A 104,549-nucleotide genomic window follows, 5' to 3' on the forward strand; every position below is an offset into this window, starting at 1 on the left:
GAGCCCGCCCTGCCGACGGTGGCGATCGTGCCGGACGACGACCTGCTGGAGAAGAACCGCGCGGCCCTGGAGGAGATCAAGGCCCGCAGCGGCCAGATCCTCGCCGTCGCCCACCGCGAGCAGGAGAAGGCCGACCGGACCGTCGTGGTGCCCAAGAACGAGGACGAGCTGGACCCGATCCTGATGGGCATCCCGCTGCAACTCCTCGCCTACCACACGGCGTTGGCCCTGGGCCGCGACATCGACAAGCCGAGGAACCTGGCGAAGTCGGTGACGGTGGAGTAGCCGGCCGGGTCCCCTGCCCTGCGGACCGGGGGAGCTGCGGCAGGCGGCGCGGCGGCCACGGGATGGCGCGGCGGCTACGGGATGACGACCACCGGCCGCCGCGCCCGCTTGGCGAGGCGGCCGGCCACCGAGCCGAAGAGGCGGCCCACGACACCGTGCGTGGAGCCCACGACGATCGCGTCCGCCTCGTACTCCTTGCCGACCTCTTCGAGTTCGTGGCAGATGTCGCCGCCGCGCTCGACCAGGATCCAGGGCACCTCGGCCAGATACTCGGCGCAGGCCAGCTCCAGGCCGAGGACCTCGGTGCGGTGGTCCGGCACGTCCACGAAGACGGGGGGCTCGCAGCCCGCCCAGACCGTGGTGGGCAGCCGGTTGGCCACATGCACGATGATCAGACCGGACCGGGTGCGGTGCGCCATCCCGATCGCGTAGGCGAGGGCGCGCTCACTGGAGTTCGATCCGTCGAAGCCGACGACGACGCCGTGCTGGAACGCCGGGTCGCAGGGATGGTGTGGCTCTGGTGCCGCCAGGGGATCGGCTGCCGTGGGATCGGCGACCGGCCGCTTGCGGTCCGCGGGTTCGGAGAATTCGTGACCGGCCATGGCTGTCTCGGCGAGGTGATCCTTTGTCGGGGACGACAGTCTGCGGCGGAGCTGTGTCCGGGAATCGTCTTCCCGTCCCCATACCCCGAAGGGTACGGCGCCACTCCTCCCAGGGCCTGTCCGGCCCCAGTTCCCGCGCACTCTCCGTGGCGGTTCACCGGAGCATGCACGACACTCGCCCGTAACGCAATGGTTGCTGCCCCGTACAGGCGGTTTGCACGGGATTCGCTCGCCCCGGCCGGACGGTCCCGTTCCGCGCGGCCACACCCGGGGCGTCCGGGGCGCGCGAGGCCGCCCGGACACCGCCGTACCGGTGTCCGCCGGTTCCGCACAGTGACCGTCCGATCGAACATGCGTTGAACCCGGTGAGCCGCCGCCGCAGGGAGTCACCGTAGGGAGCACGCCGTGTCCGGACCCCGTACCGTCCCCGGAAGACGCCCGTCGCCGCCCCGCGCGCCCGGGACCGCGGCCGGCACGCGCCGCGACGCCGCGACGGGGAGCGCGGCGAGCCCGGCGGGCGGCCCGGCGAGCCCAGCGGGCGGCGCCACCGGCACGACGGGACCGGCGAGCGGCACGACGGGACCGGCCGGTGACACCGTGGGCGATGTGGTCCGCTGGGCCGTCTTCAGCTGCGTCCTGGTCCCGGTGGTGCTGCTCTGGTTCGGCACCTCGCTGGCCGGTGCCGCCGGCACCGCGCTGGGACTGGCGGCCGTCACCGGGGCCTGCCGGGTGCTGCTGCGCCAGTCGGAGCGCGGGGCGGCCCGGCTGCGGGCCGAGGAACGCGTCCCGCACCGGGGCCGGCACCACCGCACGGGCACGGGCGCCCACCGGGGCGGTCGGCACCCTGGCGGGACATCACCGGTCAACTGACCGGTTTCCGCGCACGGGGACGCATCTTTTCAGCCAACTTCCGGAACCTGTGCATCACCCGCACGACGTACCCCCCAACCCCCGTTTGACCTGCACGGAAAGGGTCCAGGGGGGGCTTCGCACCCTACGTGGATTGGCCACCGCGACGAGGCGCACTTCCCTGCACGCCGCGCGAGTGCAACCCTTCGTGATCGAATGCTTCACGCCAAGTTGCCATGTCGACAATGCACCCGGTGGCGAACCGGCCACAGGGGCATGGCGGCACACAGTAGATTCGATCTTGACTGTCTTTACGGCGGGGGACTCGTGCAGGACCGAGGGGAAACGTGCAGGAGCGACACAACCGAGGAGCCGCGACCACCAAGGGGGGCTTAGCAGTATGAGCCACGACTCCACTGCCACGCCGGAAGCCGCGGCCCGGAAGCTTTCCGGGCGCCGCCGCAAGGAGATCGTCGCGGTGCTGCTGTTCAGCGGCGGCCCCATCTTCGAGAGTTCCATACCGCTTTCGGTGTTCGGGATCGACCGCCAGGACGCCGGAGTGCCGCGCTACCGCCTGCTGGTGGCGGCCGGCGAGGAAGGCCCGCTGCGGACCACAGGGGGCCTGGAACTCACCGCGCCGCATGGCCTGGAGGCGATCTCGCGGGCGGGCACGGTCGTCGTGCCGGCCTGGCGTTCGATCACCTCGCCGCCACCGGAGGAGGCGCTCGACGCACTGCGCCGGGCGCACGAGGAGGGTGCCCGCATCGTGGGCCTGTGCACCGGCGCGTTCGTGCTGGCCGCGGCAGGGCTGCTGGACGGGCGGCCGGCGACCACCCACTGGATGTACGCGCCGACGCTGGCCAAGCGCTATCCGTCGGTGCACGTCGATCCGCGGGAGCTGTTCGTCGACGACGGCGATGTGCTGACGTCGGCGGGCACGGCGGCCGGGATCGACCTGTGCCTGCACATCGTGCGCACGGACCACGGCAACGAGGCGGCCGGTGCGCTCGCCCGCCGTCTGGTGGTCCCGCCGCGGCGCAGCGGCGGCCAGGAGCGCTACCTGGACAGGTCTTTACCCGAGGAGATCGGCGCCGACCCGCTCGCCGAGGTCGTCGCCTGGGCGCTGGAGCACCTCCACGAGCAGTTCGACGTGGAGACGCTGGCCGCGCGGGCGTACATGAGCCGCCGTACGTTCGACCGCCGCTTCCGCTCGCTGACCGGCAGCGCGCCGCTGCAGTGGCTGATCACCCAGCGGGTGCTGCAGGCGCAGCGGCTGCTGGAGACGTCGGACTACTCGGTGGACGAGGTCGCGGGGCGCTGCGGCTTCCGCTCCCCCGTGGCGCTGCGCGGCCACTTCCGGCGGCAGCTCGGTTCGTCCCCGGCCTCGTACCGGGCGGCGTACCGGGCGCGCAGGCCGCAGGGCGAGCGGCACGGGGACGGCGACGGCCCGCTGGGCCTGGCCGGCTCCCTGGCCGGCGCGGGCCTCGGCGCCGGGGCACCGCCGGCCCCGGTCCTGGGCGTCCCCCAGCCCTCGGGTCCCGCCTCGTCGCCCCTGCACCCGGACCAACAGGTCCCGCACCAGGCGACCCGCCGCACCCCGGCGGCCCTGTCGGGGAGCCTGCCGGGACAGCGCGGCGGCAGCTGACAGCGGGCGCGGGGCCACGCGCCCGCCCGGGCGGTGGGCGCCGGTGCGGGCGGGCAGCCCGGTGCGGCTCGGTGCCGCGTCCGGCGCTCGTCCGGCGGCTCACGCCGCCCGCCCGGTCCGTGCCGCCCGCCCGGCGCGAGCCGTACGACGACGCCGGGCCGTACGACAGCGCCGGGCGCACCGCGCCGCACCCGCCCACTCGGCACACCCGCATCGCCGCGCCCGGCGCAGACCGTACCGCTCCGCTCGGGTCCGGCCGCCCGCTCTCTCGCCCCACCCCGGGCCACCCCCTGGCCGGAGCGAGGTCGCGCACGGGCGGTCCGGGCCGTGGCCGGTCGCCGTAAGGTGAGACACATGAACGATCGCATGGTGTGGATCGACTGCGAGATGACCGGCCTCTCGCTGTCCGACGACGCTCTCATCGAGGTGGCCGCCCTCGTCACCGACTCCGAGCTGAACGTACTGGGCGAGGGGGTCGACATCGTCGTCCGCCCGCCGGACGCGGCGCTGGAGACGATGCCGGAGGTGGTGCGTCAGATGCACACCGCGTCCGGCCTGCTCGACGAACTGGCCGGCGGCACGACGCTCAAGGACGCCGAGGAGCAGGTGCTCGCCTACGTCAGGGAGCATGTGAAGGAGCCCGGCAAGGCGCCCCTGTGCGGGAACTCGGTCGGCACCGACCGCGGCTTCCTGCTGCGCGACATGCCGGACCTGGAGGGCTACCTCCACTACCGGATCGTGGACGTCTCCTCGATCAAGGAGCTGGCCCGGCGCTGGTTCCCGCGGGCGTACTTCAACAGCCCGGAGAAGAACGGCAACCACCGCGCCCTCGCCGACATCCGCGAGTCCATCGCGGAACTGCGCTACTACCGCGAGGCGGTCTTCGTCCCGCAGCCCGGCCCCGACTCCGACACCGCCAAGACGATCGCCGCGAAGTACGTCCTCCCTGCTCAGCAGGCGTGACAGGGGCTCACGGAGGGGCGCCGCGAAACACGTGCGCGAGCACCCCTTCGGACCCTGTACACTTTTTCTCGGCCGGTCGGGGAAACGACAAAGTCAACCGCTGCCGGTCATGGTGGGTGTAGCTCAGCTGGTAGAGCACCTGGTTGTGGTCCAGGATGCCGCGGGTTCGAGTCCCGTCACTCACCCTCACCGAAAAGGCCGGTGACCTGCGAAGTTCAGGTCACCGGCCTTTTCGACGTGCCGTCAGGGCGGCCCCGCCAGGCCGTGGTCCGGGTGCCGGTGGTGTCCGGGGACGGGCGGGTGGGTGCGGAGGCCGTGGGCTTGCCGCGCAGGGGGACCTCCTTGACGGCGAGCGCCGCCAGGAAGCCGACCACGCACAGGGCCGCCGCGACGAGGAAGATGTGCCGGACGGCGTCGGCCGTGCCGAGGACGTAGGCCGGTCCGTCGGTGACGGCCCCGGTCCGGGCCCGCACCGCGCGGGTGAACAGTGAGCCGAAGACCGCCACCCCCAGGGAGCCGCCGAGGGTGCGGAACAGGTTGGTGGCGGCGGAGGCCGCGCCCATGTCGCGCAGGTCGACGCTGTTCTGGGCGATGGTGGTGCTCATCTGCATGGTCAGTCCGAGGCCGGCCCCGGCCACCGCCATCCAGCAGCCGGTCAGCACGCGCGGGGTGTGCGTGTCCATCGTGGACAGCAGCAGCATGCCCACGGCCAGCAGGACGGTGCCGACGACCGGGAAGACCTTGTACCGGCCGGTGCGGGACATGACCTTGCCGGCGATGTTCGAAGTGATCACGACGGGGACCATCAGCGGCAGGAGCAGCAGCCCGGAGTCGGTGGCACTCGCGTGCTGCACGGTCTGCTGGAACAGCGGCAGATAGAGCGCGGAGCCGAACATCACCACGCCCACCGTGAGCAGCAGGACCGTGGCGAGCGGGAAGTTGCGGTGGGCGGTGAAGATGCGGGGCGGCAGCAGGGGTTCGGCACTGCGGCGCTCCACCGCGACGAAGACGGCCGAGACGGCGGCGGCGAGCGCGGCCAGGCCCAGGATCTGCCAGGACGTCCAGGCGTACGTCGTCCCCGCCCAGGTCGCGGCCAGCACCACCGCGCTGATCGCCACGGTCAGCAGGGCGACGCCCGGCCAGTCGATCCGGGCCGCCCGGCGGCTCGCGGGCAGGCGCAGCATCAGCTGCACCCAGACCAGGGCGACCAGGCCGAGCGGCAGGTTGACGTAGAAGGCCCAGCGCCAGCCGAGGTGGCCGGTGACGAAGCCGCCGACGAGCGGTCCCCCGACGACGCCGATGGCCATCACGGTGGCCGTCATGCCCTGGTAGCGGCCGCGTTCGCGGGGCGGCACCAGGGTGCCGATCAGGGCGAACGCTCCGGCGGCCAGGCCGCCCGCGCCCAGTCCCTGCAGAGCGCGGAACTCGATCAGCTGGACCATCGAGTGGGCCGCCCCGGCGAGCAGGGAGCCGGCCAGGAAGACCACGATCGAGGCGAGGAAGACCTGCTTGCGGCCGTACAGGTCGCCGAACTTGCCCCACAGCGGGGTCGAGACGGTGGTGGCCAGGGTGTACGCGGTGACGACCCAGGAGATGTGCTCCAGGCCGCCCAGGTCGCGGACGATCGTCGGCATCGCGGTGCCGACGATGTTGTTGTCGAGCATGCCGAGCAGCATGGCGAGCATGACGCCGAGCAGGGTCCAGCGGACGTCGGCGGGCGGACGCGAGGCGTCCGGTGCGTTCGGGGCGGGCGGGGGTGCGGGGGCGGGTGCGGGCATGGCGGGGCCTCCCTTTCATGGCGGGTTCATGGCGGGCGCGGGACGAGTGGTGCTGCGCGGCCGGGGCACTGCCTCACCGGCCGGCCCGTCCAGAAAAGCACACCGACTAAATAAGTGCAATGAGTCAACTTTTGAATCCGGCCAACCCAGCCGGGTAGGCTACGGGCATGACCGAGACCATGGGGCGCCGCGAGCGCAAGAAGGCGGCCACCCGGCAGGCGCTGGCCGACGCGGCCCTCACGCTCTTCCTGGAGCGGGGCTACGACGCCGTGGGCATCAAGGAGATCGCCGAGGCCGCCGACGTGTCCACGACGACCCTGTTCAAGCACTTCCCCAGCAAGGAAGCGCTCGTCTTCGACCAGGACGCCGACCTGGAGGCCGCGCTGATCTCCGCCGTCCGCGACCGGCCCCCGGGCACGCCCGTCACGGCCGCGCTGCGCGAGCACGTGCTGCGCTCACGCCTGTTCGCGCCCGAGGGCACGGCGGAGATCGCCGTCTTCCGCGAACTCATCCGCGCCACCCCGGCGCTGTCCGCGTACCAGCGGCGCATGTGGATGCGGCACGAGCACACCCTGGCCGCGGCCATCGCCGCCGAGTTGGACGCCCCGGCCGACGACCCGGCCTGCGCCGCGCTGGCCCACTTCGCCCTGGAGGCGCGCTCCCTCATCACCACCTCCCCCGACCCACGCACGGCGGTCGAGACGGCGTTCGCCCTGCTGGAGGGGGGCTGGGAGGGCGTACGGCCGGGTAATCGGGCGACCGGACAGGCGGGCTGACGGACTGGCGGGCTGACGGGCTGACGGGCTGACGGGCTGACGGGCTGACAGCAGGAAGTGATGGCCGGGCAGGCCGGCGACCGTCGCCGCGTGCCCCCGGCCGGCCCTAACCCGACGTACGCACCACCAGCTCGGTGGGCAGTACCGTGTGCCGCCGGGCCAGGTCATGGGTGCCCGACGGGCCGCGGTCGGCGATCTCCGCCAGGAGCAGGCCGATCATCGCGCGGCCCATCTCCTCGATGGGCTGGCGGACGCTGGTCAGCGGCGGGTCCATGTGGCGGGCGATGGCCGAGTCGTCGTAGCCGATCAGGGCCACGTCGTCCGGGATGCGGCGGCCGGACTCGCGCAGCATCTGCCGGGCGCCCGCCGCGGTGACGTCCGAACCGGCGAAGACCGCGTCCAGGGCCGGGGCCCGGTCGAGCAGGGCCGCCATCGCGCGGCGGCCGCCCTCCTCGGTGAAGTCGCCCGGTTCGAGAAGGAGTTCGTCGGCCGGAAGACCGGCGTCGCGCAGGGCGTCGCGGTAGCCGTCCACGCGCCGCTGGGCACCGTAGACGTCCATCCGGCCGGTGATGTGGGCGATCCGGCGGCGGCCGCCCGCCAGCAGGTGCTCCACCGCCGAGCGGGCGCCGCCGTAGTTGTCGGAGTCCACCGAGGTCAGCGCTTCCGCCGCCGAGCGCGGGCCGCTGATCACCGCGGGGATCTCCAGCTGGGCCACCAGATCGGGCAGCGGGTCGTCCGCGTGCACCGACACCAGCAGCACACCGTCCACCCGGTGCGCGGCCAGGTACTGGGCAAGACGCCGGCGCTCGCGGTCGCCGCCCGCGAAGATCAGCAGCAACTGCATTTCGGTGTCGGCCAGTTCGGCACCCACTCCGCGCAGCATGTCGGAGAAGTACGGCTCGGCGAAGAACCGGGTCTCCGGCTCGGGGACGACCAGCGCGATCGCGTCCGTGCGGTTGGCGGCCAGCGCGCGGGCGGCGGTGTTGGGGACGTAGCCGAGTTCGGCGACCGCCGCCTGCACGGCCGCGCGGGTGGCGTCGCTGACCCGGGGCGAACCGTTGATCACCCGGGAGACCGTGCCGCGGCCCACCCCGGCCCGGGCGGCGACCTCCTCCAGGGTGGGCCGCCGGCCACCCCGGCCCCGCCCTCGGTTGCCCGCCATAGTCGCCGCCTTCCCCTCGCAGCCGTCGCAGCCGTCAGGCCAGGAATGTAACAGCCACCACCGGGCGGACCCGCCCCGTCACCGGCTCGTCCGCCCAGGTCACCGGGTGGCCGGCAGGGCGTTGTCCCGGATCACCCCCGCGTACCAGTGGGCGCTCGCCTTGGGGATGCGGCGCTGGGTGGCGTAGTCGACGTAGACCGCGCCGAAGCGCTTCGAGTAGCCGTAGGACCACTCGAAGTTGTCCGGCAGGGACCACAGGAAGTAGCCGCGCACGTCCACGCCGTCCGCGACAGCCCGGCGCACCGCGTCCAGGTGCGCGTGCAGATGGGCGATGCGCCGCGGGTCGTTCACCCGGCCCTCGGGCGAGACGTAGTCGTCGAAGGCGGCGCCGTTCTCGGTGACCATCAGCGGCAGGTGCGGGTGGGAGGCGGCCAGGCCGCAGGGCGATCCAGCCGGTGTAGAGGAGCGGGTAGAGCCCGAAGGCGCCGAAGACGAGGAAGAAGGGGGCGATGTAGGCGTACGGCGACGCGATGTCGTCGAAGCGCCACAGCCGGGTACGCCATGTGCCGCGTCCGTCCGGCGCGGCACCGGGGCCACCGGTCGGCGACGTGGAGGCGCCCCGGGCGGGGATTGTCGTTGCCACGGAGGGAGTCCTTCCCTGGAGGTTCGGCCGGGGGGCGGGGGTGCGGTGGGGGCGGTGCGGAGGGGCGCACGTACCGGCGGCCCTGTACTGGGGGCCTCGTACCGGGGGCGCTCCCGCGCCACGAGCGCCCCCGGTACGGGCCGGACGTCAGCCGATCGCCTTGTCGATCGACTCCGTCGCCGCCTTCCAGGCGTCGTCGGGCGTGGTGCCCCGCTTCTCCATGTTGTTGATCTCGTTGGAGATCGTGTCCTTGATGGTGGCGTCCTTCGGGGCCCGCACCCCGGCCGCGCCGTCGCCCGGCCCCTCACGGCCTGTCCCGGCCGGCGGTTCCCCCACTCCCCCCGTCTCCGGCTCCGGCTCCGGCTCCGGCCAGGTCAGGCCAGGTCAGGTCAGGTCAGGTCAGGAGCTACGACACCGGCGGCGGCCGGATCGCCTTCGACCTGGGGGCGGCCTCGGCGGCCCTGGTGTCGGCGACCCCGGCCTCGGGCCGGTCGATGCAGGTGTGGAAGACGGCGGCCTGGCTCCGGGTGGAGTTCACCTCCGGCCCGGACCGCGTCCCGGTCGTCCGCGCCTGGCACGACGGCCCGCCGCACGTGGAAGTGGGCACCTAGCAGGGCCTGTTGCCGAATGGCTTCGGTGGAAGAGACGGCTTCACTGGAAGACGGAGGGCGGCGGGGCCGGTGAGGCGACCGCCGCGGCGTCCGTCACCGGGGCGGCGCCGCCCGTGAAGTCGGTGAGGGCGCGGCCGTGTTCGAGGCGGCCGGGGTGCGGGTCGCCGGCGGCGCGGCGGGTCAGTTCGGCGACCGGCAGCGGGTGGTCGCAGGCGATGAGGACGGCGTTGCCGAAGCGCTTGCCGCGCAGCACGGCCGGGTCGGCGATCAGGGCGAGTTCGGGGAAGCGGGCGGCGGCGGTGGCGATCTGGCCGCGCAGATGGGCGAGCGGCGGTCCGTCCGCGAGGTTCGCGGCGTAGACGGCGCCCGGCCGCAGGGTGCGGCGGACCTCGTCGAGGAACTCGGCCGAGGTGAGGTGCGCGGGGGTGCGGGCGCCGCTGAACACGTCCGCGATGACGAGGTCGGCCCATCCGTCGGGCACCTTGGCGAGCCCTTCGCGGGCGTCGGCGGAGCGCACCCTGATCCGGGCGCCGGAGTCCAGCGGCAGTTCGCGGCGCACCAGCCGGACCAGCGCGGCGTCGCGTTCGACGACCTGCTGGGTGGAGCGGGGGCGGGTGGCGGCGACGTACCGGGCCAGGGTCAGCGCGCCGCCGCCGAGGTGGACGGCGTGCACCGGCTTGCCGGCCGGGGCGGCGAGGTCGATGACGTGCCCGAGGCGCCGCTGGTACTCGAAGGAGAGGTACGCCGGGTCGTCGAGGTCGACGTAGGACTGCGGGGCCCCGTCGATCAGCAGGGTCCGGCCCCGGGGCCGCTCCCGGTCGGGTACGAGCCGGGCCAGTCCGCCGTCCACCCGCTCGGTGACGGCTTCGCCGGCCCCGCGCTCACGGCGGGGGTTCCTGGACCTTCCCATCCGTCCATTGTCGCAAGCGGCGGACGGTGGCCCTCCGGGGCGTCGCCCCACCCGCGCGACGGCCCCACCCGCGCGATGGCCTTGACCGGGCGGGGCACGGCAGCCGGATCGGGCCGGGCACGGCAGCCGGGCGGGGCACGGCAGCCGGGTCAGCAGCAGTTGTCGGCCGCCTCGATCAGCCGGGCCGCCTCACCCAGCGCGCGGCGCAGCACCGCCGGGTCCGTGGCGGGGTCGGCCTCGGCGGGCGGGACCAGCCAGTCCGAGCCCTCCACCGGCGGCTCGGGGGCCAGCCGCAGTCCGCGGCCGTCCGTCTCCGTACAGGTGCTGCCGGGCAGGTCCCAGGCTGCGGCCGTGCCCGCCGGGACGACGAACCCCAGGGTGTCGCCGCCGTCGTCGTGCAGTACGGGCCCCACGGCCTCCCCCGCCCCGCGGCGCAGGATGTCGACCGCCTCCAGGCCCTGGCGGGCGGGCACCGTCACCAGGTCGCACCCGGCTCCCGTCGACGACAGCGCACAGGGTTCGTCCCTTCGGCTGGCCTGCATCCCGGCGTCCACCACGGATACCCCTCCTCGTGAGCGAGCGGGCCGGGAGTCGGGCGGCTCCCGTTCCACGGAGTCCAACGCGGCGGACCCGTCAACGGCTACGGGTGAAGTCAGCCGTAAAGGATGGCAGTTCATGGCAGATCACGGATGAGATATCCGGTTTGTAGCCAAACACTGCGTGGCGGACCAGCTACAACGGGTACGTTCATGCCCGTCGGAAACAGGGAGTCACCGGGGCAACACGGGTAACTCATACTGAATCCGGCATGGTTCGACGGTTCGCACGAGAGGGCCCGGCCATGGCGTCGTCAACGGTGACCTCGTCCCCGTACCCCCGGCCACCCCGGCCGAATCTCGCCTTCCGGCGACTGCGCGGACAGCGCTCGCCGGCCGAGTTCGCCGCGGCGGTGCGGCGGGCCGCGCGCGAGATCGGTGAGCGGGTCAGCTGTGACGCCCGCTACATCGGCCGGGTCGAGGCGGGCGAGATCCGCTGTCCCAACTACGCCTACGAACGGGTGTTCCTGCACATGTTCCCCGGCCGCACGCTCGCCGACCTGGGCTTCGCGCCTCGCTCGTCCGTCCGCGGCCGGGGGGCGCGCGTCTCCGTGGCCGAGGCGCCCCCCGCGTGCACCACGAACCCGGCCCGCGCCCCGCATGAAACACCGCAACCGTCACACCCGTACCACGAGCAAGACCCGTACCACCCGCACGAGGACCACGAGGAGAGCGACGTGCTGCGGCGCGCATTCATGACCCGCGGGGGCGCCACCGTGGCCGCCGCCTCGCTGGGCCCCCTGGGGCTCGCCTTCGACGCACCGGCCGCGGACCGTGCCGTCCGCCGCGCCGGGGCGAGCGACGCGGGCGCCCTGGAAGAGGCCGTCCGCCGGATCCGGCTGCTCGACGACCGGCACGGCGCCGACGGCCTCTACCGCCGCGCGGCGGCCCCGCTGCGCGCCGCGTACGCGCTGCTCGACGCCGGCGCGACCCGGCAGGCCACCGCCGAGCGGCTGCACTCGGGCGCCGGTGAACTCGCCATCTCGGTGGGCTGGCTGGCCCACGACTCGGGCCGCTTCGACGACGCGCGCTCGCACTACGCCGAGGCCCTGGCCACCGCGCGCATGACCGGCGACGCGGCCCTGGAGGCGCACGCCTTCTGCAACACGGCGTTCCTCGCCCGGGACGCCCGGCGGCCGCGGGAGGCGGTGCGCGCCGCCCAGGCCGCGCAGCGGGCCGCCCGCCCCCTGGGCTCGTCGCGGCTGATGTCGCTGCTCGCGCTGCGCGAGGCCGGCGGCTGGGCGGGCCTGGCCGACCGCACCGCCTGTGCGCGGGCGCTCGCCCGCGCGCACGCGCTGTTCGACCGGGGCCCCTCGGACACCGACCCCGAGTGGATGACCTTCTACGGCCGGGCCGAACTGGAGGGCCTGGAGGCGCAGTGCTGGTCGACCCTGGGCGACTGGCCGCGCGCGGCCCGGCACGCGCACCGGGCGGCACAGCTCCAGGACCCGCACTTCACCCGGAACATCGCGCTGTACACGGCCGAGCTGGCCGACGACCTCGCGCGCGGGGGGCGGCCCGACGAGGCGGCGACGGCCGGGATGCGGGTGCTCGACCTGCTGGACCAGGTCCAGTCCTCCCGCATCCAGACGATGCTGGCGGGCACCGCGCGGGTGCTGCTGCCGCACCGGCGGGCGAGCGGGGTGCCGGCGTTCCTGGAACGGCACGCGAGCACTCCGCGGATGGCCTGAGTCCTCGCGCCGCCGGCGCTGTGAGACCCGTTACACCGCCAGGTGCCCCACGTCGTTCCAGCTCTCCAGGGCCGGTTCGCCGTAGGCCCAGCCCAGCACCGACAGCGAGGTGGGGTCGAGGCGGATGCGGGCCGCGAAGCCGATCGGCAGGCCGAGCCAGCGCGCGCCGATCGACCGCAGGATGTGGCCGTGCGCGAAGACCAGCACGTCGCGGTCCTCGGCGCGCGCCCAGGCGACCACCTCGTCGGCCCGGGCCGTCACCTCGGCGAGGCTCTCCCCGCGCGGGACGCCGTCGCGCCAGATGAGCCAGCCCGGGTTCTCGTCCTGGATCTGCCGCGGCGTCAGGCCCTCGTAGGCGCCGTAGTCCCACTCCATGAGCGTGTCCCAGCACATCGCGCGCTCACCGAAGCCGGCCAGTTCGCACGTCTCGCGCGCGCGGGCCAGCGGGCTGGTGCGGATCTCGGCGCCGGGCAGGCCGTCGAACGGGGAGCGGTGCAGCCGCTCGCCCACCAGCTTGGCGCCGCGCCGGCCCTCCTCCAGGAGGGGGACGTCGGTCCTGCCGGTGTGCTTGCCGGACAGCGACCACTGGGTCTGTCCGTGCCGGGCCAGCAGGATGCGCGGTGCCATGAGCAGGAGCCTTCCGGGGAGACATACGGTCGCGAAGTCCCCGTAGGGGACCCTTCCATCATCGCGTACCCCGCGCGGGAGCAACCCGGGGGGCGAGCCGTGCGTCTTTGAGGGCCGGGGCGCCCCACGACGGCGGGCGCAGGCCCCGTAAAGTGGCACGACCGGCCGGACACACCACCGGAGATCACCACGCGCCGCAGCGACGAGCAGAGCCACCGAGAAGGGGGAGGGGCATCGGATGCCGCAGACCGAGGCACCGGCACCGCACATCGAGGCGGCCCCGCGGACCCGGCTGCGGTGGTGGACCGAACTGCCGCTGATCGTGCTCGTGTACGCCTGCTACTCGGCCGGCCGGCTGGTGGTCCGCGGTGACGTCGCCGGCGCGGTCGACCACGGCCTGGCGATCCTGCGCCTGGAGAAGGCGCTCCACCTCAACGCCGAGCACCCGCTCAACCGCCTGTTCACCCACGCGCCCTGGCTCGGCGTCCCCGCCGACTTCTGGTACGCGTCACTGCACTACGTGGTGACACCGGCGATCCTGGTCTGGCTGTTCCGGGCCCGCGCCGAGCACTACCGCCGGGTGCGCACCTGGCTGATGACGTCCACGTTCATCGGCCTCATCGGCTTCACCCTGCTGCCCACCTGCCCGCCCCGCCTGCTCTCCGCGGACAACGGGTTCGTGGACACCATGGCCCAGTACAGCTCGTACGGCTGGTGGGGCGCCGACGCCAGCGCGCCGCGCGGCATGGGCGGCATGACCAACCAGTACGCGGCCATGCCGAGCCTGCACGTGGGCTGGGCGCTGTGGTGCGGGGTCATGCTGTGGCGGCACGGCGGCACGCGCTGGACGAAGGCGGCCGGCGTCGCCTACCCGCTGCTGACCGCGCTCGTGGTGATGGGCACCGCCAACCACTACCTGCTGGACGCGGTCGCGGGCGTGGCCGTGATGGGGGTCGGGGCAGTGCTCGCGCCGCTCGTGCTGCGGGCTGCCGAGCGGGTCAGGGCGGCGCTGACGGCCCGGGTCCCGGCGCTCGCGGGGCGCTCGGGCGGCGCGGGTTCCCCGATTGTCAGTGGCGGGTGCCAGACTTCGGCGGGTGAGCGAATTCCACGGCAGCGCGAAACACGGCTCGGTTCCGGAGCCGAGCCGGGTGCCTCCTCCCAGGACGCGGGGGAAGGCGCTCCGGCACCGGCTCGCTGAGCTGCGCGGCAGCGGCGTGGCGGCCAAGGCGCTGGACGCCCGCGCGCTGGCGGCGCTGGCCGCGAACCCGGGCTGCCGGCGGCGTGCGCTGCTGGACGGCGCGGGCGTGGACAAGACCGCGCTGGCCGGTGCGCTGGGCGCGCCGTCCGCGTTCGGCCAGTCGCAGTTCGCCCTCACCCGGGGCAACGCGTTCGAGGCCCGGGTCAAGACGGACGGCGGCGCGGAGCTGCTGCGCCTCGTGCACCAGCGGCTGGACCCGGGCGCCGAGCCGCCCGGCCGGGCCGGGGTCCCCGACCTGACCGCCGTCGGCCCCGAGGGACGCACCGCGCGTACGGCGCTGGCGCTGCGCGAGGCCACCGGCGCGGGCGCCTGGACCCTCCTCGACCACCCGATGCTCGCCCTGGAGGTGGCCGGCTCGCCCGTGTTCCTGGAGCCGGACGCGGTGGTGGTGCACCCGGACGGCACCTGGACGGTCGTGGAGATCAAGTCCTTCCCGATGCTGGACGGGTCGGCCGACCCGGCGAAGGTGGGCACGGCCGCCCGGCAGGCCGCGGTGTACGTGCTGGCGCTGGAGGACGTCGCCGCCCGGCTCGGCCAGGACGGGACGGCCGCCCCGCGGGTGCGGCACCGGGTGCTGCTCGTGTGCCCCAAGGACTTCTCCAACCTGCCGACCGCCTCCGCCGTGGACGTGCGCAAGCAGCGCGCGGTGACCGCCCGCCAGCTCGCCCGGCTGACCCGCGTGCAGGACATCGCCGACGCGCTGCCCGAGGGGACCTGCTTCTCCCCCGAGCTGCCCGCCGAGGAGCTGACGGCCGCCGTCGAGGCGGTCCCGGCGACGTACGCGCCCGAGTGCCTGGCCGCCTGCGAGCTGGCCTTCCACTGCCGGGCCCGCTCCCGCGCGCGGGGCGCGGTGACCGCCCTGGGGCGCGCGGCCCGCGCCGAGCTGGGCGGCCTGGCCACCGTGGACGACGTGCTGGCGGCGGCCCACGGCGAGGCGGGCGACCCGGACGATCCGGCGGTGGCGGCGCTGCGCCGGGCCGCGCGGCTGCGGACCGAGGCGCTCAGCGGCCTGCCGGAGGCGGAGCCGCACCACCCGCGGGAGGCCGCATGTCCCTGATGGCCACGCTCGCCCGCCTGGAGGCCGTCCGGGCCGGGCGCGCCCAGCCCGCCGCGACCGTCCGCCACCGGCACCTGTCCGAGCGGCCGCTGGTTCTCGTGCCGCTGACCACCGCGGGCGAGGCCGGTGCCCCGCTCGGCGCGCTGGTCGGCACCGACCGGGACGCGCCCCGGCTGCTGGCCGTGCCGCAGCCGCGCGACCGCGATCTGCGGTTCACGTTCCTGGCCGAGCTGGCCGACGTGGTCCTGCCCTACCTCGACTCCTTCGCCGCGGACGTGGAAGCCGCCGAGCGCACCGACACCGACCCGGAGACCGGCAAGCGGGTCAAGGTCGAGGTGGAGCTGTGCGCCGACGCGCCGCAGCTGATCGTGCCGGGCCGCGCGGGCGTCGACTTCGTACGGCTGCTCGGCCGCTCCATGCGGTTCCGGCGCACCGCCGAGCAGGACCCGGAGGCCCCGCACCCGGCGCCGCCGCGGGTGCCGCTGCTCGGGCGGTGGCTGACCCACTTCGGGGAGCGGGCCCGGGTGCCCGGCTCCTCGCTGCTGCTGGCCCTGACCGATGTGCTGGCCCTGCACTGGACCACCGGCCAGTCCGGCCTGGAGGACCAGCACCTGGGGGCGCTGCTGGCGTGGATCGCCCCGCCCGCGGACGGCTCGGGCGCCGAGGCGGCGCTGCGCGCGGAGCTGGCGCGGGACGCGGCCGGACAGCTGCTGTGCCCGCCCGCCGGACCGGCCACCGACCCGGCCTTCGACAACAAGCTGCTCGCCCCCGCCATCGAGCGCTACGACCGCGCGCGCGGCGCCCTGGCCGCCGCCGAGGACGGGTCGCAGGCGGACGACCGGCTCGGCGCCCTCACCGCCGCCGAGCGGGAGATCCGCGATCTGGTGGCGCGGTGCGCCCTGCCCACCTGGGAGAAGGTGTGGGACGGCCTGGACCTGCTGCGGACGCTGCCCGAGGGCGCGCGCGTGGCGGAGCGGTGGACGCGCGACCGCTGGTCGTTCACCGGCCACCGCGACCGGGTGCTGGCCGGGGAGCCGCCGCAGCCGCGCCGGGACGACGCGGTCACCGCGGCGAACAAGCTGGCCGCCCGCGAGCGCGAGCAGGCCCGCCTCGACGCCCAGGAGGCGCTGGACGACCCGCTGGTCATGGCGGCGCGGCGGCTGGCCGGCGAGGCGTTCGCGGGCGAGGTCACCGACGTGGTCATGGCCTGGAGCGAGGGCAAGCGGCCCAGCCCGCGCCCGCTGGTCACCGTGCGCACCGACGACCGGCCGCAGCTGGGCGAGCGGGGCAAGGTGTACCGCTCGCTGGGCGGCAGGCCGCAGTCCGCCGAGTGCGTGGCCCGCGAGGAGGACGGCACGCTGGTCGTGCTCCGCGTCCTGGACAAGATGGGCCGCGGCAAGGAGCCCGAGGCCGGTTCCGTGCCGGAGAAGGGCGACCGTGTCTGCTTCACGCTCTTCGAGCACGAGCAGCGCGGCGGCGCGAAGCTGCCCGACCCGGAGCAGACCCCGTGGACGCACGGCGGCCCGCCGGGCGAGCAGGGCGCGCCGGAGGCCCCCGACCCGGTGACCGAGGAGGACGTCCTGTGACCGCCCCCGCCGACGAGACCACCGCCGCCCGCGGCGCCCGGGAGGCCGCCTTCGACCCCGGCGCGGCGGCCGCCCGCGCCACCGAGGCGATCCTGGGCGACACCTTGCACGGCGCGCACCGCGGGGTCGTCGTGGACTCCCCGCCCGGCGCCGGCAAGTCCACGCTCGTGGTCCGCGCCGCGCTGGAGCTGGCCGCCGCCGGACGGCCGCTGATGGTGGTCGCGCAGACCAACGCGCAGGTCGACGACCTGGTGCTGCGGCTCGCGGAGAAGGAGCCGGGACTGCCCGTGGGGCGGCTGCACAGCAGCGACTCCGACCCGTACGACAAGGCGCTCGACGACCTGGTGAACGTACGGAAGTCGGCGAAGGCCGCCGATCTCGCCGGACTGGACGTCGTGCTGTCCACCGCGGCGAAGTGGGCGCATGTGAAGACCGACGAGCCGTGGCGGCACGCGATCGTCGACGAGGCGTACCAGATGCGCTCGGACGCGCTGCTCGCCGTGGCCGGGCTGTTCGAGCGGGCGCTGTTCGTGGGCGATCCGGGGCAGCTTGACCCGTTCTCGATCGTGGGCGGCGAGCAGTGGGCGGGGCTGTCCTACGATCCGTCGGCCTCCGCGGTGACGACCCTGCTGGCGCACAATCCCCGCCTGCCCCAGCACCGGCTGCCGGTGTCCTGGCGGCTCCCGGCGTCGGCGGCGCCGCTGGTCTCGGACGCGTTCTACCCGTACACGCCGTTCCGCAGCGGCACGGCGGCCGGGGACCGGCGGCTCTCCTTCGCGGTGCCCTCGGACGGCTCCGGGCCCGACCGGGTGATCGACGAGGCCGCCGCGTCCGGCTGGGGCCTGCTGGAGCTGCCCGCCCGGCACACTCCGCGCACGGACCCGGAGGCGGTGCGGGCGCTGGCCGCGGTCGTGGCGCGGCTGCTGGAGCGGGGCGGCGCGGCCGTCTCGGAGCGGTCGCCCGAGGCGGCACCGCTGACCGCCGACCGGATCGCGGTCGGCACGGCCCACCGCGACCAGGCGGCGGCCGTCCGCGCGGCGCTGGCCGCCGTGGGTGTCACCGACGTCACCGTGGACACGGCCAACCGGCTCCAGGGCCGCGAGTTCGACGTCACGGTCGTCCTGCACCCGCTCTCCGGCCGCCCCGACGCCACCGCCTTCCACCTGGAGACCGGCCGCCTGTGCGTGCTGGCCTCCCGCCACCGGCACGCCTGCGTCGTCGTGTGCCGCGCGGGCGTGAGCGAACTCCTGGACGACCACCCGTCCACCGAACCGGTCCAGCTCGGCGTCACGGTGAAGTTCCCGGACGGCTGGGAGGCGAACCACGCGGTACTGGCACGGCTGCGGGAGCACCGGGTGCCGTGGAGACCGTGAGCCGAGCCCTACGGGGGCGCACCGGGTGGCCTGGGGAGCGGCGTGAGCCGGGCCGTGTGGCCTCGCCGGGTGGCCTGGGAAGCGGCGTGAGCCGGGCCGTGTGGCCTCGCCGGGTGGCCTGGGGAGCGCGAGCCGGGCCGTGTGGGCGCACCGGGTGGCCTGGCGGCTCTGACGGCCGCGCCGACTGCCTGCCGCCGCACACCCGTCCGACCGCCCGGCCGACCGCCCGTCCCTGCGCCCACCCCGCCGCCCGCCTTGCTCCCGCCTCCCCCGCCGGACGGAGTCCGGCACGCCGCCGGAGGCGGCCGATGAAAACAGCCCGGACGGCTGGGAGGCGAACCACGCGGTACTGGCACGGCTGCGGGAGCACCGGGTGCCGTGGAGACCGTGAGCCGAGCCCTTACGGAGGCGCACCGGGTGGCCTGGGGAGCGGCGTGAGCCGGGCCGTGTGGCCTCGCCGGGTGGCCTGGGGAGCACGAGCCGGGCCGTGTGGGCGCACCGCGTCGCCCTGAGACCCTGACGGCCGCGCCGACTGCCTGCCGCCGCACACACGTCCGACCGCCCGGCCGACCGCCCGTCCCTGCGCCCACCCCGCCGCCCGCCTTGCTCCCGCCTCCCCCGCCGGACGGAGTCCGGCACGCCGCCGGAGGCGGCCGATGAAAACAGCCCGGACGGCTGGGAGGCGAACCACGCGGTACCGGCACGGCTGCGGGAGCATCGGGTGGCCCGGCGGCTCTGACGGCCGCGGCGGGTGGCGTGGGGGCCGGGAGCCGGGTCATGTGGGGGGTGGGGGTGGGAACATCGGCGGGGCCGGAGGCATTGAGGGCTCGGGGCGGACGCCCTCTTGCGCTCGCGCGAGACAATGGAGGGTGGGTCCCTGCACAGGGTCCGCCGTCCGCACACCGTACCGAGGAGGACAAGACATGGCGGAGCCCACGCCGCGTCGGAACGAACCGCGGCTACGCCCCGCGCCCCTGCTCTTCGAGCCCGCCGAGGCCGCCGCCGATCCGGAGCACTTCTTCGACCTGGAGTCGATCGAGGACCCGCGGGCGCTGTTGGAGCGGGCGACCGAGCTGACCCTCGCGTTCCGCGCGGCGACCGACCGCGCGGTGGAGTTCCAGGCGATCGCGGCGGCGCAGCTCGCCGACCCGCGGCGGTTCGACCGGCTGAGCGCGGCGGACATCGCCGACCGGGCGGAGTGGACCGAGGACTACGCCAAGAAGATGGTCGAGTTCGGGCGGGACCTGCTGCGCGGGGCCGAGGGCAGCGTGCACGCCGACCCGGCCGATCCCGTCTGACGCACCCCGCAGGCGCACAGGTCCAGAGGTCGGCGCTGGCATATGCCAGGCGGGCAAGATACTCCCTCCCCCCACCCCGTGTCCCGGTTTCCGGCAACCCAGTGGAAGCGGCCGCTCACGGTAGGTAGACCTGTCGACATGAGCCGCACAGTGAACGGACCGTCCGCCACGCCCCGTCCCGACCTGCGCACCGTCCACCGCCCGTACGGCGACGCCGACGACAGCGCCGTCGCCGTCACCGGAGTCACCGCCGACGGCGCCGCCTGGCTCGCCTCCGCCGGGGCATACCCGCGCAGCACGCTCGCGTTCTGGCGGGAGCGCCCGGACGCGCCCGTCGTGCTGCCCTGCGGCACGGCCTTCGACGTGGTGAACGCCCCGGCGATCTTCGGCCGCCGGATGCTGGACCGGCTGTGGGACGAGGGCCCGGGATCGGGCCCGGTGGCCGTGCACCGGGGGCGGATGCTGCTGTTCACCGCGCCCGGCACCGCGCACCGGCTGCCGTCCCTGCTGGAGTGGGAGCAGTGGAGTTCCCGGGGCAGGGGGGACGGCGGCGGCCGCACCGGAGACGTTCCGCCGCTGCTGTGCCACGGCAACGGCGACGCGGTGACCGTCCCGGCCCCGGTCGGCGCCGCCGGTCCGGGCCGGTCCGCCTCCCGCTGGCTGGTCGCCCCGGACATCCGCCACCCCTGGCTGCCCGGCCCGGAGATCCTGCTGTGGGCGGCCGTACGGGCGGCCCGGGAGACCGTGCGGATTTCGATTTTTCCTCCCGCCGACCAGGATGCTAAGGTCTACGACGTCAGCAGGCGCCGCTAGCTCAGTTGGTTAGAGCAGCTGACTCTTAATCAGCGGGTCCGGGGTTCGAGTCCCTGGCGGCGCACATGACGACGGCGGGATGAAGCGCGTGCAGCGTGCTTCATCCCGCCTTCTCCGTTTCCACGCCCGGCGTGATCTCGACCGTGTACGCCCCGGACTGCGTACGCCCGTCCACCCGCACCCGCACCCCGTCGCCCGGCACGGTCAGGCTCTCGCCCACCCCGACGGGCGCGTCGGCGAGCGGCGGATAGACGGAACTCTCCGCGCACGCCTGGGTGTGCGGATGGGCGTCGATCACCTGGACGGGCCCGCCGCCCGACTCCACCCCGCCGCGCACCCGGTACACCAGCACCCCTTGCGTGCAGCCGGCCGCATCGTTGCCCAGCGAGGTCCGCGCCTCGAACGCCAGCACCTGATCGCTCCCGGTCCGCACCACCGCCAGTTTCGTCCCGCCGCCCGCTCCGAACAGCGGCGATCCGGCGGCGCCCGTCACCGGCGCGTCGCCCGCGCCCGCCGCCCCCGTCCCCGCCCCCGCCCCCGGCGCTCCCACGCCCGGCGTCTCCGCCTCCGGACCCGGTCCCGCCGGGCCCGCCTCCACCGGCTCCAGGGTCAGCCGGGTCGGGCCCGCGCCCCGTACGCACGTCACCTGGCGCGGGTCCAGCCAGCCGAGCCGCCACTTGTGCCAGGCGAACAGGTCCGGGGAGAGCGCGAACTGGCTGCCCATCAGGTCCCAGTCGCCGACGTAGGTGTCCCAGTCGCCCTTGTCGTCGGCCGGCCGGTGGTAGAGGTCCGGCAGGTCGAAGACGTGCCCCGTCTCGTGCGCGAGGACCAGCCGGTCCGGCGGGTGCCGTTCGAAGACCGTCACCACCCGGCGGATGTCGGTGCCGTCGGCGTGCAGCGGGGTGTCCAGGTTGACGACCTTCGTCGCGTCCGAGTCGACCCCGGGGGCGTCCGGGTCGGCCACGAGGTAGACCACGTCGTAGCGGGAGAAGTCGACCTGCGGGTCCGCGGCGGCGATCGCGTCCCGCAGGTAGACGGCCCGGTCCCGCGGGTCCCAGTCGCGGTGCATGGCGTACGCGGTGGACGGGCGCGGCATCCGGATCCAGTGCCGCAGCGGGTGCGGGCGCAGGGCGAACCGGCCGTAGGACGCCTGTGCGTAGAACTGGCTGGTGGCCGGGAAGTGGTCGGCGGCGATCTCGGCGGGGGTGGTGAGCGGGGCGGCGTCCGGGAAGGACAGGAAGACCATCACGGCGTCCAGCGGCCTGGTCGGCCGGACGTAGGAGGCGTTCCAGGTGTCCACGCCCTCGGAGTGGTGCGCGTCGGTGCGCTGGAGGGCGCAGGGCGTGGTCGCGAACGGCTCGGCGACCGAGGGGCCGGTCAGGATGGAGGTGGCGGCCACCGCGGACAGGGTGGTGAACACGGCGGCGGTACTGCGCAGTCGGGGCCACACCGCGGCCGCGCCCAGCCCCTTGAGGGCGTCACGGCTGAGCGCCTTCAGGGGGAGCTGACGCGGCACGTGGACCTCCGGGTGCGGTTCGCGGGGACACCGCACCCAGCCTGTGGGAGTTTGTAGGGGTACGCCCTGTTTGTCTGCACCGGAAGGGTGATCGGAAGGATGAGAGGGGTGACGGCACCCTCGTGACGACACCCCGAACCGCTCACGGAACGTCACAAGTGGTCGAGTGGCTGAACTTCCGGTCCAGATCCGGGCAGAAACGATCTGCCAGAAGGGTCGGACCTCCACCGGGACCGGTAAGTGGCTGGAAGCGGCCGGGGGTCAGCCTCTATGATCGGCACACTTTCCTGGCACTTCCTGCGCGGACACGGGCCCGGCGGCCGATCCTCACCCGGCCGGCCACCCGACGAGACCGATACGAAGACCGAGTGCACTGCGGGAGCGAGCGGTGAGCGGAACGTCCGAAGGGCCGACGCCCGCGGCAGACCTCATCCAGCCGGAAGTCACAGAGAGTGACCCTCTGGAATCTCCGGGTACCGGGCCGTCCGGCTCGGCGTCCGTCCCCGCCCCACCGGCCGGGCCCCCGCTTCCACCGGCCGGACCCGGCGCCGCCTCCCCGGCCCTCCTCACCCGAACGGCCGAACCCGGTCCCCCTTTCCGTTCGGCCTTCGACGCCGCGCCCCTGGCGATGGCGGTCGTCGACCGGGAGGGGCTGGTGGTGAGTGCGAACGACACCTTCGGCGCGCTGCTCGGCACCGGTCCCGGCCGGCTCGCCGGGCAGGCCGCCGCCGATCTGGTGGACCTCGCCTCCGACGCCCGTACCTGGCACGCGTACCGCGAGGTGCTGCGCGGCCGCCAGGACCGGCTGAGCTGCACCCGCCGCCTCAAGCACCCCGACGGCCGCTCCCTGTGGGTACAGGTCACGGCCGCGCCCCTGCGCGCGCCGGAGGGCTCCCCCGCAGACCCGGCAGCGTCGGCAGGGTCGGCAGCCCCCACGGCCCCCGCGCCCCCCGCGGCTCCCGCGACCGCCGACGGCCCGGGAGCCCCCGGCGTCCTCCTGTCCGTCACCGACGTCACCGCCCGCCGGGAACTCCAGGCGCGGCTGCGGCATGTGCGGATGCACGACCCGGTGACCCGGCTGCCCAACCGCACCCTGTTCTTCGAGCGCCTGTCGGCCGCGCTGGAGGCGGAGTCGTACACGCGTGGCGGGACCGGCCGGATCGGGCTGTGCTACCTGGATCTCGACGGCTTCAAGGCGGTCAACGACACCCTCGGCCACCGCGTCGGCGACCGGCTGCTGGCGGCCGTGGCGCGGCGGCTGACGGGCTGCGCGGACGCGGCGGACCACGGCCGCGGCAACGCCCCGCTGGTGGCCCGGCTGGGCGGCGACGAGTTCGCGCTGCTCGTGGAGGACTCCACCGGCACCGAGCAGCTCGCCGACCTGGCCGAGTCGGTGCTCACCGCCCTCCAGGCACCGTTCGAGATCGGCGGCCGGCGGCTGTCGGTGTCGGCGTCGATCGGCGTGGTGGAGCGGCAGGCGGCCGGGACGACGGCCACCTCCCTCATGCAGGCCGCCGACACGACGCTGTACTGGGCGAAGGCGGACGGCAGGGCCCGCTGGACCCTGTTCGACCCGGAGCGCAACGCGCACCGCATGACGCGCCAGGCGCTGGTCTCCACGCTGCGCGCGGCCGTGGAGCGCGGTGAGTTCACGCTGGAGTACCAGCCGCTGGTCGCGATGGAGGACGGCCGGCTGCGCGGCGTGGAGGCGCTGGTGCGCTGGCGGCACCCGCAGTTCGGTGTGCTGACGCCGAATCGGTTCATCGCACTGGCGGAGGAGGACGGCTCGATCGTGCCGCTGGGCCGCTGGATCCTGGCCACCGCCTGCCGCCAGGCCCGCCGCTGGCAGCTGGACCACCCGGACGAGCCGCCGATCTTCGTCAGCGTCAACGTCGCAGTCCGCCAGGTGTGGGACTCGGATCTGGTCGAGGACGTCGCCCGGGTGCTGGCGGAGACGGGGCTCGCGCCGGGGCTGCTGCAACTGGAGCTGACCGAGTCCGCGGTGATGGGCTCGGCGGGACGGCCGCTGGAGGCGCTGCGGGCGCTGAGCGACATGGGCGTGCACATCGCCATCGACGACTTCGGCACCGGCTACTCGAACCTCGCCTACCTCAGCCGCCTGCCGGTGTCGGCGCTGAAGCTGGACGGTTCGTTCGTACGGGGCTTCCAGTACGGGCCGCCGCCCCGGGAAGAGGCCCCGCGGGGCGAGGAGACCGGGCAGGCAGAGGCCGAGCCGCCGAGTCCCGCCGACGAGGTGATCGTCGAGGCGATGATCCAGCTCGCCCACCGGCTGGGGCTGACCGTCACCGCCGAGTGCGTGGAGACCTCCGACCAGGCCAGCCGGCTGCGCCGGATCGGCTGCGACACCGGGCAGGGCTGGCTGTACTCCCGCCCGGTGTCACCGGACCGCATCTCCGAACTGCTGGACGGGCTGGACGGCCACGCCTGCGGGCGGCGGTGAGTGCGCGGCTCAGGCCGACGGCAACCCGTAGGCGTCCGCGATGAGTTCGTAGGAGCGCAGGCGTACGTCGCCGCTGTGGGCGTTGCTGGTGATCATCAGTTCGTCGGCGCCGGTGCGCTTGTGCAGGTCGTCCAGGCCGGAGCGGACCTCGTCGGGGGTGCCGTGGACGACGTTGGCGTTCCAGGAGGCGATGAACTCGCTCTCCATCGGGCTGAACGCGTACGCCTCCGCCTCCTCCGGGGTGGGGACCAGGCCGGGGCGGCCGGTGCGCAGCCGGACCATGTTCAGCGCGGCGGCCAGTACCTGGCGGCGGGCCTCCTTCTCGTCCTCGGTGGCGAGGGCGGCGACGCCGATGAGGGCGTACGGGGCGTCGAGGACCGCGCTGGGCCGGAAGGACTCGCGGTACAGGTCGAGGGCCGGGACCGTGTTCTGCGCGGAGAAGTGGTGGGCGAAGGCGAAGGGCAGGCCGAGCACACCGGCCAGGCGGGCGCTGAAGCCGGAGGAGCCGAGCAGCCACAGCGGCGGGCGGTGCGGGGACTGCACGCCGCCCGGGGAGGTCGCCTGGACCGGGCCGGGGACGGCGTGGATACGGCGGTAGGGGTGGCCGTCGGGGAAGTCGTCGTCGAGGAAGCGGGTCAGCTCGGCGAGCTGCTGGGGGAAGTCGTCGGCGCCCTCGTTCAGGTGGTCGGTGCGGCGCAGGGCGGCGGCGGTGGCGCCGTCGGTGCCGGGGGCGCGGCCGAGGCCGAGGTCGATCCGGCCGGGGGCCATGGCTTCCAGGGTGCCGAACTGCTCGGCGATGACCAGCGGGGCGTGGTTGGGCAGCATGACGCCGCCCGAGCCGAGGCGGATGCGCTCGGTGTGGGCGGCGAGGTGGGCGAGGATCACGGCCGGTGAGGAAGAGGCCACACCGGGCATGGAGTGGTGCTCGGCGACCCAGTAGCGGTGGTAGCCGCGGCGCTCGGCGAGGCGGGAGAGGGCGACGCCGGTGCGCAGGGCCTCGGTGGCCGTGTGCCCGGCGCCCACGGTCACCAGGTCCAGTACGGACAGGGGGACGGACGCGCTGCCCGCTGCCTTGCCTCGGATCTCGTCTGCCGCCACGGGGTGCCTCCTGCTGGTTGGCCGTGCTCGTTCCGCCCGCCGTCAACAGGAGACGGTCCCCGTTTATTTCCGCGGCCTCCGTCCCTTCCCGTCCGGATGCGCTCGCGCGCGTCTCACGCGGCCAGCGCGTGCCCGGGGTGCAGGACCACCTTGGTGTAGCCCTCGATCCGCTTGTCGAACTTCTCGTACGCCTCGGGGGCCTGGTCCAGCGGCAGTTCGTGGGAGACCACGAAGCTGGGCCGGGCGCGCCCGGCGATGATCAGATCGCGGAGCTGGCGGTTGTACCGCTTGACGTTGCACTGGCCGGTGCCCATCTGCTGGCCCTTTTCGAACATCTTGCCGATGGAGACCAGGAGCCGGCCGTGCTTGGCGTGCTCGTCGGGGCCGCCCGGGTCGGAGGGCACGTACAGGCCCGGCACACCGAGCATGCCGGTGGGCCGTACCGTCTCGACCAGCGTGTTCAGCACGACGGCGGGCTCTTCGTGGCTGGCGTCGTCGTGCGCCTGGGCCTGGTAGCCGACGGCGTCCACGCCCTTGTCGGTGCCCTCGCCGCCGGTCAGCTCCTTGATCTGCCCGGCCGGGTCGCCGCGGGTGAAGTCGATGGGTACGGCCCCGATCTCCTCCGCCTTGGCCAGCCGCTCGGGCACCCGGTCCACCGAGAACACCTTCGCCGCGCCGCGCAGCAGCGCCGAGTAGGCGGCCATCAGGCCCACCGGCCCGGCGCCGAAGACGGCCACCGACTCGCCGGGCGAGACCTGGGCGAGTTCGCAGCCGTGGTATCCGGTCGGGAAGATGTCCGCGAGCAGCACGAAGTCGGTCTCGAACTCCTCCCCCGGCGGCAGCTTCAGGCAGTTGAAGTCGGCGAACGGCACTCGCAGCCGCTCCGCCTGGCCACCGGTGTAGGGGCCCATCGCGACGTAACCGTAGGCTCCGCCGGCGAACCCCGGATTGACCGTGAGGCAGAATCCGGTCTTCTCGGCGAGGCAGTTCTTGCAGAACCCGCAGGCGACGTTGAACGGCATCACGACCCGGTCGCCCTCGGCCAGGGAGGTCACGCCGCTGCCGGTCTCCTCCACGATGCCGAGGTTCTCGTGGCCGAAGACGATGCCCGCCTCCGCGGCCGTACGGCCCTCGTACATGTGCAGGTCGGAGCCGCAGATCGCGGACGACGTGACGCGGACGACCACGTCGTTGGGGTGCTGGATCCGCGGGTCGTCGACGTCCCGCACCGCCACGTCGAAGGGCTTCTCGTAGACGACGGCTTTCACTTCGGTCACCTCCGCGTCGATCGCTGGACGACGGCATCGAGCGACGGCGGCGGCGACAGGGACGGTCGGCCGCGGGGCCGGACGGGGCGCTGCCCGGGCGCGGGCACGTGGCCGCGCCCACCCCCGCGTACGGGCGGTGCCGGGCCGGTGCCTGGGCCGCGGGGCGTGCTCACCGCACCGCCGGACACCTCCAGGTAACGCCCCCGCGGCGGCACCCGCAACCCCCGCCCGTACCTGCCCGTCCCGGCGTCCTTCCTGGCGCCCGTCCTCACACCTGGACGACCGGCTCCCGGGTGAACAGCGCGCCGAGGCCCGGCGCGTTGACGCGGCGGTCGGTGAGCCGCAGGCCCTCCCACACGCTCACCTGATTGGCGGTGAGCACCGGCTTGCCCAGCTGCTCCTCCAGGGCCCCGACGTGCGAGGCGGTGTGCAGGGCCGTGTCCGGCAGCAGCACGGCCTCGGCCGCCGGGGTGTCCGCCGCCCGTGCCAGGGCCAGCAGCTCCGGCTCGCCCCACTCGGCGGCCCGCCGCGCCGAGGCGAGGCGGGCGCTGTGCGCGGCGACCACCTCGATGCCGGCCGCGCCCAGGAAGTCCGCGAACAGCGCCGTCACGTCGTCCGGGTAGGTCGCCCCGACCGCGACCCGGCGCACCCCGATCTCGCCCACCGCGTGCACGAAGCCGAAGGAGGTCGAGGAGGCCGGCATGCCGACCGCGCGGGCCAGGGCGCGCACCTGCTGGTGGGCGCCCTCCCAGCCGTACCCGAAACCGCCGCTGGTGCTCGCCCACACCACCGCCTCCGCGCCGGACAGCCGCAGCCCCTCCCCGCTCCGCGCCAGCTCCTCGACCGCGCCGGTCCCGCGTGGCGCCCCGGGCCGGTACGTGTCCTCGCCCGCCCCGGTGTGGACCAGGTCCAGCCGGATGTCACTGCCCAGGAGCTGCTCGATGCGCGGATAGTCGTCCTCTGCGGAGTGGCCCGGGTAGAGGAATCCGAGTGCGGTCATGTCCAGCCTTCCTGCTCTCGTCTCGTCACGCTCTCGTCACGCCGTCGCCCTGCGGGTACCCAGCGTCGCCGTCAATTTCCTTCGCATAACTTGGATTCGGTGGGGTAGCGGCGCGCTCATGGCTCGACCACATGCACATGGCGAAGGCAGACGCGGGCGAATATCCGGGCCCGGCCGCCGGTCGCTGCTGGTGGGGGCGGCGGCGCTCGGCGCGCTGGGCGCCGCCGGCTGCAGCCGCGTGGCGAAGGTGTCCACCGAGAACGGCGGCGATCTCCTGGACCGGCTCAGGGCCCAGGGCGTCGTACGGCTCGGCATCGCGGGCGAGATCCCGTTCGGGTACATCGACAAGGACGGTGAGCTGACGGGCGAGGCGCCCGAACTGGCCCGGGTGATCTTCAAACGGCTGGGCGTGGACCGGGTGCAGCCGGTGCCCACCGAGTTCGGCTCGCTCATCCCGGGACTGAACTCCCAGCAGTTCGACGTCGTCGCCGCCGGCATGTACATCAACGCGGACCGCTGCGCGCAGGTCCTCTTCGCCGACCCCGACTACCAGATGCTCGACTCCTTCATCGTCCGCAAGGGCAATCCGAAGGGGCTGCACGACTACCGGGACGTGGTGGCGAAGAAGGCCAGGTTCGCCACCGGGACCGGCTACGCGGAGATCCAGTACGCGGTGGAGGCCGGCTACCGGGAGAGCGACATCCTGATCGTCCCCGATCAGGTGGCGGGCCTGAACGCCGTCGAGGCGGGCCGGGTGGACGTCTTCGCCGGTACGGCCCTGACCACCCGGGCGGTGGCGCGCAAGTCCGCCAAGGCCGAGGCGACCGAGGCGTTCGCGCCGCTGGTGAAGGGCAAGCCGCACGTGGACGGCGGGGGCTTCGCCTTCCGGCTGACCGAGACCCGGCTGCGGGACGCCTTCAACACCGAGCTGCGCAAGCTGAAGAAGAGCGGCGAGCTGTTCCGCATCCTGCGGCCCTTCGGGTTCTCCGCGGACGAGATGACGCGGCTGACCGCGAAGGAGCTGTGCGGCGGATGACGAGCGGACTGTGGGAACTCGTCCTCAAGGGCGTCTGGGTCACTTTGCAGCTGCTGTTCTTCAGCGCGCTGCTGGCCACCGCCGTCTCCTTCGCGGCCGGCCTGGCCCGTACCCACCGGCTGTGGATCGTCCGCTTCCTGGCGGGCTGCTACACGGAGGTGTTCCGCGGCACCTCGGCGCTGGTGATGATCTTCTGGGTGTTCTTCGTGCTGCCGCCGGCCTTCGGCTGGCAGCTGGTCCCGATGTGGGCGGGCACACTGGCGCTCGGCCTGACGTACGGGGCGTACGGCGCGGAGATCGTGCGCGGGGCGCTGAACGCGGTGGACCCGGCGCAGCGGGAGGGCGGCATCGCGCTCGGCTTCACGCCCTGGCAGCGGATGCGGCTGGTGCTGCTGCCGCAGGCGGTGCCGGAGATGATCCCGCCGTTCAGCAACCTGCTGATCGAGCTGCTCAAGGGCACCTCGCTGGTGTCGGTGATGGGCATGGGCGACCTGGCGTTCAGCGGCAATCTGGTGCGCCTGGCCCTCCAGGAGAGCGCGCACATCTACACGTACCTGCTGGTCATCTACTTCGTGATCGCGTTCGCGCTGACCCGGCTGATGCGGGGCCTGGAGAAGCGGCTGAAGGCGGGTGTGGGCAAGGCGCCCGGCGGTGAGCCCGGCCCGGCCCGTGAACCGGTGGGCGCCCGGGCGGGAGGCGGTGCCGCGTGAACTGGGACTGGGGCGCCGTACGCGACTTCATGCCGCATTTCCGGGACGGCCTGCTCGTCACCCTCCAGGCCCTCGCGCTCGGCTCGGTGATCTCCTTCGCCCTGGGCCTGGTGTGGGCGCTGCTGATGCGCACGCCGAGCCGGTGGGCGCGCTGGCCGGTGGGCGCGGTGACGGAGTTCGTCCGGAACACGCCGCTGCTGGTGCAGCTGTTCTTCCTCTTCTACGTGCTGCCCGAGTGGGGCCTGACACTGTCCGCCCTGGCCACCGGCGTCCTGGCGATCGGCCTGCACTACTCGACGTACACGATGCAGGTCTACCGGGCCGGTATCGAGGCGGTGCCCGCCGGGCAGTGGGAGGCGGCGCTCGCGCTGAACCTGCCGCGCCGGCGGACCTGGACGGCGGTGATCCTGCCGCAGGCGATCCGCCGGGTGGTGCCGGCGCTGGGCAACTACGTCATCTCGATGCTCAAGGACACGCCGCTGCTGATGACGATCACCGTGCTGGAGATGCTCGGGCGGGCGCGGCTCTTCTCGCAGCAGCACTTCCAGTTCACCGAGCCGCTGACCGTGATCGGCGTGGCCTTCATCCTCGTCTCCTCTCTGGCCTCCCTCCTCCTGCGAGCACTGGAGCGACGTCTTGTCCGTTGACACCGCCAAGAATCCCGACGGTCCCGCCGCCGCCCCGCGAGGGGAGCTGATCCGGCTGGAGAACGTGACCAAGCGGTTCGGCGACCACACGGTCCTGGACGGCCTCGACTTCTCCGTCGACGCCGGCAAGCACGTCACGCTGATCGGCCCCTCGGGCTCGGGCAAGACCACGATCCTGCGGCTGCTGATGACGCTGACCAAGCCCGACGAGGGCACGATCACGGTCGACGGGGACCGGCTCTTCCCGGCCCCCGAGAAGCAGGTCCGGGAGATCCGCAAGAAGATCGGGATGGTCTTCCAGCACTTCAACCTGTTCCCGAACATGACGGTGCTCAGGAACATCACCGAGGCCCCGGTCACCGTGCTCGGCCTGTCCCGGGACGAGGCGCAGGCCCGCGCCCGCGAGCTGCTTGAGCTGGTCGGCCTGTCCGACAAGTGCGGCATGCGGCCCGGCCGGCTCTCCGGCGGCCAGCAGCAGCGGGTGGCGATCGCCCGCGCGCTGGCGATGCGCCCGCAGGTGCTGCTCCTGGACGAGGTGACCTCGGCGCTCGACCCGGAGCTGGTCGCGGGCGTCCTGGACGTGCTGCGCGACATCGCCCGCTCCACCGACATCACCATGCTCTGCGTGACCCACGAGATGGGCTTCGCCCGGGACATCTCCGACCGCGTCCTGATGTTCGACGCGGGCCACGTCGTGGAGTCCGGCCCCCCGGAACAGATCTTCGGCGCACCGGAACAGGCGCGGACCCGGGAGTTCTTGCGGGCGGTGCTGTGAGGGGCGGCGCGGCGTGAACGGTGGGCCGCCCTCAGCGTTTCCGCCGCACCGACAGGCGCATTCCCGCGCCGTTCTCCCGCTGGGTGAACACGGCTCCGCCGGGCAGCGTCGCGAAGGGCGCCAGGGTGCCTTCGGGCAGGGCCCTCGGCGAGCCGGTGCCCACGTTCACCTCGACGGCGGGGCGGGTGGACACCTCGGCTGAGATGTCGGTGCCCGTCACGCCGTAGGCGGTGCCGTCGTCCGCGAGGGCGACGACCTCGATGGTGCGACGGTTCCCCTCACCGGTCAGGCACAGCGTCCGGCCCGCCTTGACGTCGAAGACGACCGAACCGAAGGCGGCGTAAGTGCCGTTCGGGGACCTGACGAGGGTGCGGGCATCGTCGTCGTCCCTGCCGTTGTCGCATTCCGCGCCCACCAGCAGCCGGCCGCTCTCCAGGTCGTGCACGGACCAGACGGGGGCATCGGTGCCGTCGGTGTCGGTGGCCTGCCGCCAGCGGGCGACGAACACGCCGTCGTTCACGCCTGTCAGGGTGCCCGTCTCACCGTCCTTGACATTCTTGGGCGCGATGTCCTTGCCGGTCCATCCACCGGGTACGGTCAGCCCGCCCGGCCGCCCGCTCACGACGGGGCCCTTCGTGGTGACGGCCACGACCGCGCTGTCCCAGCAGTCCGAGCAGCCGGGCAGGCCGTTCGCGTCGTCGTACCGCTTCACCGCGCCGGTCACCGCGTCCACGGCCACACTGTGCTCATCAGCGGTCTCCCAGGTGATCAGCAGCCCGGCGCCGCTGTCCCGGACCCGGATCAGCCCCGACCGCAGTCCGTCGTCGGGAACCGAGAGGTCGTGCAGCGGCTCGACCGAGCCGCCGGAGGCGTCCGCCGGGTAGATGCCGATCTGGGTGACCTCCTGGCTCTTGGTGAGGGCGTCACCGGGCTGCTCCCCGACCGCCCAGGCCGCGAAGTAGGTACGGCCGCCCTGCCGTACCGCGGTCAGCCGGGGCGTGAGCATGGCCCATTGGGCGTGCCGGTCCTCCGCCGGGGGAGTCCGGTACGGCGCGCTCGTCCACCGCACCTTGCCCGTGGCGCCGTCCCGCGCCTGGACCGCGTATCCGTCACCGGACCGGATGATGTAGGCGACGGTCTTCCCGTCCGTCGCCACCGGGTCGGCGTCGGCGTCCCGCGGAACCCAGCCGATCTCCTGGTCCCAGCCCTTGGCGCCGTCGTAGGCGGGAGGCACGCTCAGCTTCACCGGCGCGGCGCTCCCGCCCGCACCGGCCCCCTGGCGCCCCTCACCGGCACCCGAGCTACCGCCGTCGCCCTTCCCGCATCCGGCGAGCAGCATCCCGGCGAGCGCCGCCGCCGCCACGGTCATCCGAGCCCTGGGCATGGGGTGTCCTTTCCTTGAGCCGTGTGGTGGTTGTCCAGGTCCCCGGTGGCGGCGTGTCCCGGCCGTGCGCACCGAATCGTCACCGCGCCGAGCCACGTCCACCGGCCCCGGGCCGCGGTGGGCGGGGGACGCGCGGCGCCTGCGCCACAGGGGAAGCTCCGGGCACCTGGCCGGGGCGATGCCCCGGTCCGGACGGGAGGCGGCCCGACTGGGCATGGGCGGCGCCACCGAGCGGGTTGGCCGGACGAACGGTGCCGGTACCGCCGGGGGAAGCCGCCGCGGAGCGGGTGATCTCGCCGGGCCGGAGCCAGCCCTCGGGCACCGTGCCGTGCAGCTGTACGGTGCCCTGGTCCCGGGCCGCGGCGAGCTGGGCCGCCTGCCAGGCGGCGGGAGCGAAGCCGGGGGCCGCGTTGCCGCTCTGGGCGGGTACCTGCCGTCCGTTCATCGCCGCCAGCGACCGCTGGGTCTCGGCGGGAAAGACATCGCGGGGCAGCGATCTGGACGCGGCACCGGTCACCTCGACACGGAACTGCCGCTCACCTGACTCGAATGTGAGCCCGTAGCCCAAGTACTGGCGGTCCTGGTCGAACATCAAATCCCCTCGGACACCGCCACCTGCGCCCCTGGCCCGATCGCCCAGTTCCCGCAGCGCCTGCGGCAGGGGTGAGGTGCGGCCGAGGCAGCCGACGAACCCGTCGGCCTCCGCCCTTCCCGCGCGGAACCGCGGCCGGCCGTCCGGACCGGTGAGCAGCTGGACGGCGCCGACCCGGTTGCCGCGGTCGATGTCGATGGTGAGCCGCCCGTCGCCGCCGTAGCCGGAGTCGAAGCGCCGGCGCATCGCGTTGAACTGGACCTGGTTCTCCAACGCCGGTGGCAGGTTCGGACCGACGATCGTGACCCGGGCTTCCGGGTCGGCCTCGAGAATGATCTCGGCATTGGCCACGCCGGTGCCGCCCGCGCCCGCGATGACCCACGTCTTGGGGGCACCCTCGGCCTGCGGGTCGAAACGGTTCTCGGCGATCTCGTCACCGATGAACACCCGGCCGGGCGCCTGCGTCCGGGCCTGCTCCCACTGTGCCGTGGCATCGAGGGTCTGCAGCGCTCCACGCGCAGCGGGGTCGGCCCGGAGTGAGTCCACCAGGCCCTCGTCGTTCAGGAGCCGCAGTGCCTCCTGAGCGGTGGCCGCACCGGCGAGGCGCGGCTGGACGGGGGCATCGGCGGGCACTCGCGCGCCGAGCGCCTCGACCGCCTCACGCAGATTCTGCGTCTCCCGGTCCACGCCCGGCACCATCTCGGGCGGCAGACCGGTGGCGACGGTCGGCACGCCCTCCACCTTGACGTACACGTCCTGTGATCCGTCGGCCGGGACACCGTTGGGGCGGATGTGCGCGTAGAGGTGGCCGTCGGCGGCGGCGAGCAGACGGGCCTGGCCGTCGATCACCGGGCCGCGTACGGCGAGCGTGTCCTCCCACAGCCGGACCGCGTCGCGCGGGACCCGACTCGTGCCGTCCCCGAACTGGTGGGCGTCGCCGAGACCGGTCAGACGCATGTCACGCACCTGGTCGGCCGACTGGACGATGCCCTCGCCGGGGTCCAGGTGCCAGCGGCCCCGTGCGTCGATGAGCAACGCGTCCGGGTCACGGCCGACAAGACTCGCCCCACCGCCGATGACGACCCTTCGGGCCGGCCACTCCCCCGTCGCCGCGGCCTCCGCGCGCAGTTGCTCCAGCGTCGCCCGGCTGGCTTCCGTACGGGCCCCGGCGGCGTCGGCCGCCGCCGCGGCCAGCTCCGCGCGCGGGACGGGAGAGCCGTCCGGCCGGAAACCCGGCATGGGGTGTGCGCCCAGCTCCGGCTGGACGGCCGCCTGCGCCTGTCCGGCACGGTCACGGAAGTCCAGCAGGGCGCGGGCGTCGGAGGGAGGGAGTTGCTCGACGGGGTGGGCGAGTTGGGCCATCGCCTCCCTGGACAAGGGTGTCAGGTACGGGTTGACAGCATCCAAGCGGAACCTGGCGGCATACTCCTGAAGTGACCGGGACGACACGTCTTCGGCCGTGGCCACGGCTCGCAGCCCGGTGTGATCCACGAGAGCCGAGAACTCCTGGCGCGCCTCAGCACGCTGCCTGTCGTCGAGACTCGCATCGCGCATACGGGCGGCGAGGTAGTTCAGCTCGCCGACCCGGCCGAGATCCTCCTCGGACAGCGAGAACCGGTCGGCGGCGAGGGGCCCTCGTACCAGCATGTCGTCACGGACCCGCTCCGCGCCCGCGGCCGCGCGGTCGCGCACGGCCAGCAGCTCGCCCACCTCGTGGCTCAGGGCCCGGCCCGCCTGCTGGGGGTCCATCCGGTCGGAGAGCTGCACGAAGTGGTTGTCGGACGTGGTGTTGACATACGTCCGGGCGACCACCTGCGAGGGCAGAGGAACGGCGTCCAGTCCCAGCGTCATCGTGCCGCCCCGGTGGTCGGTGAGCACGAAGTGGCGGTCGTCTCCGCTGTCGACCAGTGCGATCGAGCGAAGCCGTTCCCCGTACAGGCTCTGCACGACCAACGGCAGCGCGCTCTCCGCCTGCGCGATGATCGCCGCCTGGTCAGGGCCTGACGCGGTGCCCGGTCCCGGGACGGACGTACCCGCGAAGCGGCTGCCCGCCACATCGGTGGCGGTGATGGTGACGGGCTCCCGTGACTGTCCGTTCCGAGCCGGGTCGGTACCCCGGTCGGCCGGGTCCTGATCCACTGGCGTTCTCCCCCTTCGCCTGGCTCACAGCACGTAGGATCTTCCCATGCTGATCGCCCGTTCGACGCAAGAAGCGCATCTCTACATGGACCTGCACGCCTGCGCCTGCGGGGCCGAGAGCTTCGAGCGCACGCACCGTCTGGAGCAGCGCGACGGTGCGATGGTCGCGGTGTACGAGGGTGCCTGTCCTCAATGCGGTCGCATGCGCACGTTCGAGTTCCGGATGACGGACGAACTTCCGCCCGCGCCGCCCGCTTTCGGTGGCCCCGAGCCGTCGCGGATCATCGATCCGGGCGAGTTCATGTGGGTCAGCGACGAGGTGGGCACCGACGCGAGTCTGCGGCTGCTGAACACGCCGCCCGCCGAGCACCGACAGCACCGGGCGAAGTGGACCTACGCACTCGCCGTGCTGGAGGAAGTCTTCAAGTTCCTGCCCGAGGACGCGGACCGAATTCCCGAAGAGCTGTTCACCTCGGATCGCGGCCGGGCGATGTACCGGAAGGATCCGAGCAGGTTCGACCGCCGGTGGCTGTTGGACAGCCTGGAACGCAAGCAGGGTCTCCTCGAAGGCATCGACCACTTCAGCCCCCCGCAGCAGCAGTAGCCGACTCATCGCGACCTGGGGTTCCGGGCGGCCGGGGACTGCACCGGCGGTGTCCTGGGCGCCGGGGTGGCCGTCCGCGGCCCCGGCATCCCGGTCGCCGTGGCCGCCCCTGACCGCAGCCGTCCCGCCGCGGCGATGCGCACCAGGGCGTCGCCCTGCCGGAAGCCCTGGGCGGCTGATGGCCCGGGAGTGCTCGCACGCGCCGGGAGACCCCGGTCCGAGGTGATCAGTCCGGTGGCCAGGCCGCCCGCGACCAGCTTCTCCGCGTTCTCGCGGCCGATGGAGTGACCGTGCCCGGTCGTGCTGCGCGCGTACAGGTCCGTGATCAACCCTTCGGGGGCCATCCGGCCGCCGTACCAGTCGCGTCCCGCGTCGAAGTCGGCTCGCCCGTGCTGCCAGCGAGCCGCGTTCTGCGCCAGGCACCGGTCGAGCGGCACCTCGACCGACAGCAGGACACGCTTGTCGTAGCCGTCACCGCGCAGATCGCCGAGCAGTTTCTCGTTCCACCGCTGATCCCGCAGGGTGGCGTCGTACAGGAGGTTGTACCCCTCGGCGCGTGCCCACTGCTCGAAGACGCCTTGCAGGTAGGCGGACTCCCGGTGGGTGAGCGAGGCCGTCTCGGACGGAGACAGCCGGCGGCCACCGGGCAGCTCGTACGCCTCGGAGCCCAGCTCGGGGCCGCCACCGTGCTCGAACAGGGCCACCTTGAACTCGTCGGGGTCCAGTACGACGTAGTCCCGCACGTGGACGCCGTGCACTTCGGCCAGCGCACGTCCCAGTTCGTCGTCGCGGTGCTGCCAGTCGGCGAGCCCGCGCAGGGCGCCTCCCTTCCCGGCGCCGGGTGCGCCCGCGGTCAGGAGTGCGGCGTGGCCGTCGCGGGGCAGGCCGGCGCAGCGCTGCCTGAAGTCGTCCAGGATCGCCATGTGGACGCGCTCGCGTTCCGGGGTCCACAGCACACCGTGCCGGTACCGGCCGAAGGTGTCGTGCTCGCCGGGCGAGAGGTCACCACCCGGGCCCATGCGGCGTTGCAGCGCGCGATACAGCTCCTGGTACGCGGGGTCCAGGCGCGCTTCCCGTCCGTGGGAGGTCACTGCCGTCGCTCTGTCCTGTGCTGGATCTCCTCCAGGTCCTCGCGGGTCAGCTGACCGAGCAGGCGGGCCGCCGTGACCACCGACCGCGTGTTGTCCTGATGAGTGGGGGCGGGGTGCCCTTCTTCCAGCTCTTCTTGCTCGAAGGGCCAGTTCGCCACCGTGGTGAGCATCTCCTCACGCGGGACCAGCCCGGCGGCGTAGCGGCCGAGGTAGGCGCGCAGGGACGGTTGGGTGCGGGATTCCTCGTTCATGGCGTCCTCGTCTACCACAGGCTGATTTCGTACGGATCGGGCTCGCCGGTGCCCCCGGCGCCGTTTCCTCCGTCGTAGGGCTCCACCGCGGGCACCGCCTTGGCGCGGTGGCCCCCCTCCTTGCAGCCCGCGAACGGGCCGGTGGCGGAGCGCAGTTCCGCCATCGCGGGGCCGAGGTGGTCACGGTGCCACGCGGACGGGCCCGAGGCGCCCGCCGCCGCGCCGGTGCACTCCTGCCAGGCCAGCCACAGCGCATGCAGTCTGGCAATGGCCTCCAGGTGCTCCCACCAGCGGGGGCACCAGGGCTGCTGCGAGGTGGCCTCGCGGCCGTAGAGGGGCAGCAGGAGGTCGGAGACCCAGGTGGTGAGGGTGCGCAGCTCCCGGAGGTACTCCTCGCCGTCCATGTAGAAGATGAACGGCGGCGCGTCGGGCTGTTCCTGGGACGGTGGCGTGGTCTCGGTCATCGGACGGTCTTCTCCACAGCGCGGGTGGTGATGGCTTCGACTTCGGCCCGGGCCGCGGCCTGCATGCGGTCGGCGCCGGGCTCGGCGTACCAGGGGCGCAGCCGGATCAGGGCGGGCTTGGTCCCGGTCGCCAGGAGGAGTGCGGTGCCCTTGGGCAGGGCGCGGATGCGGTCGGCGGGCAGGATGCGCTCCAGCCGGTACGAGGTGGAGCGGGAGCGGCCGTCCTTGCTCTTGGAGTAGCTGACTGTCGACACGTCGTGTTCGCCGACCAGCCTGGACACCTTCTCGACGAAGTCGGCATCGTCCAGGCCGGCGCCCAGCAGCTTGATGGTGGCCGCCCCCCACAGGGCGTCCATCCCGGCCTCTCCCCAGACTCGCGCGCCCTGCCGGTAGCTCTGCAGCAAAGTGACGACGTTGATGCCGCGCGAACCGAAGTGGGAGTACAGATCGGGCAGGTCGGAGATGCGGCAGACGTTGGCAGCCTCGTCGAGCACGGCCGTCATCGGCGGATCGAGACGACCGCCCAGACGCTCGGCGGCGACCACGCCCGCACGCAGCACCGAGTCCGCGATCGCGGCGATGACACCGGCGGCCGAGCCGCCGCCGTCCTTGGACAGCAGGTACAGGGTGTCCTTGGCCAGGACGTGCTGCTCCGGCCGGAACTGCGGCCTGCGCGGGTCCGGAGCCACCCAGGCGGCGATGGCGGGGTCGAGGAGGCAGGCCACGCACTGGCGGGCCGTCTCGTAGATGCCGTCCCGGGTCTCGACCGCACCCTGGACGGTGCCGTGCAGCTGATCGGCGAGAGCCGGCATGGCCGCGTCGCGCAGCAGGTCGACGGGTGTACGGTCGGCCGGGTCCGCGAGCCATGCGAGCACCTCCCCCACACCCCGCTTCCCGCGGTTGGCGGCATGGAAGAGGGCGGTGAGCGTGTTCTGCGCGGCCGAGATCCAGAAGTCCCGCTTGGTCGCGTCGTCGTTGACCGCCCCGACGAAGTGGCCGGCGAGACGCCGTGCGCCCTCGATGGTGGCCGCGTCGGCGAGCATGTCCCACCACATCTCGCGCGGAGTGTGCGCGATGCCCTGCGGGTCGAACACCCAGACACGTCCGGCACGTTCGCGCTCGGCCCGGGTGACGCTGTAGACGTCCGCCTTGTTGGAGGTCAGCAGCACGCTGCCCTGGGCGCGCAGGACGCGTGGCACGGCGATGCCGGTCGACTTGCCGGCGCGCGGTGCCATGAGGTCCAGTTCCACGTCCTCGTAACTGGATCTGAGTTCCGGACCGCCGGGCTCCAGGTTCCCCAGCAGATTGCCCGTTTCGTCGGCGTGCAGCCTGGCGGCCTCGGACAGTGACGGGCGCAGCTCGCGGGCGCGGGCCGCCGCGCCCTTCGGCAGCAGGCCGGCCAGCTCCTTGCGTCCTGCGAGGCCGGCGGGGCGGGCCGTCCGGCCCCGGACCAGGACGATCAGCCCGATCACGACGGCGACGAACAGCCCGAAGACCGTGCCGATGCCGGCCGTCACCGCCGCACTCGACGCCTTCGGCCAGACCGCGCCGGGGCCGTCCTGGACCAGGGTCGCCAGCGTCCGCAGCGAGAACGGCGGCGGGTCCCAGCCCGCGCCGGACACGGCCGCGCCCAGCGAGCCGCCCAGCCAGGCGCCGGCGAAGGCACCGCCGACGAGGACGGCGACGCCCGGGATGATCCACGGCAGCAGGTCGTCTCCGGACGAGTGGCCCCTGCGCCCGGGGCGCGGCGTGCTCACCTCGGAGCCTCCATCTGCTGCGGGAGGTTCAGTTTGTTGCCGGTCCAGCGGGTGTTGGTGTTGTGCAGGGTGCGTTCGGTGTCGGTGATCGACACCTTGATCGGGATGCCGGGACGGCCGCCCACCTTGATCAGGAAGCGGCCTCGGCCGGGCGGCTCCTCGTGGCCTCCGGTGCTCGCCCAGCCCGGAGGCGACGACCACGACGAGACCAGTTCGATCTCCCGCTCCGACATACCGACGATGTCGCCCAGTTCCCGCATCTCGGCGCGCGGCAGCCCCGCGCACACCACCATGCCGGCGCGCTCCACGAACCCGCGCGCCTTGGCCCGGTCGGCCTCGCTGCCGAGCGCCTCGGCGTCCTTGAGTGTGTGCGTGATCTTCGCGTCGCCGAGCCCGAGGGACCGGTTGAGCCGGGTCAGTGCGTCGATCCGCTCCACGATGCCGGACGCGGCGCGCAGCGGACGCCACAACTCGTCCAGGACGGTGAAGAACCAACGCTGCGGCGCGAGTCCGGCGTCCGCGAGCGCGTGCGCGGCCGCCACCGTGCCCAGGCCGTCGGACCAGGCGGCGAGCATCGCCGCCGCGGTCAGCTGGGTGTCGGCCTCGCCGATCCGGGAGATGTCCACGCACACCGCGGGCGAAGCCGGGTCGATCCTCGTCGACGTCTCGGACGCGAACGTGTCGCCCAGGGGGCCGTCCAGGACACCGAGCAGTGAGCGGTGCAGTGGGTCGACCGCTTCCTGGTAGCGGGCGACGTTGCCGCGGTCCAGGGTCACCGCGCGTACCCGGTCGGGTCCTTCGTCCAGTACCCGCAGCAGATCGGGCAGCAGCGGGGCACGGCCCCGTTCGGTCCGTTCGGTCAGGTGGTGCAGGCAGGCGGAGAGCACCGACTGCTCGTGGTCGTCCATCGGCCGGCCGCGCACGATCGTGATCAGCGCGGCGACCATGTTGAGGACACGTCCGTGTGCCTCCGCGGCCAGGACCCGCCCGGCCTCACCACCGATCCGCACCGCGGCCTGGCCCATCGCACCCGGATCGAGCACGTTGATACCGCCGACACCCCGCCCGATGGAGATCACCTGACCGCCCAGGGCCCGGACGGTGTCCGCGTAGTCGGGTTTGAGGTCACCGAGCACCAGCGGGGTGACGCCGGTCGCCACCAGGCCGATCAGGATCCGGTTGACCAGGGTCGACTTGCCCAGGCCCGGCATGCCGAGCATGAACAGGGAGGGGTTGGAGATGTACCGGGCCCGGGTGAACCAGGAAATGGGATCGCCGCACACGGTGGCGCCGGTGTGCAGATGCTGGCCGAGCGGTACGCCGGTCATGGGCGCGCCCGAACCGGCCGCGAAGGGCCACAGACCGCACGCCTGCACGGTGGTCGCCCGCCACATCGTGGGCGGATCGAGGTGGCCGACCTGGCCGCCGCCCGCTCCGTACCAGCCGCGCGGCGGTGCCACGGTGGGACGCTGGGGACGCTGTTTCCCGCTCACAGGGCCTCCCTGATCTGGTACGGAACGAGAGTGTGCTCCCAGGGCAGGACGCCCACGGGCAGCGTGCAGGTGAAGGCGGACGCCTGCATGCGGTCGGCCGGGCGCATCAGGATGCGCGAGGACGCCTGGAGGTTGCGCACGGTGATCGCGGCGTCCTGGAGCCCCTGCTCGTCGTCGACGGTGACCGTCACCATCAGCGAGAACTCGACCAGACCGGCACCGGACGCCTCCTCGGCGGCGGTCTGTTCGGCCGCCCTGATCTCCGAGGTGGCCCGGGCCTGGACGAGACCGCCGCGCGACGTCGCCATGAAGTGGGCCGCGCGCCGGTCGGACTCCACGATGCGGGCGGAGGTCGCCGGATCGATCGGCCGGTAGACCAGCGAGACGCGCTTGCGGCGCGTGCCGGGGGCCGGTTCCAGCAGGCCGCGCAGCACGCTGGAGCGGACGGTGCCCCGCGGCGCGAGCGTCAGCTGCCAGGTACGGGAGACGCCGGAGTCGTGCCTGTACGCGGTGACCGTCTCGACCGCGGCCGCCGGGCCCGAGTCCTCCCACTCCAGGCCGGTGGTCGTGTGCTCGGCGCGGGCACTGAGCACGTCCGGGGCGACGGCCGGGTCGTAGGCCACCCGCACGACCTCGGCGATCCGGTCGGCCGACAGCGGGTACGCCGAGCCGCCGCCCGCGGCGACCAGCCCGGACAGCAGTCCGGGAAGCCGCATGGACAGGTCGGTGACCACGTCGTCGACATCGCGCTTGGGGCCGCCGGTGGGACCGTAGGTGAGGGCGATGTACGTGTGCATCTCCGAGGACGCGGTCGGATAGCGCTCGACCACCTCCTCCATCACGGCCCGGGCGGCGGCAGGGGCGTCGGGGGAGATACGGGGCAGGACCTCCGCGGCGAGCCGGGTGCCGGTGTCGGGGGCGGTCTCGACGACGACCTGGGCGCCGCGCAGGCCGGGTTCATGGGCGAGCCTGGACAGCCAGTCGCCCCAGGACGCGACCCAGACGTCCACCTGCTGCGGGTCGACGAGCGAGCCGCCGTCCGGCTCGCAGGCGAGGACCAGCGTGTACAGGTTGCGGCCCGGGTGATGGATCACGCCGAAGGGGCGGTCGTAGGCGTCCCGGCCTTCGTGCATCTTCGTACGGGCGAGCAGCCCGGGCGGCTGGAACCGGCCGCCGGGGCGCCGCGAGAGCGGACCGGAGACGTAGGTGGTGGAGCCGTTCGCCTTCCGTCTCATCCAGCCGATGCGCAGGGCGAGGACCTGATAGACGTTGCGCCCGTCCGCCGTGCGAAGCGCCAACGGGGCGAGGAAGAGTGCTGTGGGTACCAGCACCACGATCGCCGCCGCCAGGGAGACCAGCGAAGCCAGCAGCGCCACGAGCAGACCGCCGAAGGCAACGACGGTTCCGAGCAGGCCCAGGGGGCCGAGGCCGGGGCGGCGGGGACGCCGCCAGTTCCCGTAAGTAGGACGCGTCAGGGCGTCGGTCGACATGGGGTTCCTTCTTCCGGTCTTCCGGCTTCAGCGGGGCAGGGTGAGGGCGGGGCGGGGGCGGCCGGGCCGGGCACGTGGTGTCCGGCCCGGCCGCGGAGTCCGGGACTCGGTGTCTCCTACTGGTTGTGGCCCTTCATCCCGTCGTTGTCGTCCAGGGAGTGGGCCACCTCGCTGGCCGCGGCCACGGTGGTCTGCGCGACGACCGCGGCGGCCTGTACGGCCGCGGCCGCGCCACCGGTCGCGGCACCGGCGGCCGCGCCCCCCGCCGCGCCGGCGGCTCCCGAGCCGGCTCCGCCGCCCGCACCGCCGCCCGCGCCCGCCGTCGGAGCGGGCGCCGAAGCGCCGGCCCCGGAGGACGGGGAGCCCTCCGGGCCCGCGGCGCCGGAGCGGCCCGCACCGCCGCCCCCGCCACCGCCCAGCCCGCCGGAGGCGATACTGACCGCCCCGCTGGCCAGGTTGTTGACGGCGTTGAGCGTGACGGTGCCGCCCGAGGTACTGCCCAGCGCGGCGGTCGCGGGAACGATCAGCTTGAGCAGGGCGGGCAGCGCGAAGACGGACAGGATGAGCATGCCCATGCCGGCGATGGTCTGATTGAGGTTCTTCGTGTCCTTGGTCATGGCGGTGGCGGAATAGATGATCAGCGCCGCAGCCGGCTTGTACAGGATCCAGGCCGCGAGCCAGCCGGTGTGCTTCTTCCACCAGCCCTCGCCCCACCCGGTCATGGAGGACACGGCGGCGAGCGGCAAGGTGCCCACCAGCATGATCAGCACCCCGATGCGGATGTACATGAGGCAGATCTGCACGAAGGACGACAACATGACCAGCAGTCCGAAGATCAGGACCAGGCCGGGCGCGTCCAGGGACATCACGCCGAGGATCTTGCTGGCTTGGTCGCCGAGGTCGGACTTCGCGTAGACGTCCTCCGCGTACTTGTCGGAAGCAGTGGTGAGCGCCTGCACCACCGGCACCGCGAGTCCACCGACCAGGAGGACCTTCCACATCCCCATGAAGGCCTGCTTCATGGGCTGGCCTCTTCGGTCGAGCGCCATTTTGGCGGCGGCGACCAGCAGGCACCCCACGGCCACGTATCCGACCAGCCAGCCGGTCATGTCGTGGATGGCAGTGGTCGGCTGCCCCGGATCCCCCCCTTTGATATGCATCCAGACGCCGTTGAGCGCTTTCAGCGTCTCCGCAGTCGCGTCGCCGATCGCCTTGGCGAAAGCCTCGACACCGCCGTTGGCGAGCTGCTCTCCCCCTTCGGACAGGCCCCACTTGAGACCGTCGCTGACGCAGTCGTACACCTTCCAGCTGCAGGACATCTCAGCTCCCCCAGGTGACAAAGCCGTTGGTGCCGCTCACCTGTGACGTCCCGGAATAGACCGTGCCGTCCGGGTCGGGAGCGACCTTCCAGTCACCGTCCTGCCAGTGCACCGTCATCGAGGCGGCACCGTACACACCCGCGCTGGGGCCGCGTACCAGGATCATCACCGTTGCCGTCCGGCTGTCGTAGGAGAGGACCGTGAATCCGGCGTAGCCACCGGCGTCGGCCTGGCCGGAAGTGGGCTTGTCCTTCTCCTTGGAGCGGCCGGCGACCAGAGCGTCCCGACCCGCGCCCGGCACGACCTGCCGGTTCACCACCTCGCGCCAGCCGGGGTAGTTGAAGTGGTCGGTGATGGCCTGGGCAGCGAGCACCGCACCCATCGGGGTGTGCGCGTAGCAGGACCAGACAGCCCCGTCGAACTTCAGCGGACCCGCGGTCCTGGACACGGGGACCAGACCGGTCCCGTCAGCCTTCCACGAGAAGTCCTTCGGTGGCGCTGTCGGTTTTGCCTGGTCACTGTCATCGGTGCGGCACCCGGCAGGCCGGTCGTCCTGCTTGCCGCCCCCACCGCCCTGAGAAGCGCTTCGACTCGGGGCGGGCGAACCGGAGGCGTCCGGAGTGCCGTCGTCGCCCTGGTTCAGCAGCGTGAAGCCGGCGAGGACGAGCAGCACCAGCACGAACCCGGCCGACAGGATCCAGCCCCGCTGCTGCCAGAACGGCTGCTCCCACTCTCCGCTGCCCCCACGGGGCCGACCGGAGTTCAACATGCCGATGTTTCCTTCCTGTGCGGGCCGTGACCGGATCAGCCGAAGACGAAGGTGACGACAGGACCGGCGGTGGCCACCAGGACACAACCGCCGAGAACCATGCCGAGCCGGCCCATGTGCTCCGAGCCCTCGCCACGGCGCATCGAGACCGCCATCATCGCGCCGGTGATCAGCACACCCGCGACACCCGCCGCGGTACCGACCCAGGCCAGGATGCCGAGGACCTTGTCGACCTTGCTGGTCAGCGCGTCCGGGGCGTTACGGGACGGGTTGGGCACCGCTCCGCCCGCGAGAACGAGATGTGCGTGGGCTTTGGCAGCGAGTGCCTGGATCATGGAAGTCCTCCCCGATTGGATCGGCCGAAGAGCCGATGTGGTGCTTGGGTCTCAAGTTGGTGTGGCACAGGGGCGAGGAGCCTGACGAGCCGGCCGGCCCGCGGGCGGTATCCGTGAGGTTCTTCCGCCGCACCGTGACGTGCTCGTGGCGGGAAGGGAGACCGGCTCCCGTATCAGCCCATCGCTCAGCCGGACGTGTTCCAGAAGTCCAGGCCCACGAACTGCACGAGCGGCCCGGCGCAGGCGGCGATGACACACGCCCCCATCACGATGAGGTACTCGCGCAGGTGCTCCTCCGCGTCTCCCGTTTTGAGCGCGATGGCCATGCGGCTGCCGACGATCATCAGCCCGGCCACCCCCGCCGCGGTGACCAGCCAGGCGATGTAGCCGAGGACCCTGTCCAGCGGGGTGGTGACCGCAGAGGGCGGGGTGTACGACGCGATGGTGACGGCCATCATCACTCCGGCGTTCATCCGTCGCTCCTCATGCGTACGTCTCGTACCGGCGGCTCGGCAGCCAGTGCCGCCAGACCGGATGCCTCCCGCGGCGGAGGAGCCGTGAAGTCCCCGGTGCGCCAGGCGGGCACCCAGGGCACTCGATGGACCCGCACCACCGAGCCGATCACTTTGATCCGCTGCTGCAACGGCCGCGGCAGCCGCCCGGGAGCGTCGGCGACCAGCACGACGGCGACCAGTTCGAGCCCGCGTGGTTGTTCACCTCGCCGGAAGGCGTCGAGAGTCCGTGACACGGCCTGCAGCCCGGCGGCGTGCGTGCGGGCCACCAGCAGGACTCCGTCCGGCTCCCCCCGGTCAGGCCGGGGCCAGTCACCATCCGGGTCGAATCCCCCGAAGACCGTGGCCAGCGTGGTGGCACCCGCCCCGCCGTGTGCGGCCACCCAGGCCAGCCGCCGATGAGCAGACGGCGTGTCAGCGGCCGGTATCGGGCGCACCGGTGACTCCGGTGACCCCGGTGGCGTGAACGGACCACGGGTCCAGACCTCAGGGCCGCCCCGCGGCCCACCTTGCACCGACAACTCATCTCCCCCGAGGCATGATTGGCACCCCTAACAGTGCAATCATCACTGGCACAGGAGTGATAGGTAGCACTGTGTGATGCCCTGGGACAAGTTCGTAACCGGGTGGTTACGAACGCGCACTTCGTTGTCGGGGAGACTCAACCGGCGGCGTGAGCAGTTTACTTGGCACTGAGGGAGCAGATGTCGAAGAGCGGGGGAGGGGCTGCGGCCTGGGTGATCGGTGGCGCCCTTGCCGCGGTCATGCTGCCGGTGATCATGATGGTCGCGGTCAGCGGTGACGTGAATGCCCAGGACGACGGGAACGACGGGAACAGCGTGGGCGGGGGCCTGAAGAGCGGTTCGGTGAAGCCGGAGTACGTGCCGTGGATCCTCAAGTCGGGCGCTCAGTGCGACGTGATCAAACCGGCTGTCATCGCTGCCCAGATAGAGGCCGAGTCCGGGTGGAACCCCGCCGCGGTATCGCCGGTCGGCGCCGAGGGCCTGTCCCAGTTCATGCCCGGTACGTGGCCGTCATGGGGAAGAGACGAGGACGGGAACGGACGCGCCTCACCCTTCGATCCGGCCGACGCGATCATGGCTCAGGGACGGTACGACTGCGGCCTCGCCAGAAGCGTCGACGGGTACAAGAGCCGGGGCAAGGCATCGGGCGAGACCCTCGACCTCGCACTGGCCGCCTACAACTCAGGGCCGGGAGCGATCGAGCAGTACCACGGCATGCCGCCGTACACCGAGACCCAGAACTATGTCGCCCGCATCAAGTCCCTGATACCCAAGTACGCCTCGGTGGGCGATACCCCCGGCGCGGTTCCGCCGGGCCAGAAGATGGCCATGCCGTTGCGCGGGAACCCGCCGGTCACCTCGCCGTTCGGGATGCGGATGCACCCGATCCTGCACGTCTACAAGCTGCACACCGGCATCGACTTCGGTGTGCCGGCCGGTACGCCGTTCCTGGCCGCCCTGGACGGCAAGGTGACGTCCGCGGGCTGGGCCAACGGCTACGGCAACCGTGTGGTGATCTCGCACGGGACCATCGACGGCAAGCAGATCTCGACGACGTACAACCACATGTCGGCCATCAGCGTCTCGGTGGGGCAGCAGGTCAAGGTGGGACAGCAGGTCGGAGCGGTGGGTTCCACCGGCTACTCGACCGGTCCGCATGCCCACTTCGAGGTCATGGTGAACGGCCAGTATGTGAACCCCGCTCCATGGCTGGGGCTGAAGTGACGTGCCGGAACAGGAAGGGGGGACAGACGTGATGGGGTCAGGCGTCGTACGGGCCGGTCGGCGGTCCGCGACCGGCCTGCTCACGGTGGTCGCCGGCCTCGCCCTGCTCACGGGTTGCGGCTTGCCGGACCACCGGGTGGCGGGTACCGGACAGGGTGGCACGGGTTCGGCGGAGCCGTCCTTCGTCGCCAAGGCGCCCCCACCGGCCGGAAGGCCGCTGGGACCCGACGCGCACGTGGCGGCCCCGGGCGTCGTGAACGACAACGACGCCGACGCGGTGTCCAAGGCATGGGCCGAGACGGCCTACAGCTACGACACCGTGTACGACACGAGTCCGCACGACGCCATGTTGCGCGCGGCACGCTGGCTCACGGAGCGCAGATTGACCGCCGAGCGCGCGTATCACCCCGCGAGCGGCCCGGGGAACGAGTGGAACACCTGGGCCGGACACCGCGCCTGGACCACCGTGACCGTGAGCGGTGAACTGGAGGACGACGCGCCACGCGACAGCGAGACGATCGCCTACCGCTCCCTCGTCGTCGCGGGAACCGCACACGGCCGGGACGGCTGGTCAGGCGTGGGGCCGCGGCTCAACGCCTATGTGAAGCTGGTGCGTTCTTCTGCCGGCCGACCGTGGCGTGTCGACGACGCGACCGTCGTCGACGCCGTGACGCCGCCGAGCGGCAGCGTGCCGTCGGCGTCCGCCGGCTCCTCCTCTGACACTTCCGCCCGGTGAGGGAACCGATGTCCAGATTCAGTCGCAGCCGCAAGCGCCAGCAGAGCGGGCACGAGCAGGCACCGCTGCCCGCGTCCGGGCTGCGCCCCATCGACGTGCACGTCCCGACGGACGAGAGCGCCACGGTGGGCGGGCTGCCCGTCGCCGTGGGGTCGAGCGAGAGCGTGGAAGAGGCGGTGCTGAACTATCTGCACCGCCTGGTGCTCGCCACCGGCCACCCCGTGTCGGCCACCGTCCACGACGAGCGGATCGGGTACATCACCCCCATTCAGGTGTCGGCCGACGGGTCGAGCGCGTTCGCCGGGCAGCCCGTCCCACTGGTCGCGGGAGCGACTTCCGCGATCCCGCTCGCGCACGCCCTCGCGGTACCGGAGGCGGCGGCCCACGAGGACCCGCACACCCCGGCGGCCATGGCCGTTCCGGCGCTTCAGCGGCACGAGGAGGCGGAGGGGACGTCGCGGGCGGTTCCGGACCCGGTCGGCGAGGAAACCGCTTCGGCACCGGAAGCGGCGTCCCCGGTCAGGTCCGCGCAGGACGCGCCCTCCTCCGCATCCGCGGCACCCTCGCTGCTGGCCGAGCCTGTCCAGCGGATCAACGAGGCGGTGAGCAGGGGACGGATCGAGTCGGCCGCGGCGATGGCCGAGCAGAGCATCGCCTCGGCTTCCCAGACGCTGGGCCCGGAGCATCCGGAGGTGCTCCAGTTGCGTGAGCTCGCCGCGTACATCGCCTATCTGGCAGGGGACGCCCGGCGTTCCTTCACCCTGTCCATGGACCTCGCCAGGGCCCGTCTGCGCCAGGGGGACGAGCGGGCCGTCGCCGGTGTGCAGAGCGCGGCAGCCGCCTGGCGTGCCCTGCGGGACCCCGCACAGGGGCTCGACCTGGGCCGTGAACTGATCGCCCTGTGGGACGAGCTCGCCACCGGGGGCGGCCCTGCCGCGGCCGACCGCGCCCAGCTCGAAGCGGCCCGTGCCCGCATGGGCCGCCTCGCCGAACGCGTCCGGACCGCGCCCCACTGATCCCCGAGGTGGTCAGAGCACCCCTCGGGACCGGGTATTATTTTCTTCGTCGCCGGCCGCGGGAAGCGGACGGCGGGAGTCATGCGCCGCTAGCTCAGTTGGTTAGAGCAGCTGACTCTTAATCAGCGGGTCCGGGGTTCGAGTCCCTGGCGGCGCACCTGATGAAAGGCCCCTCGCAGCAGCGAGGGGCCTTTCGCGTCGTCCGCCCCGGGAACGCTCAGAACGTGACGTCCGAGCAGGCGTAGAACGCGTTGCCCGTGTCGGCGATCGTCCAGACCGAGAGGATCACGTGGTGGCCGCTCAGGCCGGTGGGCAGGGTGCCGGACTGGCTGAGGGTGGCCGGGGGCTGCTTGCCGCCGTAGGGGACCGTCAGGAACGGGGTCGTGTTGAGGTCGGCGCGGGTCAGGGCGTGGTTCTGGTTCCAGCCCTGCTTGGTGACGTAGTACTTGAAGTCGGTCGTGGCGTGCCGGGCCGTGAACTGCCAGCGGAAGGTGTAGCTCTGGCCGCCGGTGACCTGGGTGGTGGGCCAGGCGCCGCCCGAGGGGGTCCGGGGGCTGTCCAGGTCGCCGAACTCGGTGTGGTTGCCCGAGCAGATCTGCCCGTCGGCGGGTCCGGAGGCCGGGAAGCCCTTGGGGCCCTCGACGCTCTGCGGCTCCCACTTGATGGAGCCGCAGCCGCTCACCGTGCCGTTGGCACAGAGCTTCTGCCTGCTGATGGGGAGGTCCGTGTAGCCGTGGCTGCTGGCGCCACCGGTGGAGAGCACGAAGGCTCCGGCGGTGGTGAGCCCCAGCACGGCCGCGTACAACTTGGCCTTGGTGCGCATGCTGCCGCTCCTGAAGACGTGGGGAGGTCGGGGAGAGCTGTGCTGTGCGTGCACGAGGTACCTGAGCTTGGTCTAGACCAAGCTCAGGTTATTGCGGCCACTTGAGCATGTCCATACCAATCCCGGGAGTTTCCCGGGATCGCCGGAGGACGGGCCGCCGGACCCCTCACCGCGAGGTCTCCCGGCGGCCCGCGCAGAAGGCCACCGTCAGGTCGCGCACCAGCACCTTGCGCGCGCCGTCGTCCAGGTCGACCAGCCCGCGCACGGCCAGCCGGGTCACGGTGTCCTCGACCGAGTCCACCACCGAGGTGAGCGCGCCGGCCCGCTCCCGGGCGTCCAGGACGGCCACGGCCCGCCGGTGCATGGCCTCGGCGATCTCCGGGGCGTACTCGATCCGGGCCGGCCGCACCGCGCACACCTCCAGCCCCACCGGTCCCACCTCCCGCGCCACCAGCCGGGTCAGCGCGTCCCCGGCCGCCTGCGCGGCACCCGGGCCGCAGCCCGGCGCCCGCAGCGCCACCCGGGCCAGCGCGGCCTCCACACAGGCGCGCAGATACGCCTCGTGGTCGTCGATCCCGAGCGCCGCCCGCGCCGTGTCCCGCACCCGCCACACCACCAGCACCGCCACCCGCAGCGCGATCCCGTCCGCGTCGGTGGCCGGCAGCGGGTCGCTGCGCCAGTGCCGCAGCCGTACGTCGATCCGGCGGCGCGGCACCAGCGGGTTCACCCAGATCAGCCCGGTGCGCCAGACGGTCCCCCGGTAGCGGCCGAACAGGCCGAGCACCCAGGCCCGCCCGGTCCGCCCCCGGGCCAGCCCGCCGAAGCCGAGCAGCCCGAGCGCCCCGGCACCGGCGTACGCCGCCCACTGCGGCAGGCCGAGCCCGGTGCCCGCGGCCTGCGGCAGCCGCAGCGCCTGGGCCGCGAGCGGCGGCAGCGCCCCCGCCCACCAGGAGGTCAGGACACAGCCCGCCGCCCCGCAGGCCCCGGCGAGCACCCCGGCCGCCCCCGGCAGCGCCCGCGCCGGCCGTTCCACCAGCGCGGCATCCACGCCGGGCGCCGGGCGGGCCGGCGACGGCACCCGGCGGCGGAAGCGGGGCTGCTCGCCCGTGCCCCGCCTGCTGCCGACCACCGCGGGGCCGAGCGCCACCGGGGCCGGTGAAAGGTGCCCCCCGCCCCCACTCCCGGCGCCGTGCCCCGCGGCCGGGCCGGGATCGTCCCGGAAGAGCAGGTGAAAGGGGATCTCGGTGGTCGCCTCGTTCTGGATGAGCCGGGGGAAGGAACGGTGCGGCCGGTCGGCCGGTAGCTCCATGCGATCCACGTCACACTCCATGCGGACTTGTCCGGACCTGTGCACGTTGATCAGTGTCACAACCCGGCTGAAAATACGCATGTCTGACGGCCCGAATGATGGACGAATGATGGACGGAAGCTCCCGGAGGCAGGTCCGGCGCCCCGGGCGGTGGTCATGAGCACCGCCCGGGGTCCTGTAAAGTTTTCCCTGTCAGCAGGCGCCGCTAGCTCAGTTGGTTAGAGCAGCTGACTCTTAATCAGCGGGTCCGGGGTTCGAGTCCCTGGCGGCGCACATGACCGAGAAGCCCCTCGCAGCAGCGAGGGGCTTCTCGCATGTCGCGCGCGGCAGTTGGGGGCGCGCGGGCGCGGGTTTTCGAAAGGCCGTTTGAGCAGGTCACCCGGTGCGTGGGGAAACAGGGGCCCCGCGCATCGACGGCGGCCGCCGGGGCAGCCATGCATCCGGCAGGCAACCGGATCGAACGCGCGCCGGCGCGCGCGTGCGGGGGAATGACTCATGACGTCGACGCCATCGGGCGCCCGGCAGCACCACGGCACCGGGCGGACGCCGCCCGGCCACGACCACGAGCACCACGGCACCGGAAGAACGCTCCCGGGCCACGACCGTGACCATCACGGCACCGGGCGGACGCCGCCGGGCTACGACTACGAGCACCACAGCCGCCTGGCCGGACCGCTCACCCGCCCCGACCCGGACCGCCCCTACCGGGTGCGCTACCGCTCGCTGCTCTCGCGGGAGCCGCACCGCCTGCGGGCCGCCCTGCTGCCGGCCGCCGCGCCGCTGCTCTCCCTCGCCCTGCTGGCCTGGCTGCTCCGGCCGGAGCACTGGACCCGGCGGGATCACCCGGCGTACGGCTTCCTGCCGGCGCTCGACACGGTGATGCTGGTCTCGATCGGGCTGATCGAGACCTTCCGCTGCCTGAACGTGCTGTCCAACGCGCACGCCACCCTGGTCGCCCGCGACCCGGTCCCGGTGGTGCCCGAGGCCGGCACCCGCGTCGCCTTCCTCACCACCTTCGTGCCCGGCAAGGAACCGCTGGAGATGGTCACGCGCACCCTGCGGGCGGCCGTCCGGCTGCGCCACCGGGGCGTGGTGCACGTGTGGCTGCTCGACGAGGGCGACGACGCCGAGGTGCAGGAGGTCTGCGCGCGCCTGGGCGTGCACCACTTCACCCGCAAGGGCGTCGCGCGCTGGAACCGGCCCGCGGGACCGCACCGCGCCCGGACCAAGCACGGCAACTACAACGCCTGGCTCCAGGCGCACGGCGACGACTACGACTTCTTCGCGTCCGTCGACACCGACCACGTACCGCTGCCCAACTACCTGGAGCGGATGCTCGGTTACTTCCGCGACCCGGACGTCGGGTTCGTCGTCGGACCGCAGGTCTACGGCAACTACGACACGTTCGTCACCAAGGCCGCCGAGTCGCAGCAGTTCCTCTTCCACGCCCTGGTCCAGCGGGCCGGCAACCGCTACGGCACGCCCATGTTCGTGGGCACCTCCAACGCCGTGCGGATCGGCGCGCTGAAGCAGATCGGCGGCCTGTACGACTCGATCACCGAGGACATGGCCACCGGCTTCGAGATGCACCGCGCCCGCAATCCGGCCACCGGCCGGCGGTGGCGGTCCGTCTACACCCCGGACGTGCTCGCCGTGGGCGAGGGCCCGAACTCCTGGACGGACTTCTTCACCCAGCAGCTGCGCTGGTCGCGCGGGACCTACGAGACGATCCTCAAGCAGTACTGGAAGGGCTTCGGCTCGCTGCCGCCGGGCCGGCTCCTCCACTACACCCTGATGATCGTCTTCTACCCGATGTCCGCCCTGAACTGGGTCCTGGCCGCCCTGAGCTGCGCACTCTTCCTGGGCGTGGGCGCCTCGGGCGTGAACATCGACCCCACGGTGTGGCTGATGCTGTACGGCAACGCCTCCGCCCTCCAGATCGGCCTGTACCTGTGGAACCGCCGCCACAACGTGTCCCCGCACGAACCGGAGGGCTCCGGCGGGGTGGCCGGCATGGTGATGTCGGCGCTGTCGGCGCCCGTCTACGCCCGCTCGCTGCTGGACGCCGTGCTGCGCCGCCGGAGCCGGTTCGTGGTGACGCCCAAGGGCGACTCGGCGAGCCCGGACACGCTGTTCGGCACGTTCCGTACGCACTGGTTCTTCGTCCTGGTCTTCGGCGGCTCGATCGCCGCCGGGATCGCCCGCGGGCACGCCCACCCGGCGATGCTCACCTGGGCCGCGCTCGCCCTGATCGTCACCGCCTCGCCGATGGCCGCGTGGCGGTGGTCGCTGCGGCGGAGGCGGCGGGGGCGGCGTACGCCGGTGGCTGCTCTGCGTACGCCGGGGTACGCCACGCCCGCGCCGGCGTACGCCGGGCAGGCAGGCGGAGCCTGGGAGCGTGAGGCGTGAAGGGCCGGGCCGGATTCCGGCGGGCCCGCCGGGTCGGCCTCGGCGCGGTGGTGGTGCTCGCGCTGGCCGGGACGAACGGGCCGTGGCTGTACCGCTTCGGGGCCGGGCGCTACCACCAGTACGTGATCGACCGGCCCGGGTACAAGGCCGCCAACGGCCACTGGGACATCGTCGAGTTCCCCAGGAAGTACCGGCAGGACACCATCCACGCGGTGCTGCTGCACACCGGGAAGGTCCTGCTGGTCGCCGGCTCGGGCAACAACCAGGCGAACTTCGACGCCAGGAGGTTCGACTCCCGCCTCTGGGACCCGGTCAAGGGCACGGTCAGGAAGGTGCCCACGCCCACCGACCTGTTCTGCACCGGCCACACCCAGCTCGCGGACGGCAGCGTCCTGATCGCGGGCGGCACCAAGCGCTACGAGAAGCTCAAGGGGGACGTCACCAAGGCCGGCGGACTGATGATCGTCCACAACGAGAACCCGGACCGGCCGGTCACGCTGCCCGCCGGGACCGTGTTCACCGGCCGGGCGAACGGCAAGACCTTCGTCTCCAAGGACCCGGTGCTCGTGCCGCGCGCGAAGAAGAACTTCGACCGGCGCACGGGCCGCTTCCTCAGCAACACGCCGGGGCTCGGCCGGATCTACGTCGAGGCGCGGCGCAGCGGTGCCCGGTACGAGACGGGGACCCAGGACAACTACCGCGTCCAGGGCCTGACCGGCGCCGACGCCCGCAACACCTATGGCATCGCGCAGAAACTCGCCCTGGACAAGAAGGACTTCCAGGGCATCAGGGACACCTACGAGTTCGATCCGGTCGCGGAGAGGTACCTCAAGGCCGACCCGATGCACGAGGCCCGCTGGTACCCCACGCTCACCACGCTGGGCGACGGGACGGTCCTCGGGGTCTCCGGCCTCGACGACATCGGCCAGCTGGTCCCCGGCAAGAACGAGATCTTCGACCCGGCGACCAGGAAGTGGACGTACACCCCGAAGACCCGCCAGTTCCCCACCTACCCGGCGCTGTTCCTGATGGCGGACGGCAAGCTCTTCTACTCGGGGTCCAACGCGGGGTACGGCCCCGCCGACGTGGGCCGTGACCCGGGCGTGTGGGACCTGCGCAGCAACCGGTTCACCAAGGTGCCCGGGATGAGCGACCCGCAGCTCCTCGAAACCTCCGGCACGGTGCTGCTGCCGCCCGCCCAGGACGAGAAGTACCTGGTCGTCGGGGGCGGCGGGGTCGGTGAGTCCCGGCGGTCCAGCAAGCGGACCCGGCTGATCGACCTGACGGCGAGGCACCCGCGGTTCACGGACGGCCCGCCGCTGGAGAAGGGCACCCGCTATCCGCAGTCCTCGATCCTGCCCGACGACTCCGTGCTGGTCTCCGGCGGCTCCGCGGACTACCGGGGCCGCGGCGCCTCGGACATCCGCCAGGCCCGGCTGTACGACCCGGCCTCGAACACCTTCCGCCGGGTCGCCGATCCGCTGGTGGGCCGCGACTACCACGCGGGCTCGATCCTGCTGCCGGACGGCCGGGTGATGTTCTTCGGCTCCGACCCGCTCTACGGCGACCGGGCCGGAACCCGGCCCGGCACCTTCGAGCAGCGCATCGAGATCTACACCCCGCCGTACCTGTACCGGGGCGCGCGGCCCACGCTGTCGGGCGGCCCGCGGACCCTGGCGCGCGGCGCGTCCGGCACGTTCACCTCGCCGCACGCGGCGGCGATCCGGAAGGCCCGGCTGATCCGGCCGAGCGCCTCCACGCATGTCACGGACGTGGACCAGCGGTCGATCGCGCTGGACTTCACGGCCTCCGGCGATCAGGTCACGGTGACGGTGCCGAAGAACCGGAATCTGGTGCAGTCGGGCTGGTACATGCTGTTCGTGACCGACGCCCGGGGCACGCCGAGCACGGCGCGGTGGGTCCGGGTGCCCTGACGCCCGACCGTCCCGGGGGGGGGCGGCTGTTCGGCTACCGGTCCGCGCGGGCCGCCAGCCCGAGCGCGTACGCGTCCCACCAGGCCCCCGCCTTCGGGCCGCCCCGGCAGGTGCCGTCGGACTCGCCGGGGCGCTTGATCCAGAGGTAGGCGTCGGCCAGCGGGTCGGCGGTCTCCGTCGTCGGGGTGTCGCCGAGGGCGCGGCCGGGCGGGTTGCACCAGCGCTCGTCGGCGGCGCCGCCGGTCCAGGGGCCGTTGCCGTTGCGGCTGGTGTCGATGACGAAGTGCTTGCCGCCGACCTTCGCGGAGAGCTGCTTGCCGTAGGCGAGGGAGTCCGCGGTGGAGTAGAAGTTGGAGACGTTGACGGCGAAGCCGTCGGCGCGGTCCACACCCGCCCGGCGCAGCGGCCCGTCGATCTGGTCGGGCCGGCCCCAGCCGGCGTTGCCCGCGTCCAGGTAGACCTTGGTGCCCGGCAGGGCCTTGAGCCGGGCGACCGCGCCGGCCAGCAGGTCGTAGCGCTCCTCCTGGAACTCTTGCGGAGTGCAGCCGTCCGCCAGGTGCAGCACGGCGTCCGGTTCCAGGACCACCGTGGCGGCGCGGTCCGCGATGCCGCGGGCGACGCCGTCGATCCAGGCCCGGTAGGCGTCCCCGTCGGCGGCGCCGCCGCCCGAGTACTGGCCGCAGTCGCGGTGCGGGATGTCGTAGAGGACGAGGAGCGCGGTGCGGCCGGCCCGGTCGGCGGCCTCGGTGAAGCCGCGGGCCTCCGCCTCCGGGTTCTTGGGCCCGATCCACTCGCCGGTCGGCTGCGCGGCGATCCTCCTCAGCCGCCGGGCGTCGGCCGTGCGGCCCGCCCTGAGGTGGGCGGCGACCTGCCGGGCCGCCCCGCTGTCCGGGTTCACCCAGTACGGGTCACTCCGCCCGGGCTGCTGGATGATCGCGGCGTCCGCCCCGCCGGCTCCGTCGTCCTCTGCGGGTGCGGAACAGCCCGCGGCCAGCAGGATTGCCCCCAGCGCCAGCGCGGCCGCCGCCCGCGCTCCCCCCGCCGCGGGGACCTGCGCGCGGGCCCCCATCGTGCCGTCCATGCGATCCACTCCCCCTCGGTGCGCTCGGCCGTCCGGCCCCGTGCCGCGCGCCATGCTGCCAGGTGCCGCCGGGCCGGGGGCCCGTTCCGCCGAGGTACACCGAAACGGACGGCCGGGGCGGTTCCGGGCGGGCGGCGGGGCGCTCCGGGGGGGAGGGGGCAGGTGTTGGGGCGCTCCTAGGGGGCGGCGTGGGGGGAGGAGGTGTGGTGGGCGGGGTGCGGCTGGGCGGGCCGGCCGGCCGCGGCCATGTCGCCGGTCAGGAGGCCGGCCCCGGGATCGGATACAAGGCCGGACCCAGGACCGGTCACCGGGCCGGATACGGGTCCGGCCGGTTCCTGGTGGACCTCGGTCGTGGTGCCGCCCCACTGCCACAGGCCGAGCAGCAGCGCCGCCCAGGCCAGTCCGGCGACGAGGCGGCCGGGGGCGGGGCGGCCGGGGGAATGTCCGGTGTCGGGCATGGTGATCGCCTTCCTCAGCCCTCGGACCCCGGCCCGGGTCGCCGTCCGGAGCGGTCGCTGCCGGGGCGGGCCGCGCCGAGTCCCCGGGGCAGGAGGAGGACGGCGGCCGCGGCGGCGCCCGCGAGGACCGCTTCGGTCACCGCGTGCGCCCTGCCGGGCGCGGACGCGACGGCGTGGGGCGCGGCGGGGGCGGGTCGCAGCAGTGCCGGTACGGCGGTGGTCCGGCCGCCGGAGGCGGGCCGCACCGCCGCCGGGGGGCCGTCCGCCGCCGGTACGGCGGTGGTGCCGGCCACCGGGGCGAAGGCGCCGGCGGCCAGCAGTCCCGCACAGAGAGTCAGGCGCAGTGAGCCCATCGTGGCACCTCCGGGTACCAGCGAACTCCCGCCGGACCCGGAGCGCCACCGAGGGCGGAGCGTAGTGCTCCGTTCGGGTGAGCGGGGTGGTTCAGACGCGGTCCACCAGATCGGCGATGGAGTCGATGACCTCGGACGGCCGGAACGGGTAGCGGTCGACGTCCTTGGGCTGGGTCACGCCGGTCAGCACCAGGAAGGTGCGCATCCCGGCCTCCAGACCGGCGAGCACATCGGTGTCCATGCGGTCGCCGATCATGGCGGAGGTCTCCGAGTGGGCGCCGATCGCGTTCAGTCCGGCGCGCATCATCAGCGGGTTGGGCTTGCCCACGAAGTACGGCTTGCGGCCGGTCGCCGCGGTGATCAGCGCGGCGACCGAGCCGGTGGCGGGCAGATCGCCCTCGACGGAGGGGCCGACGTTGTCCGGGTTGGTGGCGATGAACCGGGCGCCGTCGTTGATCAGGCGCACGGCCTTCGTCAGGGCCTCGAAGGAGTACGTCCGGGTCTCGCCGAGGATGACGAAGTCGGGCTCGTGGTCGGTGAGGACGTAGCCGATGTCGTGCAGCGCGGTGGTCAGGCCGGCCTCGCCGATGACGTAGGCGCTGCCGCCGGGCCGCTGGTCGTCGAGGAACTGGGCGGTGGCCAGCGCCGATGTCCAGATGTTCTGCTGCGGCACGTCCAGGCCCAGGCGGCGCAGCCGGGCGTGCAGGTCGCGCTGGGTGTAGATGGAGTTGTTGGTGAGCACCAGGAAGGGCCGGCCGGACTCGCGCAGCTTCTTCAGGAAGGCGTCGGCGCCCGGGATCGGTACGCCCTCGTGGATGAGCACACCGTCCATGTCGGTGAGCCACGACTCGATGGGCTTGCGGTCTGCCATGGGCTTCGGTCTCCTGCCGTACGCGGGCCTGCGGGGCCCAGCCTAACCAGTGGCCCGATCTTGCCGGAACGGTTCAGCTGCCGGCTCCGCTTCGGGCTCCGCTCCTGGCTCCGCTTCCGGCTCAGCTCCCGGTGGCCGCCTTCCAGTCCTCGACATACGCGGTGAGGTTCTTGTCGATGTCGGCCCAGTCGGGCCGGAACACCTGCACGCCCCGCATCAGCGCGGCCAGGGCGGTCGCGTCGGCGTCGGTGGCCTTGACGTCCTCGCGGGCGCTGAAGCCGCCGCCGATCTCGCTGACCTGGCGCTGGGCCCGCGCGCCGAGCATGAAGTCGAGGAGTTTCCTGCCGTTGTCGCCGTGCGGGGCCTTGGTGAGCAGGCCGGCGGCGTAGGGCAGCGCGAAGGTGGTGGGCCGGCCGCCCTGCCGGGCCGGGAACCAGATGCCGAGGTGGGGCATGGTCTTGGACTGGGCGTGGTTCATCTGCACATCACCGTTGGCGACGAGCAGCTCGCCCTTGTCGACCTTGGGCGCCAGCTTGCCGGTGGAGGCGGACGGGCCGACGTTGTTGGCCTGGAGCTTCTTGAGGTAGGCCAGGGCCGCGTCCTTGCCGCCGAAGTCGTGCACGGCCTTGACGAGGACGGCGGTGCCGTCGCCCGCGACGCCCGGGGTGGAGTACTGGAGCTTGTCCTTGTACTTGGCGTCGAGGAGCTGCTCCCAGGTGGTGGGCGCCGGGTTCACTTCCTTCTTGTTGTAGACGAACCCGAAGTAGTTGTTGACGACCGAGGTCCAGGTGCCGTCGGCGGCCTTGTCGGCGGTGCCCACGTGACCGGCGCCCTCGGGGGCGTACTTCTGGAGCAGGCCCTTGCCGTCGGCCTGCTGGATGAACGGGGGCAGCGTGACCAGTACGTCGGCCTGCGGGTTGGCCTTCTCTCGGACGGCGCGCTGCACCATCTCGCCGGAGCCGCCCTCGACGTACTTGACCTTGATGCCGGTCTGCTTCTCGAAGTCCTCGAAGACGCGGTCGTACCAGCCGTCGCCGTTCTCGCCCTTGAGGCCGTCGGCGCTGTAGACGGTGACGGACTTGGTGTCGGCGGCGGCCGAGGTGCCGTCGCAGGCGGTGAGGGGGGCGGCGAGCAGGCAGACGGCGGTGGCGAGCGTGAGGGTGTTCTTGCGCATGGCGAGACGGACTCCTTACGAGTACGGGAGCGGGAACGGCGAGTACGGGAGCGCGGAAGGCGAGTACGGGAGCGCGGAAGGCGAGTACGGGAGCGCGGAAGGCGAGTACGGGAGCGCGGAAGGCGAGTACGGGAGCGGGGAAGGCGAGTACGGGAGCGGGGAAGGCGTCGGGGGCGTGCGCGGCGGGGGCGGTCAGCGGTGGGCGGCCCGGGTGCGCAGGCGGGAGACGGCGAACAGGACCAGCAGGGTCGCGGTCAGCAGGACGACGGCGAGCGCGGAGCCGGTGAAGAGCGAGCCGCGGTCGGTGGCCGCGTAGATGAGGACCGGCAGCGGGGTCCAGTCGGGCGGGTAGAGCATCATCGTGGCGCTCAGCTCGCCCATGGACAGGGCGAAGCAGAGCCCGGCGGCGGCGGTCAGCGAGGGCAGCAGCAGCGGCAGCCGCACCCGCCACAGCACCCGGGCGGGCCCGGCCCCCAGGGAGGCGGCGGCCTGCTCGTAGGCCGGGTCGAGCCGGCGCAGGGCGGCCGAGACCGACTGGTACGCGAAGGCGGTGACCAGGACGGTGTGCGCGACGATCACGATCCAGCGGGTGCCGTTGAGCAGTAGCGGCGGCCGGGAGAAGGCGACCAGCACGGCCAGGCCCACCACCACCGAGGGAACGGCGACCGGCAGCACGAACAGGGCGTCCAGAACGGCCCGGTGACGGCGGCTCAGCCCGGCGGCGGCCAGCGCGGCCCAGGTGCCGAGGACCAGCGCGAGCAGGCTCGCGGTCGCGGCGGTGACCAGGCTGGTGGTGAGCGCCTGCCACGCCTCGCCGCGGCCGGCGGCCGTGTAGTGGCCGGTGGTGAGGCCGGAGGGGAGCACCCCGGACCAGTGGGTGGCGAAGGAGGCCGCCAGGATCACCAGCAGCGGCAGCGCGAACAGGGGCAGGAAGAGGACGAAGAAGAGGAGGCCGGCGGCCCACTTCCCCTTGCGGCTATGCACCAGCACGGCGGCTCACCACCCGGTAGAGGCCGTACAGGCCCACGGAGATCAGGACGTTGACGACGGCGACCACGCAGGCGCCCGGGTAGTCGGACTCCAGGATCGCCTTGCTGTAGACGAGCATCGGCAGGGTGGTGACGCCCTTCGCGCCGGTGAACAGCACGATCCCGAACTCGTTGAGGCACAGCACCAGGACCAGGCTGCCGCCGGCCGCGAGCGCGGGCAGCGCCTCGGGCAGGATCACGCTGCGCACGATCCGGGGCGCGCGGGCCCCGAGCGAGCCGGCCGCCTCCAGTTGCGCGGTGTCCAGCTGGGAGAAGGCGGCGAGCAGCGGGCGCATCACGAACGGCGTGAAGTAGGTGATCTCGGCCAGCAGCACGCCCCAGGGCGTGGCCAGGAACTGGAACGGCCCCTGGGGCGCGCCGGTGAGGTGCGTCCACAGCCCGTTGGCCATGCCGGCCGTGCCGTAGACGAAGAGCAGCGCGAGCGTGATCAGGAAGGACGGGAAGGACAGGAAGACGTCGATGAAGCGGGCCACGGCCCGGGCGCCCGGGAAGGGCACGAAGGCGATGATCAGCGCCAGCAGGAAGCCGAGGACCAGGCATCCGGCGGTCGCGGCGAGCGCCAGCCAGACCGTGGTCCACAGGGCGTGGCCGAACGCGGCCGAGGCGAAGACGTCGGTGTACGGCTTCAGGGAGGTGCCGCCGGTGTCCGGGCGGAAGGACTGCTGGACGACGAGGGCCAGCGGGTAGAGGAAGACGAGGGCGAGGACGGCGACGGGCGGGGCCGCCCGGAGCAGGGGCCCGGTGACTCCGGTCCGAGGACGCCCGAGGGCGGCTGTCCGGGCCGTCCGGGCTGTCCGGGCTGTCCGGGCCGTCGCTGCGCAGGTGGGCGGGGTGGCGGGGGTGGCTGGGGCGGCCGGGCCGCGGGCCGTGAGCCCGGCACGGTCCGTACGCCCGGCACGGTCCGTACGCCCGGTGCCATCCGTACGCCCGGTACGGTCCCTGCGCCCGGCCCGGTCCATACGCTCGCCGCGGTCCGGGCGGGACAGTTCAGTCATCGTCGTCCCCCGCGGGCAGCAGGACCGCGTCCTCGGGGGCGAAGTGCACGGTCACCGGGGAACCGAGGGCCGGGGGGTCCCTGAGTTCGGCGAGGTCGGCCATGACCCGGTGGCCGTCGACGTCGACGTACAGCCGGTGGCCGGCGCCGCGCCACTGGACCTCGCGCACGGTGCCCGGCAGCGGGTTGGGGCCGTCGCCGAGGCCGATCAGATGGGGGCGTACGCACAGGGTGGCCCGGGGGCCGGGGACGGCCCGCGCCGCCCCCGCTCCCAGCGCCAGCCGCCGGCCGGCGAAGTGCGCCCCGTGCTCCTCCACCGTCACCGGCAGCAGGTTGGCGCCGCCGACGAAGGACGCGGTGAACGTGTCGGCCGGCGCCCGGTACAGCTCCCGTGCCGTGCCGCAGGCGCGCAGCCGGGCCCGGTCCATGACCGCGATCCGGTCGGCCAGGGTGAGTGCCTCGTGCTGGTCGTGGGTGACGTACAGGATCGACACGTCCGGCAGTTCGCGGTGCAGCCGGGCGAGTTCGGCCAGCATGCCCGAGCGCAGCCGGGCGTCGAGCGCGGACAGCGGCTCGTCCAGGAGCAGGACGCCCGGCCGGATGGCGAGCGCCCGGGCGAGGGCGACCCGCTGCTGCTGCCCACCGGACAGCTCCCGGGGGTGGCGGCGGGCGAAGTCCGCCATGCCGACCATCTCCAGCGCCTCCCGCACCCGTTCGCGCACCTCGGCCTTGGGCAGGCGGCGGGCCCGGAGCCCGAAGGCCACGTTGTCCTCGACCCGCAGGTGCGGGAAGAGGGCGTAGCTCTGCACGACCATGCCGATGCCCCGCTGGTGCGGGGGCAGGTCCGTCACGTCGCGGCCGGCGAGGTGGACGCGCCCGGAGGCGGGCCGCACGAACCCGGCGACCGCCCTCAGCGCGGTGGTCTTGCCGGACCCGGACGGCCCGAGCAGGGCCATGACCTCGCCGGGTTCGACGGTGAGGTCGAAGCCGTCCAGGACGACCGTGCCGTCGTAGGCGACCGTGACGGACTCGAAGCGTATGCCCATCAGCCCGCTCCCCCGTCTCCGCGCAGCAGGGCGGGCAGGGCGGCGACGGAGGGCAGCACATGGGTGGCGCCGGCGGCGCTCAGGTCGCTCCGGCCGTGGGCCCCGGTCAGCACTCCGGCGACCAGGCCCGCGCCGGCGCGTACGCCGCTGAGCATGTCGTACGTGGTGTCGCCGGCGACGGCCACCTGCCGTACGGAGTCGGCGGCGCCGGTGCGCAGGAACGCCGTCAGCACCATGTCCGGGTACGGCCGCCCGCGCCCGCCCGCGTCGGCCGGGCACAGGGTGAGCGGGACGAGGCCGCGCCAGCCGAGCGCGCCGAGGATCGCGTCCTGGGTGACGCGGGCGAAGCCGGTGCTCAGGACCACCGTGCGGCCGTCGGCCCGCAGGTCCTCGATGGCCTCGCGGGCGCCGGGGACGGGGGCGACGAGCCCGCCGTCGACCAGTTCGCCGTACGCCTTCTCGAAGGCGGCGTTGGCCCGCTGGGCGGCCTCCTCGGCGCCGAACAGGTGCCGGAAGACGGAGATCTTCGACTCGCCCATGGTGGCGCGGACGTAGGCGAGCTTGTCGGCGTGGTCGGGGGAGCCGGGCTCGACGCCGAGGGCGGCGGCGGCCGCGGCGAAGGCCTGCTCGACCAGGCCGCCGTCGGCGACGGTGGTGCCGGCCATGTCGAGGACGACGAGGCGGATGCCGGGGGTGTCGGTGGGGTGCGTGGTATCGGTGGGGTGCGTGGTGTCCGTGGAGTGCATGGTCTCGGTGGTCTCGGTGGTCTCGGTGGTCTCGGTGGGGTGCGTGCCGGTGGTGTGTGCGGTGTTCTCGGTCATGTTCTTCCTCACCAGCCCAGCTCGGTCGCGGTCTTCTCGGCGATCGCGGGCGCGCAGGTCATGCCGCGTCCGCCGGGTCCGGTGACCAGCCACACGCCGTCGCGGACCTGCTGCCGGTGCACCACCCGGGAGGGGTCGGTGCACTGCGCGTACACCCCGGCCCAGCGGCGGCGGACCGTGGGCAGCGGGCGGCCGAGGAGGGACTCGACGACGCCGGTGAGGTGGTCGTAGGGGTCCTCGACGGTGTCGAAGGCGAAGGGGTGCTCGTACTCGTGGGTGTCGCCGATGGTCAGGCCGCCGTCGGCGCGCTGCACCATGAGCAGCTGCATCCGGTGCTCGGCGGCGGTGGGCGGCTGCGGCTGGTCCGCGTCGAGCCGGTCGAGGGCGTCGGACGCGTAGGCCGGGTAGTAGCGGAAGCTGTCGGCGTCCGCGACGGAGGTGGTCAGGGCCTCGCCCAGCGGGTCGGTCTGCATCATCTGCAACCGCACCCGGCGCACCGGCAGGTCCGGGCCGGCCAGCTCGCGCACCAGCCCGCCGAGCCAGGCGCCGGTGGCCAGCACGACCACGTCGGCGCTGTGCACGTCGCCGTGGTCGTCGCGCACCGCGCTCCCGCCGATCACCTCGCGGACCTCGCGGCCCGGCAGGAAGGTGTAGCGGGGGTGCCTGAGCAGCTCGGCGCGCAGGGCGAGCTGGGCGGTGCGCGGCTCGACGGCGGCGTCGCGCTCGCAGTACAGGGCCGCGTCGAACGCGCCGCGCAGGGCCGGGTTGACGGCACGGGCCTCGGCCGGGGTGAGCAGCTCGTACCCGCGGGCGGCGGCGTCCGGGCGGGCCACGGCGGCCTCCGCGACGGCGCGTTCCAGGTCGCCGCGGACCGGGGTCAGGGAGCCGTTGGGGCGGAAGCCCAGCGCCGGGACGCGGCCGCCGATCTCCTCCCACAGCTCCCGGGCCCGCAGGGCGGTCTCCAGTTCCTCGCCGCCCGCGCGGCCGCTGACCCAGATCTGCCCGAAGTTGCGCAGCGAGGCGCCCCGGGCCTCGGCCTCGCGTTCGATCTGCACGACCTCGTGGCCGCGTTCCACTGCCTGCCAGGCGTGCATGGTGCCCACCACGCCTGCTCCGACGACTGTCACTTTCACGACGACGACGTTCCTCTCGGACGGAGAACCGGAAGAGACCGGCTGACAACGAGAGCCTGAACGAGGCATCAAGATTGGGCTAGACCCGTTATCTCTTCGTTACTCCATCTCCGGGTGGGAGTGGCCTTTGTCTCAGCGGTGCGGGGCCTTCTCGGCGGCAACGATTCCCGGGCGCCGCCCGCCGCTCAGCCGTCCCGCCGCTCAGCCGTCCAGGTGGGTGGTGAAGGAGAACCGGTCGCCCCGGTACAGGCTGCGCACCCGCTCCAGGGGCCGCCCCCCGACGTCCCGCGAGAGGCGGTGGATCAGCAGCATGGGCAGCGCGGGCGGGGTGCCGACGAGCAGGGCCTCGCGCGGGGTGGCGAGCACGGTCTCGATGCGCTCGTCGGCGTCCCCGAAGGCCAGTCCGAGGCCCCGCAGATAGGCGTAGAAGGAGGAGTCGGGGTCGAAGTCGGCGTCCAGGCGCGGTACCCGGGCCACGGCCACATAGGTGCTCTCCAGGCCGACCCGCTCCTCGTCCGCGAGCAGGACGCGCTCCAGGTGCCAGACGGGTTCGCCCCGGGTGAGCCCGGTCTCGGCGGCGAGCGCCTCGGGGCAGGGGAAGCGGTCCAGGCCCACCAGGGCACGTCCTGGGGTACGTCCCTGCCGCCGTACGCCCTCGGTGTAGCTGGCCAGGGAGAGCGGCTGCTCCAGCTTGGGCCCGGCGACGACCGTGCCCCGGCCCCGGCGGCGCAGCTTGCCCTCCAGGACCAGCTCGCGCAGCGCCTGCCGCACGGTCTCGCGGGCGACCCCGTACTCCTCGGACAGATCGCGCTCGGTCGGGATCGGCCGCCCCTCCCCCAGCTCGCCGACGAGGCGGTCGATCCGCGCCTTCACCGCGTAGTACTTGGGAATCCGGCCGTGCTCCGGGATGCCGGAGCGGACGGGGGCGCCGGGGGCCTGGTCGTTCGGGTAGTCCACCCAGGGATGGTGCCAGACCCTGACCGTGGGCCGGGCGGCAGCTCCGGGGCGGCGCGAAGACGCCGTTCGTGGTGGCGAGAAGGCGCCGTTGGCGGTGGCGAGAAGTCGTCGCCCCCGTCCCCTGCCCACGCCCCTATCCGTCCCCCCGCCCGAACAGCGGCCCCAGCAGCAGGTGGGCCGCCCCCACCGCGACCTCCCGGGCGCCGCCCGGCACCACCCGTACGGGTACGGCACCGCCGGGCACCCCGGCGCGCCGGGCACGCGCGGCCAGCACCGCCGCCACGCCCGCCGTGAACGCCTCCGGCCGGCGCATGACCGTACGCCCGCCGAGCAGCACCAGATCGATGTCGAGCAGCCCCACGAGGTTCGCGGCCCCCGCCCCCAGCACCCGCGCCGCCTCGGCCACGTCCCCCCGCCCGACGGCGGCCAGGCACAGCGCTTCCAGGCAGCCCCGGTCGCCGCAGGCGCACGGCGGCCCGTCCAGCTGGATCACCTGGTGCCCGAACTCCCCCGCCCCGGTCCGCGCGCCCCGGTGCACGCTCCCGCCGATCACCAGTCCGGCCCCGAGCCCCGTACCGAGGTGGAGATAGGCGAAGGACCCGCCGCCGCCCTCCTCGGCGACCGCGAGTCCGAACGCCGCCGCGTTGGTGTCCTTGTCGACCGCGACGGGCACGCCGAGCCGCCGCTCCAGCGCGTCCCGCAGCGGGAACCCGTCCCACTCCGGGAACCCGGTGACCCGGCGCAGCACGCCCCGCCGGTGGTCGAGCGGCCCGGGCAGGGCCACCCCGACCCCGACCAGGGAGTCGGCGGCCGCCTCGCGCGGGGACCCGCCGAACGCCTCCCGCACCAGCTCCTCGACCTGCGCGCCGACCGCTGCCACGACGGCCCCGGCACCACCGGTCCTGACACCACCGGTCCTGGCACCACCGGCCCTGGCGCCACCGGTCCTGGCACCACCGGTCCTGACGCCACCGGCCCTGGCGGCCGGGCCACTCGGGTCACCCGGATCACTCAGGTCGCCCGGGTCACCCGGGTCACTCGGGTCACCCGGATCGCCGCTCAGGCCGCCCAGGTCCAGCGGGTGGCGCCGCTCGGCGGTGACGGTGCCGTCCAGGTCGACCAGGACCGTCCGCACCTCGTCCCGCTCGACCTGCACGCCCACCGCGTGCCCGGCCTCCGGGACCAGCCGCAGCACGGTCCGCGGCTTGCCCCCGGTGGACGCGCGCCGGCCGGCCTCCGCCGCGAACCCCCGCTCCCGCAGCCGTGCGGTGATCTTGCTGACCGCCTGCGGGGTGAGCCCGGTCCGCTCGGCCAGCTCCAGGCGGCTGATCCCCGCCGCCCCCGCCCCGCGCAGCAGATCGAGCACGAGCGCGGTGTTGTGGCTGCGCAGGGCGAGCAGATTGGCCCCCGCCGCCCCGCCGCGCGGCAGCCTCCGCCCCGCCTCGGCGGCCCCCGTACCCGCGCCCACGCTCGCGCCGGCACCCACCTCAGCACGCGCGTCCGCGCTCACGCCGGCGCCCGCGTGCCCGCTCGCGTCCGCGCCGGCGCGCGCACCCCCGTCCGTTCCCGCCACCGCGCTCGTCCCGCCCTCGTCCTCGCCTTCGCCCACGCCCCCATTGTCCCCCGCGCTTGCACTTAGGCAACAGCGTTGCGAAAGTGGGAGCATGACTAGCACCCCCCTCCGCGTGGGCCTCGTCGGTTACGGCCTCGCCGGTTCCGTCTTCCACGCCCCGCTGATCGCCGCCACCGAGGGCCTGGTCCTCGACACGGTCGCCACCTCGAACGAGGAACGGCAGGCGCAGGCCCGGACCGAGTTCCCGGACGTCCGCCTGGCCGCCGGCCCCGACGAGCTGTTCGCCCGCGCCGCCGCACTCGACCTCGTCGTCCTCGCCTCCCCGAACAAGACGCACGTCCCGCTCGCCACGGCGGCGCTGGAGGCGGGCCTGCCGGTGGTCGTGGACAAGCCGGTCGCGGGCACGGCGGCCGAGGCGCGCACCCTCGCGGCCCTCGCCGAGGAGCGCGGCCTGCTGCTGTCCGTCTTCCAGAACCGCCGCTGGGACAACGACTTCCTGACCCTGCGCGAGCTGATCGCCCGGGGCGAGCTGGGCGACGTATGGCGGTTCGAGTCCCGCTTCGAGCGCTGGCGGCCCCAGCCCAAGGGCGGCTGGCGCGAGTCCGGCGACCCGGCAGAGATCGGAGGTCTGCTCTACGACCTCGGGAGCCATGTCGTCGACCAGGCCCTCGTGCTGTTCGGCCCGGTCACCGAGGTGTACGCCGAGTCGGTGGTGCGCCGCGCGGGCGCCGAGGCCGACGACGACACGTTCCTCGCGCTCACCCACGCGGGCGGCGTCCGCTCGCACCTGTACGTCTCCTCCACGGCGGCCCAACTCGGCCCGCGCTTCCGGGTGCTGGGCTCGCGGGCCGGTTACGTCAAGCACGGCCTGGACCCGCAGGAGGCCGCGCTGCGGGCGGGCGAGCGGCCGGGCCCGGCCGGCTGGGGCAGGGAGGACGAGTCCCTGTGGGGGCGTATCGGCGCGGGCGAGTCCCCGGTGACCGGCGGCGGCAGTCCCGTACCCACCCTGCCCGGCGACTACCCGGCGTACTACGCCGCCGTGGCCGCCGCCCTGCGCGAGGGCGCCCCGAACCCGGTGACCGCCTCGGAGGCGGCCGCCGCCCTGGACGTCCTGGAGGCGGCCCACCGCTCGGCCCGCGACGGAGTGGCGGTGCGCCTGTGACCACGGACTCCGTCCCCACCGCCGGGGAGACCGTCCCCACCGTCGAGGAACTGGAGGCGCAGGAACGCCGCCTGGTCCTCGACCGGTTCACCCACGAGGACGCCTGGGCGCTGGGTTCGCTCCTGGTGGGGCTGGCACGGGAGCGGCGGGCGCCGGTCGCCGTCGACATCCACCGCGCCGGCCAGCAGCTCTTCCACGCGGCCCTGCCCGGCTCCACCCCCGACAACGACGCCTGGATCGCCCGTAAACGCCGGGTGGTGGAGCGTTACGGCTCGGCCTCCTATCTGGTCGGCGCCCGCTTCCGCGCCAAGGGCACGACCTTCGAGGACTCCTCGCGGCTGGACCCGGACACGTACGCGGCCCACGGCGGTTCCTTCCCGCTCACCGTCGAGGGCGCCGGGGTGATCGGCGCGGTCACGGTCTCGGGCCTGCCCCAGGTGGCGGACCACCGGCTGGTGGTGGAGGCGCTGGAGGCGTTCCTGAACCGGTAGTTCACGTACCGGAACACGTCGGCGTACCGGGACGCGGCGACGCGGCGGGACACGTCGACGCGCCGGGGAATGGCCGGGGTGAGCCTCTCTGTTGGGGTTGGCTGTACGCAGGACGATCACGCGTGACGGCGCGTGACCGAGGCACCCGCCCGGAGGGACCGGAATCGATGAGCGACACGGCAGCCCCACTGAAGCAGACGGTCGGACGGTACGGCGTCTGGAGCACCGGCCTCCGCTCGGAGGACCCGGCCCGGCACGGTGAGATCGCCGAGGCCGCCGCCGAGCTGGAGGAACTCGGGTACGGCACGGCGTGGCTCGGCGGCAGCAGCGCCCCGTACAACGCCGCCCCGCTCCTGGCGGCGACCTCGCGGCTCGCCGTCGGCACCAGCATCCAGAGCATCTGGCAGCACGAGGCCGACGCGAGCGCGGCCGGGTTCGCCGAGCTGGAGGCGGCCCACCCCGGCCGGTTCGTCCTCGGTCTGGGCGTGAGCCACGCCAAGCTCGCGGAGCAGTACCGCCGCCCGTACTCGGCGCTGGTCTCCTACCTCGACGGGCTGGACGCCGCGAAGGTGCCGGCCGGCCGCCGGGTGCTGGCCGCGCTCGGTCCCCGGACGCTCGAACTGTCCCGGGACCGGGCGGCGGGCGCGGTCCCGTATCTGGTCACGACCGAGCACACCGCCAAGGCCCGCGAGATCCTCGGCGCGGGCCCGCTGCTGGCGCCCGAGCTGAAGGTCGTCCTGGACGACGACCCCGCCAGGGCCCGCGCCACCGCCCGCGACTACCTCGCGAGCTACCTCCAGCTCCCCAACTACACCAACAACTTCCTCCGCCTGGGCTTCACGGAGGACGACCTGCGCGACGGCGGCAGCGACCGCCTGATCGACGCGGTGTACGCCTGGGGCGACGAGAACCGCGTGCGCGCCCGCATCGAGGAGTTCCAGTCGGCGGGCGCCGACCACCTGGCCCTCCAGATCATCACCGACACGAAGAACCACGACACCCTCCCCAGGCCGGAATGGCGCAGGCTCGCCGCCCTACTCGGCTGAGCAAGAAAAAAGGGGAAGGGGGGCGGGGCCTGGTCAACTCGGCTGAGCGAAGAAGGGGCGCGGGGAACTGCGCGACCAGCCCCCACCCACCCGCACCCGAAACGCGTGACGCGAACCCGACCGAGTCCCCGCCCCACCCAGCGGAGCGCTACGCGTTCTTGAGTTCCTGCCGCTGCCGCCCCAGCCCCCCGATCTCCAGCTCCACCACGTCCCCGGACCGCAGATACGGCTTCGGCTCGGGCTGCCCCATGGCCACCCCCGCCGGCGTACCGGTGTTGATGACGTCCCCTGGGTACAGCGTCATGAACTGGCTGACGTAGCGCACGACCTCCGCCACCGGGAAGATCTGCTCGGCGGTCGTCCCGTCCTGCCGCAGCTCCCCGTTGACCCACAGCTTCAGGGCGAGGTCCTGCGGGTCGGGCACCTCGTCGGCCGTCACCAGCCACGGCCCGAGCGGGTTGAACGTCTCGCAGTTCTTCCCCTTGTCCCAGGTGCCGCCCCGCTCGATCTGGAACTCCCGCTCGGACACGTCGTGCGCCACCGCGTACCCGGCGACGTGCGCGAGCGCCTCCTCGTCCGTCTCCAGGTAGCGGGCGGTGCGGCCGATGACGACCGCCAGCTCCACCTCCCAGTCGGTCTTGGCGGAGCGGCGCGGCACGAGCACGGTGTCGTTCGGGCCGACCACCGTGTCCGCCGCCTTGAAGAAGACCACCGGCTCGGCGGGCGGCTCGGCGCCCGTCTCGCGGGCGTGGTCGTGGTAGTTCAGCCCGATGCACACGACCTTGCCGATCCGGGCCAGCGGCGGCCCGATCCGCAGCCCGGCGGGATCGAGCACCGGCAGTTCCCCGGCCTCGGCGGCGGCCCGTACCCGGCCGAGCGCCGTGTCGTCGGCGAGCAGGGCGCCGTCGATGTCCGCGACGATGCCCGACAGGTCGCGCAGGGTGCCCTCGCCGTCCAGCAGCGCGGGCCGCTCAGCCCCGGCCGTACCGACTCGCAGCAGCTTCATGTTCCGTATCTCCCTCGATCGCGGGCAGCCCCGCCGAGCGACCGACCTGGGTGCGGCAGACACAGCCGTCGGAGGACTGTTCGATCGTCCAAGGTCGTGGTCCACTCCGCAAGACCCCGTTCACGTACTGGACCGTAGCAACGTCGCCGGCAAGGCCGGTCGGGGCAGGTCACCGGGCGAGCAGCGCCCGTTCGACGGCGGTCCACGCGGTGCTGGTCACCACGTACAGCGCGGCGGCCAGCGGCACCACCGCCACGGTGACGAGCGTGGCGAACGACATGAACGGCATGACCTTGCCGGCCGCCGCCCCGAGCCCGGGGATCATCACCTCGCCGCTCCCGCCGCTCCCGCCGCCCGTCTCGCCCTCGGCCATGGCCCGCCGGGTGCGCAGGAAGTTGAAGGTGGCGACGGCGGCCACCACCGCGAACAGCCCGACGTACACCAGTCCGGCCGCCCCGAAGGCCCCGCCGCCCGCCAGGGCGTCGCTCCACCGCCCGCCGAGCGGCGCGGCGAACAGCCGGTGGGTCAGCAGCCCGTTGGCGTCCCCGCCGATCGTCGCGCTGGAGAAGAGGTGGTAGAGCAGGAAGAAGGCGGGCATCTGGAGCAGGCTGGGCAGGCAGCCCGACAGCGGCGACACCTTCTCCTCGGCGTGCAGCGCGACCAGCGCCTTCTTCAGCCGCGCGGGGTCCTTGCGGTACTTCCTCCGCAGCTCCGCGACCCGGGGCCGCAGCGCCGCCTGCGCCTTCTGCCCGCGCGCCGCGGCCCGGGAGAGCGGGTGGACGAGCAGCCGTACGAGCGCGGTGACCAGGACGATCGCGGCGGCGGCCGCGGAGGCGTGGCAGAGCGGCTGGAGCAGGTCGGCCACCTGCTCGACCAGCCGCGCGAAAAGGGAGAAAACAGAGGAGAGAGCAGAGGAGAGAGCAGAGGAGAAAACAGCCATGGGTGAGCCCTCCGGGGGTCTCGTCGTGCCGGAAACGGAACGTGGCGGCATGACGACCCGCGCAGGGTCACGCAGAAGAGGCAGAAGAACCGGAGTGGTGCGGGTGCGTGCGTGCCCTACGCGGCGACGGTCGCCGCGGGGGCCCGTCCGGGCGCTCGCGGCCGTCGCCGGCCCGCGGCGTCGGGATCGCGCTGCGGCAGGAAGGCCGTACGCCGGTCCCGGTCGCGGATGGCGGTACGCACCCGCGTGGGCGCGACGGCGGGCGCGCACCGGGAGGCGAGCAGCGCGCAGGCGACGAGCGCCGCGCCGGCGGCGACGGTCGCGGAGAGGCTGCCCGTGTCGAGCAGCGCGAGCTGAAGGGCCAGCAGGAGCAGGAGGAACAGGGGCAGTCGCAGGGGAGCGAGCCGCGTGCCGATCCGCTGCTGGATCACTGCCGCCCCTCCCCTCGGTCGCGCGCGTCCTGCCGTGCGTTCTGTCGCGCGTCCTGCCGTGCGTTCTGTCGCGCGTCCTGCCGTGCGCTCTGTCGGGCGTCGTCGCCCGGTGTCCCCGTTATACAGGGTTATACAGGGTTCCAGAGGATCAGTCCGGTACGGAACCGGACTCCTGTGCGAGATCGGTCTCCAGGGGCCGCAGCAGCCGCCTCGGCGTGAGCAGCGCCCGGCTGACCGGGTCCCGCGGGTCCGGATCGAGTCCGGGTCCCGGTGTCATGAGGACGTCCGGGACCGGTACGACGGTTCCGCAGGCGGGGCATTCGCCGTACGGCCCGAGTTCGGTGCCGCACACCGCGTGCCGGAAGTAGCGCAGCTGCCGCCCGGTGTAGTGCTCGCGCCCCCACAGCCCGAGTGCGCGCAGGGCGGGCCACAGGGCGGTGCCGCGCTCGGTGAGGACGTACTCGTCGCGCGGCGGCGACTGCTGGTACCGCCGCTTGTCGAGGATGCCCTCCGAGGTCAGCGCCTGGAGCCGGGCGGCGAGGACCGCGCGCGGGATGCCGAGGTGGACCAGGAAGTCGTTGTAGCGCCGGACGCCGTAGAGCGCGTCCCGGACGACGAGCAGCGTCCAGCGCTCCCCGACGACCTCCAGCGCGCGGGCGATCGAGCACTCCTGCGTCGCGTAGTCCTTGCCCAGTGCCATGCGGTCCACTGTAGCCACTTTCCGACAGGTTGGTTCAATGACCGAACTGATGGTGCTACGGTGCGGGGGAAGCCAAGGTTCATTCACCGAACCAACTATCCAGGATCAGCTCAGCCCGCCCGCCCCGACCACCTCGCCCCCCCCGACCGCCCCACCCCGACCCCCGCGGCCCACCCGTCCACAGGAAGGACGACGCCACCATGACCGGGCCAGACCCCACCTCGATCACCACCGCCACGAAGGCCGGTGCGGCCCCCGCGGAGGACACCGCGCCGCAGCTCTCGGCCGTCCGCACCCCCGCGCGGCGGCGAAGCCTGCGGCGAGTGCGCCGGGACATCACCGTTCCCCCGCGCCCCGCCGCCACCCTGGCCGTCACCAGCGCGGCCACGGCCGTGGCCCTGATGACGTACACCGCGCCGATGGTCACGCTCCCCGGCACCGCGGCCGCCCTGCACACGTCCCTGTCGGCCCAGGCCTGGCTGCTCAACGGCACCCCGTTGGGCCTGGCGGCCCTGCTCCTGGTCGCCGGCAGCCTGGCCGACGACTACGGACGCCGCCGGATCTTCCTCTCCGGCACCCTGGCGCTCGGCCTGACCACGGCCCTGGGCGCGCTGTCCACGTCCACCTGGCAGTTCACGCTGGCCCGGATCGCCCAGGGCGCGGCGAGCGCGGCCCTGCTGGCCAGCAGCCTCGGCCTGCTGGTGCACGCCTTTCCGACCCCGCGCGGCCGGCTGCACGCGACCGGCGTCTGGGGCGCCTTCGTCAGCGGCGGCATAGCGGTCGGCCCGCTGGTGGCCGGCGCCCTGCCGACCTGGCGGGTGGCGTACGCGGTCCTGGGCGCGGCGGCGCTGGCGGTGGCGGCGCTCGGCACCCGTACGCTCGCGGAGTCGCGCGCCCCGCGCGGCGGCCGCCCGGACATCCCGGGCGCGCTGGCCTTCGGCCTGGCCCTGATCGCCCTGGTGGCGGCGCTGACGCTGGGCCGGGACGGCTGGCTGCGGCCCTCGGTGGGGCTGCTGCTCGCGGGGACGGTGGTCCTGGCCGGTGTCTTCATCGCGGTGGAGCGCCGCAGCGCCACTCCCATGATCGATCTGTCCCTGCTGCGCCACCGCCCGTTCCTGGCGTCCGCGGCGGGCGGCCTGTTCACCGGCCTCGCGGTGATCGGCCTGTTCAGCTTCCTGCCGGCCCTGCTGCAACGGACGCTGGCGCTGTCCCCGATGGCGACGGCGTGGCTGCTCCTGCTCTGGTCGGGCCTGAGCTTCACGGTCGCCCTGCTGGCCCGGCACCTGTCCGGCCGGCTGGCCCCGCGCCGGCAACTGGCCCTCGGTTTCGCCTTGCACGCGGCGGGCGTCCTGACCATGCTGGGCGCGGTCGGCGCCGGTTCCTGGCCGCGGCTGCTGCCCGGCCTGGTGGTGAGCGGCCTCGGCAGCGGCCTGCTGAACGCGGCGCTGCCGCTGACGGCGGTGGAGTCCGTACCGCCGGAGCGGGCGGCGATGGGCTCGGGTGCTCAGCAGACGTTCCGCTACATCGGCTCCTGCGCGGGCGTCGCCCTGACGATCGCCCTCACCACCTCGGCGGGCGCCCCGGCGCGGGGCGCGAACGTGGCGATCCTGGTGTCGGCGGCCCTGGCGGCCCTGGGCGCGCTGACGGTACTGGCGGCCCGCCCCCGCCGCTGAGCCCGGCACCGGGCCGGGCCGTTCCCCCGTCCGGCCCTGGCCCGCGGGTACCTGACCTTTGTCAGCGCCCGGCAGTACGGTGTCCCCCATGCGCCCCGACACGCCCGCCCAGAACGCAGCGAACACCACGAACGCAGCGAACGCCGAAAACGTCGACCACGCCGAGAACGCCGAGAACGCCGAATCCGTCGACCACGCCGCCGAGGCGGCCCGCCTGGAGCGGACCGCCGGCCTCTACCCCGAGGACGCCGAGGCCCTCCTGCTGCGGGCCGCCGCCCACCTGGAGCTGTCCGGCGACCGCCCGGCGGCGACCACGCTCTACGACCGCCTGCTCTCCTCCCCCGACGGTTTGGAGAACGCCTCCCTGGTCCGCGCCCTGAAGGCCGCGAACCTCTGGGAGTACGACCACGAGGCCGAGGCCAGGGCCATCATCGAGGGCATCCGCACGACCGCCCCGCGGGACCCGGCCCCCTGGGTGATCGTCGCGGAGTCCCTGGAGACCCACGACGAGCTGGAGGAGGCGCACAAGACGTTCACGGAGGCGGTGGCGCTGCTGCTGACGGACGTCCCGGAACCCCCGTACGCCACGCATCCCCTCCTGTACGGCCGCCACCGGGTGCGCCGGATGCTGGGCGCCTCCCACGACGAGTGGGACGCCCTGGCCGACACCCTGCACACCTCGCCGGTCTCCCTGGACGAACTCCACGACCCCAAGCGCGTCTGGTCCCTCGGCTCGGAGAACCCGGCCGAACTCCAGGCGGAACTGGTGCGCCTGCGCGCGGAACTGGGCGCGTACCGCGAGGCCCTCTCCCGCCCCTTCCCGGTCGCCGTCCTGCACTGGCCGGCGGCCGAACTCCAGGAACTCCTGACCGCCTACGCCGGCCTCACCACGGAGTACCCCTCCCACGAGGCCCACCTGGCGACCATAGAGTCCTCCCTACGCGAACTCTCCACCTCCGGCACCCCCAACCTCGGCATCGTCACCGGCACAGTCCCCTCCTACGAGGCCTTCGCCGCCTCCGAGGGCACCACCCCCTCCGACGCCACCCTCCTCCCCCAGTACGCGACGACCTTGGCAGCCCGGGGCCGAGCGATGACTTGGCCGCCGGAGCGGGGGGCGGGGTGTTGGTGCGGGTCGGGGGTTTCTTACGGGGAGTGCCACGGGGCGACTGTCTGACCGCTTGCGGGGCGCTGCGCCGTACCGCGCACAAACGGCTGTGCCCGGGTCCGCCGTAGTACGACGGGCCCGGACCCAGGCACAAATACGCATCACGCACACGAACACAGGCGCCGCGACCCTACATACGCCTATATCGCTATACCGCCAAGCGCCGCTTGGCCAAGCAGTGGACATGCGCCCGCTCGTTCCGCACGCTGCCCGTGTCATCCACCTCGGGGATGAGGAGCTGGAGGTAGCCGCGCAAGCGGAGAGTGAGTACTTGTACTTCGGCGGGCCCGGGCAGAGGGGCGGCCCCATCCAGAAGTCGGAGTGCACACTGCCGCATGGACTGCACACGTACCGCGTGCTGGCCTGCATTGTCGTTCGCCGATCGGGAAACGGTCACTGGACCCCCACCCCACCCTCTTGGCACCGAGGGCAACGACACGGCGGGAGCGGAGCAAGCCCCAGCGGTGACAGCTCCAGTTCTTCTTCGTACGGCACGGTCACCGTGGCACGTGGTTCGCTCACGGCACCCGCGCGATTGACGGTGTAGACCTTGATCGTCATCTTGGCCCGGAGTGGATGCTCGGGCTCCGGGACGGTGGATTGCATGGTGCCAGCGCTCCTCGACAGCGTTGTCGCACCCCCGTGGTACACGCGGGCCCGGGCATCGACTTGGCGTATGGCGGCCATGGTTGCGCGCCTCCCTCAGACGGAGGAACCACGCCCAGCGGGCACCTCGGGACGTCCCGGAGGCGGTAAAACGTCCCTTAGAACGTCTTTGTCTCGGGGGCTGCATGCAGAACGAGAGGCTGAGGGCCGCAATGGCGGCCGGAGGGTGGACTTGCGAGGCTCTCGCGGCATAAACCGATGTGAACCCGAAGTCCGTGGAACGCTGGGTCAATCTGAACCGACCAACCATCCGCCAACCGCGAAGGGCTCGCGGAGTCAGCCCGGATCTAGAAGCGCTGTACACCCAGCGCATCGACGCCTTGGTCTACGCTGCCGTCTTCCTGCACGAGGCATACCCCCGGCTGAACGCCCTGCTGACAGAACGAGTCGCCAAGGGCTGCGCCGTACGCATCGCAATAGGCGACGCCTGGAGGCATAACCAGTGGCACGCAGCGAGTACTACGACGATCCCCGTGCACCCAGGCCCAACAGCCTCGTAGTCGCCGCCTCCGCCGTGGTGACCGACGGACAGGGCCGCATCTTGCTCCAGCGCCGCCGCGACAACAACCTGTGGGCGCTACCCGGCGGTGGGATGGAGATGGACGATTCGCTGCCCGGGGCGGCCGTGCGAGAGGTGAAGGAGGAGACCGGCTTTGATGTGGAGATCACCGGTCTCGTCGGCACCTACACAGACCACGCCATGTGATCGCTTACTCGGATGGTGAAGTCCGCCGACAGTTCAACATGTGCTTCACCGCACGCATCACCGGAGGCCGGCTGGCCATGTCAGACGAGTCGACGGAATTGCGGTTCGTCGCTCCAGACGAGCTGGCGACACTGCCCATGCACCCAACGCAGCAGCTGCGGTTGCAGCACTTCCTTGAACGCCGAAGCGACCCGTACTTGGGGTGAGACGGGGTCCGCGTTCCGCCGCTGTCAGTGCCTCCTGTTACAACAGATGCACGTTGACGTGTGGTCGAGGGGGTTGTGGTGGCCGATACGGGGGATCTGGGACAGCCGATCGCCGGGGTGTACGAGAAGCTGATCACCCAGAGTGTGCACGATGAGCTGGGTCAGTTGGAGGCCATGGGCTGGAAGGCCATCGACACGCAGGTCAGCGCCGAGTCCACGCCCCACATCCTGGCCCGGCACATCAGCGAGGTGGTCTCCCGCAGGCTCAACCAGCTCCCGGCAGCCGAGCGGGTGCCTTTCGCCAACAAAGTTCTGGAGTCCCTGGCCGCAGACGCCTCGGGGCAGAGCAATGCCGAAAGCATCAGCACGGTGGTCGACGGACCACGGCAGTTGCTCGCCCTTGCGGAACAGGAAGCACCGGGTGCCTACGCGATCCGTCCGCTCACCCCGCTGTCCGAGACGTCACTGCTGACCAACTCGCCCGAGGACCTCAGCCTGGGCGCAGAATTGCGCGCAGAGCTCGCGACCGCGGACCGCATCGACCTGCTCTGCGCCTTCGTGAAGTGGTACGGGATAAGAGTCCTGGAGGACGCTCTACGCGCCGCCAAAGAGCGGAACATCAAGATCCGGGTCATTACGACCACCTACATGGGCGCTACGGACCGGCGTGCGCTCGACCGCCTGGTTCGCGACTTCGGTGCCACCGTCAAGGTCAATTACGAGACGCGCTCCACGCGCCTGCACGCGAAGGCATGGCTGTTCCGGCGCAATACCGGTTTCGACACCGCCTATGTCGGAAGCTCAAACCTGTCCCGCGCCGCGTTGCTCGACGGCCTGGAGTGGAACGTACGCCTGTCTTCGATCGCCACACCCGCCGTGCTGGCCAAGTTCGAGGCGACCTTCGACGCGTACTGGAACGACACCGCCTTCGAGACGTACGACCCCGATAGGGACGGTGCACGTCTTGACGGAGCACTCGCTCAGGCGAGCGGCAATACGCCCACCGCCGATCAGAAGATCAACCTCTCCGGCCTTGAGGTACGCCCCTTCCCCCACCAGCGGGACATGCTGGAGCGGCTCAGGGTCGAGCGGGAGCTCCGCGGAAGGCATCGAAACCTGCTCGTCGCAGCGACCGGTACGGGCAAGACGGTGATGGCCGCCCTCGACTACCGCAATCTGTGCAGGGCAGCGGATGGCGCACGGCCGAGGCTGCTGTTCGTGGCGCACCGCAAGGAAATCCTCAACCAGTCTCTGCGCACCTACCGGGAAGTGCTGGACGATGCCTCGTTCGGGGAGTTGCTGCACGCCGGGCAGGAGCCACGCGAGTGGAACCACGTCTTCGCGAGCGTCCAGTCGCTCAACGTCCGGCGGCTGGAGCAACTGGCGCGCGAGCACTTCGACGTCATCGTCATCGATGAGTTCCACCACGCCACGGCCAGCACGTACCGAAGGGTGATCGACCACTTCTCACCGAAGGAGCTGCTGGGCCTGACCGCCACTCCGGAGCGGATGGACGGGCGCAACGTCCAGGACGAGTTCTTCGAAGGAAGGATCGCGGCCGAAATGCGGCTGTGGGAGGCCCTGGAGAACGACTTGCTGTGCCCCTTCCACTACTTCGGCATCCCCGACGGCACGAACCTGACGAACCTGGGCTGGCAGCAGGGTGCATACGCCGAACGGGACCTGGAGAACCTGTACACCGGCAACAAAGCCCGCGCGCGGATCGTGGTGAAACAGGTCGAGGACAAGGTCTCCAACCCCACCGCCATGCGAGCCCTGGGGTTCTGTGTGAGCAAAGCTCATGCGCACTTCATGGCCGACTTCTTCCGCAAGGCCAATGTGCGGGCCGTGGCACTGGACAGCGACTCGCCCGCTGACGTGCGCGCTCAAGCGCTACGCGACCTGCGGGACGGCAAGCTCCAGGTGGTCTTCTCCGTCGACCTCTTCAACGAGGGCCTCGACGTCCCGGACGTCGACACCCTGCTCCTTCTCCGCCCCACCAGCAGCGCCACGATCTTCCTCCAGCAGTTGGGCCGCGGGCTGCGGCGCACGGAAACGAAGCCGGTCCTCACCGTTCTCGACTTCATCGGACAGCACCGGGCGGAGTTCCGCTTCGAGGAGCAGTTCCGAGCCATGACCAACCTGTCGCGGAACAGGCTGGTCGAGCACATTGAGCATGGCTTCCCCCAACTGCCGTCCGGCTGCCAGATCATTTTGGAAGGCAAGTCCAAGGACCTCATCCTCGACAACATCCGCACGCAAGTGAACGCCACGGTGACAACCTTGGCGAAGGAGGTGAGGGCCTACAGCACGCCCCGCCTGGCCGACTACCTCCGAGAGAGCTGCCGGGAGATCAAGGAGCTCTACAAGAGCGACAAGTCCTCCTGGACGATGCTTCTGCGCCGCGCCGGCCTGATCGAGAACACCGCATCACCAGAAGAAACCGCGCTGCTCAAGCGGGTCCACGCCTTCCTCCACGTAGACGACCCGGAGCGCGCCCATGCCTACCTTCGGCTTCTCCAAGATGACGCTCCGCCTTATGAGGAACTGGGCGCGACCGATCAGTCCTACGCCCGCATGCTGTTCTTCAACCTCTGGGATGACGCGCGCGGATTCACCAGCTTCCAGGAAGGTCTTGCCTCGCTGCGGGAGCAACATGCCTTCCGGGACGAGCTCAGGCAAGTACTGTCGTACGTCATAGAGCAGGCGGACCACTTCCCGATCTCCCTGACCGGCCAGCTGAGCCACGTCCCGCTGAAGGTGCACAGCGCGTACAACCGCTCCGAGATTTTGGCGGCGCTCGGTGTGGCGCGCTTCGGCGGCCAAATGCCGCGGTCTTGGTCACAAGGAGTGCAGTGGGCCGAGGAATGCCAGACGGACGCTCTGTTCATCACTTCGGAGAAGAACGAGAAGGACTTCTCACCCACCGTCCGGTACAAGGACTACGCCCTGAGCCCGACGCTCTTCCACTGGGAGTCCCAGAACGCAACAGCCGCCACCTCGCCTACCGGCATGCGCTACCAGGAGCACAAGCAGCGCGGCAGCCATGTACTGCTGTTCCTGCGCCGCTACAAGAACACCGATATAGGCAAGTCCCAACCATGGATGCTGCTCGGCCCGGCCACCTACGTCGATCACACCGGCAGCAAGCCCATGGCCATCAAGTGGGATCTACAGCACGAGCTCCCGGCCGATGTGTGGACGTACGCGGCTATCAACGCAAGCTGAACCTGAACCACGGCCCCAAGTGGCGGGCGGTGGGTCGGGAGGCGGGGAAGGCTGGCTCATCGTGAGTGGGGGAACGCGAGTGGAGATGGTCGGGCTTTCCGGTGGGGACGTGACGTTGTCGGATCGGCGGACGGGGCGTCGGTGGCCGGTCGAGGTGGGGGCGTTCCGGTTGTCGGTGGTGCCGGTGACGCAGGGGGTGTACGGGGCGGTCACCGGGGAGTGGCCCGGTGCGGGTGAGGGGGAGTCGCTGCCGGTCGAGGGGGTGTCCTGGTGGGACGCGGTGCGGTTCTGCAACGCCTTGTCGCGGCGGGAGGGGCTTGCGGCCGTCTACCGGGTGGGGGACGGGACGGTCGAGTGGGACGGCCGGGCCGACGGGTACCGGCTGCCGAGCGAGGCCGAGTGGGAGTACGCGTGCCGTGCGGGGACGGACGGGCCGCGGTACGACGGGCTCGACGAGATCGCCTGGTACCGGGGCAACTCCGGTGAGCGGGTGCACGCGGTGGGCGGCAAGCGGCCCAACGGCTGGGGGCTGTACGACATGCTGGGCAATGTGTGGGAGTGGTGCTGGGACCTCTACGACCCGCAGGTGTACGGCAGTTACCGGGTGCTGCGCGGGGGCGGGTGGGCCGACGAGCACTGGAGTTGCCGGGCCTCCGTGCGGCGTCGCAGCCACCCGACCTTCCGGATCGATGATGTCGGGTTCCGCGTGGCGCGGGGTGCCGTGGCTCAGCTCGGCTCACGTACCGAGTCCGTGTGATTGTTCCGGGGCGGTGTCACGGAAGGACGCCACCGCCTCGTACACGCGCCCCGGCTGGTCCAAGTGGACGTCGTGGCCCGCGCCGGGGACCGTCAGCCGGCGGGTGGCGTTGGGGCGGCGGGTGTGCGTCTCCTCGAACTCCGTCGTTCGCATCGTGCCGTTCTCGCCCCTGACCACCAGGGCCGGGCAGCGTATTCGCGTCCACTCCTGCCAGTGGCCGCGTTTCGTCAGTTCGCGGATCGACGCCACCAGCCATCCGGTCGCCGTTCCAGGCTCCGCGCCCACGCCTCGTGACCGAAGAAGCGGGCCGCCGACTCGGTGGTGGGGAACGGGGTCGGTCACGAGCGCATCCATGCCTCGATCGCGACGGGGGTCCGGCGCGGCCGCGGCCGGGCCTGCCTCGACAGAGAGCAGGGAGGCCACCAGATCGGGGTGGGCGGCGGCCGGGAGCAGGGCCGTGTGGCCGCCGAAGGACTGGCCGATCACGGTGGCGGGGGCCAGGTCCAGTTCCCGGATCAGGGCCGCCGCGTCCGCCACGCACGCCGCGCGGGTCACGTCCCGCGGGCGGCGCGTGCTGTCGCCGTGGCCCGGGCGTCGTACGTCACCACGCGGTACCCGTCGGCGGCGAGGCGTGCGGCCAGGTCGTCCCACTCGCCGCGGTGGCCCGCCATGCCGTGCAGCAACAGGAACGGCCCGCGCCGGTCGTCGTAGGCGAGGCGGGTGCCGTCCGGGCGGGTGCGGGAAGCGGAGCGTCCCGGGGCCGTGCTCTTCTCCGGCCGCCGCCCCATCCCTCACCCCTCGCCGGTCGAACCGCCGCGACCCCTCGCCGGTCGAACCGCCGCGTCGGTCAGCCGAACATACCCGGCTCGTAGTCGCCCGCCGGCGTCTGGGCGATGACGTCGAGGCGGTTGTACGCGTTGATCACGGCGATCAGGCCGATCAGCGCGGCCAGTTGCTCCTCGTCGTAGTGCTTGGCGGCGTTCGCGTAGACCTCCTCGCTGACCCCGCCCGCGGCGTCGGCCAGGCGGGTGCCCTCCTCGGTCAGTTCCAGGGCGGCGCGCTCGGCGTCGGTGAAGACCTTCGCCTCCCGCCAGGCCGCGATCAGGTTCAGGCGCACGGAGGTCTCGCCCGCGTGGGCGGCGTCCTTGGTGTGCATGTCGGTGCAGAAGCCGCAGCCGTTGATCTGGCTGGCGCGGATCTTCACCAGTTCCTGGGTGGCGGCCGGCAGGCCCGAGTCCGAGACGACCTTGCCCGCGGAGTTGATGTGCCGCAGGAACTTGGCGGCGACGGGGTTGGCGAAAAGGTTCAGGCGGGGTTCCATCGTGGGCTCCTCGGTAGGCCGTCGCGTCGATGTCGTCGGCGCTCGGCGGTGTCGTTTCGTGGTCGTACCGGTACGACGGAGCGGACGCGCGCTGTGTGACGAGACTCGGGGACGCTGTCGTGTGACCTGCGTCTCATCCTTCGTGAGTCATGGCCCTTGGTGTCGCTGTGCCGGCGCCGGGAGGGGGCGGACTCCCTCCCGGCCAGGGTGTCCGTGTCAGGCGAGATCCCGGCGGCGGCCCACCGGGACCGCGAGCAGGTACAGCGGCGGCAGGAGCGCGGCCGCGCACACCGTCCACAGGGCCGCGTGCGTCCCCGCGTACGTGGCGAGCAGGCCGGCCGTGAGGGCGCCGAGCGGCTGAGCACCCCAGGAGACGAAGCGGACGGTGGCCATGACGCGGGAGAGGAGCTCAGGAGGGGACTCGGTCTGGCGGTGGGTGCGGGTGGTGATCGACCCGATGACGACGCCGAAGGCAAAGCCGGCGTTGCCCAGGGCAAACCAGTAGGCGTCGGCTGCGGATGTGGCCAGCGGGGCCAGCAGGGCGGCGGCGCCACCGGCCAGCGCGGCCCCGACGAGCCCCCGGGCGGTGCCGAACCGCCGGGTCACTCGGACCGCCACGGCGGATCCGGCGAGCGCGCCGATTCCGTCCAGGGCGAGCACCAGGCCAAGTTGTACCGGCGTCAATCCGGCCTCACGGACCAGATAGAGGGGTGTGAGGGCGACCAGGGCGGCGCAGACGAAGTTGGTGGCGGTGGCCCAGAGCATGCAGGGCAGCATCACTGGGTGCCGCGTCACATACGTCCAGCCCTCGCGGATCAGCCGGAGGGCGCCGTCGCCCGTGCGGGCGGCGGGACGGCGCTCGGGGAGCGTACGCAGCAGCACGGCGGAGAGCAGGTAGCTGGCCGCGTCCACGAGGAGCGCGCCGACCGGGCCCGCAGCGTGCACGAGGATGCCGCCCCCGGAAGGCCCTCCGGTCTCGGTGACGGCCTCCGTGCCGGACATCAGGCTGTTGCGGGCGGCGAGCTGCCGGTCCGGAACGATGGCGGGCAGAAAGGTCGAGTTGCCGATGTCGAAGAGTACGGTCGCGGCGCCGGTGACCAGAGCGGCGAGCAACAGGTGCGGGTAGCTGAGCCGGTCAAGCCACCAGGCGAGCGGGAGGGATCCGACGGCGGCGAACCGTACGAGATCGAGGGTGACCTGGAGGCGGCGGAGCGGGACGCGCTGGGCGATCACTCCGGCCGGGAGGCTGAGCAGCAGCCAGGAGATCTGTCCGGCGGCGGCGAGCAGGGTGGCCTGGAGCGCGGTGGCGTCGAGGACTGTGAGGGCGACCAGGGGGAGAGCGAGGGCGGTGACGGCGGTGCCCGTGTTGCTGACGGTGGCGGCGGCCCAGTAGCGCCAGAAGACGGCCGGAGGCGAGGTCGCGTGGTGGGTGCTGCGGCGATCGTGCTCCGGGACCGTCGATGTCTCGCTCATGCGATACCTGACCTCCAGTGAGTCTCTTATGGGAACTTGCATGGTCGCGGTAGAGTTCCTATCCGGAACTAACCGCATAGCGCAAGATGGTTCCGAAGACTGGATGCTGCATCCGGACGTCAGGAGACCCATGGTCAGGTCGGTGCCCGAGCGGGACGCCGCCTGTGCGATCGCGCAGGCGGCGGCAGTGATCGGCGACTGGTGGAGCCTGCTCCTGGTGCGGGAGACCGCACGCGGACACCACCGGTTCGACGCACTCCAAGAAGAGCTGGGGATCTCCCGAAAGGTGCTGACCGAGCGCCTCGCGCATCTGGTGGAGGCGGCGGTCCTGGAGAAGGTTCCGTATCACAGCGGCCCGGTGCGGTACGAGTACCGGCTGACGGAGAGCGGGCGGGGGCTGCTGCCCGTGCTCCTCTCGATGCAGGACTGGGCGGACCGCTGGCTGCTCGGCGACGGCTCGCTGAGTGGCACGGCCGACGAGGAGAGTGCCGAGGCGCGGCGGGTGGCGGGCCTGGTGGGCGAGTGGCTGCCGCGCCTCAGGCTGCCGGGGCACCGGGACGGTGAGCCGCTGGACCCGGTGGCCGAGGCTGCGGCCACCGTCCTGTTCTGCTACCCGGCGACCGGTCGCCCGGGCCCGTTGCCGGACGGCTGGGCCGACATCCCGGGTGCCATCGGCTGCACGCTGGAAAACCGGCTGTTCCGGGACGCGTACGACGACTTCCGCGCGGCGGGCGCCGAGGTGCGCGGCGTGAGTACTCAGCGCCCGGACGAGCAGCGGGTGTTCGCGGTCGAGGAGGGCATCCCCTTCACCCTGCTCTCAGACGTCGACCTGCGCCTCGCCGCCGCTCTGCGGCTACCGGTGTTCCGCGCCGGGCAGGCACTGCGGCTGAAGCGGGCGGTACTGGTGGTGGACCGCGAACGCGTGGTGCGCCAGGCGCGCTTCCCGGTGACGGACATCCCGGGGGCAGTGCGCGAGGCGCTGGCGGTGGTACGGCGGGTGGCGGCGGGGAGCTGAAGGGCGCGGGCGCGGCGGCGGCCCCGGGCATGCCCACCGCGTCCGTCACAGCGACAGCCGCTCCCCCTTGCCGGCCGCCCCGGAGTTGTTCCGTACCCCTGACGGAGCCTGCCGTGCACCCTGATCCCGCAGTCCCGGCGAAGGAGCCACACCCAGGCCGGATGGCAGACCTGATCATGATTGATGATGTCTGCCACCGGGGGCCTCTTGGCTCCATCGGCTACGTGGACACCCGGGCCCGGATTGCCTCAGCTGCACGACCCGTACGGAGCCGTGCCGCCGGCGCGGGCGGGAAGGCCGCGGACGTTGCCGTCGGCGGCGAGCTGTTTGCGCAGGCGCCCGATCCCGTCGCGCTGGGCGGCCGGCCGGGAGATCGCCACGCGCGGGCTCGTCCTCGCCGACTGTCACTCTTCGGCGGCGGTCGGGGCCGGGGCCGGAACCGGCCTGCGTGGCGATGCGGTCCACCGGGTACGGCGTCGGCTCCACCACCGCAGGCTCCGGCCCCCGCCCCCATGCCCCATAAACGTCAGGCCGGGCTCGACGACGGCGGCGTGATGTCGCGCGAGCCGCCCTGCGCGGCGGACTTCGCCTTCTCCGTCACCGCGGTCAGCGGCTTGGCGATGTCCTCCAGCGAGCGGCGTTCGGCGTTGACCGCGAGGAACGCGGCCACCAGGCCCGCCGCGCACATCAGGGCCGCGCCGATGCAGAAGGCGAGGACGGTGTCGCCGACCTTGCCGGTGCCGGTGAGGTCGGCGAAGAGCACCGGGCCGCTGATGCCGCCGGCGGCGGTGCCCAGGGCGTAGAAGAAGGCGATGGACATCGCCCTGGTCTCCATCGGGAAGATCTCGGAGACGGTCAGGTAGGCGCTGGAGGCACCCGCCGAGGCGAAGAACAGCACCACGCACCAGCAGGCGGTCAGCGTCACCGCGCTGAGCGAACCGCGGTCGAACAGCCAGGCCGTGCCGAACAGCAGCAGCCCGGACAGCAGATAGGTGGAGGCGATCATCACCCGGCGGCCGACCGTGTCGAAGAGCTTGCCCAGCAGCAGCGGGCCGAGGAAGTTGCCGACCGCGATCACGGCGAAGTAGTAGCCGGTGTGGCCGGAGGGCACACCGAAGAACTTGGTCAGGATCGCGCCGAAGCCGAAGGTGATCGCGTTGTACAGGAACGCCTGGCCGATGAAGAGGGAGAAGCCGAGGACGGCCCGCTTGCGGTAGTCCGCGAAGATGGTGCGGCCGATCTCCAGGAAGGAGACGCTGGGGCGCTGGTGGATGGTGATCTCGCCGTGCGGCGCGGGCAGCGGGCGGCCCGTCTCGGACTCCACCTCGCGTTCGATGCCGGACACCACCTCCTCCGCCTCGCGGTCCCTGCCGTGGATCAGCAGCCAGCGCGGGCTCTCCGGGACGTGCCGCCGGACCAGGAGGATGACCAGCGCGAGGACGGTGCCCAGCGCGAACGTCAGCCGCCAGCCGACGTCGGCCGCCAGGAAGTCCGTGTTCAGCGCCAGGATCGACAGCAGCGAACCGCCGACCGCGCCCACCCAGAAGCTGCCGTTGATGATCAGGTCGACCCGGCCGCGGTAGTTCGCGGGGATCAGCTCGTCGATCGCCGAGTTGATGGCCGCGTACTCACCGCCGATGCCGAAGCCGGTCAGGAAGCGGAAGAGGAAGAACCACCACGCCTCGAAGGAGACGGCGGTCAGGGCGGTGGCCGCGAGGTACACCGCCAGCGTGATCATGAACAGCTTCTTGCGGCCGTAGCGGTCGGTCAGCCGCCCCCAGAACAGGGCGCCGACGCAGGCGCCCGCCACGTACAGCGCGGCGGCGATGCCCGTGACCTGCCCGGAGCTGATCGACAGGCCGCTGCCGGGCTCGGACAGCCGACTGGCGATGTTGCCGACGACCGTGACCTCCAGGCCGTCGAGGATCCACACCGTGCCGAGCCCGATGACGATCGTCCAGTGCCAGCGCGACCACGGGAGGCGGTCGAGTCTGGCGGGGATGTCGGTGGTCACGGTACGGCCTGACCCGGCGCCCTCGGCACCCTCGGTACCTGCGGCGTTTACGGCGTCTGGGGCGTCTGCGCTGGCCATGGGCTCCCTCCTCGTCGAGCGGAACGCCATGCGAGTGCCCCCGAAGGGACCGGATCACGCACGGCTGCCGTCCGCCTACGCTCCGAGGAGACGCGACACCGCGTAGATCAGCAACCCGGCCAGCGAGCCGACCACCGTGCCGTTGATCCGGATGAACTGGAGGTCCCGGCCGATGTGGGCCTCGATCTTGCGGGTGGTGTGCTCGGCGTCCCAGCCGGCCACCGTGTCCGTGATCAGGGAGGTGATCTCCTTGCGGTACGTCGTCACGACGTACACCGCCGCGCCCTCCACCCAGCGGTCCACCTTGGCCTGCGCCCGCGGGTCCTCGGCCGTCCGGGCGCCCAGCGAGAGCAGCGAGGCCCGCACCCGCCGGCGCAGCTCACTGTGCTCGTCCTCCGCCGCGGCGACGATCATCGACCGTACGGCGGTCCAGGCGGAGGCGATCAGGTCCTGCACCTCGCCGCGGCCCAGCACCTCGCTCTTGAGCCGCTCGACCCGCGCGCGCGTCTCGTCGTCGGACTGGAGGTCGGCGGCGAAGTCGGTGAGGAAGCGGTCCAGGGCCCCGCGCGCGGGGTGGCCGGGCATGTCGCGCATCTCGGTGACGAAGCGCAGCAGCTCCTTGTAGACCCGCTCACCGACCTTGCGGTCGACGAACCGGGGCGTCCAGCCGGGCGCGCCGCCCTGCACGGCGTCCATCACGGAGTCGCCGTGCAGCACCAGCCAGTCGTGCGCACGGGTGACGACCAGATCGACGACCCGCCGGTGGCCGCCGTCCGCGACGACCCGCTCCAGCAGCTTGCCGAGGCCGGGCGCGATCTCCTGCCCGCCCGCCCGGCGGGTGATCGCCTCACCGACCACCGCCTGCACGTCGGAGTCGCGCAGCACCGTCAGGGCGCCGCGCAGCGCAGTGGCCAGCTCGGCGGTCACCCGGTCGGCGTGCTCCGGTCGGGCGAGCCAGGCGCCCAGGCGGCCACCGATGCCCACCGCGCGCAGCCGCTGCCGTACGACGTCCTCGGACAGGAAGTTCTCACCGACGAACTCGCCCAGCGAGACGCCGAGCTGGTCCTTCTTGGTCGGGATGATCGCGGTGTGCGGGATGGGCAGGCCCAGCGGGTGGCGGAAGAGGGCGGTGACCGCGAACCAGTCGGCCAGCGCGCCCACCATGCCCGCCTCGGTGGCCGCGGCGACATAGCCCGCCCAGGCGCCGGCGCCGCTGTGCTGGGCCCACTTCGCCAGGACGTACACCACCGCCACGAACAGCAGCAGCCCGGTCGCGGTCAGCTTCATCCGGCGCACGCCGCGCCGGCGCTCCTCGTCGGCGGGGCTGAACACGGTCATCGCGCGGCGGGGGACGGCGGCGCCCGCCGCGTCCGGGCCGGTCCTCGGCGCATTGGGCGCGATCCGCGCGTCCGGCGCGGGCTGCGCATCCGGCGCGGTCTGCGCGGTCGGTACGGCCGGTCCGGTCGTCTTCGTCGGTTCCATCCACTCCACCCGTTCGGTGATCGCGCACACGTCCCGCACCCAATTGTCCCTTCCCGGCCGACTCCCCGGGGGCCTGTCCGGGCGGGGGCGCGCGGGAGGGGCGGGGCGAGGCGGGGCGGAGGCCGTACGGGACGGGCCCCAGAGGCAGACCGGCCGCCGGTGGGTAGCCGGCGGGCTAGAAGCCCCCGGGCCCGCGACCGTCCCGGCGGTCATCCCTGCGGTCCCTGCGGTCCCGGCGGTCATCCCTGCGGTCGCGGTGCTGCTCCCAGCGCTCCCGGTGCTGCTCCCACCGCTCCTCGTGCCGCTGCCGGTGCTGCTCCATGCGCTCCTCCTGGAGGTCCCGGTGCCGCTCCCAGCGGTCCCGGCGCTCCTCGCGGCGCGACGCCTGCAGCTCGCGGCGCTGCTCCCGGCGGTCCAGCTTCTCCTGGCGGCGCTCCTCGCGCCGGCGCAGCCGCTCCGCCTTGGTGAGTTTGCGTTCGACGCCCACGCCGCCCCAGAAGGCGAAGCCGGTGACGATCACGCGCGGGGCGCCCGGCTCGCCCGGCACGCCCTCCTCGCGGTGGTCGAAGCCGCCCATGATGCCGATGCCGCGCACCACCACCTCGACGCCGGGCGGCACGATCACCTGCGCGCCGCCCATGATCGCGACGCAGTTGATCTCCACCTCGCGGTCGGCGAAGTTGGCCTCGCGCAGGTCGATCTCGCCGCCGCCCCAGAAGGCGAAGCAGTTGAACCGCTTGGGGACCGTCCAGGCCCCCTTGCGCTGGAACCCGGACATGACGGCGACGGCCCACGAGGACGTCCCCCCGCCGCCCACGATCCGGGCCGCCCAGCTGCCGCTCGGGGCCGGTTCCTTGTGCAGCGACACCGCGGGGACCGGCGCGGCCCCCGCGACGGGCAGGTCACGGATGATCGGCGCCAACGCGCCGTAGGTGCGTGCCTGGTACGTCGCCTCCAGCCGCTCCTCGAACTCCGCCATGTCCAGGCGTCCTTCGGCCAGGGCGTCCCGCAGCACCTCGGCGACGCGTTCCCGGTCGGCGTCGGAGGCGCGCAGTTCGGGGGCGGGGGGCCGGGCGGGTTCTCCCCCGGAGGGCACAGCTTCGGTCATGGGCCGAAGCCTACGAGTTCCGGGCGCCCCGGGGCTACGAGTCCGGGCGCGCCGGGCTACGGGAGCGCGCCCTGGGCAGCCCCCTCGGCAGCGTCCTCGGCGGCCCCCTCGGCGGCACTCTCGGCAGCGTTCCCGGGCGAGGCCGCGTACATCTTCGCGATGACCGCCTCGATGTCCGGCTCCCGTACCGACAGGTCCACCAGCGGGTACTCCTGCGCGATCCGCGCCACCAGCGGGGCCGCCGACCGGCCCGCCGGGAAGGCCAGCCACTGCCGCGGCCCCTCCACCCGCACCACCCGCGCCGACGGCACCTCGATGGGCGGCAGCTCGTGCTCCAGGTCCACCACCAGGGTGCGTTCGCTCTCCCCCACCCCGTGCAGCCCGGCCAGCGGGCCGTCGTACATCAGCCGCCCGTGGTCGATGACCATCACCCGCGAGCACAGCTGCTCGATGTCCTGGAGGTCGTGCGTGGTCAGCAGCACCGTCGTGCCGCGCTCGGTGTTCAGGTCCCGCAGGAACCCGCGGACCTTGGCCTTGCTGACCACGTCCAGGCCGATGGTCGGCTCGTCCAGGTACAGCACCTCCGGGTCGTGCAGCAGGGCCGCCGCGATGTCGCCGCGCATGCGCTGGCCCAGGGAGAGCTGGCGGACCGGGACCTCCAGCAGCTCGGCCAGTTCGAGGAGTTCGACGCAGCGGTCCAGGTTCTCCCGGTAACGGGCGTCGGGGATGCGGTACATGCGGTGCGCCAGCCGGTAGGAGTCGATCAGCGGCAGGTCCCACCACAGGGTCGTACGCTGCCCGAACACCACCCCGATACGCCGCGCGAGCCGCGCCCGCTCGCGGGCGGGGTCGATGCCGGCCACCCGCAGCCGGCCGCCGCTCGGCGTGAGGATGCCGGTGAGCATCTTGATCGTGGTGGACTTGCCGGCGCCGTTCGGGCCGATGTAGCCGACCATCTCGCCGCGCGCCACGGTGAAGGAGATCCCGTCGACCGCCCGCACCCGCCGCCGCTCGCGCTTGAGGAACCCGGTCTTCTTGCGCACGTCGAAGACCTTCTCGACCCGGTCGAGCGCGATGAAGCCCTCCCCGGTACCTCGGCCGTCTCCGCCGCCGCCCGCCGAACCTTCGCTCAATCCCACTGTCCGCGTCCCTCCAACTCCCCGTGCTCCGATCCCGCTCAGCTCCCCGTACTCCGCCGCGGCTCAGCTCCCCGTGCTCCGGTACGACCTGAGCCCCGCCCGCCAGGCCAGCCCCGCCAGCGCGCAGCAGCCGACCGCGACCAGCGGCGAGGCGAACGCCGTCCAGTGCGGCAGCCCGAGCGGGTACGGCCGCCCGAGCACATAGGTGACGGGCAGCCAGTTGACGAAGGCCAGCGGCAGCACGAACGTCACCCCGCGCACCAGCTCCTTGGCGAACACCGTCGGCGGGTACTGCAACAGCGTGGTACCGCCGTAGGTGAACGCGTTCTGCACCTCGGAGGCGTCCTGCGCGGCGAACTGGAAGGCCGCCCCCGCCACGAACACCGCGCTGAAGATCGCGCTGCCGCTCACCACCGCGACCGGCATCAGCACCAGCTTCGGCAGCGTCCAGTGCACGTCCAGCGAGCACAGCGCGTAGCCGAGTACCAGCGTGCTCTGGGTGACGCGGCCCAGCCGGCGCAGCGCGAACCGGTCCGCCGCGACCTGCGCGAGCACCGGGGCGGGGCGGACCAGCAGCGTGTCCAGCGTGCCGTCGCGCACCCGCCGCCCCAGCCGGTCCATGGAGCCGATGGCGAGGTCGGCCAGCCCGAAGGACATGCCGGACAGCCCGTACAGGAGGGCGATCTCCGGCAGCCGGTAGCCGCCGAGCGCGTCCACCCGGGAGAACATCAGCAGGATCGCCACGAAGTCCAGCGCGGTGCCCGCGAAGTTGCCGAAGGTGGTCATCACGAAGGAGGCGCGGTACGCCATCGTGGAGCGCAGCCACATCGCGGCGATCAGGCAGTACACGCGCAGCCCGGCCACCAGCCGCCCGGCGACGGAATCCGGCACGAACCCGGGCACGGACTCAGGCAGGGACTCGGGCACGGAACCGGTCACGGGCTCAGCCACCCTGGACCACCACCCGCCGCGTCGCCGCCGTCTGCAGCAGCCGTCCCACCGCCAGCAGCGCCACCGCCCACGCCCCCTGGAAAGCGTACGTGGGCAGCGGGTCCGCCCGTCCGAGCAGGACGTCGGCCGGGGCCTGGAGCAGCGAGGACCACGGCAGGGCCCGTACGACCTCGCCCAGGGCGCCCGGGAAGACGTTCAGCGGCAGCAGCATCCCCGAGCAGAAGTAGCCGGCCAGCCAGGCGATCTGCACCACGCCGGTGCCGTCCATCAGCCAGAACGCGCTCAGCCCGACCAGGAATCTGATCCCGAAGCTCACCAGCATCGCGGGCAGCACCGCGCCGAGGAAGGCCAGCCAGGCCAGCGGGTCGGCGGGCAGCGCGACCGGGAAGAACAGCGCCCCGAACGCGAACGGCAGCACACCCCGGCCCAGCAGCTGGAACGCCGCCCGGCCCAGGTCGGCCGCCAGCCACCACAGCTGGAGGTCGGCGGGCCGGTAGAGGTCGATGGCGATGTCGCCCGTGCGGATGCGCTCCATCAGCTCGTCCTCGAAGCCGCCCCCGCCGATCGCGAGCGTCGACAGGAACGCCTGCCCCAGCCAGACGTACGTCACCGCCTGCGCCTGGTCGTAGCCGCCCAGATGCGGTCTGGCGTCCCACAGCGCGAGGTAGGTGTACACGAGGACCAGCCCGAAGACCGTGTTCGTGAAGACTCCGGCGGCGGTGGCCGTCCGGTAGGTCGCGTACCGTCTGAAGCCCCCCGCCGCGACGGCCGCGTACAACCGTCCAGCGCCCATGTCACGCCCCCAAGGTCCGCCGACACCGAAGCACAGGAGCCTAGTGCGCGACGGACGTGACATGCCACGCAATTTCCGACCCGGTCAACCGCCCGGAACCGGGAACGGAACGCGGGGTGCGAGAGTCTTCCTCTGGGGGGCGCAGAAGGCGCATGAGGGCGTACGGGAAACGTACGACGCGAGAACGCGAAACAGGAGTCCGTGCACGAGATGAGCGACGAGCCGCAGCCGAAGGCCGAGGGGCAGAAGCCGAACGGAAGTTCGGGTTCGGGCTCGGGTCCGGGACCACGTCCGGGCCCGCACCCCGGCGGGGCCCCGAAGCGGCCACCGGCTGCCCCCGCGGCGGAAGGCGGCACCCAGCGCCGCACCCCTCCGCCGACCTGGGCCACGCCGACGGGCGCGGCGGACAAGGCGGACGCGGCGGGTGAGGCCGGTACGACGGGTGGGGCGGGCGAGGCGGGGGCCGCGAAGGGGGAGCGCGCGGAGGACGCGGGCGGGCCCGCGAAGGGCGGGCGCCCCGGGGGCCCGGAGAAGTCCGGGAAGCCCGCGGACACCGCCGCCACCGGCAAGCCGGGTGCCACCGGCCGTTCCGCCGCCGGCAGCGACCGGAACACGGGCACCGGTCCCGTCACCTGGGGCAAGGGCACCGCGGGCGCAGCCGCCGCGGGCACGGGAGCAGGCGCCGGCGCGGCAGCCGGCCGCCCGGCCGCCGAGGACACCGCTGTCACCGCCGTCACCGCACGCGTCCCCAGGACCGCCCCGGCCGGAGGCGGCACCGGCGGAGGCGGAGGCGGTGCCACACCGCCGTCCGCCGGTATGGCACAGGCCGCCCCCGGCGGCGACGGCAGCACCCGCCCTGACAAGCAGACCACACAGACCAAGCAGTCCAAGCGGGCCAAGCGCAAACGCACCGGATGGCGCCGCGCCTTCCCGACCTGGCGGATGACGCTCGGCGGCTTCGTCGTCCTCGTGCTGCTCGGCTTCGGCGCGTTCTTCCTCGGGTACTCCCTGGTGAAGATCCCGCCCGCCAACGCGCTGGCCATGAAGCAGGCCAACGTCTACCTCTACGCCGACGGCACCGAGATCACCCGCGACGGCGACATCAACCGCGAGAACGTCGACCTCTCGCAGGTCTCCCCGGCCGCCCAGCACGCCGTGCTCGCCGCCGAGGACCGCGACTTCTACACGGAGACGGCCGTCGACCCCAAGGCCATGCTGCGGGCCGGCTGGAACACGGCCACCGGCAAGGGCAAGCAGTCCGGCTCCACGATCACCCAGCAGTACGTGAAGAACTACTACCTGGGCCAGGAACAGACCGTCACCCGCAAGGTGAAGGAGTTCTTCATCTCGATCAAGCTGGACCGCAACGAGTCCAAGGACAAGATCCTGGAGGGCTACCTCAACACCAGCTACTTCGGCCGCAACGCCTACGGCGTCCAGGCCGCCGCCCAGGCGTACTACGGCGTCAAGGCCAAGGACCTCGACCCGGCCCGCGCCGCCTACCTCGCCGCGCTGGTCAACGCGCCCAGCGAGTACGACGTCGCCGCCCACCCGGAGAACAAGACCGCCGCCGTCGCCCGCTGGAACTACGTCCTGGACGGCATGGTCAAGAAGGGCTGGCTCGGCGCGTCCGAGCGGGCCGGGCTGAAGTTCCCCGAGCCGCGGCAGGCCACCGTGCCCACCAACATGGCCGGGCAGCGCGGCTACCTCGTGCGCGCGGTCAAGGACTACCTCGCCAAGAACAAGATCCTCGACGAGGACGAGCTGGCCGCGGGCGGCTACCGCATCACCACCACCATCCAGAAGGACCGGCAGAACGCCTTCGTCAAGGCCGTCGACGACCAGCTGATGAAGAAGCTGGACAAGAAGGGCAACAAGGTCGACCGGTACGTCCGCGCGGGCGGCGCCGCCGTCGACCCGAAGACCGGCGAGGTCGTCGCCATGTACGGCGGCATCGACTACACCAAGCAGTACACGAACAACGCCACCCGCCGGGACTTCCAGGTCGGCTCCACCTTCAAGCCGTTCGTGTTCACCTCCGCCGTCCAGAACGAGTCGACGACCCAGGACGGCCGCACCATCACCCCCAACACCCTCTACGACGGCACCAACAAGCGCCCCGTCCAGGGCTGGAGCGGCGGCGAGTACGCGCCGGAGAACGAGGACCAGCGCTCCTACGGCCAGATCACCGTCCGCGAGGCCACCGACAAGTCGGTCAACGCGGTGTACGCGCAGCTGGCCGCCGACGTGGGCTCCGGCAAGGTGAAGGACACCGCCGTCGCGCTCGGCGTCCCGGCCACCACCCCGTCCCTGATCGGCTCCCCGTCCATCGCGCTGGGCACCGCCACCGCCAGCGTCCTGGACATGACCGAGGCGTACGCCACCCTCGCCAACCACGGCAAGCACGGCGCGTACCGGATGGTCACGAAGATCACCAAGGACGGCGCCAACGCCGTCGTCCTGCCGACGTACGAGTCCACCGTCAGCCAGGCCGTCAGCCGCCAGGCCGCCGACACCACCACCGCCGTGCTCCAGAGCGTCGTGCAGAACGGCACCGGCGCCCCGGCCCAGGCGATCGGCCACCCCGCCGCCGCCAAGACCGGCACCGCCGAGGACGACAAGGCGGCCTGGTTCGCCGGGTACACGCCCGACCTGGCCACCGTCGTCTCCGTGATGGGCCAGGACCCGGACAACGCCAAGCACATGCCGCTGTACGGCGCTCTCGGCCTCGACCGGATCAACGGCAGCGGGGCGCCCGGCAGCATCTGGGCGCAGTTCATGGGCGACGCGCTGAAGAACACCCCGGCCACCGACTTCGACCTCCAGCTCCAGGCCGGCGCCGACGAGAGCCAGGCACCGTCGGGCGACACCGGGCAGACGCCGGGCACCGGCGGCCAGGACGACGGCGGCGCCACCGCCACGGCCCCGGGCGGCCAGGACACCCAGGGCCAGGACCAGGGGCAGACGCAGGGCCGGACCGGCGGCACCCCGGGCGACTCGGGCGGCGGCACGCCGGGCGACGGCGGCACGGGCAGCACGCCGGGCGGCGGCGCCGGCGGGAACACCGGGCAGCCGGGCGGCGGCGGGAACCCGGCGGCCGGCGGCACCACGGACGGCACCGGCGGCGGCACGCCCACCGGGCCGGGCGGCCCCACGGACGGCAACGGCCCGGGCGGCGACCAGGGCACCACCACGGGCAACGGCCCGGGCGGCCCGCAGAACGGCACCGCGCCCCGCCGCCAGTGAGCCGACGCTCAAGGCGACGTCGGCGCACTGGACACTCAGTGCCCCGAGGTCGCCTTGAGCCCCACCACGGACACCAGCAGCAGGCACACGAAGAAGATCCGGGCGGCGGTCACCGGCTCCCCCAGCACCACCATGCCGAGCACCGCCGCACCGGCCGCCCCGATGCCCACCCACACGCCGTACGCGGTGCCGATGGGCAGGGATCGCGCGGCCCAGGACAGCAGCAGCATGCTCGCGACGATCCCGGCACCGGTGAGCACACTGGGCACCGGCCGGGTGAAGCCCTCGCTGTACTTCATCCCGATCGACCAGCCGACCTCCAGCAGACCGGCGACGACAAGCAGGACCCAGGCCACGACAGCACCTCCGAGACGAACAGGCGTTCACGAACAGGTGCGTCGTCTTTGCCTTGGTCCCCGGTACGGCGCGTCTCGTCGGGCTCCTCCCGAGGCTAGCAAAGGAACGCGTGAGGGGCCGGTGACGGTGGTCACCGGCCCCTCACGCGGATTCGGAGCCGGACGTACCGGCTCAGGGATTCAGAGATACAGACCGGTGGAGTCCTCCGACCCCTCGAAGCGGTCCGCGGCCACGGCGTGCAGGTCACGCTCGCGCATCAGCACGTACGCCGTGCCCCGCACCTCGACCTCGGCCCGGTCCTCCGGGTCGTACAGCACCCGGTCGCCCGGCTCGACGGTCCGCACGTTCTGCCCGACCGCGACGACCTCCGCCCAGGCCAGCCGGCGTCCCACCGCCGCCGTCGCGGGGATCAGGATGCCGCCGCCCGAACGCCGCTCGCCCTCGCTCGTGTCCTGCCGGACCAGCACGCGGTCGTGCAGCATCCGGATGGGCAGCTTGTCGTCGTGGGTGCTGTGCTCGTTGTTGTTGGCGCTCACGCCTCGAACCTACCTGCCTTCAGCGCGTCCGTACGCGGGTGGGTCGCCCGTGACCTCAGCCGCGGCGCTTGCGCGTGCCCACCGCGAGCAGCCCGACGACCCCCACGGCGAGCAGCGCGACCGGCACGACCCGCTCCAGGCGGGGCGCGCCCGTCTCGTCCGTGAACCGGCCCCGCACCTCGCTCACCACTCGGTTGACCTGCACATAGGCCCGGCCGAGGGTGTGATCGACGTGGGCGGCGACCTTCGCCCTGGCGTCCCCGGCGATGGTCTTCGGGTGCACGCGCACACCGATCTCGTCGAGCGTCTCGGCCAGTACCTCGCGGCGGTGCCTGATGTCCGCCTCGATCTCAGCCGGGGTCCTGGTGTCCGCCGTGTCCGCCACCGTCGCGCCTCCGAAGTCAACTGATGCCTGTTCAGCACAGTCTGTCAGCTCCCGCCGCGACCGCGCTGTCGGCACCCCCGGTTACCCTCGGACCGACACGGTATAGCCACGTACGCGGACACGCACGAGGAGACGAGCTTCGATGACCGAGCGACTCCAGCCCGGGGACCCGGCCCCCGCCTTCACGCTCCCCGACGCCGACGGCAACGAGGTGTCGCTGGCCGACCGCAAGGGCCGCAAGGTCATCGTCTACTTCTACCCGGCCGCCCTCACCCCCGGCTGCACCAAGCAGGCGTGCGACTTCACCGACAACCTCGACCTGCTGGCGGGCGCCGGGTACGACGTCATCGGCATCTCCCCCGACAAGCCGGAGAAGCTCGCCAAGTTCCGCGAGACGGAGTCCCTGAAGGTCACCCTCCTCGCCGACCCCGACAAGAAGGTCCTGGAGTCCTACGGCGCCTTCGGCGAGAAGAAGCTCTACGGCAAGACCGTCACCGGCGTCATCCGCTCCACCGTCGTCGTGGACGAGCACGGCAAGGTCGAACGAGCCCTCTACAACGTGAAGGCCACCGGCCACGTGGCCAAGATCATCAAGGACCTGGGCATCTAACACCCCCACCCCACGCCCACGGCCCGCCCGGACCTCCGGCGCGGGCCGTTCCCCTTTCCGGCCCATTCCGCGCGTGACTGTCCGACAACCGGTTCGTTACTCCGTACGAGGCCACGAACGTGTGAGCCAAGAGAGCGGAGGCTGTGGCATGGGCACTGCATCGGGCGCGACCGGAGAAGGTGCGGATCCGTACACCGGAGAACGGCTTGAGCGAGCCGTCGCCGAGGCGCGCACCTGGGCAGACCTGATGAGACGACTCGGCCTTCGAACGAGCGGAGGCCGGCGCCGGCTCCTGCAGGAGAAGGTCGCCCGTCACGGCATCGACACGAGCCACTTCGCCCAACGGAGCCCGTGGCGCAAGTACCCGGATGCCGCCATCGCAGAGGCTGCCGCCGCGTCGTCCTCGCTCCGCGAAGTGGCCTTGAAGCTGGGCGCCACACCAGCCACCGGGACGCTGTCCCATATCCGACGCCGGATCAGTGCGGCCGGAATCGACGTCAGCCATTTCCCCGGGTTGAACCAGCCGGAGCCGGACCTGCCCTTCACACGCGAGCAGCTGAGCGCCGCCGCGGCGACGACGACGAGTGTGCGCGGTGTGGCCCGGGCCCTGGGCGTGCCGGACGACAGCCGCTCACGCGCGACCCTGAAACGGATGCTGCGCGCCCAGGCCATCGATACCGGGCATTTCTCCTATCGCCGAGTGAGGATCCCCGAGGACAGGCTGCGCGACGCCGTCGCACGCTCCACGAGTTACGCCGGCGTGATGCGAAGCCTCGATCTGGACGTCAACGACACCAATCACCGACGCGTTCGACGCGCATCGGCTCGGCTCGGTCTCGATACGAGCCACTTCACACGCGTTTCCTGGGCCCGGCCGGAGCGCCCAGCGCCCGCACCCGTCGCTCACCGCGTGCTGGTCGTCCTGCCGCCCGGCTCCGGACGGACGAACAGGACTCAACTCCACCGGGCCCTGACCGAGATCGGCGTGCCGTACGCATGCCGGTCCTGCGGCAATACCGGGGAGTGGCTGGGTCGGCCGATCACCCTGCAGATCGACCACGTCAACGGCGACTGGCGCGACAACCGTGAGGAAAACCTGCGGTATCTGTGTCCCAACTGCCACTCGTTGACGGAGACGTGGTGTCGGCAGAAAGGGAGGCCGTCTCTCGCCGCGTGACGAGCTCTGCCCGTACACTGAGCGCTGCCGGTCGAGCGCGATGACCGTTTTTGAGCGGCCGTGATGGAATTGGCAGTCATGCTGGGTTTAGATCCCAGTGGGTTCACACCCGTGTGGGTTCGAATCCCACCGGCCGCACACACGATGAAGGGGCCGCCCGGCAGGGCGGCCCCTTCGGTCATGGTCAGCCCAGCAGTTCCCGTACCACCGGTACCAGTGCCCGGAACGCCTTGCCGCGGTGGCTGATCGCGTTCTTTTCCGTGGGGGTGAGTTCCGCGCAGGTGCGGGTCTCGTCGTCCGGCTGGAGGATCGGGTCGTAGCCGAAGCCGTGGGTGCCGGCCGGGGCGTGGCGGAGGGTGCCGCGCAGGCGGCCCTCGACGACGCGTTCCGTGCCGTCGGGGAGGGCGAGGGCCGCGGCGCAGGTGAAGTGGGCCGCGCGGTGTTCCGCGGCGATGTCGGAGAGCTGGGCGAGGAGCAGGTCGAGGTTGGCCTGGTCGTCGCCGTGGCGGCCGGACCAGCGGGCGGAGAAGATGCCGGGCGCGCCGCCGAGGACGTCGACGCAGAGGCCGGAGTCGTCGGCGACGGCGGGCAGGCCGGTGGCCTGGGCGAGGGCGTGGGCCTTGAGGAGGGCGTTCTCGGCGAAGGTGACGCCGGTCTCCTTGACGTCGGGGATCTCGGGGTAGGCGTCGGTGCCGATGAGTTCGTGGGGCAGGCCGGCGTCCGTGAGGATCGCCCGGAGTTCGGTGATCTTTCCGGCGTTGCGGGTGGCGAGGATCAGGCGGGTCATGTCCTCCAGTATCAGGGGGTGCAGACCTTGGTCAGTTCGCCGGCGGCGTCGGTGGCGGGGGTGAGGTCGGGGGTGCGGTCGCCGTGGTCGGGGGCGGTGCGGACGTTGCCGACGGCCGTGCCGAGGTCGTCGACGGCTTTGTCGGCGTCGGCGTCGGCCGTCTTGTCGCCGATCTTCTTCAGGTCGTTCTGGAGGGAGCGGAGCGCGTCGTCGGTCTGCGGGGGGTCGTTCGCGGCGTTGTGGACCGCCTGCTGGAGGTGGGTGACGCTGTCGGCGATGGAGTCGGCGGCCTGTGCGCGGTCGAGGGTCTTGCCGACCGCGTCGCAGCCGGTGAGGGCGAGGAAGAGGGCGGCGGCGGTGCGGCCCGGTGGGCGGCTTCGGCTCGCGGACATGGTGGGTTCCCTCTCCCGTCGCGGTGGCGGGCGTACGGCGGTCGGTCGTGCCGTACGCCCGTACCGGTGGGACGCGGGGCGGGGGGCGGGGGGTTGCGCGGGGCCTGGTCGGCCGGTCGCGGGCCGGGCCGCTACTTGTCGAGGGCGGCGCGCTGGAGCGCGGCGAGGTCGGTGCAGCCGGCCACGGCGAGGTCGAGGAGGGCGTCGAGTTCGGCGCGGGCGAAGGGCTCGGCCTCGGCGGTGCCCTGGACCTCGACGAAGCGGCCGTCGCCGGTGCAGACGACGTTCATGTCGGTGTCGGCGCGGACGTCTTCCTCGTAGCAGAGGTCGAGGAGGGGGACGCCGCCGACGATGCCGACGGAGACGGCGCTGACGGTGCCGGTGAGGGGCTCGCGGCCGGCCTTGATCAGTTTGCGGCCCCGGGCCCAGGCGACGGCGTCGGCGAGGGCGACGTAGGCGCCGGTGATGGCGGCGGTGCGGGTGCCGCCGTCGGCCTGGAGGACGTCGCAGTCCAGGACGACGGTGTTCTCGCCGAGGGCCTTGTAGTCGATGACGGCGCGCAGTGAGCGGCCGATGAGGCGGCTGATCTCGTGGGTGCGGCCGCCGATGCGGCCCTTGACGGACTCGCGGTCGCCGCGGGTGTTGGTGGCGCGGGGCAGCATGGCGTACTCGGCGGTGACCCAGCCCTCGCCGCTGCCCTTGCGCCAGCGCGGGACGCCTTCGGTGACGGAGGCGGTGCAGAGGACCCTGGTGTCGCCGAAGGAGACGAGGACGGAGCCCTCGGCGTGCTTGCTCCAGCCGCGTTCGATGGTGACCGGGCGGAGTTGTTCGGGGGTGCGGCCGTCGATTCGAGACATGTGCCGAGCCTAGTGCCCCGGGCGGGGCCCTCTGTTCGCGCCGATATGCCGAAGGGGCTCCTCCCGGCGTGGGAGGAGCCCCTCACGGGCGATCCGGGGAGGTCACATCATGTCTTCGATGTCCGCGGCGATCGGGTCGGCGTCGGTGCCGATGACGACCTGGATGGCGGTGCCCATCTTGACGACGCCGTGGGCGCCGGCGGCCTTGAGGGCGGCCTCGTCGACCTTGCCGGGGTCGATGACCTCGGTGCGGAGGCGGGTGATGCAGCCCTCGATCTCTTCGATGTTGTCGATGCCGCCGAGCCCGGCAACGATCTTCTCAGCCTTGCTGGCCATGTTCTGTCTCCCTGATCCGAACCGCTTTGTCGCAGTAACCCACAGTTGGCCCAACTTCGCGAGCGGTTGTGCCGCCGGTGCCGGAGGATGGCGTTCACGACAGCGGAACCGTCCGTCAACTGGTCTACACCACCGTTGGGGCGGTGGCCAAACGCGGTGCCGCGCGGCGGAGCGGAGCCCCGGGAGGACGCCCATGAGTGCCGACAGCGCCGACGTCCGGACCTCTCCCGTGCGCGAGCGCTGGAACGCGCTGTTCCAGGGCCTGCAGAAGATGGGCCGCTCGTTGCAGCTGCCGATCGCGGTGCTGCCGGCGGCGGGCATCCTGAACCGGCTCGGGCAGCCGGACGTGTTCGGCAAGGACGGGCTGGGCTGGATCGATGTCTCGAAGGTGATGGCGGGGGCGGGCGGCGCGCTGCTCGACGGCCGGCTCGGGCTGCCGATGCTGTTCTGTGTGGGGGTCGCCATCGGGATGGCGAAGAAGGCGGACGGTTCGACGGCGCTGGCGGCGGTGGCGGGGTTCCTCGTCTACTACAACGTGCTGCACCAGTTCCCGGTGGGCTGCGCGGCGGGGGCGCGTGCGGTGGTCACCGGGTGCCGGGCGGCGGACGGGACGGTGACGGCGTTCACGTACCAGAATCCGGGGATCTTCGGCGGGATCGTGATGGGGCTGCTGTCCGCCTTCTTCTGGCGGCGGTTCCACCGTACGAAGCTGGTGGACTGGCTGGGCTTCTTCAACGGCCGCCGGCTGGTGCCGATCATCATGGCGTTCGTGGCGATCGCGTTCGCGGCGCTGTGCCTGTGGGTCTGGCCGCCGGTGGGGCGGGGGCTGGAGAGTTTCAGCGACTGGCTGAGCGCGGCGGGCGCGTGGGGCGCGGGGGTGTTCGGGCTGGCGAACCGGGCGCTGCTGGTGATCGGCCTGCACCAGTTCCTGAACGTGCCGATCTGGTTCCAGTTCGGGAGTTACACCGAGCCGGACGGGACGGTGGTGCACGGGGACATCAACATGTTCCTGGCGGGTGATCCGCACGCGGGGCAGTTCACCTCGGGTTTCTTCCCGATCATGATGTTCGCGCTGCCGGCGGCGGCGCTGGCGATCACGCACACCGCGCGGCCGGGCCGCCGCAAGGAGGTGGGCGGGCTGATGCTGTCGGTGGCGCTGACGTCGTTCGTCACCGGGATCACCGAGCCGCTGGAGTATTCCTTCCTGTTCGTGGCGCCGGTGCTGTACGCGGTGCACGCGGTGCTGACGGGGGTGTCGATGGCGGTGACGTGGGCGCTGGGGGTGCACGACGGGTTCAGCTTCTCGGCGGGGCTGATCGACTACGTCATCAACTGGAACCTGGCGACCCGGCCGTGGGGCGTCATTCCGCTCGGTCTGTGCTTCGCGGCGGTGTACTACGCGGTCTTCCGATTTGCCATCACGAAGTTCGACCTGAAGACTCCTGGGCGGGAGCCGCCGGACGCGGACGAGGATCCCACGAAGGCGTGACACCGCAGGTCACGAGGGGGGTTCGAGACCGCTGCGAGACCGCCGTGAAACCGGCTCGTCACCGGCCGCGCGCACCCCTACGGCGGGTAGTGGCGCGATAGCAACTTCGCGCCTTCCTTACGTCACCTTCATCGTGCTACAACAGGTCTACACCACTGAGTGGTGTAGACCACCACCCGATGGAGGACGGACGTATGAGCACCGCCACCGCCGACAAGACGGCGGCACCCGCGAAGAAGCGGGGATCTGGCCTGTTCCAGGGCCTGCAGAAGGTCGGCCGGAGCCTGCAGCTGCCGATCGCCGTGCTGCCGGCCGCCGGCATCATGGTCCGGCTGGGCCAGGATGACATCTTCGGCAAGGACGGCCTGGGCTGGGACAAGGTGGCCGCCGTCTTCAACAACGCGGGCGGCGCGCTGACCGGCTCCCTGCCGCTCCTGTTCTGCATCGGTGTGGCGATCGGCTTCGCCAAGAAGTCGGACGGCTCGACGGCCCTGGCCGCGGTGGTCGGCTTCCTCGTCTACAGCAAGGTCCTCGAAGCGTTCCCGCTCACCGACCAGCACATCGAGAAGGGCCAGATAGTCGAGGCCACCTACAACAACCCGGGTGTCCTCGGCGGCATCATCATGGGTCTGCTGGCGGCGGTGCTCTGGCAGCGCTTCCACCGCACCAAGCTGGTGGACTGGCTCGGCTTCTTCAACGGCCGCCGCCTGGTGCCGATCATCATGGCCTTCGTGGGCATCGTGGTGGGTGTCGTCTTCGCCCTGATCTGGAAGCCGATCGGCACCGGCATCAGCGACTTCGGTGACTGGATGACCGGCCTCGGCTCCGGTGGCGCGGCCCTGTTCGGCGGCGTGAACCGGGCGCTGATCCCGGTGGGCATGCACCAGTTCGTGAACACCGTGGCCTGGTTCCAGCTCGGTGACTTCAAGAACTCGGCCGGCGAGATCGTGCACGGCGACATCACCCGCTTCCTGGCCGGTGACCCGTCCGCCGGCCTGTTCCAGTCCGGCTTCTTCCCGATCATGATGTTCGGTCTGCCGGCCGCCGCGATCGCCATCGCGCACTGCGCCCGCCCCGAGCGCCGCAAGGCCGTGCTCGGCATGATGATCTCCCTCGCGCTGACCTCGTTCGTCACCGGTGTCACCGAGCCGATCGAGTTCTCCTTCATGTTCATCGCGCCGGTCCTGTACGTGCTGCACGCCGTGCTCACCGCCGCGTCGATGGCCATCACCTGGGGCCTGGGCGTGCACGACGGCTTCAACTTCTCGGCCGGCTTCATCGACTACGTGCTCAACTGGCACCTGGCGACCAAGCCCTGGCTGATCATCCCGATCGGACTGGTCTTCGCGGCGATCTACTACGTGACCTTCCGCTTCGCGATCATCAAGTTCGACCTGAAGACCCCGGGCCGCGAGCCCGAGGAGGAGGTCGAGGACCTCACCAAGGCGTGAGTCCTCCCCCACCGCACGACGAGGCCCCCCGGAGCGCAGGGCGAATTCCAGAGGTCGTTGCAACACAAGTTGATCAACTGGCTGTTGCCAGGAGCTTGGTGAGACGCTCGGCTGGGGTTTCCCAGCCGAGCGTTTTGCGTGGTCGGCTGTTCAGCTCGGCCGCGACGGCGTCGAGCTCTGCGCGGGTGTAGCGGGCCAGGTCGGTGCCCTTGGGGAAGTACTGCCGCAGCAGGCCGTTGGTGTTCTCGTTCGAGCCGCGCTGCCAGGGGCTGCCAGGGTCGCAGAAGAAGACCGGCATGTCGGTGGCGATACTGAAGTCCTTGTGCAGGTGCATCTCGGAGCCCTGGTCCCAGGTGAGGGAGCGTCTGAGCTGGGCGGGCAGGGTCGCGACGGTCTGGACGAGCGCGTCCCGCATCTGGGCGGGGCGGCGGCCGTGGGGCAGGTGGACCAGAGTGACGAAGCGACTGGAGCGCTCGACGAGCGTGCCGATCGCGGACTTATGGGCCTTGCCGATGATGAGGTCGCCCTCCCGGTGTCCGGGGACGGCCCGGTCTGCGGCCTCGGCGGGCCGGTCGCTGATCATCACCATGTCCTTGGCCATGCGTGGCTGGCGCCGATGGGACTGGCGGTGGGATCGGCGCATCGTGCGGCCC

General features: G+C 72.7%; 95 protein-coding genes, 5 tRNA genes, 6 pseudogenes and 1 riboswitch (1 of these 107 only partly in view). Of the genes and pseudogenes, 44 read left to right on the top strand and 62 right to left on the bottom strand.

Annotation, left to right across the window (positions count from 1 at the left end):
* Positions 1 to 285, top strand: partial view of a glutamine--fructose-6-phosphate transaminase (isomerizing) gene (gene glmS, locus ABZ858_RS18950; RefSeq protein ID WP_361379280.1) — the final stretch only. 1,533 nt of this gene lie to the left of the window's left edge; only the last 285 of its 1,818 coding nucleotides appear in the window; its start codon lies off the left edge, out of view; its stop codon occupies positions 283 to 285.
* 74 nt (positions 286 to 359) lie between these two features.
* Here the strand turns inward: glmS and ABZ858_RS18955 are convergent, their stop codons facing one another.
* Positions 360 to 887 (bottom strand): universal stress protein, encoded by a 528-nt coding sequence (locus tag ABZ858_RS18955; RefSeq protein WP_361379283.1) that lies wholly within the window; start codon positions 885 to 887, stop codon positions 360 to 362.
* Between the two features lie 597 nt (positions 888 to 1,484).
* Here ABZ858_RS18955 and ABZ858_RS18960 point away from each other — a divergent pair.
* The 4 genes from ABZ858_RS18960 to ABZ858_RS18975 all read left to right on the top strand — a co-directional run bounded on the left by ABZ858_RS18960 (position 1,485) and on the right by ABZ858_RS18975 (position 4,529).
* Positions 1,485 to 1,757, top strand: coding sequence for a hypothetical protein (locus tag ABZ858_RS18960; RefSeq protein ID WP_361379545.1), 273 nt, complete (start codon positions 1,485 to 1,487; stop codon positions 1,755 to 1,757).
* 379 nt (positions 1,758 to 2,136) lie between these two features.
* Entirely contained in the window at positions 2,137 to 3,381 is a 1,245-nt protein-coding gene (locus ABZ858_RS18965; protein ID WP_361379286.1) for a helix-turn-helix domain-containing protein, read from the top strand.
* A 354-nt stretch (positions 3,382 to 3,735) separates the two neighbouring features.
* Positions 3,736 to 4,344 carry an oligoribonuclease gene (gene orn / locus ABZ858_RS18970; protein ID WP_361379289.1) on the top strand — a complete coding sequence of 203 codons (609 nt, stop codon included), beginning with the start codon at positions 3,736 to 3,738 and terminating at the stop codon, positions 4,342 to 4,344.
* Positions 4,345 to 4,456: 112 nt separating this feature from the next.
* Positions 4,457 to 4,529, top strand: a tRNA-His gene (locus ABZ858_RS18975).
* 30 nt (positions 4,530 to 4,559) lie between these two features.
* On the opposite strand, the gene ABZ858_RS18980 is transcribed toward ABZ858_RS18975, so the two are convergent.
* On the bottom strand, positions 4,560 to 6,122 hold the full coding sequence (locus ABZ858_RS18980) for an MDR family MFS transporter (protein WP_361379292.1): 1,563 nt from the start codon (positions 6,120 to 6,122) through the stop codon (positions 4,560 to 4,562).
* 167 nt (positions 6,123 to 6,289) lie between these two features.
* On the opposite strand from ABZ858_RS18980, the gene ABZ858_RS18985 reads away from it, so the two are divergent.
* Entirely contained in the window at positions 6,290 to 6,898 is a 609-nt protein-coding gene (locus tag ABZ858_RS18985; protein ID WP_361379295.1) for a helix-turn-helix domain-containing protein, read from the top strand.
* Positions 6,899 to 7,004: 106 nt separating this feature from the next.
* On the opposite strand, the gene ABZ858_RS18990 is transcribed toward ABZ858_RS18985, so the two are convergent.
* The 4 genes and pseudogenes from ABZ858_RS18990 to ABZ858_RS19005 all read right to left on the bottom strand — a co-directional run bounded on the left by ABZ858_RS18990 (position 7,005) and on the right by ABZ858_RS19005 (position 9,039).
* On the bottom strand, positions 7,005 to 8,060 hold the full coding sequence (locus ABZ858_RS18990; RefSeq protein WP_361379297.1) for a LacI family DNA-binding transcriptional regulator: 1,056 nt from the start codon (positions 8,058 to 8,060) through the stop codon (positions 7,005 to 7,007).
* A gap of 99 nt (positions 8,061 to 8,159) precedes the next feature.
* A pseudogene (locus tag ABZ858_RS18995) lies at positions 8,160 to 8,489 on the bottom strand (family 1 glycosylhydrolase); the annotation flags it as partial.
* 10 nt (positions 8,490 to 8,499) lie between these two features.
* Positions 8,500 to 8,691 (bottom strand): annotated as a pseudogene (locus tag ABZ858_RS19000) (sugar ABC transporter permease); the annotation flags it as partial.
* Positions 8,692 to 8,850: 159 nt separating this feature from the next.
* Positions 8,851 to 9,039: a hypothetical protein gene (locus tag ABZ858_RS19005; protein WP_361379578.1), complete on the bottom strand. Its 189-nt coding sequence runs from the start codon at positions 9,037 to 9,039 to the stop codon at positions 8,851 to 8,853.
* A 53-nt stretch (positions 9,040 to 9,092) separates the two neighbouring features.
* Here ABZ858_RS19005 and ABZ858_RS19010 point away from each other — a divergent pair.
* Positions 9,093 to 9,314, top strand: a pseudogene (locus tag ABZ858_RS19010) (hypothetical protein); the annotation flags it as partial.
* Between the two features lie 40 nt (positions 9,315 to 9,354).
* Here the strand turns inward: ABZ858_RS19010 and ABZ858_RS19015 are convergent.
* Positions 9,355 to 10,224, bottom strand: coding sequence for a fused MFS/spermidine synthase (locus ABZ858_RS19015; protein WP_361379299.1), 870 nt, complete (start codon positions 10,222 to 10,224; stop codon positions 9,355 to 9,357).
* Positions 10,225 to 10,373: 149 nt separating this feature from the next.
* Positions 10,374 to 10,766 (bottom strand): hypothetical protein, encoded by a 393-nt coding sequence (locus tag ABZ858_RS19020; protein WP_361379548.1) that lies wholly within the window; start codon positions 10,764 to 10,766, stop codon positions 10,374 to 10,376.
* Between the two features lie 299 nt (positions 10,767 to 11,065).
* Here ABZ858_RS19020 and ABZ858_RS19025 point away from each other — a divergent pair, with 299 nt between their 5' ends.
* Positions 11,066 to 12,511 (top strand): hypothetical protein, encoded by a 1,446-nt coding sequence (locus ABZ858_RS19025; RefSeq protein ID WP_361379302.1) that lies wholly within the window; start codon positions 11,066 to 11,068, stop codon positions 12,509 to 12,511.
* Positions 12,512 to 12,541: 30 nt separating this feature from the next.
* On the opposite strand, the gene ABZ858_RS19030 is transcribed toward ABZ858_RS19025, so the two are convergent.
* A complete protein-coding gene (locus ABZ858_RS19030) occupies positions 12,542 to 13,138 on the bottom strand; it encodes a histidine phosphatase family protein (protein ID WP_361379305.1) in 597 nt (198 codons plus the stop codon).
* 238 nt (positions 13,139 to 13,376) lie between these two features.
* On the opposite strand from ABZ858_RS19030, the gene ABZ858_RS19035 reads away from it, so the two are divergent.
* From ABZ858_RS19035 to ABZ858_RS19065, 7 genes are all read left to right on the top strand, one after another.
* Positions 13,377 to 14,336, top strand: a complete 960-nt coding sequence (locus ABZ858_RS19035) for a phosphatase PAP2 family protein (RefSeq protein ID WP_361379308.1) — start codon at positions 13,377 to 13,379, stop codon at positions 14,334 to 14,336.
* Positions 14,287 to 15,453 (top strand): hypothetical protein, encoded by a 1,167-nt coding sequence (locus ABZ858_RS19040; RefSeq protein ID WP_361379311.1) that lies wholly within the window; start codon positions 14,287 to 14,289, stop codon positions 15,451 to 15,453. Before ABZ858_RS19035 ends, ABZ858_RS19040 begins: the two co-directional genes overlap by 50 nt.
* Positions 15,444 to 17,039, top strand: a complete 1,596-nt coding sequence (locus ABZ858_RS19045) for a hypothetical protein (protein ID WP_361379314.1) — start codon at positions 15,444 to 15,446, stop codon at positions 17,037 to 17,039. Before ABZ858_RS19040 ends, ABZ858_RS19045 begins: the two co-directional genes overlap by 10 nt.
* Complete coding sequence (locus ABZ858_RS19050; RefSeq protein WP_361379317.1) at positions 17,036 to 18,412, top strand: AAA domain-containing protein; 1,377 nt, start codon at positions 17,036 to 17,038, stop codon at positions 18,410 to 18,412. Before ABZ858_RS19045 ends, ABZ858_RS19050 begins: the two co-directional genes overlap by 4 nt.
* A gap of 923 nt (positions 18,413 to 19,335) precedes the next feature.
* A complete protein-coding gene (locus tag ABZ858_RS19055) occupies positions 19,336 to 19,710 on the top strand; it encodes a hypothetical protein (RefSeq protein WP_361379320.1) in 375 nt (124 codons plus the stop codon).
* Positions 19,711 to 19,848: 138 nt separating this feature from the next.
* Positions 19,849 to 20,523, top strand: a complete 675-nt coding sequence (locus ABZ858_RS19060; RefSeq protein ID WP_361379323.1) for a bifunctional DNA primase/polymerase — start codon at positions 19,849 to 19,851, stop codon at positions 20,521 to 20,523.
* A tRNA-Lys gene (locus ABZ858_RS19065) sits at positions 20,514 to 20,587 on the top strand. The genes ABZ858_RS19060 and ABZ858_RS19065 overlap by 10 nt, the downstream gene beginning before the upstream one ends.
* A 36-nt stretch (positions 20,588 to 20,623) precedes the next feature.
* On the opposite strand, the gene ABZ858_RS19070 is transcribed toward ABZ858_RS19065, so the two are convergent.
* Positions 20,624 to 22,039, bottom strand: coding sequence for a M6 family metalloprotease domain-containing protein (locus tag ABZ858_RS19070; protein ID WP_361379326.1), 1,416 nt, complete (start codon positions 22,037 to 22,039; stop codon positions 20,624 to 20,626).
* A 388-nt stretch (positions 22,040 to 22,427) separates the two neighbouring features.
* Between ABZ858_RS19070 and ABZ858_RS19075 the strand changes: the two genes are divergently transcribed.
* The gene (locus ABZ858_RS19075; RefSeq protein ID WP_361379329.1) at positions 22,428 to 24,500 is read left to right on the top strand and encodes an EAL domain-containing protein; all 2,073 of its coding nucleotides are present in this window, start codon (positions 22,428 to 22,430) and stop codon (positions 24,498 to 24,500) included.
* A gap of 9 nt (positions 24,501 to 24,509) precedes the next feature.
* Here the strand turns inward: ABZ858_RS19075 and ABZ858_RS19080 are convergent, their stop codons facing one another.
* The 3 genes from ABZ858_RS19080 to ABZ858_RS19090 form a co-directional block, all read right to left on the bottom strand.
* Complete coding sequence (locus ABZ858_RS19080; protein WP_361379332.1) at positions 24,510 to 25,598, bottom strand: LLM class flavin-dependent oxidoreductase; 1,089 nt, start codon at positions 25,596 to 25,598, stop codon at positions 24,510 to 24,512.
* A 113-nt stretch (positions 25,599 to 25,711) separates the two neighbouring features.
* Positions 25,712 to 26,866: a glutathione-independent formaldehyde dehydrogenase gene (locus ABZ858_RS19085; protein ID WP_361379551.1), complete on the bottom strand. Its 1,155-nt coding sequence runs from the start codon at positions 26,864 to 26,866 to the stop codon at positions 25,712 to 25,714.
* A gap of 268 nt (positions 26,867 to 27,134) precedes the next feature.
* Entirely contained in the window at positions 27,135 to 27,866 is a 732-nt protein-coding gene (locus tag ABZ858_RS19090) for a decarboxylase (protein ID WP_361379335.1), read from the bottom strand.
* A gap of 118 nt (positions 27,867 to 27,984) precedes the next feature.
* Between ABZ858_RS19090 and ehuB the strand changes: the two genes are divergently transcribed.
* Genes ehuB through ehuA form a run of 4 tightly spaced genes read left to right on the top strand, consistent with a single transcriptional unit; the run spans position 27,985 to position 31,034 of the window.
* Positions 27,985 to 28,902, top strand: a complete 918-nt coding sequence (gene ehuB, locus ABZ858_RS19095) for an ectoine/hydroxyectoine ABC transporter substrate-binding protein EhuB (RefSeq protein WP_361379338.1) — start codon at positions 27,985 to 27,987, stop codon at positions 28,900 to 28,902.
* Positions 28,899 to 29,612: an ectoine/hydroxyectoine ABC transporter permease subunit EhuC gene (gene ehuC, locus ABZ858_RS19100; RefSeq protein WP_361379341.1), complete on the top strand. Its 714-nt coding sequence runs from the start codon at positions 28,899 to 28,901 to the stop codon at positions 29,610 to 29,612. The genes ehuB and ehuC overlap by 4 nt, the downstream gene beginning before the upstream one ends.
* Positions 29,609 to 30,259, top strand: a complete 651-nt coding sequence (gene ehuD / locus ABZ858_RS19105; protein WP_361379344.1) for an ectoine/hydroxyectoine ABC transporter permease subunit EhuD — start codon at positions 29,609 to 29,611, stop codon at positions 30,257 to 30,259. Before ehuC ends, ehuD begins: the two co-directional genes overlap by 4 nt.
* Complete coding sequence (gene ehuA / locus ABZ858_RS19110; protein WP_361379347.1) at positions 30,249 to 31,034, top strand: ectoine/hydroxyectoine ABC transporter ATP-binding protein EhuA; 786 nt, start codon at positions 30,249 to 30,251, stop codon at positions 31,032 to 31,034. The genes ehuD and ehuA overlap by 11 nt, the downstream gene beginning before the upstream one ends.
* Before the next feature lie 31 nt (positions 31,035 to 31,065).
* Here ehuA and ABZ858_RS19115 read toward each other — a convergent pair whose 3' ends face one another.
* Both ABZ858_RS19115 and ABZ858_RS19120 read right to left on the bottom strand, forming a co-directional pair.
* The gene (locus ABZ858_RS19115) at positions 31,066 to 32,418 is read right to left on the bottom strand and encodes a hypothetical protein (RefSeq protein ID WP_361379350.1); all 1,353 of its coding nucleotides are present in this window, start codon (positions 32,416 to 32,418) and stop codon (positions 31,066 to 31,068) included.
* Positions 32,419 to 32,497: 79 nt separating this feature from the next.
* Positions 32,498 to 35,149, bottom strand: a complete 2,652-nt coding sequence (locus tag ABZ858_RS19120) for a hypothetical protein (protein ID WP_361379353.1) — start codon at positions 35,147 to 35,149, stop codon at positions 32,498 to 32,500.
* Between the two features lie 46 nt (positions 35,150 to 35,195).
* On the opposite strand from ABZ858_RS19120, the gene ABZ858_RS19125 reads away from it, so the two are divergent.
* Positions 35,196 to 35,753: a hypothetical protein gene (locus ABZ858_RS19125; protein ID WP_361379356.1), complete on the top strand. Its 558-nt coding sequence runs from the start codon at positions 35,196 to 35,198 to the stop codon at positions 35,751 to 35,753.
* 5 nt (positions 35,754 to 35,758) lie between these two features.
* Here the strand turns inward: ABZ858_RS19125 and ABZ858_RS19130 are convergent, their stop codons facing one another.
* From ABZ858_RS19130 to ABZ858_RS19180, 11 genes are all read right to left on the bottom strand, one after another.
* A complete protein-coding gene (locus ABZ858_RS19130) occupies positions 35,759 to 36,844 on the bottom strand; it encodes a zeta toxin family protein (protein WP_361379359.1) in 1,086 nt (361 codons plus the stop codon).
* Positions 36,841 to 37,095, bottom strand: coding sequence for a hypothetical protein (locus ABZ858_RS19135; RefSeq protein ID WP_361379362.1), 255 nt, complete (start codon positions 37,093 to 37,095; stop codon positions 36,841 to 36,843). The genes ABZ858_RS19130 and ABZ858_RS19135 overlap by 4 nt, the downstream gene beginning before the upstream one ends.
* A gap of 11 nt (positions 37,096 to 37,106) precedes the next feature.
* Entirely contained in the window at positions 37,107 to 37,559 is a 453-nt protein-coding gene (locus ABZ858_RS19140; RefSeq protein ID WP_361379365.1) for a DUF4913 domain-containing protein, read from the bottom strand.
* Positions 37,556 to 39,316, bottom strand: a complete 1,761-nt coding sequence (locus tag ABZ858_RS19145) for a TraM recognition domain-containing protein (protein ID WP_361379368.1) — start codon at positions 39,314 to 39,316, stop codon at positions 37,556 to 37,558. The genes ABZ858_RS19140 and ABZ858_RS19145 overlap by 4 nt, the downstream gene beginning before the upstream one ends.
* A complete protein-coding gene (locus ABZ858_RS19150) occupies positions 39,313 to 40,776 on the bottom strand; it encodes an ATP/GTP-binding protein (RefSeq protein ID WP_361379371.1) in 1,464 nt (487 codons plus the stop codon). Before ABZ858_RS19150 ends, ABZ858_RS19145 begins: the two co-directional genes overlap by 4 nt.
* A 29-nt stretch (positions 40,777 to 40,805) precedes the next feature.
* The gene (locus ABZ858_RS19155; RefSeq protein WP_361379374.1) at positions 40,806 to 42,299 is read right to left on the bottom strand and encodes an SCO6880 family protein; all 1,494 of its coding nucleotides are present in this window, start codon (positions 42,297 to 42,299) and stop codon (positions 40,806 to 40,808) included.
* 116 nt (positions 42,300 to 42,415) lie between these two features.
* A complete protein-coding gene (locus ABZ858_RS19160) occupies positions 42,416 to 43,618 on the bottom strand; it encodes a hypothetical protein (protein ID WP_361379377.1) in 1,203 nt (400 codons plus the stop codon).
* Between the two features lies 1 nt (position 43,619).
* Positions 43,620 to 44,387: a hypothetical protein gene (locus ABZ858_RS19165; protein ID WP_361379380.1), complete on the bottom strand. Its 768-nt coding sequence runs from the start codon at positions 44,385 to 44,387 to the stop codon at positions 43,620 to 43,622.
* Between the two features lie 35 nt (positions 44,388 to 44,422).
* The gene (locus tag ABZ858_RS19170) at positions 44,423 to 44,722 is read right to left on the bottom strand and encodes a hypothetical protein (RefSeq protein WP_361379383.1); all 300 of its coding nucleotides are present in this window, start codon (positions 44,720 to 44,722) and stop codon (positions 44,423 to 44,425) included.
* A gap of 185 nt (positions 44,723 to 44,907) precedes the next feature.
* Positions 44,908 to 45,195 (bottom strand): hypothetical protein, encoded by a 288-nt coding sequence (locus tag ABZ858_RS19175; RefSeq protein WP_361379386.1) that lies wholly within the window; start codon positions 45,193 to 45,195, stop codon positions 44,908 to 44,910.
* On the bottom strand, positions 45,192 to 45,749 hold the full coding sequence (locus ABZ858_RS19180) for a DUF6668 family protein (RefSeq protein ID WP_361379554.1): 558 nt from the start codon (positions 45,747 to 45,749) through the stop codon (positions 45,192 to 45,194). The genes ABZ858_RS19175 and ABZ858_RS19180 overlap by 4 nt, the downstream gene beginning before the upstream one ends.
* A 189-nt stretch (positions 45,750 to 45,938) precedes the next feature.
* Here ABZ858_RS19180 and ABZ858_RS19185 point away from each other — a divergent pair, with 189 nt between their 5' ends.
* The 4 genes from ABZ858_RS19185 to ABZ858_RS19200 all read left to right on the top strand — a co-directional run bounded on the left by ABZ858_RS19185 (position 45,939) and on the right by ABZ858_RS19200 (position 48,891).
* On the top strand, positions 45,939 to 46,982 hold the full coding sequence (locus tag ABZ858_RS19185) for a peptidoglycan DD-metalloendopeptidase family protein (RefSeq protein ID WP_361379389.1): 1,044 nt from the start codon (positions 45,939 to 45,941) through the stop codon (positions 46,980 to 46,982).
* Positions 46,983 to 47,013: 31 nt separating this feature from the next.
* Complete coding sequence (locus ABZ858_RS19190) at positions 47,014 to 47,718, top strand: hypothetical protein (RefSeq protein WP_361379392.1); 705 nt, start codon at positions 47,014 to 47,016, stop codon at positions 47,716 to 47,718.
* 8 nt (positions 47,719 to 47,726) lie between these two features.
* The gene (locus ABZ858_RS19195; RefSeq protein WP_361379395.1) at positions 47,727 to 48,734 is read left to right on the top strand and encodes a hypothetical protein; all 1,008 of its coding nucleotides are present in this window, start codon (positions 47,727 to 47,729) and stop codon (positions 48,732 to 48,734) included.
* A gap of 83 nt (positions 48,735 to 48,817) precedes the next feature.
* A tRNA-Lys gene (locus ABZ858_RS19200) sits at positions 48,818 to 48,891 on the top strand.
* A gap of 60 nt (positions 48,892 to 48,951) precedes the next feature.
* Here the strand turns inward: ABZ858_RS19200 and ABZ858_RS19205 are convergent.
* Positions 48,952 to 49,557 (bottom strand): lytic polysaccharide monooxygenase, encoded by a 606-nt coding sequence (locus tag ABZ858_RS19205; protein ID WP_361379398.1) that lies wholly within the window; start codon positions 49,555 to 49,557, stop codon positions 48,952 to 48,954.
* A gap of 166 nt (positions 49,558 to 49,723) precedes the next feature.
* Positions 49,724 to 50,866 carry an SPFH domain-containing protein gene (locus ABZ858_RS19210; RefSeq protein ID WP_361379557.1) on the bottom strand — a complete coding sequence of 381 codons (1,143 nt, stop codon included), beginning with the start codon at positions 50,864 to 50,866 and terminating at the stop codon, positions 49,724 to 49,726.
* Between the two features lie 199 nt (positions 50,867 to 51,065).
* On the opposite strand from ABZ858_RS19210, the gene ABZ858_RS19215 reads away from it, so the two are divergent.
* The 3 genes from ABZ858_RS19215 (at position 51,066) to ABZ858_RS19225 (ending at position 55,209) form a co-directional block, all read left to right on the top strand.
* Positions 51,066 to 51,139: transfer RNA gene (locus tag ABZ858_RS19215), tRNA-Lys, on the top strand.
* Positions 51,140 to 51,361: 222 nt separating this feature from the next.
* Positions 51,362 to 53,275, top strand: a complete 1,914-nt coding sequence (locus ABZ858_RS19220) for a glycosyltransferase family 2 protein (protein WP_361379401.1) — start codon at positions 51,362 to 51,364, stop codon at positions 53,273 to 53,275.
* Positions 53,272 to 55,209: a kelch motif-containing protein gene (locus ABZ858_RS19225; RefSeq protein ID WP_361379404.1), complete on the top strand. Its 1,938-nt coding sequence runs from the start codon at positions 53,272 to 53,274 to the stop codon at positions 55,207 to 55,209. Before ABZ858_RS19220 ends, ABZ858_RS19225 begins: the two co-directional genes overlap by 4 nt.
* A 34-nt stretch (positions 55,210 to 55,243) precedes the next feature.
* Here the strand turns inward: ABZ858_RS19225 and ABZ858_RS19230 are convergent, their stop codons facing one another.
* From ABZ858_RS19230 to ABZ858_RS19280, 11 genes are all read right to left on the bottom strand, one after another.
* On the bottom strand, positions 55,244 to 56,290 hold the full coding sequence (locus ABZ858_RS19230; protein WP_361379407.1) for a glycoside hydrolase family 6 protein: 1,047 nt from the start codon (positions 56,288 to 56,290) through the stop codon (positions 55,244 to 55,246).
* 472 nt (positions 56,291 to 56,762) lie between these two features.
* The gene (locus ABZ858_RS19235; RefSeq protein WP_361379410.1) at positions 56,763 to 57,101 is read right to left on the bottom strand and encodes a hypothetical protein; all 339 of its coding nucleotides are present in this window, start codon (positions 57,099 to 57,101) and stop codon (positions 56,763 to 56,765) included.
* A 91-nt stretch (positions 57,102 to 57,192) separates the two neighbouring features.
* Complete coding sequence (locus tag ABZ858_RS19240; RefSeq protein WP_361379413.1) at positions 57,193 to 57,972, bottom strand: HAD-IIA family hydrolase; 780 nt, start codon at positions 57,970 to 57,972, stop codon at positions 57,193 to 57,195.
* Positions 57,973 to 58,093: 121 nt separating this feature from the next.
* Positions 58,094 to 59,146, bottom strand: a complete 1,053-nt coding sequence (locus ABZ858_RS19245; RefSeq protein WP_361379416.1) for a 2-aminoethylphosphonate ABC transporter substrate-binding protein — start codon at positions 59,144 to 59,146, stop codon at positions 58,094 to 58,096.
* Between the two features lie 192 nt (positions 59,147 to 59,338).
* Positions 59,339 to 60,136 (bottom strand): ABC transporter permease subunit, encoded by a 798-nt coding sequence (locus ABZ858_RS19250; protein ID WP_361379419.1) that lies wholly within the window; start codon positions 60,134 to 60,136, stop codon positions 59,339 to 59,341.
* Positions 60,123 to 61,190, bottom strand: a complete 1,068-nt coding sequence (locus ABZ858_RS19255) for a 2-aminoethylphosphonate ABC transporter permease subunit (protein WP_361379422.1) — start codon at positions 61,188 to 61,190, stop codon at positions 60,123 to 60,125. The genes ABZ858_RS19250 and ABZ858_RS19255 overlap by 14 nt, the downstream gene beginning before the upstream one ends.
* Positions 61,183 to 62,235: an ABC transporter ATP-binding protein gene (locus tag ABZ858_RS19260; RefSeq protein ID WP_361379425.1), complete on the bottom strand. Its 1,053-nt coding sequence runs from the start codon at positions 62,233 to 62,235 to the stop codon at positions 61,183 to 61,185. Before ABZ858_RS19260 ends, ABZ858_RS19255 begins: the two co-directional genes overlap by 8 nt.
* Entirely contained in the window at positions 62,235 to 62,981 is a 747-nt protein-coding gene (locus tag ABZ858_RS19265) for a phosphonatase-like hydrolase (RefSeq protein ID WP_361379560.1), read from the bottom strand. The genes ABZ858_RS19260 and ABZ858_RS19265 overlap by 1 nt, the downstream gene beginning before the upstream one ends.
* 83 nt (positions 62,982 to 63,064) lie before the next feature.
* Complete coding sequence (locus ABZ858_RS19270; protein ID WP_361379428.1) at positions 63,065 to 64,189, bottom strand: TIGR03364 family FAD-dependent oxidoreductase; 1,125 nt, start codon at positions 64,187 to 64,189, stop codon at positions 63,065 to 63,067.
* 201 nt (positions 64,190 to 64,390) lie between these two features.
* The gene (locus ABZ858_RS19275) at positions 64,391 to 65,146 is read right to left on the bottom strand and encodes a GntR family transcriptional regulator (RefSeq protein ID WP_361379431.1); all 756 of its coding nucleotides are present in this window, start codon (positions 65,144 to 65,146) and stop codon (positions 64,391 to 64,393) included.
* A gap of 133 nt (positions 65,147 to 65,279) precedes the next feature.
* Positions 65,280 to 66,575, bottom strand: a complete 1,296-nt coding sequence (locus tag ABZ858_RS19280) for an ROK family transcriptional regulator (RefSeq protein ID WP_361379563.1) — start codon at positions 66,573 to 66,575, stop codon at positions 65,280 to 65,282.
* A 235-nt stretch (positions 66,576 to 66,810) separates the two neighbouring features.
* On the opposite strand from ABZ858_RS19280, the gene ABZ858_RS19285 reads away from it, so the two are divergent.
* The 3 genes from ABZ858_RS19285 (at position 66,811) to ABZ858_RS19295 (ending at position 69,418) form a co-directional block, all read left to right on the top strand.
* A complete protein-coding gene (locus tag ABZ858_RS19285) occupies positions 66,811 to 67,881 on the top strand; it encodes a Gfo/Idh/MocA family oxidoreductase (RefSeq protein ID WP_361379434.1) in 1,071 nt (356 codons plus the stop codon).
* Positions 67,878 to 68,372: a heme-degrading domain-containing protein gene (locus tag ABZ858_RS19290; protein WP_361379437.1), complete on the top strand. Its 495-nt coding sequence runs from the start codon at positions 67,878 to 67,880 to the stop codon at positions 68,370 to 68,372. Before ABZ858_RS19285 ends, ABZ858_RS19290 begins: the two co-directional genes overlap by 4 nt.
* 167 nt (positions 68,373 to 68,539) lie before the next feature.
* Complete coding sequence (locus ABZ858_RS19295) at positions 68,540 to 69,418, top strand: LLM class F420-dependent oxidoreductase (RefSeq protein WP_361379440.1); 879 nt, start codon at positions 68,540 to 68,542, stop codon at positions 69,416 to 69,418.
* Between the two features lie 148 nt (positions 69,419 to 69,566).
* Here the strand turns inward: ABZ858_RS19295 and ABZ858_RS19300 are convergent, their stop codons facing one another.
* From ABZ858_RS19300 to ABZ858_RS19315, 4 genes are all read right to left on the bottom strand, one after another.
* Positions 69,567 to 70,424, bottom strand: a complete 858-nt coding sequence (locus ABZ858_RS19300; protein ID WP_361379443.1) for a fumarylacetoacetate hydrolase family protein — start codon at positions 70,422 to 70,424, stop codon at positions 69,567 to 69,569.
* A gap of 169 nt (positions 70,425 to 70,593) precedes the next feature.
* Complete coding sequence (gene yidC, locus ABZ858_RS19305; RefSeq protein ID WP_361379446.1) at positions 70,594 to 71,364, bottom strand: membrane protein insertase YidC; 771 nt, start codon at positions 71,362 to 71,364, stop codon at positions 70,594 to 70,596.
* Between the two features lie 116 nt (positions 71,365 to 71,480).
* A complete protein-coding gene (locus ABZ858_RS19310) occupies positions 71,481 to 71,795 on the bottom strand; it encodes a DUF6412 domain-containing protein (protein WP_361379449.1) in 315 nt (104 codons plus the stop codon).
* A 148-nt stretch (positions 71,796 to 71,943) separates the two neighbouring features.
* A complete protein-coding gene (locus tag ABZ858_RS19315; protein WP_361379452.1) occupies positions 71,944 to 72,495 on the bottom strand; it encodes a helix-turn-helix domain-containing protein in 552 nt (183 codons plus the stop codon).
* Between the two features lie 200 nt (positions 72,496 to 72,695).
* Between ABZ858_RS19315 and ABZ858_RS19320 the strand changes: the two genes are divergently transcribed.
* Both ABZ858_RS19320 and ABZ858_RS19325 read left to right on the top strand, forming a co-directional pair.
* Positions 72,696 to 74,168 (top strand): MFS transporter, encoded by a 1,473-nt coding sequence (locus ABZ858_RS19320; RefSeq protein ID WP_361379455.1) that lies wholly within the window; start codon positions 72,696 to 72,698, stop codon positions 74,166 to 74,168.
* 88 nt (positions 74,169 to 74,256) lie between these two features.
* Positions 74,257 to 75,345, top strand: coding sequence for an SEC-C domain-containing protein (locus tag ABZ858_RS19325; RefSeq protein WP_361379458.1), 1,089 nt, complete (start codon positions 74,257 to 74,259; stop codon positions 75,343 to 75,345).
* A 139-nt stretch (positions 75,346 to 75,484) separates the two neighbouring features.
* Here ABZ858_RS19325 and ABZ858_RS19330 read toward each other — a convergent pair whose 3' ends face one another.
* Positions 75,485 to 76,252, bottom strand: coding sequence for a DUF6415 family natural product biosynthesis protein (locus tag ABZ858_RS19330; protein ID WP_361379461.1), 768 nt, complete (start codon positions 76,250 to 76,252; stop codon positions 75,485 to 75,487).
* On the opposite strand from ABZ858_RS19330, the pseudogene ABZ858_RS19335 reads away from it, so the two are divergent.
* The 4 genes and pseudogenes from ABZ858_RS19335 to ABZ858_RS19350 all read left to right on the top strand — a co-directional run.
* Positions 76,203 to 76,427 (top strand): annotated as a pseudogene (locus tag ABZ858_RS19335) (XRE family transcriptional regulator); the annotation flags it as partial. The gene ABZ858_RS19330 and the pseudogene ABZ858_RS19335 overlap by 50 nt on opposite strands.
* Before the next feature lie 17 nt (positions 76,428 to 76,444).
* Positions 76,445 to 76,914, top strand: a pseudogene (locus ABZ858_RS19340) (NUDIX domain-containing protein).
* A gap of 78 nt (positions 76,915 to 76,992) precedes the next feature.
* Entirely contained in the window at positions 76,993 to 80,142 is a 3,150-nt protein-coding gene (locus tag ABZ858_RS19345; protein WP_361379464.1) for a DUF3427 domain-containing protein, read from the top strand.
* An 85-nt stretch (positions 80,143 to 80,227) separates the two neighbouring features.
* A complete protein-coding gene (locus ABZ858_RS19350) occupies positions 80,228 to 80,899 on the top strand; it encodes a formylglycine-generating enzyme family protein (protein ID WP_361379467.1) in 672 nt (223 codons plus the stop codon).
* Here the strand turns inward: ABZ858_RS19350 and ABZ858_RS19355 are convergent.
* From ABZ858_RS19355 to ABZ858_RS19365, 3 genes and pseudogenes are all read right to left on the bottom strand, one after another.
* Positions 80,879 to 81,687: pseudogene (locus ABZ858_RS19355) on the bottom strand (alpha/beta hydrolase). The gene ABZ858_RS19350 and the pseudogene ABZ858_RS19355 overlap by 21 nt on opposite strands.
* Before the next feature lie 59 nt (positions 81,688 to 81,746).
* Entirely contained in the window at positions 81,747 to 82,220 is a 474-nt protein-coding gene (locus tag ABZ858_RS19360; protein WP_361379470.1) for a carboxymuconolactone decarboxylase family protein, read from the bottom strand.
* A 216-nt stretch (positions 82,221 to 82,436) separates the two neighbouring features.
* Positions 82,437 to 83,693, bottom strand: a complete 1,257-nt coding sequence (locus ABZ858_RS19365; protein ID WP_361379472.1) for an MFS transporter — start codon at positions 83,691 to 83,693, stop codon at positions 82,437 to 82,439.
* Positions 83,694 to 83,823: 130 nt separating this feature from the next.
* Here ABZ858_RS19365 and ABZ858_RS19370 point away from each other — a divergent pair, with 130 nt between their 5' ends.
* Positions 83,824 to 84,708: a winged helix-turn-helix transcriptional regulator gene (locus ABZ858_RS19370; protein WP_361379475.1), complete on the top strand. Its 885-nt coding sequence runs from the start codon at positions 83,824 to 83,826 to the stop codon at positions 84,706 to 84,708.
* Positions 84,709 to 84,956: 248 nt separating this feature from the next.
* Here ABZ858_RS19370 and ABZ858_RS19375 read toward each other — a convergent pair whose 3' ends face one another.
* From ABZ858_RS19375 to ABZ858_RS19405, 7 genes are all read right to left on the bottom strand, one after another.
* A complete protein-coding gene (locus tag ABZ858_RS19375; RefSeq protein ID WP_361379478.1) occupies positions 84,957 to 85,088 on the bottom strand; it encodes a hypothetical protein in 132 nt (43 codons plus the stop codon).
* A gap of 146 nt (positions 85,089 to 85,234) precedes the next feature.
* Entirely contained in the window at positions 85,235 to 86,800 is a 1,566-nt protein-coding gene (locus ABZ858_RS19380) for an MFS transporter (RefSeq protein ID WP_361379481.1), read from the bottom strand.
* A 75-nt stretch (positions 86,801 to 86,875) separates the two neighbouring features.
* Positions 86,876 to 88,138: a DUF445 domain-containing protein gene (locus ABZ858_RS19385; protein WP_361379566.1), complete on the bottom strand. Its 1,263-nt coding sequence runs from the start codon at positions 88,136 to 88,138 to the stop codon at positions 86,876 to 86,878.
* A 319-nt stretch (positions 88,139 to 88,457) separates the two neighbouring features.
* Positions 88,458 to 89,390 (bottom strand): DUF1707 domain-containing protein, encoded by a 933-nt coding sequence (locus ABZ858_RS19390; RefSeq protein WP_361379484.1) that lies wholly within the window; start codon positions 89,388 to 89,390, stop codon positions 88,458 to 88,460.
* A 56-nt stretch (positions 89,391 to 89,446) separates the two neighbouring features.
* On the bottom strand, positions 89,447 to 90,529 hold the full coding sequence (locus ABZ858_RS19395; RefSeq protein WP_361379487.1) for an ATP-binding cassette domain-containing protein: 1,083 nt from the start codon (positions 90,527 to 90,529) through the stop codon (positions 89,447 to 89,449).
* A gap of 63 nt (positions 90,530 to 90,592) precedes the next feature.
* Positions 90,593 to 91,444 (bottom strand): ABC transporter permease, encoded by an 852-nt coding sequence (locus ABZ858_RS19400; protein ID WP_361379569.1) that lies wholly within the window; start codon positions 91,442 to 91,444, stop codon positions 90,593 to 90,595.
* A 28-nt stretch (positions 91,445 to 91,472) separates the two neighbouring features.
* Positions 91,473 to 92,273, bottom strand: coding sequence for an ABC-2 family transporter protein (locus tag ABZ858_RS19405; RefSeq protein WP_361379490.1), 801 nt, complete (start codon positions 92,271 to 92,273; stop codon positions 91,473 to 91,475).
* 942 nt (positions 92,274 to 93,215) lie between these two features.
* On the opposite strand from ABZ858_RS19405, the gene ABZ858_RS19410 reads away from it, so the two are divergent.
* Entirely contained in the window at positions 93,216 to 95,519 is a 2,304-nt protein-coding gene (locus tag ABZ858_RS19410) for a transglycosylase domain-containing protein (RefSeq protein ID WP_361379572.1), read from the top strand.
* 35 nt (positions 95,520 to 95,554) lie between these two features.
* On the opposite strand, the gene ABZ858_RS19415 is transcribed toward ABZ858_RS19410, so the two are convergent.
* From ABZ858_RS19415 to ABZ858_RS19425, 3 genes are all read right to left on the bottom strand, one after another.
* Positions 95,555 to 95,875, bottom strand: a complete 321-nt coding sequence (locus ABZ858_RS19415) for a multidrug efflux SMR transporter (RefSeq protein WP_361379493.1) — start codon at positions 95,873 to 95,875, stop codon at positions 95,555 to 95,557.
* Positions 95,876 to 95,911: 36 nt separating this feature from the next.
* Positions 95,912 to 95,985: riboswitch (guanidine-III (ykkC-III) riboswitch) on the bottom strand.
* A gap of 70 nt (positions 95,986 to 96,055) precedes the next feature.
* The gene (locus ABZ858_RS19420) at positions 96,056 to 96,412 is read right to left on the bottom strand and encodes a co-chaperone GroES (protein ID WP_361379496.1); all 357 of its coding nucleotides are present in this window, start codon (positions 96,410 to 96,412) and stop codon (positions 96,056 to 96,058) included.
* Positions 96,413 to 96,467: 55 nt separating this feature from the next.
* Positions 96,468 to 96,797 carry a DUF3618 domain-containing protein gene (locus ABZ858_RS19425; RefSeq protein ID WP_361379499.1) on the bottom strand — a complete coding sequence of 110 codons (330 nt, stop codon included), beginning with the start codon at positions 96,795 to 96,797 and terminating at the stop codon, positions 96,468 to 96,470.
* Between the two features lie 142 nt (positions 96,798 to 96,939).
* On the opposite strand from ABZ858_RS19425, the gene bcp reads away from it, so the two are divergent.
* From bcp to ABZ858_RS19440, 3 genes are all read left to right on the top strand, one after another.
* Positions 96,940 to 97,407, top strand: a complete 468-nt coding sequence (gene bcp / locus ABZ858_RS19430) for a thioredoxin-dependent thiol peroxidase (protein WP_361379502.1) — start codon at positions 96,940 to 96,942, stop codon at positions 97,405 to 97,407.
* 148 nt (positions 97,408 to 97,555) lie between these two features.
* Positions 97,556 to 98,584, top strand: a complete 1,029-nt coding sequence (locus ABZ858_RS19435) for an HNH endonuclease signature motif containing protein (protein ID WP_361379505.1) — start codon at positions 97,556 to 97,558, stop codon at positions 98,582 to 98,584.
* Between the two features lie 54 nt (positions 98,585 to 98,638).
* Positions 98,639 to 98,722 (top strand) — tRNA-Leu (locus ABZ858_RS19440).
* A gap of 46 nt (positions 98,723 to 98,768) precedes the next feature.
* Here the strand turns inward: ABZ858_RS19440 and rdgB are convergent.
* The 4 genes from rdgB to ABZ858_RS19460 form a co-directional block, all read right to left on the bottom strand.
* Complete coding sequence (gene rdgB / locus ABZ858_RS19445; protein WP_361379508.1) at positions 98,769 to 99,371, bottom strand: RdgB/HAM1 family non-canonical purine NTP pyrophosphatase; 603 nt, start codon at positions 99,369 to 99,371, stop codon at positions 98,769 to 98,771.
* A gap of 11 nt (positions 99,372 to 99,382) precedes the next feature.
* A complete protein-coding gene (locus tag ABZ858_RS19450; protein WP_361379511.1) occupies positions 99,383 to 99,763 on the bottom strand; it encodes a hypothetical protein in 381 nt (126 codons plus the stop codon).
* Between the two features lie 131 nt (positions 99,764 to 99,894).
* Positions 99,895 to 100,620, bottom strand: a complete 726-nt coding sequence (rph, locus tag ABZ858_RS19455) for a ribonuclease PH (protein WP_361379514.1) — start codon at positions 100,618 to 100,620, stop codon at positions 99,895 to 99,897.
* 102 nt (positions 100,621 to 100,722) lie between these two features.
* Complete coding sequence (locus ABZ858_RS19460) at positions 100,723 to 100,956, bottom strand: PTS glucose/sucrose transporter subunit IIB (protein WP_361379517.1); 234 nt, start codon at positions 100,954 to 100,956, stop codon at positions 100,723 to 100,725.
* A 193-nt stretch (positions 100,957 to 101,149) separates the two neighbouring features.
* Between ABZ858_RS19460 and ABZ858_RS19465 the strand changes: the two genes are divergently transcribed.
* Both ABZ858_RS19465 and ABZ858_RS19470 read left to right on the top strand, forming a co-directional pair.
* Positions 101,150 to 102,445: a PTS transporter subunit EIIC gene (locus tag ABZ858_RS19465; RefSeq protein WP_361379520.1), complete on the top strand. Its 1,296-nt coding sequence runs from the start codon at positions 101,150 to 101,152 to the stop codon at positions 102,443 to 102,445.
* A 194-nt stretch (positions 102,446 to 102,639) separates the two neighbouring features.
* Positions 102,640 to 103,896, top strand: coding sequence for a PTS transporter subunit EIIC (locus ABZ858_RS19470; protein ID WP_361379523.1), 1,257 nt, complete (start codon positions 102,640 to 102,642; stop codon positions 103,894 to 103,896).
* A 73-nt stretch (positions 103,897 to 103,969) separates the two neighbouring features.
* Here ABZ858_RS19470 and ABZ858_RS19475 read toward each other — a convergent pair.
* The coding region (locus ABZ858_RS19475) for an IS30 family transposase (protein ID WP_361379526.1) at positions 103,970 to 104,549 on the bottom strand (580 nt) is incomplete at its 5' end.

This window comes from Streptomyces sp. NPDC047017 (genome assembly GCF_040644175.1).
Classification (GTDB): domain Bacteria; phylum Actinomycetota; class Actinomycetes; order Streptomycetales; family Streptomycetaceae; genus Streptomyces.

Coding starts and splice junctions, on each gene's coding strand:
- ABZ858_RS19135 (WP_361379362.1), bottom strand. CDS start 37,095: ATGAACGAGGAATCCCGCACCCAACCGTCCCTGCGCGCCTACCTCGGC.
- ABZ858_RS19025 (WP_361379302.1), top strand. CDS start 11,066: ATGGCGTCGTCAACGGTGACCTCGTCCCCGTACCCCCGGCCACCCCGG.
- ABZ858_RS19370 (WP_361379475.1), top strand. CDS start 83,824: ATGGTCAGGTCGGTGCCCGAGCGGGACGCCGCCTGTGCGATCGCGCAG.
- ABZ858_RS18955 (WP_361379283.1), bottom strand. CDS start 887: ATGGCCGGTCACGAATTCTCCGAACCCGCGGACCGCAAGCGGCCGGTC.
- ABZ858_RS19235 (WP_361379410.1), bottom strand. CDS start 57,101: ATGGGCTCACTGCGCCTGACTCTCTGTGCGGGACTGCTGGCCGCCGGC.
- ABZ858_RS19265 (WP_361379560.1), bottom strand. CDS start 62,981: ATGCACTCCACGGACACCACGCACCCCACCGATACCACGCACCCCACC.
- ABZ858_RS19350 (WP_361379467.1), top strand. CDS start 80,228: ATGGTCGGGCTTTCCGGTGGGGACGTGACGTTGTCGGATCGGCGGACG.
- ABZ858_RS19210 (WP_361379557.1), bottom strand. CDS start 50,866: ATGGAGCTACCGGCCGACCGGCCGCACCGTTCCTTCCCCCGGCTCATC.
- ABZ858_RS19045 (WP_361379314.1), top strand. CDS start 15,444: ATGTCCCTGATGGCCACGCTCGCCCGCCTGGAGGCCGTCCGGGCCGGG.
- ABZ858_RS19245 (WP_361379416.1), bottom strand. CDS start 59,146: ATGCGCAAGAACACCCTCACGCTCGCCACCGCCGTCTGCCTGCTCGCC.
- ABZ858_RS19165 (WP_361379380.1), bottom strand. CDS start 44,387: ATGTTGAACTCCGGTCGGCCCCGTGGGGGCAGCGGAGAGTGGGAGCAG.
- ABZ858_RS19380 (WP_361379481.1), bottom strand. CDS start 86,800: ATGGCCAGCGCAGACGCCCCAGACGCCGTAAACGCCGCAGGTACCGAG.
- ehuB (WP_361379338.1), top strand. CDS start 27,985: ATGGCTCGACCACATGCACATGGCGAAGGCAGACGCGGGCGAATATCC.
- ABZ858_RS19300 (WP_361379443.1), bottom strand. CDS start 70,424: ATGAAGCTGCTGCGAGTCGGTACGGCCGGGGCTGAGCGGCCCGCGCTG.
- ABZ858_RS19060 (WP_361379323.1), top strand. CDS start 19,849: ATGAGCCGCACAGTGAACGGACCGTCCGCCACGCCCCGTCCCGACCTG.
- ABZ858_RS19320 (WP_361379455.1), top strand. CDS start 72,696: ATGACCGGGCCAGACCCCACCTCGATCACCACCGCCACGAAGGCCGGT.
- bcp (WP_361379502.1), top strand. CDS start 96,940: ATGACCGAGCGACTCCAGCCCGGGGACCCGGCCCCCGCCTTCACGCTC.
- ABZ858_RS19205 (WP_361379398.1), bottom strand. CDS start 49,557: ATGCGCACCAAGGCCAAGTTGTACGCGGCCGTGCTGGGGCTCACCACC.
- ABZ858_RS19385 (WP_361379566.1), bottom strand. CDS start 88,138: ATGACCGTGTTCAGCCCCGCCGACGAGGAGCGCCGGCGCGGCGTGCGC.
- ABZ858_RS19175 (WP_361379386.1), bottom strand. CDS start 45,195: ATGAACGCCGGAGTGATGATGGCCGTCACCATCGCGTCGTACACCCCG.
- rdgB (WP_361379508.1), bottom strand. CDS start 99,371: ATGACCCGCCTGATCCTCGCCACCCGCAACGCCGGAAAGATCACCGAA.
- ABZ858_RS19220 (WP_361379401.1), top strand. CDS start 51,362: ATGACGTCGACGCCATCGGGCGCCCGGCAGCACCACGGCACCGGGCGG.
- ABZ858_RS19030 (WP_361379305.1), bottom strand. CDS start 13,138: ATGGCACCGCGCATCCTGCTGGCCCGGCACGGACAGACCCAGTGGTCG.
- ABZ858_RS18965 (WP_361379286.1), top strand. CDS start 2,137: ATGAGCCACGACTCCACTGCCACGCCGGAAGCCGCGGCCCGGAAGCTT.
- ABZ858_RS19285 (WP_361379434.1), top strand. CDS start 66,811: ATGACTAGCACCCCCCTCCGCGTGGGCCTCGTCGGTTACGGCCTCGCC.
- ABZ858_RS19460 (WP_361379517.1), bottom strand. CDS start 100,956: ATGGCCAGCAAGGCTGAGAAGATCGTTGCCGGGCTCGGCGGCATCGAC.
- ABZ858_RS19125 (WP_361379356.1), top strand. CDS start 35,196: ATGCTGATCGCCCGTTCGACGCAAGAAGCGCATCTCTACATGGACCTG.
- ABZ858_RS19450 (WP_361379511.1), bottom strand. CDS start 99,763: ATGTCCGCGAGCCGAAGCCGCCCACCGGGCCGCACCGCCGCCGCCCTC.
- ABZ858_RS19055 (WP_361379320.1), top strand. CDS start 19,336: ATGGCGGAGCCCACGCCGCGTCGGAACGAACCGCGGCTACGCCCCGCG.
- ABZ858_RS19020 (WP_361379548.1), bottom strand. CDS start 10,766: ATGCAGGCCAGCCGAAGGGACGAACCCTGTGCGCTGTCGTCGACGGGA.
- ABZ858_RS19195 (WP_361379395.1), top strand. CDS start 47,727: ATGTCCAGATTCAGTCGCAGCCGCAAGCGCCAGCAGAGCGGGCACGAG.
- ABZ858_RS19230 (WP_361379407.1), bottom strand. CDS start 56,290: ATGGACGGCACGATGGGGGCCCGCGCGCAGGTCCCCGCGGCGGGGGGA.
- ABZ858_RS19405 (WP_361379490.1), bottom strand. CDS start 92,273: ATGGGCGCTGGACGGTTGTACGCGGCCGTCGCGGCGGGGGGCTTCAGA.
- ABZ858_RS19470 (WP_361379523.1), top strand. CDS start 102,640: ATGAGCACCGCCACCGCCGACAAGACGGCGGCACCCGCGAAGAAGCGG.
- ABZ858_RS19185 (WP_361379389.1), top strand. CDS start 45,939: ATGTCGAAGAGCGGGGGAGGGGCTGCGGCCTGGGTGATCGGTGGCGCC.
- ABZ858_RS19295 (WP_361379440.1), top strand. CDS start 68,540: ATGAGCGACACGGCAGCCCCACTGAAGCAGACGGTCGGACGGTACGGC.
- ABZ858_RS19435 (WP_361379505.1), top strand. CDS start 97,556: ATGGGCACTGCATCGGGCGCGACCGGAGAAGGTGCGGATCCGTACACC.
- ABZ858_RS19330 (WP_361379461.1), bottom strand. CDS start 76,252: ATGGTTGGTCGGTTCAGATTGACCCAGCGTTCCACGGACTTCGGGTTC.
- ABZ858_RS19190 (WP_361379392.1), top strand. CDS start 47,014: ATGGGGTCAGGCGTCGTACGGGCCGGTCGGCGGTCCGCGACCGGCCTG.
- ABZ858_RS19170 (WP_361379383.1), bottom strand. CDS start 44,722: ATGATCCAGGCACTCGCTGCCAAAGCCCACGCACATCTCGTTCTCGCG.
- ABZ858_RS19155 (WP_361379374.1), bottom strand. CDS start 42,299: ATGTCGACCGACGCCCTGACGCGTCCTACTTACGGGAACTGGCGGCGT.
- ABZ858_RS19140 (WP_361379365.1), bottom strand. CDS start 37,559: ATGACCGAGACCACGCCACCGTCCCAGGAACAGCCCGACGCGCCGCCG.
- ABZ858_RS19255 (WP_361379422.1), bottom strand. CDS start 61,190: ATGACTGAACTGTCCCGCCCGGACCGCGGCGAGCGTATGGACCGGGCC.
- ABZ858_RS19090 (WP_361379335.1), bottom strand. CDS start 27,866: ATGACCGCACTCGGATTCCTCTACCCGGGCCACTCCGCAGAGGACGAC.
- ABZ858_RS19260 (WP_361379425.1), bottom strand. CDS start 62,235: ATGGGCATACGCTTCGAGTCCGTCACGGTCGCCTACGACGGCACGGTC.
- ABZ858_RS19015 (WP_361379299.1), bottom strand. CDS start 10,224: ATGGGAAGGTCCAGGAACCCCCGCCGTGAGCGCGGGGCCGGCGAAGCC.
- ABZ858_RS19410 (WP_361379572.1), top strand. CDS start 93,216: ATGACGCTCGGCGGCTTCGTCGTCCTCGTGCTGCTCGGCTTCGGCGCG.
- ABZ858_RS19325 (WP_361379458.1), top strand. CDS start 74,257: ATGCGCCCCGACACGCCCGCCCAGAACGCAGCGAACACCACGAACGCA.
- ABZ858_RS19035 (WP_361379308.1), top strand. CDS start 13,377: ATGCCGCAGACCGAGGCACCGGCACCGCACATCGAGGCGGCCCCGCGG.
- ehuC (WP_361379341.1), top strand. CDS start 28,899: ATGACGAGCGGACTGTGGGAACTCGTCCTCAAGGGCGTCTGGGTCACT.
- ABZ858_RS19115 (WP_361379350.1), bottom strand. CDS start 32,418: ATGCCCAGGGCTCGGATGACCGTGGCGGCGGCGGCGCTCGCCGGGATG.
- rph (WP_361379514.1), bottom strand. CDS start 100,620: ATGTCTCGAATCGACGGCCGCACCCCCGAACAACTCCGCCCGGTCACC.
- orn (WP_361379289.1), top strand. CDS start 3,736: ATGAACGATCGCATGGTGTGGATCGACTGCGAGATGACCGGCCTCTCG.
- ABZ858_RS18980 (WP_361379292.1), bottom strand. CDS start 6,122: ATGCCCGCACCCGCCCCCGCACCCCCGCCCGCCCCGAACGCACCGGAC.
- ABZ858_RS19360 (WP_361379470.1), bottom strand. CDS start 82,220: ATGGAACCCCGCCTGAACCTTTTCGCCAACCCCGTCGCCGCCAAGTTC.
- ABZ858_RS19465 (WP_361379520.1), top strand. CDS start 101,150: ATGAGTGCCGACAGCGCCGACGTCCGGACCTCTCCCGTGCGCGAGCGC.
- ABZ858_RS18985 (WP_361379295.1), top strand. CDS start 6,290: ATGACCGAGACCATGGGGCGCCGCGAGCGCAAGAAGGCGGCCACCCGG.
- ABZ858_RS19315 (WP_361379452.1), bottom strand. CDS start 72,495: ATGGCACTGGGCAAGGACTACGCGACGCAGGAGTGCTCGATCGCCCGC.
- ABZ858_RS19160 (WP_361379377.1), bottom strand. CDS start 43,618: ATGTCCTGCAGCTGGAAGGTGTACGACTGCGTCAGCGACGGTCTCAAG.
- ABZ858_RS19390 (WP_361379484.1), bottom strand. CDS start 89,390: ATGACCGAAGCTGTGCCCTCCGGGGGAGAACCCGCCCGGCCCCCCGCC.
- yidC (WP_361379446.1), bottom strand. CDS start 71,364: ATGGCTGTTTTCTCCTCTGCTCTCTCCTCTGCTCTCTCCTCTGTTTTC.
- ABZ858_RS19240 (WP_361379413.1), bottom strand. CDS start 57,972: ATGGCAGACCGCAAGCCCATCGAGTCGTGGCTCACCGACATGGACGGT.
- ABZ858_RS18990 (WP_361379297.1), bottom strand. CDS start 8,060: ATGGCGGGCAACCGAGGGCGGGGCCGGGGTGGCCGGCGGCCCACCCTG.
- ABZ858_RS19365 (WP_361379472.1), bottom strand. CDS start 83,693: ATGAGCGAGACATCGACGGTCCCGGAGCACGATCGCCGCAGCACCCAC.